We start from the raw sequence: 112906 nt of genomic DNA, 5'->3' as shown, positions 1-112906 counted from the left end.
CTGACACCATAATAATGCCTCCCGCGCGCTCCTTATCTGGCCGCTGGCTCAGGTAGCGCAGGACGGTGATGCAGCCGAGACTGTGACCGACAAAAAAGGTCCGGTCATCCACTTGACCAACCTGCTGGCGCAGCGTCTCCTGCCAGCGCTGCGCGTCGGGTGCGGCAGAATCCGGCATCGCCGGGATAACCACCTCCATGCCGAGGGCTTCGGCCCGCGCTTTTAGCCATGTAAACCAGTGGTTGGCAGGCGAGGCCATAAATCCGTGAACGATAATCAGGCGTGCTTTTGTCATCAGAGTCTGGTTCGGTATGGGCTGGGTTTTAGTACTATACGTCAGCGCAAATAAGCCCGGCAAGCGCGCCGCCGCCGGGCCATTTTTCATCGGCAGGCGATCAGAACATCGTGTTTTCGTTCGCCGACGCCGCCGGCACCTGCTGGTTCACGTCCCAGTGCTCGGTAATTTTCCCCTGATCGTTTACCCGGTAAATATCCACGCTGGCGGTACCGCGATCCTCGGGATTATTCTGGTACTTAACGTGGACATACACCAGATCGCCATTTACCGCGCTGCGGTAAATTCTGGCGCTGTACTGCGGATTATCGATAAACAGCTGCGAAAAATACGCCAGGAAAGGGGCGCGGCCATTGCCGACAAACGGATTATGCTGCTTATACTCTTCGGTAATTATTGCTTTAGCCACATTGGCATCGTGACCATTAAAAAATCCGTCATACAGTGCCTTCACCACATTTAATTTCTGCTGATTCTGGTGCTCAATGTTTGCCGCTGACGGCCGGCGCCCGTTTTCATTTTCCGCCAGCAGCGGGGCGCTAACCAACAGGCTGCTAATAATAAGCGAGGGAATAAAAAGTTTTTTCATCACTGTTCTCCCGAGTTGCCGATAATTTTTATCTGCCCTGTAAGATGGGTAAAGCTGCCGTCGCCGCTGGCAATGTTGGTATAAACGATACCGCGCGGGTAATCCTGCACGTGGGTGACGTTATCGCCGGTACCCGGCTCGTGCCAGTAGACCATATAGACCTGCGGGCGGATCTCCACGGCGGTGTAGCGCACCGTGTCGGTTATTCCCTGCGAGGCCGGCCCGTTGCCGGTGAAGGTCATGGTCTGGCTATCGGTAAAGTCGAGACGAAAAGCGAAATCACCAAAGGTGACCTGGACAATTTTCCCCTCGGCAATATAGCGATGGGGCTTTGCCGTTTGCGTATTATTGGGGGGCGCATCGGGTGCCGCGATCCCGCTGGAAATGAAAAGTGATGAAGCCATGAGTACTGCTAATGCCATTCCGTTTTGCTTTAGTCTTTTCATGGGTATTATCCGCTGGTATTGACAGGAGTCTTAATATTTATGAGGGACAGCGGAAATACAAGACTGAAGTTTATTTTTTAGGAATAGTTAGAGATATAATGTGATGATTGTTTTAATTACCTTTCTGTAATTACCAAAAGGTAATCATTAAAAAGTATTAAAATAAGGAACCACGCGGCTCCTTATTCAAGATTAAAAGGTAAAGTGACTAAAAGATATCAATATCCCTACAGCAGCTGCTTATAAATAAAGTCGGCAATGCTGTTTTCAGTATTATCGCCAATCACTACCTTTGCCCGCGCCTTGACCGCATCGTCGGCATTCCCCATCGCCACGCCGGTACCGGCTGCCTCCAGCATACTGATATCGTTATAGTTATCGCCGAAGGCCACCACGTCCTGCATCGACAGGCCCTGCGACTCAACCCAGCGCGCCAGCCGGTAGCCTTTGCTGTTACCCTTGCGGGCGATATCCACCTGGTCATGCCATGACCATTCGCAGGCCAGATCCAGCCTGTCGGCGACCACATCGGTAACGCGCTGCAGCCGTTCGGTATCTGCGTCGGCGAGGGCAAATTTCCACACCGCCTTCACCTCGCGCGCGGCGTTGGCCAGAGAAGGGACCTGAGTAAAGGAGGGCCGCTGGGCTTCAGGCAGCGACTGCGCCCAGTTGAGCGTACGGGTAATGTGGCCCATCGGCTGTTCGTACATCATCGTGTCATCAACGTACATCAGGCCGTGAATGCGGTTCTCTGCCAGCAGGGCGATCAGCGCCTGCGCTTTTTCGACGGGCAGCGGATCGCTCTCCAGCACCGTTTTTGCCGCATAATCGTACAGATAGGTGCCGTTACAGCAAATGGCAGGTGTATCGAGCGCCAGCGCCTGATAAAAAGGATGAATTGCCACGTGGTGACGCCCGGTGACGATCAGCACCTGATACCCGGCCGCTTTCGCCCGGGCAAGCGCCTCCAGCGAGGCGGGAAGAATGGTTTTGTTCGGGGCCAGCAGTGTGCCGTCTAAATCAAGAGCTATTACGCGCGGTGCCATTGTGCGGTCCTGGTTGTCAATGAAAAACAGGTTCATGATGGTACACCGCTTCACCGCAGGGGCAAATTTTTCAGCGTCTGGCGGCAAAAAATACTATCGTGGTATTTTGCCTCCACGCGCAGTTAAGGAAAGGAGTTTTCATGAAACAGACCGTATATACCGCCAGCCCGGAAAGTCAGCAGATCCACGTCTGGCGCCTTGAGCACGACGGTGCCCTGACGCTGGTGCAGGTGGTTGACGCCCCGGGGCAGGTGCAGCCGATGGTAATCTCTCCCGACAAGCGCTTTCTTTACGTCGGCGTGCGTCCGGAGTTCAGGGTGGTCGCCTACCGCATCGCGCCCGACGACGGCGCCCTGACGCCGGTCGGCGAATCCGCGCTGCCGGGCAGCCCGTCGTTTATTTCTACCGACCATAAAGGCGAGTTCGTCTTCAGCAGCTCCTACAATCAAGCCTGCGTCAGCGTGACCCGCCTTGAAGACGGTCTGCCGGTCGGCCTTGTGGACGTGGTGGAAGGGCTCGACGGCTGCCACTCAGCCAATATTTCGCCGGACAACCGCACCCTGTGGGTGCCCGCCCTGCTGCAGGACCGCATCTGCCTCTTTACCCTCAGCGACGACGGCAAGCTGGTGGCGCAGTCCCCGGCGGAGGTCACTACGCCGGAAGGCGCCGGGCCGCGCCATATGGTGTTCCACCCGAACGGCCAGTATGCCTACAGCGTCAATGAGCTCAGCAGCACGGTCAACGTCTGGGAACTGCGCGACCCGCGCGGCAACATCGAATGCGTGCAGACCCTCGACATGATGCCGCCGGACTTCACCGGCACCCGCTGGGCCGCCGATATTCACATTACGCCGGACGGCCGCCACCTCTACGCCTGTGACCGCACCTCCAGCACCATCACCATCTTCACCGTCTCCGAGGACGGCAGCGTGCTGGAGATCCAGGGCTTCCAGCCGACCGAGACCCAGCCGCGCGGCTTTAACATCGACCACACCGGCAAGTTCCTGCTGGCGGTCGGCCAGAAGTCCCATCACCTGGCGGTCTACGAGATTGCGGGCGAGCAGGGGCTGCTGCGCGAGAAGGGCCGCTATGCGGTCGGCCAGGGGCCGATGTGGGTAGTAGTTAACGCGCAGTAAAAACTGTTATATCCTTGTCTTACGTTATGCTGGTCATACCTGCTGACCAGCATTTTTACTGTGCGTTTTTTAGAGATAACCTCTGATTCAGGGATGCTTTCGTGAAGAGCTTTTGTACGCTGCCCCGTGCGGCCTTGCTGTGTCTGTCTCCGGCCTTTGCCGGCTGCGCGCTGTCGCCATCGGTGCCGGTGCTCGGCGCGGCGTTTCCCGGCTGGTTCTTCTGCCTGCTCGGCGGCGCGCTGCTGCTCATTCCCTGCCACCTGCTGATTGCCCGCCGCGGCTGGCAGCCCCGCTTCTCACCGCTGGTGATTAGCTACCTGGCGCTGATGTTTATCTTCGCAGCGCTGCTGTGGTTTCTGTTTTTTACCTACCGATAAACGATGACGGACTCCCCCTCTGCTATGAAAAAGAAAAAATGGCCGCTGCTGGCGCTGGTCATCGCAGCAATCGTGGTGCTGATCCTCGTCATCTGGCAGATGCAGACCTCGCCGCAGACCAATGACGCCTACGTCTACGCCGATACGATTGACGTGGTGCCGGAGGTAAGCGGCCGGATTGTGGAGATGCCGGTGCGCGAGAACCAGCGGGTGAAAAAGGGCGATCTGCTGTTTCGCCTCGACGCCCGCGCCTATGAGGCGATGCTGGTCGATGCCGAATCCCGGCTGGCGGCGCTGGACGCGCAGATTATGCTGACCGGGCGCACCATCAAGGCCCAGCAGTACAACGCCGAATCCGTCGCTGCGGCGGTGGCCCGCGCCCAGGCGCTGGTGAAGCAGACCACCTCCACGCGTACCCGTCTGGAGCCGCTGGTGCCGAAGGGCTTCGCCTCGCAGGAGGAGCTGGATCAGGCCCGCACCGCCGAGAAAGCGGCCCGCGCCGAGCTGGCGGCGACTCAGCTGCAGGCCAGTCAGGCCGCCGCCGCCGTCACCGGTACCGATGCGATGGTCGCCCAGCGCAGCGGCCTGGTAGCGCAGGTGGCGCTGGCGAAGCTGCACCTCGAATACACCGAAGTACGCGCGCCGTTTAACGGTATCGTCGTCGGGCTGAAAACTACCCTCGGGCAGTACGTCTCGGCGCTCAAGCCGGTCTTTACCCTGATCGACGACGACCGCTGGTACGTGGTGGCCAACTTCCGCGAAACGGATCTTGATAACGTCCGCCCCGGCGCTCCCGCCAGGCTGACGGTGATGACCGACCACTCGCGGGCCTTCGACGGCGAGGTGGACTCCGTCGGCGCGGGCGTGATTTCAGGGCAGGGCGCGAGCCTGCCGGGCGGCCTGCCGTTCATTGAGCGCAGCATTAACTGGGTGCACGTCTCCCAGCGCTTCCCGGTCAAAATTCGCGTCAAAAACCCGGATCCCGGCCTGTTCCGGATGGGGGCTTCCGCCAGCGCCGTGCTGCTGCCGCAGCGGGACAACTAGCGTGCGGCGCCTGGGACGATTTCTCGCCGCCGAGCTGGCGCCGGCGCAGGGCAGGGGCGGCTATACCCTGCGCCTGACGCTGAGCTGCGCGCTGGTGATAACCTGCTTTATGACGCTGCAGATCCCGTTTCTGGCGGTGGCCCTGATCGTCGTCTTTTACGTCAGCCAGCCCAACGTGGTGATGATGGCCCTGGTGGGCGTCGTTTTCTTCATCACCATCAGCGTCACCATCGGGCTGGTGCTGCTGATTTTCAAATACGCCTACGACTATCCGCTGCTGCGACTTATCGCCGCCACGCTGCTGTTCTCGGGAGCGCTCTACCTGATGCGGGTGCTCGGCAAGCTGGGGCTGGCCTTCTTCGTGGTGGCGCTGGCGCTGATTTACGCCCAGACCTTTCCGTCGATGACCGACCAGAGCGAGATCCTGGTGCGCCTGCTGCTGTGGCTGTGGGCGGCGATCAATCTTGCCGTGCTGCTGACCGTGCTGGTCAACGCCTGTTTTCCCGACGCTTATCCGGCCCGGCAGTTCCGGTCCCGGCTGCGGGCGCTGTTTCGCCAGGCCGCCGGACAGCTGCGCGGCGAGCCGCCGATGACCGCCGCGGCGCTGGCGGCAAGGCTGCCCGAGCTGCAGACGCTGCTTAAGCTCGGCACGCTCTCCAGCCCGCAGATGCGCCGCGACGCCGGGCGCTGGGAAGCCCTGATGGTAGCGGCCGTGCGCTGCACCTGGCTTACGCTGCCGCGCACGGCGCAGCCGCCGTCCGCGCAGGCGCTGGCCCTGGCGGCGACGCTTACGGATCTGGCTGAGCATCTCGATCCCGTCAGCATCCGCCAGGTCAGCGCAGAAGCGGCGGGTGAAAACAGCGCCCTCGACCGCGAGATAGCGGCCGTCCTCGCCGCGCTGGCCGCCGGGGAAACGCTGGCGCTGCCGCCGGAATGCAGGGCGCGCGAACCGCTGCTGCTTCCGGATGCCTGGACCAACCCGGCCTACGCCCACTTTACGCTGAAAACGCTGCTGGCCACCCTGGTCTGCTACCTGTTCTATACCGCCACCGACTGGCAGGGGATCCACACCATCATGCTCAGCTGCGTGATTGTCGCCCAGCCGGGGCTGGGGGCCACCATGCAGAAGACCCTCCTGCGGGTGGCCGGCGCGCTGCTGGCCACCGCCCTGGCGCTGGCGTGTATCGTCTTTATTCAGCCGCATACCGAATCCATCGTCGGCCTGCTGGCGATGGCGCTGCCGGTGATGGCCCTCAGCGCCTGGCTGGCCGCCGGATCGGAGCGCATCGCCTATGCCGGGATCCAGATAGCCTTTACCTTTTCGCTCGCCTTCCTGAACTGGTTCGGCCCGCTCGTTAACCTGACCGAGCTGCGCGACCGGGTCATCGGCATCCTGCTCGGGGTGCTGGTCTCCTCGCTGTTTCACCTCTACCTGTGGCCGGACAGCGAGGCCCTGCGGCTGCGCGGGCGTATGGCGGGCCTCTACCGGCAGATAGCCGACTACCTGACCGGCGCGCCCCGCCAGAGCGAGATCCCGCTGCTATTGGCCATTAACCAGACCGAAGGCCTGATGCACCGCGTGCGCGCCGAGCCGCTCTTTGCCTGGGCCCATCCGCATCCCGAGGCCCGCCGCTGGCCCCTGAGGCGAACCTGGCGGCTGGCGCAGGCGATTGTTCGCGACGGCGAACGGCTGCGGGCGCTGAATTCAGAGACCGCGCTGGCGCGGGCCGGGGGAGCGCTCAAAGCCTATGCCGCACACATCGACGATCCGCAGCAGGCGCTGCCGACCCTACCGCAGAGCGGAGGCGCGCTCGAGCGGGATATTGCCGCGCTGCCCGACTGGCGCGCAGCGGATGCTAACAGAACGGATAACTCATGACCTTTATCGCTTCTCCCTGCCGGCGTCTCCTCGCCCTGGCCGTCAGCCTGACCGTCGCGGGATGCGCCCTGATTCAGGACGATCCGGGCAAGATGCAGACTATCAATCCGCAGCGCGTCGAGCTGGCGCAGGCTATCCACCTCGCCGGCAGCGGCTGGCCCGGCGCCCGCTGGTGGGAGGGCTATCGCGATCCGCAGCTGACGATGCTTATCAACCGCGCCCTGCAGAACTCCCCCGGCATTCAGGGCGTGCGCCTGCGGGTACAGCAGTCGCAGTCCGGCGTCGAGCTGGCGCAGTCGGCGCTGGGGCTGCAGGCCACGGCGGTGGCGGCGCAGAATCGGATGCGGGTGACCAACCGCAACTTCACCTGGCCTTACTCCTATTCGCTGCCCGAGGATCATAAAGGGCCGTGGTACACACTCAACACCGTCGGCGTCGGCGGCGAGCTGAACATCGATCTGTGGGGCGCCAACCGCGACCAGGTCTCGGCGGCAATGGGCGAGAAGAACGCCCACCTGGCCGAGACGGCGGCGGCGGAGCTCGATCTCGCCAGCAGCGTTGCCCAGCTCTACTTCGCTATGCAGGTGACCTGGCGGCAGATTGCCCTGCTTAATCAGCTTGAGGAGATTGGCGCGCTTTCCGAGCGGGCGCACCAGCGCCGGGCGGAGCGCGGTCTGGAGGACAGCGTCGACATCGCTAACGCGCGCAGCGAGCGCCTGGCGGCCCAGCAGCAGGTTTCGGCCGCGCAGCAGACCCTGACCGACTACCGGGAGACGCTGCGGGCGCTGCTGGGGGCCGACGCGCACAATATGCCCGAGATCCATCCCACGGATCTGCCGATCCTCCAGCAGAGCCTGCCGCCGACGCTGGCGTTCGATCTGCTGGCCCGGCGGCCGGATCTGCAGGCGATGAGCGGCTACATTACCGCCTCCCTCAGCCGGGTGGAGGCCGCCAAAGCCGCGTTCTATCCGCATTTCGACATCAAGGCGTTCTGGGGCTATAACGCGCTCCACGTCGGCGACCTGTTTAAATATTCCTTCCAGCAGGTCAATATCCTGCCCGGACTCTACCTGCCGCTGTTTGACGGCGGGCGGCTCAACGCCACCCTTAAATCGACCCGCACCGCCAGCAATATGCTGATCAAGCAGTACAATCAGGCGGTGCTGGACGCGGTCAGGGACGTGGCCATCACCTCCAGCCAGCTCAACGAACTGAACCAGCAGGCGCAGATGCAGCAGCAGAAGGTGAGCGCCGCGCAGGTGGCGACCGACAGCGCCCGCGCCCACTACGCGCGCGGGCTGGTCAGCTATTACGCCGCCGAAGAGGCCAGGCGCGCCGCCATCAACCAGCAGATCCTGCTGCTCGACGTGCAGGCCCGCCAGCTCAGCACCGACGTGGCGCTGATTAAGGCGCTGGGCGGCGGGTACAGGCCGGTGGCGCAATAAAAAAGGCCGCAGCGCTATCCGCTGCGGCCTTTCGCTTTTTTAAGGCTGAGCGTTACTTCTTCGGCTCAGCCAGCACCGGGCTACCCACGCCGCGGTTGTTGTACTCCCACAGGCGGTTGAACTGGCCGTCGTTGAGGTTGCGCTCAATCTCGCCTTTGTCGTTCTGCGCGCCGACGTTACCGGCAAACGGACGCTTGCTCACCGCGGCGTCGGCCCACGGTTTCGCCTGGTTAAACCCGGCGTTGATCACGCTGTCGCGAATCACCGCCTGACCGTTGGTGCTGCCGTCCACGTCCAGCGAGCGACCGAGCTGCGCCACGCCGTCACCGGCGGCGCTGAAGCGGCTGTTCACCGCCAGGAAGCCGTAGTTGAGGTTCGCCGGCGTGGCCGGGGCGAAGACGTAGGCCTCCTGCTGGGTGCGGGAGTTCACCACCTGGAAATCGCTGTTGTCGAACACCACCGCGCCGCGCCCGGAGACGATATCCACGTCGCCTTCAAGATAGCTGTTGGTCACCAGCGTGCGGGTAATGCGGTCGCTCTGCAGGCGGTTCTGTACGCCGCTGTTGGTGACGAAGAAGGTGTTCTGGCGGCCGAGAATGTTGACCTTATTGATCTGCACCTTATCGCCGTCGCTGCGCAGCGCCACCGCCTGGTGGTTGCCCGCATCGACGCTGTCGCCGAGGTTGTTTTCGATGGTCATGTTCTGCAGCTGCAGGCCGCTGTTCTGCGACCAGAAGACCGCCGAGCACATCATGCCGACGGTGGCGGTGCGCCTGCTCTGGCAGTTATCGAACATGTACCACGCCGGTTTACCCGGCATATATTTGCCGCCCGGATTAACCAGCTTGCGCCAGCTGACCGGATCGATCTCCGAGTCGATCGCCGCGCCCACCTTGACATCAGCGGGCTTATCGCCGGTGCCGTAAATGGTCAGGCTGGTCGGCGATGCCGGCACGTAAACGGTGCCTTCATATTCGCCCGGCAGTACCGCAATGTAGGTGCGCTCGCTGCTGTGGCGGGTAATGGCGGCATCGACGGCGGCCTGAATAGTCGTGTGCGTCACGCCCTCCGTTCCGGCGGGGCCGACCACGTAGTCGGGCTTAGCCGGCGTGCGGATAGCGTAAGGTGACCAAGCCGCGCCGTCGAGGGTGGTGAAGTAGTTGGCCTGTACGAAGTTTTTCGCTTCCGCCGCCGATAGGATCGGACGCGAGGCAGTACCGGGCGCAGTCTGCGTGGAGGGCTGCCGATCGGCAGGGGTCGAGCTGCAGGCAGACAGCGTCATGCCGAAGGCCAGCGCCATCGCCAGACGCGAAACGGAAAAAGTATTCATGTTGCTCCAGGTGATTAAAAGTAAAAGCGTTCCCCAAAAGCAGACTTTTTATACTAAGTTGACGCAAACGGGAAGCGGCTGCGGTAAAAAGTCTGTTGCGCGGTCGTGGACTTACGACTAACAGATCACAAATAAGCAACACTTTGCATCCCTGCTGTTGACATCTGCGCGGCGGCTGCTGATAAATGTCTATACAACTAATGACAAGTGGTTCTTTATGAGTGAGATAATCTGGCGTAACGCCCGGCTGGCGACTTTCAGTCCCGGCAATCCGCAGCCCTACGGTATGCTTGACCGCCACGCTATCGCGGTGCGCGATGGCGTGATTAACGCCGTTATTCCGGAAGCCGACCTCGGCGATACGGCGGCACAGCAGGTTGACCTCGGCGGTCGCCTGGTGACGCCGGGACTTATCGATTGCCACACCCACCTGGTGTTTGCCGGCAGCCGGGCGCAGGAGTGGGAGCAGCGGCTCAACGGCGTCTCCTATCAGCAGATCAGCGCCGCCGGCGGCGGCATCAACGCCACGGTGCAGGCGACGCGGCGCGCCAGCGAAGAGACGCTGCTTGGCCTGGCGCAGGCGCGTCTCGACCGCCTGATGCGCGAAGGCGTCACCACCGTTGAGATAAAGTCCGGCTACGGGCTGGATCTCGCCAGCGAGGGCAAAATGCTGAGGGTGGCCAGGCGGCTCGGGGAGCGCAACCGCATCGACGTCAGCCCGACCCTGCTGGCGGCCCACGCCGTGCCGGGTGAATATCGCGACCGCGCCGATGACTATATCGAGCTGGTGTGCAGCGAGATCCTGCCCGCGCTGTGGGAGGAGGGGCTGTTTGAGGCGGTGGACGCTTTCTGCGAGAACGTCGGTTTTACCCCGGCGCAGACCGGGCGGGTGTTCAGCGCCGCAGCGGCGCTGGGGATCCCGGTGAAGGGTCACGTTGAGCAGCTCTCGTCGCTGGGCGGCGCCGAGCTGGTGAGCCGCTACCGCGGGCGCTCGGCGGATCATATCGAGTACCTCACCCGGCAGGGCGCGCAGGCGATGGCCGACAGCGGTACGGTGGCGGTCCTGCTGCCGGGCGCGTTCTACTTCCTTAACGAAAGCCAAAAGCCGCCGGTGGACGAACTCAGGCGCCTCGGGGTGCCGATGGCGGTCTCGACCGACTTCAATCCCGGCACCAGTCCGTTCGCCAGCCTGCATCTGGCGATGAACATGGCCTGCGTCAAGTTTGGCCTCACGCCGGAAGAGGCGTGGACCGGCGTTACCCGCCACGCGGCGAGGGCGCTGGGGCGCCACGACAGCTACGGCCAGATAGCGCCCGGCTTTGTCGCCAACCTGGCGGTCTGGGACGCGGAGCATCCGGTGGAGATGATTTATGAACCGGGGCGCAATCCGCTCTATCGCCGTATCTGGCGCGGGGAGGCGGCATGAGCACGCTCTGGCAGCCGGTCGCGGACGACGTCTGGCAGGGGCGCGACGACAGCGCCGAATCGCCGCAGGCGCTGCGCCTGTTTCAGACCGTGGCCCGGGCGGAGGTTTTCGCCCCGGAACGCCTGGCGGGCGACATCGCGCTACTGGGCTTTGCCTGCGATGCCGGGGTGCTGCGCAATAAGGGCCGCCCCGGCGCGGCCGCCGGGCCGGAGGCGCTGCGGCGGGCGCTGGCGAATATGGCAAGCCATGACGGGCACGACCGGCTGGCCGACGCCGGTAACATTGTCGCCGCGGGGGATAACCTCGAAGCGGCGCAGCAGGCCCTGCGCGACGCCGTCTCCGCCTGCCAGCGGGCGGGCAGGCGAACCCTGGTGCTGGGCGGCGGCCACGAAACCGCCTTCGGCCACGGTGCGGGGGTGCTGGACGCCTTTCCCGGCGAACGGGTCGCCATCGTCAACCTGGACGCCCACCTTGACCTGCGGCGGGCCGAGCGGGCCAGCTCCGGCACGCCGTTTCGCCAGCTGGCGCAGCTGTGCGGCCAGCAGGGGCGCAGCTTCAGCTACCACTGCTACGGCGTCAGCCGGGCGGCCAATACCGCCGCCCTGTGGCAGGAGGCGGCGCGGCTGAAGGTCACGGTGATCGAAGACCTGGCGCTGCTCGGCAGCGATGACGGCGCGCTCTCTTCGGCGCTGGCGAAGGTGATTGCCGATCATGACCGCCTCTATCTGACCCTCGATCTCGATGTGCTGCCCGCCTGGGAGATGCCCGCTGTTTCGGCTCCGGCTGCGCTCGGAGTGCCGCTCGGCAAAATATTGCAAATTGTGACTACCCTGTGTCAGAGTGGCAAACTGCAGGCGGCGGATCTGGTAGAATTTAATCCGCAATACGACCGCGACGGGCAGGGAGCCAGAACTGCCGCCAGGCTGGCGTGGCATATTGCCCACTGCTGGAAATAAAGTAGCCGTATTGGCCCGGCTTTAAAGGACACAATAATGCAGCCATCGCGCAGCGGCGCCCCGGCGCCGTTTTATGAAAAAATAAAGCGGGTAATCAGCGACAACATCGCCGCCGGTATCTGGCGCCCGCACGACCGCATCCCCTCCGAGGCGGAGCTGGTGGCCCAGTTCGGCTTCAGCCGGATGACCATCAACCGCGCCCTGCGCGAGCTGACCGATGAGGGGCTGCTGGTGCGCCTGCAGGGCGTCGGCACCTTCGTCGCCGAGCCGAAAGGGCAGTCGGCCCTGTTCGAAGTACACAGCATCGCCGACGAAATCGCCGCCCGCCAGCACCGGCACCGCTGTCAGGTGCTGGCGCTGGAGGCCGTCCCCGCCGACACTCGCCAGGCGCTGGCCCTCGGCGTCCCCGAGGGCACCACTATCTTCTGGTCGCGAATGGTGCACTTTGAAAACGACGTTCCGGTGCAGATTGAAGACCGCTGCGTCAACGCCCAGGCGGTGCCCGACTACCTGGCGCAGGACTACACCGCCACTACGCCCCACGACTACCTGTCGCTGATTGCCCCCCTGACCGAAGGGGAGCATATCGTTGAGGCGGTCAGGCCCACCGCCCAGGAGTGCCAGCTGCTGCAGATCGCCGAGCACGATCCCTGCCTGCTGATCCGCCGCCGCACCTGGTCCCGCTCGACCGTCGTCAGCCACGCGCGGCTGATTTTTCCGGGCAGCCGCTACCGGCTGCAGGGGCGGTTTTCCTCGTAATAATTCGCGTCAGTCAATCTGATTGCTGACGCGATAGGGGTTATCTCGTTACGCTTATTGAATGAGCTATATATTTAACGATAAACATATTTTTCATATGTATATATGACGAGTTATTCACTGAGTGTTATTTATATAGCTATCACCTATGATCTATCCATTTTAGGAACTCTCTCGGCAATTTCCCGTTTATAATGAATAATTATGAGTAAAAAATAAGTCATCGCATGAACACTTGGGACCAACATGGCAGTTATACCCTTACTTCCCCGGCAGGGAATGACGCTAGTTTTAGAACATATGAGAATTGCACGTGCTCACGGTATGTCAAGAAACATGGCTACAGCACTGACTTACGCGTGGTTTTATTACAAGGTTAAAAATCATGGTCTGTGGGATTATAAACAGCACCATCCGGAGTTACAAAATTTCGGAAATTTTCATTACGGTGCCATCGGTTTTGCAGCAGGAATACCAGAGAAAATATTATTAATGGGAGCAGGTTTTGCTCAAGAACATGCTGGAACCAGTCAAATAATGTAGGGGCATTGGTATCAGCAACCACCTTTTGGCGACGACCCACACGATCAATTCTGGATTAAACAGGGGATAGATTATGCAAAAAAAGTCGGTTATTAAAGTCCTCCACCGTATGCTTACCGTCATCCTGCTTTTGCTGGTAGGAGGCTATTGTTCATATCAATATGTTTTAAGCATACCTTCCAGCGACGTTTTAGTGAGTAAACAAAAGCTTTCTGATAGCGTTTGGTTATATGTCACTCAGTATGATGGAGGTAATGCTACAGTTGCAGACGCCTACCGCTTCTATCTTGATAAAGATGATGGCATTGAAGATGTTATGGCAGCCCTTAAGAAGCGCACGCCTTTTATGGTGGCTAATACTAAAAATGTTAGCGCTACAGCTTACGGAAACACGGTAAACATAAAAATAACAGGGAAGATTTACAGTTTTACTAACTCAGACCTCTTCTACTCAGACGGAGTAGCAATCATGCCCGCGATCAATTTGCTTGCTAACGGGATCCGGGATTAACAGTATGGAGCTTAACAAATGGCTGTGCCAGTACACTTATTTCTGAAAGATGATGGTGGGGCGCTGATCCGTGGCGGTAGCGACGTTCAAGACCGTGAGGGAAGTATCGAGCTTAGAGATTTAATTCACAACCTGAGTATTCCTACCGATGCTGCGACGGGAAAATTAACGGCAACGCGGAAACATTCAGCTTTTAGCTTAACAAAAGCTATCGATTCATCATCGCCCTATCTCTATAAGGCTGTAGCAACCGGACAGACACTACAAAGTGCTGAAATGAAGTTCTATAATATTAATGATGCCGGGCAAGAGAGCGAATATTTCAATATTCTCCTTGAGCGGGTCAAGATCATTTCAGTTACTCCTGTTATTCATGATACAAGAGAGTGTCCGGGGACAGGTCATATGGAAAATGTACAGCTGCGTTATGAGAGAATTACCTGGCTGTATAAAGATGGGAACATTCAGTATACCGATGCATGGAATGAGCGCCCCACAGCACAATCGTAGATATACAGAATTATTTACAGGCTCTGTCCGCATCAGCTCCCCTCTCGCGCAGAGCGTGAGTTAAATTCATGCACTGCCGGTCAGCACCTCAATTTTCTGCGGCACTTTCAAAGTCATTGGACAGGCCTGTTCTCGTACATATGCTGTAGACTCCTGCAGCGAATCCCCTTCCAGATACCTCACCTATCCCCGCGTCAGCAAAACCGTGATTGCTGACGCAATATAACAAAAATGTATCTCAGTTGTTAAAACCTCTCTTGCCTGCAGTTGTATAGACAAGTATATGTATTCATATATTCCTCGTACCCTATCAGGAGAACACCGATGTCAGGCACCCGATTCCGCCAGCAGGCGATCCGCGCCCCGCGCGGCACCACCCTCACCGCCAAAAGCTGGCTCACCGAAGCGCCGCTGCGCATGCTGATGAATAACCTCGATCCCGACGTGGCGGAGAACCCCAATGAGCTGGTGGTCTACGGCGGCATTGGCCGCGCGGCGCGCAACTGGGAGTGCTTTGATGCTATCGTTGCCGCGCTGACGGCGCTGGAAGAGGATGAAACCCTGCTGGTGCAGTCCGGCAAGCCGGTAGGCGTGTTCAGGACCCACGAAAACGCCCCGCGGGTGCTGATCGCCAACTCCAACCTGGTGCCCCACTGGGCGACCTGGGAGCACTTCAACGAACTGGATGCGAAGGGGCTGGCGATGTACGGCCAGATGACCGCCGGCAGCTGGATCTACATCGGCAGCCAGGGCATCGTGCAGGGCACCTATGAGACCTTCGTCGAGGCGGGCCGCCAGCACTATAGCGGCAATCTGCAGGGGCGCTGGGTGCTCACCGCCGGGCTGGGCGGTATGGGCGGCGCGCAGCCGCTGGCCGCCACCCTGGCCGGCGCCTGTTCGCTGAATATTGAGTGCCAGCAGAGCCGCATCGATTTTCGCCTGCGCACCCGCTACGTCGACGAGCAGGCCGATTCGCTGGACGACGCTCTGGCGCGAATCAAAAAATATACCGCCGAAGGGCGGGCGGTCTCCATCGCGCTGTGTGCCAACGCCGCCGACGTGCTGCCGGAGCTGGTAAAACGCGGCGTGCGTCCGGATATGGTCACCGACCAGACCAGCGCCCACGATCCGCTCCACGGCTATCTGCCGCAGGGCTGGAGCTGGGAGGAGTACCAGCAGCGCGCCGAAAGCGATCCGCAGGGGACGGTGAACGCCGCGAAGGCGTCGATGGCGGCCCACGTGCAGGCGATGCTGGACTTCCACGCGCAGGGCATTCCCACCTTCGACTACGGCAACAACATTCGCCAGATGGCGAAGGATGTGGGTATCGGCAACGCCTTTGACTTCCCCGGCTTCGTTCCGGCCTATATCCGCCCGCTGTTCTGCCGCGGCATCGGCCCGTTCCGCTGGGCGGCGCTTTCCGGCGATCCGCAGGACATCTACAAAACCGATGCCAAAGTGAAAGCGATCATCAAAGACGATAAGCACCTGCACCACTGGCTGGACATGGCCCGGGAGCGCATCAGTTTCCAGGGGCTGCCGGCGCGCATCTGCTGGGTAGGCCTCGAGTGGCGGCAGAAGCTCGGCCTGGCCTTTAACGAAATGGTGCGCTCGGGCGAAGTCTCGGCGCCTATTGTTATCGGCCGCGATCATCTTGATTCCGGCTCCGTTGCCAGCCCGAACCGCGAAACCGAAGCGATGAAGGACGGCTCGGACGCGGTCTCCGACTGGCCGCTGCTCAACGCGCTGCTGAATACCGCCAGCGGCGCTACCTGGGTGTCGCTGCACCACGGCGGCGGCGTCGGGATGGGCTTCTCCCAGCATTCGGGCATGGTTATCGTCTGCGACGGTACCGATGAGGCGGCGGCGCGGATCGCCAGAGTGCTGCACAACGATCCGGCCACCGGGGTGATGCGCCACGCCGATGCCGGGTATGATATTGCCATTGAGTGTGCGGCAGAACAGGGTCTTAATCTGCCGATGGTGGCAGCAACGCAGGGGCAGAAATAATGAAATCCTTAACGCTAACTCCCGGTAAATTAACCCTCAGCCAGCTGCGCGACGTTTACAGCCAGCCCCTGACGGTGGCTCTTGATGAAAGCGCGTTTCCCGCAATTAATGATAGCGTCGCCTGCGTCAACGCTATTCTGGCCGAGGGGCGCACCGCCTACGGGATCAACACCGGCTTCGGCCTGCTGGCCCAGACCCGCATCTCCACCGACGATCTGGAGAATCTTCAGCGTTCGCTGGTGCTCTCCCACGCGGCGGGCGTCGGCGAGCCGCTGGATGACGATATGGCTAGGCTGATTATGGTGCTGAAGATCAACAGCCTGTCGCGCGGCTTCTCCGGTATCCGGCTGAGCGTGATCCAGGCGCTGATCGCTCTGGTCAACGCGGGCGTGACGCCGTGGATCCCGGCGAAAGGCTCGGTGGGCGCGTCGGGCGATCTGGCGCCGCTGGCGCATATGTCCCTGACTCTGCTGGGCGAGGGCAAGGCCCGCTATCAGGGCGAGTGGCTGCCCGCCCGCGAGGCGCTGGCGAAAGCCGGTCTGGAGCCGCTGACCCTGGCGGCGAAAGAGGGCCTGGCGCTGCTCAACGGCACCCAGGCCTCCACCGCCTTTGCCCTGCGCGGCCTGTTTGAGGCCGAAGATCTGTTCGCCTCGGCGGTGGTGTGCGGGGCGCTGACCACCGAAGCGGCGCTCGGCTCCCGCCGGCCGTTCGACCCGCGCATCCACGAGGCGCGCGGCCAGCGCGGGCAGATCGATGCCGCAGCGATGTACCGCCACCTGCTGACCGACGCCAGCGGCATTTCGCAGTCCCACGCGAAGTGCAGCAAGGTGCAGGACCCGTACTCCCTGCGCTGCCAGCCGCAGGTGATGGGCGCCTGCCTGACCCAGCTGCGCCAGGCGGCGGAGGTGCTGCTGGTGGAAGCCAACGCGGTTTCCGATAACCCGCTGGTGTTTGCCAGCGAGAATGACGTTATCTCCGGCGGCAACTTCCACGCCGAGCCGGTGGCGATGGCCGCCGACAATATCGCTCTGGCGATTGCGGAAATCGGCGCCCTCGCCGAGCGGCGCATCGCCCTGATGATGGACAGCCATATGTCGCAGCTGCCGCCGTTCCTGGTGAAAAACGGCGGCGTCAACTCCGGGTTTATGATTGCCCAGGTGACGGCGGCGGCGCTGGCGAGCGAAAACAAAGCGCTCTCGCACCCGCACAGCGTTGACAGCCTGCCGACTTCCGCTAACCAGGAGGATCACGTCTCGATGGCCCCCGCCGCCGGGCGCCGCCTGTGGGCGATGGCCGACAACACCCGCGGCGTGCTGGCCGTGGAGTGGCTGGCGGCGGTGCAGGGGCTGGACATGCGCGAGGGCCTGACCACCAGCCCGCTGCTGGAAGAGGCGCGCCATCTGCTGCGCGAGAAGGTCTCCCACTACAGCGAGGACCGCTTCTTCGCCCCGGACATTGAGCACGCCACCGCGCTGCTCGCCGGGCGACATCTGACGCGCCTGCTGCCTGCCGTTCTGTAACCACTGCTGTTGTTGTCACGCGTCGGGGGAGTTCGCTCCCCCGGCCTTTCCGTACGCCTGTATGTCGTCTTGTGTACCCGCTATAGATAATAATTATCAGGACACCTGCATATGCCTCACTCCACATCATCGCAACAAAACACGCACCTGAAGACCGGGCTCAGCGCCCGTCACATCCGCTTTATCGCCCTCGGTTCGGCCATCGGGACGGGGCTGTTCTACGGTTCCGCTGAGGCGATTAAAACGGCCGGCCCCGCCGTACTGCTGGCCTATCTGATCGGCGGCGCGGCGGTGTTTATCGTCATGCGCGCGCTCGGGGAGATGGCGGTGCATAATCCGGTTCCCGGCTCCTTTGGCAGCTACGCCCGGGAGTACCTCGGGCCGCTGGCCGGATTCATCACCGGCTGGACCTATACCTTCGAGATGGTGATCGTGGCGCTCGCCGACGTGACCGCCTTCGGCATCTACATGGGGCTCTGGTATCCCGACGTGCCACAGTGGATCTGGGTGCTCGGCATCATCTTTTTTATCGGCGCCATGAACCTGTGCCACGTCCGCGTCTTCGGCGAGATGGAGTTCTGGCTGTCGTTGATAAAGGTGGTGGCCATCGTCGCCATGATGCTGGCGGGAGCCGGGGTGATTTTCTTCGGCTTCGGGCACCACTTACCGGCGACGGGGCTGGCGAATCTGTGGAGCCACGGCGGCTTTGCCCCGCACGGCTGGCAGGGGGTACTGGCTTCGCTTGGCATCGTGATGTTTGCCTTCGGCGGCGTGGAGATCATCGGCGTTACCGCCGCCGAGGCAAAAGATCCGCAGAAAACCATTCCGCAGGCGATCAATACCATCCCGCTGCGCATCATCTTTTTTTACGTCTGCACCCTGGCGGTGCTGATGGCCCTCTTTCCGTGGAACCACTTCGGCGAGCAGGGCAGCCCGTTCGTCATTATCTTCGACGGCCTCGGTATCCCGGCGGCGGCGACGGTGCTCAATATTGTGGTGATCAGCGCCAGCATTTCGGCGATCAACAGCGATATCTTCGGCGCCGGGCGGATGATGTACGGCATGTCCCGTGAGGGGCTGGCGCCAAGAAGCTTTCAGCGCCTGGCCCGCAACGGCGTGCCGTGGATGACGGTGGTGGTGATGGGCGTTGCGCTGCTGGGGGCGGTGGTCCTCAACTATCTGATGCCCGAGCGGGTGTTTGTGCTGATCGCCTCCCTCGCGGCCTTTGCCACCGTCTGGGTGTGGGTGATGATCCTGCTTTCACACTTTGCCATGCGCCGCGGCCTGACCGCGCAGCAGCGTAAACAGATCGCGTTTCCCGTTCCGTTCTGGCCGGCGGTGCCGCTGCTGACCCTGCTGTTTATGGGCGTGGTGATTGCCGTGCTGGGGATGATGGCGGAGACCCGAATGGCGCTGATTGCCGGGCTGTTGTGGATTGGCCTGCTGGCGGGGGTATGGTTTGGCTGGATAAGGCGAGGGGAGGGCGGTGCATTCGATGCTAACGGATCGCAGTCCTGACGCAGGTAATGCGTGAATCGGTAATGCCGCAGTGTCCGCGATACGAGGGCACTGCGGCAACACATCGCCTGGCTCCACGTCAACCTATGCCCCATCGCCGTTGGGCGATGATTTCTGCGCAACCGGTTTTTCTGCAGCCGACTCCGCCAGCGTCGCCCTGACGTGCGGCAGGCTCTGCGGATAGTTTTGCTGGATATACGCAATCATTTTCTCCCGCACGTAGCAGCGTAAATCCCAGGCTGTCGGCGAATTCTGCGCCGTCATCAGGAGGCGGATGGTCATGGTTTTTTCAGAGGTATCGGTCACCTGCAGGACCTTCGCCTCACCGTCCCAGAGTTTTGTTTCACTGAGGACCTTTTCGAAATGCGCGCGCAGGGGCTCCAGCGGCATGGAGTAATCGAGGTAAAGAAATACCGAACCCAGTATCTGCGCATTATTTCGCGTCCAGTTCTGGAAGGCGTTTTCGGTAAAGTAGGTAATCGGCAGCACCAGCCGCCGCAGATCCCAGATGCGCACCACGACGTAAGTCAGGTTTATCTCTTCGATCCAGCCCCATTCGTTTTCAACCACGACCGCATCGTCAATTTTAATCGGCTGGGTAAAGGCGATCTGTATGCCGGCAAACAGGTTAACCAGCGACTTCTGCAGCGCAAAACCAATGATAATGCCCGCGACGCCGGCGCCGGCAAGGATCGTTGTGCCAAATTTTCGTACAGCCGGAAAGTTAAGTAAAATCAGGACCAGGCAGATAAATACCAGCAGGACAATCGCCACCTTTTTGACATACATTATCTGAGTGCGAATTTTACGCGCGCGAAGGTTATTTGACAGATTGATATCATAGCGGATAAAGAGCATATCCTGGGCGACGTTGGTCATTCTGATTAGAATGGAGCACAGCGACATAATGATAAATATATTTAGCGTTGTCGTAATAAACGGCAGCGAGCGTGGAGCAATATTAATATAATTTACTCCGACATTGATTAACAGCAAAGGTATGAACAAAAACATGGAGCCACGGAGGTGCAGTTCAAGAGATTTGAACAGCTTGCGATCGCGGCTCTGCCAGTAGCGGATGACTCTCAGCAGTAAGAATCTGATCAGGAAACCTGCCGCTAGCGAGAGGGTGACGAGCAATACCGCAGGCACCCATGCTGGTGCCCCGTTCAATTCACCAAATATCTCTGACATTACTTTTCCTTATATTAAGCCAATAACATGTAATCTTCAGATAATTCCCAAATGTTCCGCTATCGTTATCTTTATTCATTGCCGGGAATGACATCATTCGCGCATATAAGTTTATGAAAGATTGTGCGTGTCGGCTGGTTTTATGCAGAAGAAGTGAAAGTTATTAGCGGCGGGGATAATTAATGTATTGATATTTTTATATTTTCGCAACGACTGCGCCAACCAAGCGTCAGACTTCTCTTCCTTTGCTTCAGCCCGCCTCCCTGCGGGCTGTTCGTCCTTTATCAGATATACATCGCCGTCACCGACGCGCTGCCCAGGGTGTGAAAGTGGACGTTAAAGCCCACCATCGCGCCGCTGGCGCCTTCGTCCACTTCGATACTGTCAACGTCGAGAGCGTGTACGGTGAAGATATAGCGGTGGCTTTCACCCTTCGGCGGCGCCGCGCCGCCGTAGCCCGCCTTGCCGAAGTCGGTGCGGGTTTGAATGGCGCCGTCCGGCAGCCAGGCGATGCCGGAGCCCGCGCCCTGGGCCAGCTCGCGGGTTGCGGCGGGCAGATTGGCAACGATCCAGTGCCACCAGCCGGAGCCGGTCGGGGCATCGGGATCGTAGCAGGTGACGACAAAACTCTTCGTGCCCGGCGGCACATCATCCCAGGCCAGATGCGGGGAGATATTCTCGCCGTCGTAGCCCATACCGCTAAACACGTGGCGATTGGGAAGCTTGTCGCCATCGTTAAAGTCGTGACTGATTAACTTCATTAACCTACCTCCATGCGAAAGAAATAACGATACAGTGTAGCGTCAGGCGCTGAAAAGCGCCTCATCATTAAGCGCCGCGTTCACCGCCCGCGTCAGGCGGCTCAGCTGTTCAGGGCTGATAATGTAGGGCGGCATCAGGTAGATAAGCCTGCCGAAGGGGCGGATCCACACGCCCTGGTCGACAAAGAATTTCTGCAGCCGGGCCATGTTGACCGGCGCTTTCGTCTCCACCACGCCAATGGCGCCGAGAATGCGCACGTCGGCCACCTGCGGGGAGCGTATCGCCTCCGCCAGCTCCGCTTTTAGCTGCGACTCTATCGCCGCCACCTGCGCCTGCCAGGCGCCGCTCTCCAGCAGGGCGAGGCTCTCTGCCGCTACCGCGCAGGCCAGCGGGTTGCCCATAAAGGTCGGGCCGTGCATAAAGCAGCCCGCCTCGCCGTTGCTGATCGTCTCTGCCACCTGCCGGGTAGTGAGGGTTGCCGACAGCGTCATGGTGCCGCCGGTCAGCGCTTTACCCAGACAAAGTATGTCCGGGGCGATCCCGGCATGCTCGCAGGCAAACAGCTTACCGGTGCGGCCAAAGCCGGTGGCGATTTCATCGGCGATCAGCAGAATGCCCTCCCGGTCGCACATCCGGCGGATGCGCTGCAGCCATTCGGGGTGATACATCCGCATGCCCCCCGCGCCCTGCACGATGGGCTCAAGGATCACCGCCGCAATTTCGCTCCGGTGGGCGGCCATCAGGCGGGCAAAGGGCACGATATCGCGCTCGTCCCACTCGCCGCCGAAGCGGCTCTGCGGGGCGGGAGCGAAGAGATGCTCCGGCAGATAGCCCTGCCACAGGCTGTGCATCGAGTTGTCCGGATCGCAGACCGACATCGCCCCGAAGGTATCGCCGTGATAGCCGTTGCGGAAGGTAAGAAAGCGCTGGCGCGGCTCGCCCCTGGCGTGCCAGTACTGCAGCGCCATCTTCATCGCCACTTCTACCGCCACCGAGCCGGAGTCGGCGAAAAAGACGCACTCCAGCGCCTGCGGCGTCATCGCCACCAGCCTGCGGCACAGGGCCACGGCGGCGGGATGGGTAATGCCGCCGAACATCACGTGCGACATCTGCGCTATCTGCCCCTGCATCGCCGCATTGAGGCGCGGGTGGTTGTAGCCGTGAATGGCGGCCCACCACGACGACATGCCGTCAACCAGCCGCTCGCCGGAGGCCAGTTCCAGCTCGCAGCCGCGGGCGGCCACCACCGGGTAAACCGGCAGGGGAGAGGTCATCGATGTGTAGGGATGCCAGATATGCTGGCGGTCAAAAGCGAGATCGTCCGGGGTCATAATCGACTTGTAAACCAATTTGAAAAGATTTAGGTTTACGATCCTACACGAACCCGAGAAACAACTGAACCCCTTTGGAGATGCCGATGGCTCACCGCGCCCGCTGGACAATGTCGCAGGTTACTGAACTCTTTAATAAGCCGCTGCTGGAACTGCTGTTTGAGGCGCAGCAGGTTCACCGCCAGCATTTCGACCCGCGCCAGGTGCAGGTCAGCACCCTGCTGTCGATAAAAACCGGCGCCTGTCCGGAAGACTGTAAATACTGCCCCCAGAGCGCCCGCTATAAAACCGGGCTGGAAGCGGAGCGGCTGATGGAGGTGGAGCAGGTGCTCGACTCCGCCCGCAAGGCGAAGAACGCCGGGTCAACCCGCTTCTGCATGGGCGCGGCCTGGAAAAATCCCCACGAGCGCGATATGCCCTACCTGGAGCAGATGGTGCAGGGCGTCAAGGCGATGGGCCTCGAGGCCTGCATGACCCTCGGCACGCTGTCTGAATCCCAGGCGAAGCGCCTCGGCGCGGCGGGGCTGGACTACTACAACCACAACCTCGATACCTCCCCGGAGTTCTACGGCAACATCATTACTACCCGCACCTATCAGGAGCGTCTCGACACCCTCGATAAAGTGCGCGACGCCGGGATCAAAGTCTGCTCGGGCGGCATTGTCGGTCTGGGGGAGACCGTCAAGGACCGCGCCGGACTGCTGCTGCAGCTGGCGAACCTGCCGACGCCGCCGGAGAGCGTGCCCATCAACATGCTGGTGAAGGTCAAGGGCACGCCGATGGAGAACAATGAGGACGTCGATCCGTTCGACTTTATCCGCACCATCGCCGTGGCGCGCATCATGATGCCGTCCTCCCACGTGCGCCTCTCCGCCGGCCGCGAGAAGATGAACGAGCAGACCCAGGCGATGTGCTTTATGGCCGGGGCCAACTCGATTTTCTACGGCTGCAAGCTGCTGACCACGCCGAACCCGGAGGAGGATAAAGACCTGCTGCTGTTCCGCAAGCTGGGTCTGAACCCGCAGCAAACCGAGGTGCTGAGCGGCGATATCGAGCAGCAGCAGCGGCTGGAGCAGGCGCTGCAGACTCCCGATACTGACGCCTACTACAACGCGGCGGTGATATGAGCTGGCAGGCGCGTATCGAGGCGGCCCTGGCGCAGCGCCTGGCCAGCGATACCTTTCGCCGCCGGCGGCCGCTGAGCCAGGGCGTGGGGCGCTGGCTGGCGCAGGGCGAACGGCGCTGGCTCAACTTCTCCAGCAATGACTACCTCGGCCTCAGCCAGCACCCGCAGCTGATTGCCGCCTGGCAGGAGGGGGCGGCGCGCTACGGCGTCGGCAGCGGCGGCTCCGGGCACGTCACCGGCTACAGCGAGGCTCACGAGCAGTTCGAGCAGCAGCTCGCCGACTGGCTGGGCTACCCGCGGGCGCTGCTGTTCATCTCCGGCTTTGCCGCCAATCAGGCGGTGATTGCCGCCCTGATGACCGACTCCGACCGCATCGTCGCCGACCGCCTCAGCCACGCCTCGCTGCTGGAGGCCGCCAGCCACAGCCCGGCGCAGCTCCGGCGCTTCGTCCACAACGATACCGCGCACCTGACGCAGCTGCTGGCCCGGCCCGTCTCCGGCCAGCAGCTGGCGGTCACCGAAGGCGTCTTCAGCATGGACGGCGACGGCGCGCCGCTGGCGGCGATTGCCGACGCGGCCCGCGGCGCGGGCGCGTATCTGCTGGTTGATGATGCCCACGGCATTGGCGTCAGCGGTGAGGAGGGGCGGGGAAGCTGCTGGCAGCAGGGGATTAAGCCCGATCTGCTGGTGGTGACCTTTGGCAAGGCGTTCGGCGTCAGCGGCGCGGCGGTGCTGTGCAGCGACGCGCTCGCCGACTACCTGCTGCAGTACGCCCGCCATCTGATCTACAGCACCAGCATGCCGCCCGCCCAGGCGGTGGCCCTCAGCCGCGCCCTGACGCTTATCTGCGGCGACGAGGGCGAGGCGCGCCGCCGCGCGCTGCGCCAGCATATTGCGCGCTTTCGCGACGGGGCGAGCCAGCTTGGCCTGAAACTGACCGGATCTGAGAGCGCCATCCAGCCGCTGATCGTCGGCGACAACGGCCGGGCGCTGGCGCTCGCGGAGCAGCTGCGGGCCCGGGGCTGCTGGCTGACGGCGATCCGCCCGCCGACGGTGCCTGCCGGCACCGCGCGGCTGCGCATCACCTTGACCGCCGCCCACGAGGCGCAGGATATCGACAGGCTGCTGGAGGTGCTGCATGCCGCCGGTGAATAAAGCGGCGGTGGCGGCGGCTTTTGGCCGGGCCGCCGCGGCGTACCATCAGCACGATGCCCTGCAGCGCAGGAGCGCCTCGGCGCTGCTGGCCGCCCTGCCGGCGCGGCGTTTTGGCGAGGTGCTGGACGCGGGCTGCGGTCCGGGCAGCATGAGCCGCTTCTGGCGCGGGGCGGGAAGCCGGGTAACGGCGCTCGATCTCTCCGCGCAGATGCTGGACCGCGCCCGCGAACTCGGCGCGGCCGACCGCTACGTCGAAGGCGATATTGAGGCGCTGCCTCTGGCGGAGGCGCAGTTCGATCTCGCCTGGAGCAACCTGGCGGTGCAGTGGTGCGCCTCGCTGCCGGACGCCCTCGGCGAGCTGTGCCGGGTGGTGCGCCCGGGCGGGATTGTCGCCTTCAGCACCCTGGAGGCGGATTCGCTGCCGGAGCTGCATCAGGCGTGGCGGGCGGTAGACGGCGATCGCCACGGCAACCGCTTTCTCCCCCAGCGGGAGATTAACCGGGCGCTGGCGGGCCTGCGGGCCCGCGGACAGCTGCACCGGTTCACCGTGACCTTTGATGACGCCCTGAGCGCCATGCGCTCGCTGAAGGGCATTGGCGCCACCCATCTGATCGACGGACGTCCCGCCCGCACCCTGACCCGGGGCAGGCTGCGCGAGCTGCAGCTGGCGTGGCCGAAGCAGGCGGGGCGCTGTGCGCTGACGTACCACATTTTTACAGGAGTCATTTATCGTGACTGAACGCTATTTTGTCACCGGCACCGACACCGAAGTCGGTAAAACCGTCGCCAGCTGCGCGCTGCTGCAGGCGGCAAATCGCCTCGGCCTGCGCACGGCAGGCTACAAGCCGGTGGCCTCCGGCAGTGAAATGACCGCTGACGGCCTGCGCAACGGCGATGCCCTCGCCCTGCAGCGCACCGCCAGCGTGGCGCTGCCCTACGAGGCCGTTAATCCCTACACCTTCGCCGAACCGACGTCGCCGCACATCGTCAGCGCGGAAGAGGGCAGGCCGATTGAGGGACGGGTGATGTCCGAGGGCCTGCGCGCCCTGACGCAGCAGGCGGACTGGGTGCTGACCGAGGGGGCCGGAGGCTGGTTTACGCCGCTGTCAGAGGGCCTGACGTTCGCCGACTGGGTGCAGGCGGAGCGGCTGCCGGTGATTCTGGTGGTGGGCGTCAAGCTGGGCTGCATCAATCACGCGGTACTCACCGCGCAGGCGGTGCGCCAGGCCGGGCTGCCGCTGGCGGGGTGGATCGCCAACGACGTGGTGCCTCCGGGCAGGCGGCACGCGGAGTATCTGGCGACGCTCGGCCAGATGCTGCCCGCCCCTTGCCTCGGGGAGATCCCCTGGCTGACGCAGGCGCCGGAGGCGGCAGAAACCGGCCGCTGGCTCGACCTCAGCGCGCTGGCGCCTGCGGCATAAAATCCTCCAGCATGCTGTGATTGAGCTGGCTGATGCAGCCCTGCGCGACGCTGCGGCCCCGGTGCAGCAGGCAGAAGCGGTCCGCCACGCTGCGGATAAACGACAGGTGCTGCTCGGCCAGCAGCACCGTCAGCCCCAGGTCGCTCTTCAGGCGCAGAATAAACTCCCCCAGCCTGTGCATCACGCTCTGCTCCATGCCGCGCGTCGGTTCGTCGAGGATCAGCAGCTTCGGACCGGTCACCAGCGCCCTGGCCAGCGCCAGCTGATACTGCTCCTCTTCAGATAGCGCGGCCCCCTTCACCTGGCGCACGGCGTACAGCGCCGGCAGCAGGTCATAGATATCGCTGCTGACGGCGTACTGCACGGGGCTTCCCGCCAGCATGGCTATCTGCAGATTCTCCTCCACCGTCATCTGGGAAAAAATCCGCTTGTCCTGCGGCACGTAGCCGATGCCCATCGCCGCCCGCAGCGGGGGCGTGAGGTCCAGCAGACTTTGCGCCGCGCCGCCCGGCAGCTGCCAGCAGATGCTGCCGCTCTCAATGGCCTGGTAGCCGGTAATGCAGTTGACCAGCGTGGTTTTCCCCATGCCGGGGAGCCCCATCACGCTGGTGCAGGCCCCGGGCTGTAGCTCAAGGTTTACGTTCCACAGAATATGCTGACTTCCATAGTAGTGGTTTACTGCGTGCAAACTTAACATCGTCATCTCCTCCGGACAGGCCGTCAGCGGCGATAAGATTCTGCAAATCTCTTGCCATGTGGGAGATATATCGCCAAAAAGCGGTTTTTCGCGGATTCCCTGTCATTTACGGTGCAGGATCGCCGGCCGCAGGCCGCGACTGGGGCAGGATTGCACTTCGGCAGTGCCGGGGACGTCTGCTGGTGGTGCAAATTTGTAACTAAAACGTGAATGAAATCACGCCAAATTGCCGCACGTCGTTAGCTGATAAAAATCAAAAAACAGCGATAAAAATTTTTTACGTCGCCAATTTCAATACCCCCACGATTTTCACTAACGGGCAGGGGATATGGGCTACAGACAGTTATCCACTATTCCTGTGGATAACCTTGTGTATTAGAGTTAGAAAACCTGTCACAGGCGAGAGAAGACGCGGCCTGCGCCTGAATTGGTGCGAAACGCGGCTTTTTATTTTTATTAAAATTTATCAATGCGTTGGATAAAATCAATGGCTGTAAGATAAGTGTCATCCACGGTCACGAAACTTTCATTACGTCTCTTGACAATGTTAAAAAAGGAAAAGTTTTGGGGATAACCACAACCGGCAGCGTTTTTCGCCTGCCAGCGGCACCCTTGCGCCGATAAGCTGCGGTCAGCGAAGCGGTAGCACAAACGCGCTAACATGGTACTGTTCTTTTATCCAGTATTTATGGCTGGAAAATTCCGCTGTGGCGAGTAGAATTGATCCTCTGCCATTTCCCACCGACCGGATCACCATCAATGAGTAAAACGTTCAAACTGCATTCCGCTTTCCGCCCCTCCGGCGATCAGCCCGATGCCATCCGGCGTCTTGAAGAGGGGCTGGAGGATGGTCTGGCCCATCAGACGCTGCTCGGGGTGACCGGTTCCGGGAAAACCTTCACTATCGCCAACGTCATTGCCGACCTGCAGCGGCCGACGATGGTGCTGGCGCCGAACAAAACCCTGGCGGCGCAGCTCTACGGCGAGATGAAAGAGTTCTTCCCCGAAAACGCGGTGGAGTACTTCGTCTCTTACTACGACTACTATCAGCCGGAGGCCTACGTCCCCAGTTCGGATACCTTTATCGAGAAAGACGCCTCGGTTAACGAGCACATCGAGCAGATGCGCCTGTCGGCCACAAAGGCGCTGCTTGAGCGGCGCGACGTTATCGTGGTCGCCTCGGTGTCCGCCATCTACGGTCTCGGCGATCCGGATCTCTATCTCAAGATGATGCTGCACCTGACGGTCGGCATGCTGATTGACCAGCGCTCGATCCTGCGGCGGCTGGCGGAGCTGCAGTACGCCCGCAACGATCAGGCCTTCCAGCGCGGCACCTTCCGGGTACGCGGCGAAGTGATCGACATCTTCCCGGCGGAGTCCGACGACATCGCCCTGCGCGTTGAGCTGTTTGACGAGGAGGTGGAGCGGCTGTCGCTGTTTGATCCGCTGACCGGCCACGTTGAGTCCACAATCCAGCGCTTTACCGTTTATCCTAAGACCCACTACGTCACCCCGCGCGAGCGTATCCTGCAGGCGATGGAGGAGATCAAACAGGAGCTGGTGGGGCGGCGCAAAACGCTGATGGACAACAACAAGCTGCTGGAAGAGCAGCGCCTGACCCAGCGCACCCAGTTTGACCTGGAGATGATGAATGAGCTGGGCTACTGCTCCGGCATCGAAAACTACTCCCGCTATCTCTCCGGGCGCGGGCCCGGCGAGCCGCCGCCGACCCTGTTTGACTATCTCCCCGCCGACGGCCTGCTGGTGGTGGACGAGTCCCACGTCACCATTCCGCAGATTGGCGGCATGTATCGCGGCGACCGGGCGCGCAAAGAGACGCTGGTGGAGTACGGCTTCCGCCTGCCGTCGGCGCTCGACAACCGGCCGCTGAAGTTTGAAGAGTTTGAGTCGCTGGCGCCGCAGACCATCTACGTCTCGGCGACGCCCGGCAACTACGAGCTGGAGAAGTCCGGCGATGAAGTCGTCGATCAGGTGGTGCGCCCGACGGGTCTGCTTGACCCGATTATCGAAGTGCGCCCGGTGGCGACCCAGGTGGACGATCTGCTCTCCGAGATCCGCGCCAGGGCGCAGATTAACGAGCGCGTGCTGGTGACCACGCTCACTAAACGGATGGCGGAAGATCTCACCGAATACCTGGAAGAGCACGGCGAACGGGTGCGCTACCTGCACTCGGATATCGATACCGTCGAGCGCATGGAGATCATCCGCGATCTGCGCCTCGGCGAGTTCGACGTGCTGGTGGGCATCAACCTGCTTCGGGAGGGCCTCGACATGCCGGAAGTCTCGCTGGTGGCGATTCTGGATGCCGACAAAGAGGGCTTCCTGCGCTCCGAGCGATCGCTTATCCAGACCATCGGCCGCGCGGCGCGCAACGTCAACGGCAAGGCTATCCTTTACGGCGATAAAATCACCCCGTCGATGGCGAAGGCCATCGGCGAAACCGAGCGCCGCCGCGAGAAGCAGCAGGCCTACAACGAAGAGCACGGCATCGTGCCGCAGGGGCTGAATAAGAAGGTGGTCGATATCCTCGCGCTGGGCGAGGGGCTGGCGAAGACCAGGGCCAAAGGACGCGGCAGGTCGAAGTCTACCGGGCAGTCAGAGGCCGCCGAGCTGGGGCTGACGCCAAAGGCGCTGGAGCAGAAGATCCACGCGCTCGAAGCGCAGATGATGCAGCACGCCCGCGATCTCGAATTCGAGGAGGCGGCGCAGGTGCGCGACCAGCTGCAGCAGCTGCGGCAGCTGTTTATTGCCGCATCGTAATCGCCAATGTGGCCGCTTATCCGGCCGGGCCCTGGCGCCGCCCTCCGTCGGGCTGCGCTGCGCTTGCCCGACCTACAGCTGGATTGATCTCTTCCGTAGGCCCGCGCAGCGCAGCGCCGTCGGGCATTCACCGCGCTCTCCCGGCCTTAAGATTCTGTTAATTTTTACCTGTGAAACTCTGCTGATTGAATCACGAGAGTTCCATGAATAAGCAAAACGCTCATCAGTATTTGGCCGTTGCCGGCGCTTTTTTGATCATTGTCGCCTTCCGCCACGCCAGGGGGCTGAGCTACTGATACTCCGCACTACGGCTCCGGCGCGCGGGAGCTGACCACGCCTTTAGACCTGGCCCCCGGCCTGCGGTTGTGCAGGAACAACTGCGCGTCGTGTAGCAGGCCGCTCCGCGTGGCGATATTCCGCCCCTGGCTGACGCCGTTCATCCGCAAAAATGCCTTACTGAGCTTGCCGCTTTTCGACTTATCACTCCCCGGGCCCGCAGTAGAACCGTCCACTTTTCTTACTGCAAATATATTAATAGTAGGTTACAAACATATTTACTTTTCCTGTTACCGGGCCTGCGTAATTAGTTCCATCGCGGGTGATTGTGCTGCGTTGAACAAAACGCGCACCAAATCTGGCTACGGATTGACTGTTAAAACTCTCATCAGAAGGGTTAGTTGTGCCATGCGATCCTGTATTCGTTTTATAAGTGTCAGGGCTTTCGCTTGGGCTATTTACATTTATACGGCTACCGTTGTAGCTCATTTCAATTTCAAGTCCATCTATTTTACTTCCTTCGAGGTTATCGTAAACACTGATGTTATTATTTGTCAACGGGGCGTTACCAGTATCCTGAAAACTGAAGTTAACATTGTTTACTTTACCTGAACACTCCAGTCTGAGATCAATAAGCTCCTCCTGACCATAGGTGGGAAAGCTATTTGGGTGTTCATTCTTATTGCCACTATTCCACAGCCCTAAATTGATAGCATAATCAGTTGCGCCCCTTAAGCGGCAGGCAGGGGCAACCAGCGTAATGCCTCCTGAACCAAATAGCGAGCCGATATCTAATACGCCGGAATTGAGCAAAGTATAAGGCGATTCTCCAGACTCTGCATAGTCAGAGTGCCGGAACTCATAATGAAGACTGCCTTTATTTTCCAGAGAAAGCGCCTCTGAAGGCAAGATATTACCTATTTTGATAAGCTCCCCACGTAAAGAATATACAATTCTATGGCAGCTGTCTTTATAGCTATAGTCGTAAGTAGAGCCTGTTGAAATATAGGGTGCGAAATTTGCAAGGGTGTTGAAATTATTGTGTAGGGTAGATGCTGGGTATTCAATATCGCTTTTGACATCCTCTTCAGTGATGGTTTGTAGACGAGTTAGTGGTCTGGTAGATAGGGCTGATTGGCAATTGCCAATGTTAGCTTTTATATATAATTTTAGATAAACCCCAGGGTTATTAGTTGAGAAATATTCGCCAGTAAATCCGCGAAGAGAAATCAGAATGCTTGGGCCTCCAGTTGTAAATAAACTGGATGTTGAATACGTGTTGGTTTGACAGGTTTGCGATACCTGTAACATAGTACCTAAATCATACAAGACTGAATTATCAGGCAGTTGATTATCGGCTATCAGCGTCTTTTTCAAAGACAGATTTCTGTAACCCGTAAAATCAATAGAACAGCCACCTTGAGCTGATGAACCATCAGGCCATTGAGGATATGAGTTTGTATTCACTGTGACAGCCGGAATGTACTGACTCCATGCGCTGATTATTACCGCAAGCGCAATCGTCGACAGTCTGCTTTTCATAGGTTAACCTCAGTTGTCAGAACTTCTGTTTCACCGCCGTAATCGTTGACTGCACTATAGGTAAGAGTGGCCGATTTACCTTGCAGACTCACAGGTACCAAGTACTTCTGAGTGCTCATTGGCGCAGCCATTTCCGTCTTATCATTAAGAGTGATACTTTTTTGACCACTATTTTTTAGCTCCAGTTTGCCGAAGCTAACATGGTATGGAGTGGGATTCCTGACTTTAAGCCAAACATTTTTCCCATTGCGCTCAACTGTCCATTTAAGCATTTTTATGGCCTTTGCCGCATCAGCGCCATTGAGCCCTTGCGGACGTACAAACACTTTCAACCTACTGCGTATAGCTATGACAAGTTTATTTGCTGCATTATTTTTTGCTTTTGGTGGGATTTCCTGTATTGATAGCCAGTAGACCGATTCCCGGTCTTGAGGGAGATCTATAGGTAACACCACCAGCCGCAGCTTACCCTCCTGCCTGGCACCAATTTTCATCATGGGTGGTGTCAGCACCAGAGGTAAAGAGTCCTCATTGCCTTTGGTATCTTCAAGCCATGACTGAATGAGGTAGTTTTCCGTACTTTCATTAATAATATCAACCGACGTTTCTTTATTTTCTGCATATGCTACCACGCGTGTTAATTTGGGGCGGACGGCACTCCAGGCGTTTGATGAAAACATTATCGCTGCCAGGATAAAGATAATGAGCTTCGTTGGCTTACATTCCTTTGTGATTATTGAAAACATGTTTTCATTTCCTTTGGATTATATGAAATATGGATTTTTTGATTTATTTATTTGTCTAGCGACACTCTACGGCAGTCCTTATATACCATGAACTCTCCAGTTGGCTTTCCGATAATTTGGGAAGCGTGAACTGACACCGGGACTTCTGACCCCAGGAGACAACCAGCGTTTCATCGCGGCTGGCATCCAGGCCAGTCAGATAGGTCAGGCCATTATTTCCTACGATACCGGCTTCTTCGTGCTCTCCGGCGATATGTACGCTGGCCCCGATGGGCACATCATATGGACTGTTAATCGTGACTATTGCGCGTCTTCCGACGCGGGTCGAATAGCGCAGCAATACCGCCGCACCTTCTGTGGGGACGACTTTATGACTGGACTCTTTAAGCTCAACTTTAGGTGTGTCGACCGTGTCCAGACTTACAGTGTTGTAGCGATAGGGGGTGAGGTAGTTCACGATGGCACGTCCCCAGCGATCGGTTTTGTTACCACTACCTTGTATGCTTATGCCTGCAGCACCGGGTGTTTCTACGATAGCAATAGTGTCTCCCATTCGGGGAGCTAAAATGGGGCCGCCTTTGTAAAGCACCAGCCCGCCCATAACTCCGGCAGAAAATTGATTTGAAAATTTACTGTGACTAATTGATGTGTTCAACATCGCAACATCTGAGTCATAGCTCAGAGAAGCTGCTTCCGTAAATCGCTCTTTATTATCTTTTTGTACGTTCAGGTTATACGACAGTGGGCTCCCCTGCTGGCTACCAGAGAATCCGGCGGACTGGCTGTAGCCGCCAGATGCACTGTGTATCAAATTATAATTTATTGCGTTACTGTTACGCTGCCGCTCGCCCCAGGTCAGAGGAATATTGACCCCCAAACTAAATGAGTTTTCATTACTTCCATATCCATTTTTGCTATATCTGTAGAGCATGTTTACGCTATTTTTACCTAGCATGAATCCATATCCAGCTGCAGTTGAAGTATTTTTATTTTTTGAGTCGTAATAGCGCTCCTGACTCAGTGAGATATAAAAATTACCATATTGATTCATTCCTTGATTAACATTTAGTTCAATCCGACTACGGCGGCGCTTATTCGTCAATATATACTCGTCAATGTAATCACTAGTGATTTCCCGATGATTGTTGCGTCTGTTAAATTCGGAAAATGAAAGAAAGTGTTGTGAGCGATACTGATAGCCAAGGATCCTTAATCCTGTATTAGTGTCATCAAATTGTCTGGCATACAACATTCGTAGTGCTGTTCCGTCCTGACTCTTTTTGTTGCTATTACTGGCTGTTGGTTTGTAAATGTAATGCGCTTGTGCGGCATCCAGCGAAAATGCGCCAATTTTTCCTGCGCTCCAGGCAGAACCAACTGCCAGTGACTGGTAGTGTTGTGAGCCGAGTCCGCTAGCATTAAATGTAAATCTCTCGAAACCCCGCTCAAAGCTTAAGGCACCGATGATTGTGCTATCGATATTGCTGCTATTGCGGTACTCCCCAGCTGAGAAACTATAGCGCATCGCGCCCGGACGAATCATATTGGGTAATGAAGTATATGGTACGGTGAATTTTTGCTCGCTACCGTCGGCTTCTTCAACGGTCACCTCCAGATCGGCTCCTGTTTGCCCTGAGTAGATATCATCAATGGCGAACGGACCGGGAGTAAGAGTTCGGCTGTAAATGATGTGGCCAAGCTGTCGTACGATGAGGCGGGCATTGGTGCGCGCAGTCCCTCTTATCACCGGGGCATAGGTAAACTGGGATTCCAGCGTCATACGTTCATTGGTACGCATCGTGATGCCGCGTAGCGGGAGCACTCCCATAATGTTGCTGGGCGTATAGGTATAGATATCCCCGGCAGATACTCTTGTTCTCAGTGCCGCAATATTGCTCTCGACATAAAGTCGGTCGTGATTCTTTTTCCAGCCACCCTGTGCATTTTTATTGAATGTATCAAAGCTGTAAAGCCGCCAAGGGCCCATACTTGCCGTGCTGTTAAGGCTTAAAAATGCACTGTTATTAGTATTGCGGCCGCTATTATTGTGGTGAGACGCCTTATGTTGCGTATGGTAAAAATAGCTGCTGTAAGAGGTTCTCAGAGAAGGCGTTCCATCATTCCACTCATTGGGGGCAATTACTTGAAAGCGCTGGTAGTTCACCGCTTCCTGTGGAACGGTGATTCGCAGCTGCTGATGAGCATCGTCATATGATATTTGTGCCGCAGGGATGCGTTGTTCAAGTACATCACAAACGGTAATTCCTGATACATCATCTTTCTTAACCGAAGTCAGCCAGTCTTTATAAAGCTCGGTTTTGATTCCAATATCGTTAAGTAAGCGACGATGAAGGCACGGGATTACCCGTTGCTGTTGCTCGCTAACAACAAAATTAACATTGTAAATGTCGGCAGTGCGGTTATTAACAATGATTTCAACGCGCTTTAGACCAGGGGTAAGAGCGTTTGTATAGCGAAATATATCTGGTGAGGCTCCCTTTTTATCTTTACGTAGGAAAATACTCTCAAACTCACTATCGTTTTCCTCAGCGCATAATTTCTCAGAGAATAGAAATAATGCTGAGGCTATAATAATGATTAGCCCGATCCTATCGGCTATAATAACACTGAACATTACCATTCCATTAGTATTTGGTGATTTGCGGCAGAGAGTCGACCGCCGCAATTAGCATTAACTATCAAAAATAGGATATAACGAAGTCGGCCACCCCAGTGATATTACCTGGTTGTACGTTAGTTGAAAGGGATTTATACGCAGCCTTGTAGTTCAGAGTAATTGGTCCCTCTGATTCTGGTAAAGCGGTTCCCGGATCAACATTGGTTCCGCCGTTAAGATCCACTTGTGTAGTGCCATCCTCGCGCATTATCGCAATCGCAACATCGGATGCTGGAGATGTCATTGCGATATTAGCCATTACATTTGCATCATTAGACGGCGAACTGGCAGTTGTAAATAATACCCGTACATTGTTTAGCCCCGCTACAGCTTCACATCCGGTTAACAGAATAGAAAACGGCGTCTGACCTACGTAGGTCCCTGCTTTAGCGCTTAGTGTTGCTGCTGTGACGGGAGGTAAGGTTAACGTAGCTGAAACAGATGGACCAGATTCAAGTTTATCAGCCATCACGGATGTGGTCGCAGAGCAGGCTGAGTCTGTTACCGTTCCATTAAATGTAATAGTGCCATCCGCAGCATTAGCGATAGTGTTGCCAAACATTATCATGATAGTCGAAGCCAGAAGCTGATTTTTAAAATGCATTGTAAGTCCCTTTTTTTAAACAGATGACAGATAGAGCGCTGTCGTCAACGTTATGGTCATACTAATTATGTTCAGGAGAGATCAGTATTCATTAGATTTTCTTGTTACTGACTGAATATAGTCGGTAACTCAAAATTGAAAATAAGTGATGAGATACCTATCAACAGGTCAATGATAACATTCAGTGGGAATGGTTGACAACATACGAGGAGATCGTATGTCTGGCTTAAATTTAAAATTAACAGTGTGATGGCTAGGAAAAAATAATTATATAAGTTTACATAAATATAAACAAGTCATTTTTAGTGGCTAGTCAATTATGTTAAATGTTGACATAACAATTAGTTAGTTATCTCCTTTATGTTGATAAATATACAAAGTAAATAATTTGATGCTTTTTTGTTAAGTTATATGATGTGTTTTTTTTAATTTAAATCAATCAATCTGTATAGATTTAATTGATTTAAACGATCAGTTTTTAAGTCATGTCGCATATTGTGGGGCGTGCGGATAGTACATTATTATTAGTTATAGGATGGTGTTTTAGACCATTTATCTTAGTTATCTTATAAATATATTGATAATAGAAGATAGACTATTAATAACAGAGTTTATAATATGTATTAGCGCAATTTTTGGCGGGGAGGGCGGATTTAACCATTAAATGCAAAGCAAAGTGGGGTAACCGCCACAGCACACCCTTTCTGAGTTGACAGGTTTTGCGCTGAATCTGAATAAATCACTCAAGCGTCTCGCGCAGCGCCGCCGGGCATTCACCGCGCTCTCCCGGCCTTAAGATTCTGTTAATGTTTGCCTGCGATACTCTGCTGATGACATCAGGAGAGTTTCATGAACAAACAAAGCGTTATGCAGTATCTGGCCATCGTCTGCTCTTTTCTGACCATCGTGGCCTTCTTCCACGCCTGGGTACTGACCTACTGATCCCCCGCGCTACGCCTCGGGCGCGCGAAAGCGGATCCACGCCTTCAGGCCGGGGCCCGGCCTGCGGTTATGCAGGAATAGCTGCGCATCGTGCAGCTGGGCGATGCGCGTGACGATACTCAGCCCCAGCCCGACGCCGCCGTAGCCGCTGTCCATCCGTACAAACGCCTTGCTGAGCTCGCCGCTTTTTGCTTCGTCAATCCCCGGCCCTTCGTCCTCTACGGCCAGAATTCCCGCGCCCGTACTGACGGTGATGACCGAATCCGGCGGGGCGTAGCGGTGCGCGTTTTCCACCAGGTTGCGCAGCACCACCCGCAGCAGCGTAGCGTCTCCGGCGACGGGCGTCTCCGGCTCCGATACCTTCAGAAGCAGGGTCTGCCCGCGCTGGCGCAGCATTGCCTCCAGCTCCTCGCGCAGCGGCTGGACCACGCTCTCCGCCAGCGCTACCTGCTGGTAGCTGCCGGCGGAAAATGACTGGGCGACGCGAGCGAGCTGCAGCAGTTGGGTAAGGCTGAGGGTCATCTGATCGAGGCGCTGGAGCAGCGGCTCGACGGCGACGCTGTGGGTCTTTGCCAGCAGCTCAAGGTGTAGGCGCAGCCCGGCGAGCGGCGTGCGCAGCTCGTGGGCGACGTCGGCAGTAAACAGCCGCTCCCGCTCCAGAGTCTGGTTGAGCCGCTCTACCAGATGGTTGATAGCGCCGGTGACCGCATCAACTTCGCTTACCGAGCCGGCGAGCGCAATGGGCTGCAGGTTATCGGGCGTGCGGGCGTCAAGTTCGCGCTGCAGCGTCAGCAGCGGTCGGGTAATACGGTTGACCGCCTGCAGGCAGAGCCACAGCGCCAGGCCAACGATCAGCAGGCTGGGGATAAGCAGGCTGGCGACGGCTTCGTGCACCTCCCGGCGGATGTGGTTGTGGTTGTTGCGCCCCTCCACCACGCTCTCTACCAGCAGCTGGATCTGCTCTTTGCTCTCGTGCCACAGCCAGAACACGCTGACCACCTGGCAGATGATAAGGATCAGGGCGATGGTCAGCAGCAGCTGGCGGCGCAGGGTCCAGTTGAGGCGGCGGAAGACCAGGTTCATTCGGCCTGTCCGCCGGGCTTCAGCAGCTGATAGCCGAAGCCGCGCACCGTGCGGATGCGCGCCTTGCCGACTTTCTCGCGCAGATTATGGATGTGGACTTCCAGCGAATTAGTCGCCGGCTCGTTGTCCCAGCTGTAGATATCGTTAAACAGGATCTCGCGGTGTACCGGACTGCCCGCCTTGGCCATCAGCCGCGAGAGGAGGGCATACTCCTTCGGCGTCAGATCGAGCGGCTCGGCGTCGAGCCACACCTGGCGCCGGGTGAGGTTGAGGCGCAGATTATCGACGGTTATCTCGCTATCGCCCCGATTGTGATGGCGGCGCATCAGGGCGCGCACCCGGGCATTGAGCTCCTCCAGCGCGAAGGGCTTGATCAGATAGTCGTCCGCGCCGGTATCCAGCCCGGCGATGCGGTCGCTGACCGTGTCCCGGGCGGTGAGGATCAGTACCGGCAGGCTCTGCTTTTCCCGGCGCAGGCGCTGCAGGAAGTGCAGGCCGTCCTCGTCAGGCAGGCCGAGATCCAGCACCATCAGGCTGTAGAGGCCGCCGGCCAGCGAAAGCGCCGCTTCCCGGGCGGTTGCCACGCCGTCGCAGACGTAGCCTTCCGCCTGCATCGCCAGCGTCAGACCCTGGCGCAGCAGGGCATCATCTTCCACCACCAGTATTTTCATTTACTCATCCCTCCGGCATGACGTCAAAATGTCATCCTGCTGATGATACTCCCGGGTGCTCACTCCGGTCAGCCCCAGCAGCGTTGAGAACAGATTATCCTGAGAGACGGCGTTATTCTGCGCCTGAGCCTTGAGGCAGCGATAATCGATTCCGTAGCGGTTGCGATAATCCTCCGACAGCCAGATAAGCAGCGGGACGTGCGTCTGCTGCTCCGGCGCGATTGACCACGGCAGCCCGTGGAGATAAACGCCGTTCTCTCCCAGCGACTCGCCGTGGTCGGAAAGATAGACCAGGCTGGTGGTAAATCTGTCCTGCTTCGCCTCCAGCAGCTTAATCGCCCTGTCGACAATATAATCGACATTAACGATGGTGTTGTCGTAGGTATTGACCAGCGCCTGCCGGGAACAGGTCTGGATCTCATTGCTGTCGCAGGTGGGGGTGAAGGTGCGCAGGTTTGCCGGGTAGCGGCGATAGTAGGTCGGGCCGTGGCTGCCGATGGTGTGCAGGACGATGATACCGTCGCCCTTCAGCCCGTCAATATACGCCTCCAGGCCGTGGAACAGCACGGCGTCATCGCATTCGCCGTCGATGCACTGGCCGGGCAGATCCAGTTGGGTCATATCCTGGTGGGGCACCCGGTCGCAGGCGCCCTTGCAGCCGCCGTCGTTTTCATTCCACAGCACCTGTATCCCGGCGCGCTGAATAACATCCAGCACCCCTTCCTGGTGGTGGGCAAGCCCCGCGTTGTAGTGCTCCCGCGGCATATTTGAGAACATGCAGGGCACCGACACCGCCGTCGAGGTACCGCAGGAGGTGGTTTTCGGGAAGTAGACCACGTCATCTTTTGCCAGGCGGGGATTGGTATCGCGCCCGTAGCCTCCCAGCGAGAAATTCTCCGCCCGCGAGGTTTCCCCCAGCACCACGATGGTCAGATTGTGGCGGGGACCGGCCTTCATCTGCGGCCGCTGCGCGGCGTCGAGACCGATGCGCACCAGCGGCAGGTTATTCAGCCGGTTGTGCACGTACCAGGAGTTAACGGCTACGATGCTGTTGGAGGGATTGAGCGACTTCACCAGCTCCTTGTTGTTGCGAAACAGCGAGGCATAGTCTTTATAGAACAGTAATGCGACCAGGACAATCAGCAGCCCGGACACGACGATGCTCCCCGCGCGCCACAGAACGCTGCGCAGGTTCAGGCGCGGCCCCCGGATGCGCAGCCACCACGCCAGCATCGCCGGCAGCAGGCCGCTCAGCAGCAGGGTCGCTATCAGCCGGGGCGAGAGCAGCGCCAGGGTTTCAGCCGGGGTTGTATCGACGATATTGTCAATCATCGATCGGTCTATCACCACGCCGTAGGCGATCATAAAGAACTGGGCGGCGGCGCTCGCCAGTATCATCAGCGTGATGACCGGACGCTCGAGCCATAAAAAGGAGGCCAGGGTGAGCACGATATTAATAACGCAGAATGCCACCAGCGGCAGGGTAGCGAACACCAGGGCAGTGTGCAGGGAGTTCACCGGCAGAAGGGCAAAAGCCTGGCGATAAAAGTGCAGATTGAGGGCCAGGGCGATATAAAGGGCAAAGAGCATTATAAAGGCGAGCTGCCCCAGAACAGGGCGACGCAGGTGCGTAAGAGACATCGTCGGGCGTCCGTGTAAAAAGGTTTTTGATAGTCGCGCTAAAACTTTAAGATAACCTTAAGAAATTAAGATTCGTTCAGCCGGGAATTTGTATCGCCCGCTCCAGCGCCTCGCGCAGCAGTCGGCGATCGTGGCGGTAGGGGATGTCGCTGGCCTCCAGCGGCGTCTGAATGACCAGCCTCTCCTCCAGGCCGCTGACGTCCTCTTTCGGGCCCACCAGCAGGGCGTCGATCACCGGTTTACCAATGTAGTGCTCCATGATGCCGATTTTATCGCGCAGGGTCAGGCCGGCGGCGGCGGGACTCAGCTCGCGGCCAAGATTGGCGATATAGACCATCGGCGCCGGCGTGCGGCGCAGGGCCTGCGCCAGCTCCGGCAGCAGCAGAATAGGCATCAGGCTGGTGTAGAAACTGCCGGGGCCGATAAGGATCAGATCCGCTTCGCCGATCGCCTGCACCCCTTCGCGGGTGGCGGGTACCGTCGGCGTCAGCATCAGCGTTTTCGGCGGCACCGCGAGTCGGTCAATATTAACCTCGCCGTGCACTTCGTGGCCCTCGTCATCAATGGCCATCAGATCCACCGGCACTTCCGACATCGGAATCAGGGCGGCATCGATTTTCAGCAGATTTCTGATTAAATTGATCGCCTCCAGGGGGCGCACGCTCAGGTGATCCAGCGCCTTCAGCATTAAGTTTCCGAGGTTATGCCCGGAAAGCTCGCCGTTACCGCTAAAACGGTACTCAAACATCGCCGATGCCACGCTCGGCTCGGCGATCAGCTGGTTAAGACAGTTGCGGGTATCGCCCCAGGCAATACCGCCTTCCGAGCGGCGAATGCGCCCGGTGGAGCCGCCGTTGTCGGTGGTGGTGACTATGCCGGTGAGCCGCGAACCGAGCGGGGCCAGCGAAGACATCACCCGGCCCAGGCCGTGGCCGCCGCCGAGGGCGACGACGCGATCGAGATCGGCAAAAGTGCGGTTGCGCATACCATTCCTTATCAGATGAACAGCCAAATCTTAGCCTAACTACCCCTAAATGACGATGCGCGGACTGCCGCAGAATGACACATATCAAAGTAAAAGCGCGAGTTTTGCGTATCCTGTAGTGAAATTGCACGATAATGTCGCTATGTATGGGTTTATATAGCGAAAGTGGAGAATGGCGAAAGCGGCCTGAACGCGCTACTATCGGCATAACCCGCTTCTCATAAAACGGAAGCTACACTCTAGCCCTGGCGCCTGTGTCTGCGGATATGGCGCCCCGGCCGTGACGAAAGTCACCAGGGTACAGGAAGAAATGACTGTGCCTCCCATACTTGGAAAGGTGTACATGGCCACACAACTTACCGACGCGTTTGCGCGCAAGTTCTACTACCTGCGCCTGTCTATCACAGACGTTTGCAACTTTCGTTGCACCTACTGCCTGCCGGACGGCTACAAGCCGGGCGGCGTCAGCAACAACGGCTTTCTCTCCGTGGATGAAGTTCGCCGCGTGACCCGCGCCTTTGCCGCGATGGGCACTGAGAAAGTGCGCCTGACCGGCGGCGAACCCTCCCTGCGCCGCGACTTCACCGACATCATCGCCGCGGTGCGCGAAAATCCGGCTATCCGCCAGATCGCGGTCACCACTAACGGCTACCGGCTGGCCCGCGACGCCCGCGCCTGGCGCAACGCCGGCCTGAGCCACGTTAACGTCAGCGTGGACAGCCTCGACGCCCGCCAGTTCCACGCCATTACCGGCCAGGACAAGTTTCGCCAGGTGATGGACGGTATCGACGCCGCCTTCGACGCCGGCTTTGAGAAGGTGAAAGTCAACACCGTGCTGATGCGCGACGTGAACCATCACCAGCTCGACACCTTCCTCGCCTGGATCCGCCCGCGGCCGATCCAACTGCGCTTTATCGAACTGATGGAGACCGGCGAGGGCAGCGAGCTGTTCCGCAGGCACCACATCTCCGGCAGCGTCCTGCGCGATGCGCTGCTGGCGCGCGGCTGGATCCACCAGCTGCGCAGCCGCAGCGACGGTCCGGCGCAGGTCTTCTGCCACCCTGACTACGCGGGTGAAATCGGCCTCATCATGCCCTACGAGAAGGATTTCTGCGCCAGCTGCAACCGGCTGCGGGTCTCTTCCGTCGGTAAACTGCACCTGTGCCTGTTCGGCGACGGCGGCGTGGAGCTGCGCGATCTGCTGGCGGACGATAGCCAGCAGTTTGCCCTCGAACAGCGTATTGCCGGCGCGCTGGCGCACAAGAAGCAGACCCACTTCCTGCACCAGGGCAATACCGGCATTACCCGGAACCTGTCATATATCGGCGGTTAACGCCACGTTAAAAGAAGGAGTTTTTGCATGAGCCAGGTCAGCGCTGAATTTATCCCGACCCGCGTTGCCGTACTTACCGTTTCCGCCCGCCGCAGCGAAGAGGACGACACTTCCGGCCACTTCCTGCGCGACGCGCTGCTGGAGGCCGGACACCAGCTGGCCGATAAGGCGATTGTGAAAGAGAACCGCTACGCTATCCGCGCGCAGGTTTCGGCGTGGATAGCCAGCGACGAGGTGCAGGTGGTGCTGATAAACGGTGGCACCGGCTTTACCGCCGGCGACCAGGTGCCGGAGGCGCTGCGGCCGCTGTTCGACCGCGAGGTCGAAGGCTTCGGCGAAGTATTCCGCATGCTCTCTTTTGAAGAGATCGGCACCTCGACGCTGCAGTCGCGCGCGATTGCCGGCGTCGCCAACGGTACGCTGATCCTCGCCATGCCGGGCTCGACCAAAGCCTGCCGCACCGCCTGGGAAAATATCATTGCGCCGCAGCTGGACGCCCGCACGCGCCCCTGCAATTTTCATCCTCATCTGAAGAAGTAAACCATGTCACAACTGACCCACATTAACGCCGCCGGCGAGGCCCACATGGTAGACGTCTCCGCCAAGGCCGAAACGGTGCGCGAAGCGCGGGCCGAGGCGTTCGTTACCATGCTGCCGGAAACGCTGGCGATGATTATCGACGGCAGCCACCACAAGGGCGACGTCTTCGCCACGGCCCGTATCGCCGGCATTCAGGCCGCTAAGCGCACCTGGGAGCTTATTCCGCTCTGCCATCCGCTGATGCTGAGCAAAGTGGAGGTCAATCTCCAGGCCCAGCCGGAGCATAGCCGGGTGCGCATTGAGTCGCTCTGCCGCCTGACCGGCAAAACCGGCGTTGAGATGGAGGCCCTTACCGCCGCGTCGGTGGCGGCGCTGACCATCTACGACATGTGTAAGGCGGTCCAGAAAGATATGGTGATTGGCCCGCTGCGCCTGCTGGCGAAAAGCGGCGGCAAATCGGGCGATTTCAGGGTGGATGAATGATTAAGGTTCTGTTTTTTGCGCAGGTGCGCGAGCTGGTGGGCACCGACAGTCTGATGCTGGCGTCGTCGCCCGATACCGTAGAGGGCCTGCGCCAGCAGCTGGCGGCGCGCGGCGACCGCTGGGCGCTGGCGCTGGAAGAGGGCAAGCTGCTGGCGGCGGTTAACCAGACGCTGGTGGAGGCAACGCATCCCATCGCCGACGGCGACGAAGTGGCGTTCTTCCCGCCGGTCACCGGAGGCTGAGATGAGCGAAACCCTGATCCGCGTCGCGCCAGACCGCTTTGACGTTGGCCGCGAGTACGGCTGGCTGGCGGCGCGCGACGAAGACGGCGCCGTCGTGACCTTTACCGGCAAAGTGCGTAACCACAATCTCGGTGACAGCGTGAAGGCGCTGACGCTCGAGCACTATCCCGGCATGACCGAGAAAGCGCTGGCTGAAATCGTTGACGAGGCCCGCGGACGCTGGCCGCTCGGGCGGGTGTCGGTCATCCACCGCATCGGCGAGATGTGGCCGGGCGAAGAGATTGTCTTCGTCGGCGTCACCAGCGCCCACCGCAGCAGCGCCTTTGAGGCCGGCGAGTTCATCATGGATTACCTGAAAACCCGCGCGCCGTTCTGGAAGCGCGAAGCCACGCCGGAGGGCGAGCGCTGGGTTGAGGCCCGCGACAGCGACCAGCAGGCCGCCGGGCGCTGGTAGCTATTCTTTTAGCCTGCTTGTGTTACGCTTAGCGATCATACACCGTTAAACAGAGGGATTGATTGTGGATCGATACACGCGTAACGACGCCATCGTGCAGGGGCGCAGCGGCCTGCAGACCTACATGGCGCAGGTCTACGGCTGGATGACCTGCGGGCTGCTTTTAACCGCCTTCGTGGCCTGGTTTGCCGTCAGGACGCCGGAGGTGATGATGTTCGTCTTCTCCAGCAAAATCACGTTCTTTGGCCTGATTATCGCCCAGCTGGCGGTGGTGTTCGTGCTCTCCGGCATGGTGCACCGCCTGAGCGCGGGGGTGGCGACGACGCTGTTTATGCTCTATTCGGCGCTCACCGGGCTGACTCTCTCCAGCATCTTCGTGGTCTATACCTACAGCTCGATTGCCAGTACCTTCGTGGTGACGGCGGGCATGTTCGGCGCCATGAGCCTGTTTGGCTATACCACTAAGCGCGACCTGAGCGGCATGGGCAAAATGCTGTTTATGGCGCTGATCGGCATTATCCTCGCATCGCTGGTGAATATCTGGCTGAAAAGCACGCCGCTGATGTGGGCGGTGACCTATATCGGCGTGGTGGTGTTTGCGGGGCTGACCGCCTACGACACGCAGAAGCTGAAGGCTATCGGCGAGCAGATTGACGTCCGCGACGCCAGCAGTCTGCGCAAATACTCGATTCTCGGGGCGCTGACGCTGTACCTCGACTTTATCAACCTGTTCCTGATGCTGCTGCGCATTATGGGCAACCGGCGCTAGAGGCGCCTGTCCCGCGCGGCGGAGCTATCGCCCGCCGCGCGGGGCGCACTCACTCCGCCATCGCCTTCTCATTCTTCGCCCGTAGCTTTTTCGCCCGCCCCTCAAGCCACAGATAGCCCACCGTCGCCAGCGCCAGCGGAATAAAGAAGTAGAGCACCCGGTAGGCGAGCAGGGCGGCAATAATCTTCCCCTGGGAGATATCCTGTCCGGCCAGCAGGGCGATAAATACCCCCTCCAGCACGCCGATCCCCGCCGGAATATGCACGATCACCCCGGCGATGCTGCTCACCAGCAGCACGCCCAGCACGAAGAAGTAGTCCACCTGCTGGCCGAGCAGCAGCCAGATAATCGCCCCCATCGCCATCCAGTTGGCGCTGGAGACCGCCAACTGCACCAGCGCAAAGCGCCAGGAGGGCAGGACCAGCTTCTGGCGCCTCACCGTCAGGTGGCGGCGCTTTGCAAAGGCGCAGGCCCACAGATAGGCCGCAATCAGCAGCAGCAGAACGGCGCCGATAATGCGCAGCGTCAGGTCGCTGATATACCAGTGGGCGGGGAGGTTGACTACGCCGATGGAGAAAATTACCCCGGCCAGCAGTACGTAGCCCAGCCAGTTGGTGGTGATACTCAGCGAGAAAATACGGGTGATAGTGGCGCCCGGCAGGCCGAGGCGGGAGTAGAGCCGGTAGCGCATGCCGATGCCGCCCACCCAGGTGCTGAGCGTCAGGTTGAAGGCGTAGCAGATAAACGATACCAGCATCACCTGGCGGGCCGCGAGCTTGTGTCCGCAGTAGCTGCGGGCCATCAGGTCGTAGCCGCCGTACAGCACATAGCTGACGATCACCAGCCCCGCCGCCGCCAGCAGCGCGGTGCGGTTATAGTGGCGGATCACGTCCCACACTTCGTGCCAGTCGACCTTGCGGGCGTAAACCACCAGCAGGACGGCGACGGCAATGAAAAACAGCCAGGTAAGGATTTTTTTAGCCAGCGTCCAGCGCGCGCGTTTCATCAGAATTTAGCTCCTGAACCTTCGGGCTCTACGCGGTCCTGGGTTTCCATCGTGGTCTGCACCGGCGGCGGCGGGGTCACCTCCGCAAGCTTCGGCGTATGCGCCGGCAGCCAGCCGACAATCGCCGGGAAGTGGCGCAGGAAGTGGAACGCCAGCACGCTCTTGGTCAGATTCCACCAGGTGCGCTTCGGCAGCAGCGCCCCGTCTACCAACTGGCTGTCGTTGTTGATAAGCGACATCAGGTTCTCGCGCAGGGTCTGGTTAAACTGCCGGTCGTGGATAATCAGGTTTGCCTCCAGGTTGAGCGACAGGCTCAGCGGATCGAGGTTGCTGGAGCCCACCGTTGCCCAGTAGTCGTCCATTAGCGCCACCTTGCCGTGCAGCGGACGGCGCTGATATTCGTACACTTTCACGCCGCCTTTGACCAGGTAGTTGTAGAGCAGGCGGGCGCCGACCTTAACAATCGGCATATCCGGCTCGCCCTGGACCACCAGCTTGACGCTGACCCCGCGCCGGGCCGCGTTGCGCATGGCGTGCAGCAGGCGATAGCCGGGGAAGAAGTAGGCGTTGGCGATGATCACCTCGCGCTTTGCATTAGCCAGCATCTTCAGGTAGTGGCGTTCGATGTCGTCCGAATGCTCGTTGTTATCGCGCCAGACGAACAGCGCCTGGGCCTCGCCGGGCGCGCAGTTCTCCTCAAGGCGCGAGCGGCGGTGCCAGAAGCGCCGGGCGCGCTCTTTGCCCGGCAGGTTCTCCAGCTCAAACTGCAGAATATCGGCCACCACCGGCCCTTCGACGCGCACCGCGTAGTCCTGCTTGGACTCCGGGCCGTAGTCGGACATATGCTCGGCGGAGTAGTTGATGCCGCCGACGAAGGCCACTTCGCAGTCGATGACCACGATTTTGCGGTGCATCCGGCGGAACAGATTGGTGCGCATACCGAACAGGCGCGGGCGCGGGTCGTAATAGCGGACCGTGACGCCCGCCGCCGCCAGCTCGCCGACGAAGTTTTCGCTGAGGTCCGGCGAACCGTAGGCGTCGAGGAGAACCTCGATTGCCACGCCGCGCCGGGCGGCCTTCAGCAGCGCGGCGTGCAGCTGCCAGCCGACGTTGTCCTCAAACCAGATAAAGGTTTCAAGGATGATTTTGCTTTTGGCGTTTTCGATAGCGCCAAACACCGCCGGATAGTACTCATCGCCGTTTTCCAGCAGCTCAATCTTGTTTTTTTCCCGCCATTGGCATCTCAAAGGTGGATCTCCGCGCTAAGGGGTGCGTGGTCGGACAGGTGCCGCCACTCTTTCAGCGCCAGCGCTTCCGGGAGGCTGGCGCGGGCATTTTTGACATAGATGCGATCGAGCCGCAGCAGAGGAAAGCGCGCCGGAAAGGTCCGCGCCGGGCGACCGCGGGCGCGGGTGAATATCTCCTCCAGACCGGCGCTGCGCTCAAGCGGCGCATTTGCCCGCTGACGCCAGTCGTTGAAGTCTCCGGCCAGCAGCACCGGCTCCTCCGGCGGCAGCGCATTGATGATATCTGCCAGCATTAGCAGCTGCGCCTGGCGGTGGGCTTCGCGCAGGCCGAGGTGCGCGCAGAAGGCGTGTACCGGCGCGGCGCGCTGCGGCGGGGCGATGCGGCAGTAGAGCAGGCCGCGCTTTTCGCTGCTGCCAACAGAGATATCATGATTCTCAAAGTGCACGATAGGGTAGCGCGACAGAATGGCGTTACCGTGGTGCCCCTCCGGATAGACGGCGTTGCGGCCATAGGCGTACTCGCTCCACATCGTATCCGCCAGAAACTCGTAGTGGCTGGCGGCAGGCCAGTTCTCCACCCGCAGCGAGTGGGCCTCGTGTTCGCCGAGCACTTCCTGCAGGAACACGATGTCTGCCCCCACGGTGCGCACCGCGTCGCGCAGTTCCGGCAGCATAAAGCGGCGGTTAAACGCGGCGAAGCCTTTATGGGTGTTGATCGTGAGTATTTTTAGCGCAAATGGGGACGTTTTCTGGGTCATATTCTCCTGCCAGCGTCACTCTCCTGAATAAAATAGTGTAGTTGGCGTCACAAAAAGATGCGTCGTTACGGAATTTTCCGTAAAGTTCAGTACTCTAAAGAACAGTTGAAAATGCTTCCGGAGAGACGACATGAAGTGGCAACAACGAATTCGCGTCGCAACCGGCCTGAGCTGCTGGCAGATTGTCTTGCATTTGCTGGTTGTCGCCGCACTGGTGGCGGGCTGGATGAACGGCATGCTGGTTCGCGTGGGGCTGGGGCTTTGCGCGCTGTATGCGGTTACCATTATTCTGATGCTGGTGCTCCAGCGTCACCACGAAGCGCGCTGGCGCGACATCGGCGACTTCCTTGAAGAGCTGACCACCACCTGGTACTTCGGCGCGGCGGTGATCGCCATCTGGCTGCTGTCGCGGGTGCTGCACAACAATCTGCTGCTGGCGCTGGCGGGCGTGGCTATCCTCGCCGGGCCCGCGCTGCTCTCGCTGCTGGTGAAAGAGAAAAACGCCGCTGCGAAATCCTCCCGCCAGCACCGGCGCTAGCCGGTGCGCCTCACGCTATCTTGCGTCGAAAGATAACATAGGCCACTGCCCCGGTAGTGGCCGCAATCAGCAGCAGCGGCCACAGGCTTCCCCACACAATGTCAAAACTCGCATCCTTAAGATAGATCTGCTTGGTGATATCGGTGAAGTGGCGGATCGGGTTTATCCACGTCGCCTGCTGCAGCCACACCGGCATATTCTCCACCGGCGACACGTAGCCTGAGAGCAGGATTGCCGGCATCATAAAGACGAACACGCCGATAAACGCCTGCTGCTGGGTCGCGCACAGGGAGGAGATCAGCAGCCCAAAGCCCACCAGCGACAGGCCGTACACCAGCATGGTGAAGTAGAACAGCAGCAGCGATCCTGAGAAGGGAATTTTATAGGCGAGAATGCCCGCCGCCAGCACGATGCTCGCCTGAAAGGTGGCGACGATCAGCGCCGGAACCGCCTTGCCGACGAACAGCTGCCAGGTCGCCAGCGGCGACACCAGCAGCTGATCCATGGTGCCCTGTTCCCGCTCCCTGGCCACCGACAGAGAGGTCACAATCATCACGCCGATGGTGGTGATCATGGCGATAAGTGACGGCACCACGAACCACTTGTAGTCGAGGTTCGGGTTATACCAGTTGCGCACCACCAGCTCGCTGTTGTTGGGCCGCGCTTTTCCGGCGATCAGCTCCTTCTGATACTGCTCGACCACCTGCTGCAGGTAGTTGGCGGCGATCTGGGCGCTGTTGGAGTTGCGGCCGTCGAGGATAATCTGCATCGGCGCCGGCTGCAGATTATCCAGCCGCCGGGAGAAGTCGGCGGGAAAACGCACCAGCAGCAGCGCCTTCTGAGTGTCGAGGGTCGGGCGGATCGCCTGCGGGCTGGTGAGCAGCAGAACGTGCGGGAAGGCTTTGGCTTTGGCGAAGCGCTGGGTCAGCTCCACCGCGTGGCGGCCGTTGTCCTCGTTATAGATAGCGATGGTGGCGTTGGTCACCTCAAGGGTGGCGGCAAAGGGGAACAGCAGCACCTGAATCAGCACCGGCGCAATGAGGATGGCGCGGGTCTGCGGCTCGCGCAGCAGCGACTGGAGTTCCTTACGCACGAGGGTCCACAGGCGATAGAACATACTCTCTCCTTAATCCAGCCGACGCTTAGTCTTCAGCCACGTCAGGCCGATAAACAGCACCGCCGAGGCGATCAAAAACAGCACGTTCACCAGCAGCACAATCGGGATGTTGCCCGCCAGAAACAGGCTCTGCAGGGTGCTAACGAAATAGCGCGCCGGAATGACGTAGGTCACGATGCGGATAGCCGCCGGCATACTGTCTATCTGAAAGATAAATCCCGACAGCATGATGGACGGCAGAAACGCGGCGTTAAGCGCCACCTGGGCGGCGTTAAACTGGTTGCGGGTGATGGTCGAAATAAGCAGTCCCATGCCCAGCGTGCTGAGTAAAAACAGGCTGGTGATCAGAAACAGCAGCAGCAGCGAGCCGCGAAAGGGCACGCCGATGATAAATACCGCTACCGCCATGCACAGCGCCATCGCCAGCATCCCGAGAAAATAGTAGGGAATGAGCTTACACAGCAGCAGCTCAAGGCGGGTCACCTCGGTGGAGAGCAGCGCCTCCATGGTGCCGCGCTCCCACTCGCGGGCAATGACCAGCGAGGTGAGGATAGCCCCAATCACCGTCATGATAATGGTGATCGCCCCCGGAATAATAAAGTGCTGGCTGATGGCGGCGGCGTTGAACCAGTAGCGGGTCTGAACGTCGATCAGCGGCTCAAACGCCTCGCCCCGGTCCTCCGCCCGCTGCATCTGCCAGAGCTGCCAGATGCCCTGCACGTAGCCCTGCACGAAGTTGGCGGTATTGGGCTCGCTGCCGTCGGTAATGACCTGTAGCGGCGCGCTGTCGCCGGGCCGGGCCAGCTGCTCGGCGAAGTTGACCGGAATAACCACCAGGCCGCGAATGCGCCCCGCTTGCATCTTCGCGATCAGCGCCCGGCGGTTATCGCTGACGGTGGCGTCAATGTACGGCGACCCGGTCAGGGCGTGGGTAAAGTCCAGCGCCTCTTTACTCTGCTGCTCCAGCAGCACGCCGACCCGCAGGCGGCTGGAGTCGAGGTTAATCCCGTAGCCGAAGATAAACAGCAGCAGCAGGGGAATGACCACCGCGATAAGCCAGCTGCTGGGATCGCGGACGATCTGGCGGGTCTCTTTTACGCACAGGGCGCGCACCCGGCGCCACGAGAGCAGGCTAGCGGCCATCGGCGTGCTCCTTGTCCCAGGTCTGAATCAGCGTAATAAACGCCTGCTCCATGGTCGGATCGCTCTCCTCATCACTCGCAGCCTGGGCCTTCAGCGCATCCGGCGTGCCGCTGGCGATAAGCTTGCCGCGATAAACCAGCCCGATGCGGTCGCAGTATTCGGCTTCGTCCATAAAGTGGGTGGTGACCATCACCGTCACGCCCTTATCCACCATGCTGTTGATGTGCAGCCAGAATTCGCGGCGGGTCAGGGGATCGACGCCGGAGGTCGGCTCGTCGAGGAACAGAATATCCGGCTCGTGCATCAGGGAGCAGGCGAGGGCGAGGCGCTGCTTAAAGCCCAGCGGGAGCGCGTCGGTGGTGTGGTGGCGGATGCCGTCCAGCTCGAAGGCCTCGCACATTTTGCCGATCTTTTCGCGCTGGGCGCGGCCGCGCAGGCCGTAGATACCGGAGAAAAAGCGCAGGTTCTGCTCGACCGTCAGGTTGCCGTAGAGCGAAAACTTCTGCGCCATATAGCCCAGATGCTGGCGCGCTTTGCCGGAGTCGGTCTTCAGATCGCTGCCGAGCACCAGCGCCTGCCCGGAGGTGGGCACCAGCAGGCCGCACATCATTTTAAAGGTGGTGGATTTGCCCGCGCCGTTGGGGCCGAGCAGGCCGAAGATCTCCCCGCGCCTGACGCTGAAATCAACGTGGTCGGTGGCGGCGAAGTCGCCGAACTTTTTCGTCAGCTGACGGGCTTCGATCACCGTCTCCTCTTTGCTGCCTTCGACCTTATGCAGAATGGCGGCCAGGGGCGACTCGGCGGTGCCGGCGCCGCCGAGCAGATCGATAAAGGCATCTTCGAAGCGCGGATCGGTCTGCGCAATGTCGAGCGGCGGCATCTGCGGCGCGCGCCTGAGATCGTCGGCCGCCGCTTCTTTGCCGAGAATAATGCGCACCGAGCGGCCCTGAATCGTGCCGTCGCTCACCTGCGGCAGCTTCAGCAGCCGCTGCAGCAGCCGGCGGTTGTTCTCCTGCGGACTGGCCACCAGCAGGCTGCGTCCGCGCATGGTGTCGGTTAGCGCCTTCGGCTCGCCCTGATAGAGCAGTTCGCCTTCGTTCATCAGCAGCACCTCCCGGCACTGCTCCGCCTCGTCGAGATAGGAGGTGCTCCAGAGGATCAGCATCCCGTCGCCGGCCAGTTCGTGGACCATCTTCCACAGCTCGCGCCGGGAGATCGGGTCGACGCCGACGCCGGGTTCGTCCAGCAGCAGTACCTTTGGATCGCCCACCAGGGTGCAGGCGAGGCCCAGCTTCTGCTTCATGCCGCCGGAGAGCTTGCCCGCCAGCCGCCCGGTAAACGGCTCCAGCGAGGTAAACTCCAGCAGCCGGGCGAAAGTGCGTTCCCGCGCCTCGCCGGTGACGCTGCGCAGATCGGCGTACAGGGTCAGATTTTCCATCACCGTCAGATCTTCATACAGCCCGAACTTCTGCGGCATATAGCCCAGTACCGCGTGCAGGGCGCTGCTGTCGACGAGCGGATCGTAACCGATGACATCGATGCTGCCCTCATCCGGCTTCATCAGCCCGGCGAGCATCCGCATCAGGGTGGTTTTGCCCGCGCCGTCGGGGCCAACCAGCCCGGTCACGTAGCCCGCGCGGATGCTGCAGTCCAGCCGCGCCACGGCGGGTTTCTCCATCCCGGCAAAGCGCTTAATCAGCCCATCGAGGCGGATCTGCGATTCACTCATGGCGTTCGTCGTCGGCAAACTGCACCGTCACCGGCATGCCCTGGCGCAGCGTATCGTCCGGATCGGTGACGATAATGCGCAGGCGGTAGACCAGATCGGTGCGCAGGTCGGTGGTTTCAACAGTTTTTGGCGTAAATTCCGCGGTGGGCGACACGAAGCCGATTTTACCGTGATAGGGCTTGTCGGGGCGGCCATCGGTATAGAGCCGCACTTCCCGGCCGGGCTGGGTCTGGTTGAGGCTGGCTTCGTTGACGTAGGCGCGGACCCATACCGGCCGGGTGAGCGACAGGGTCAGCACCGTATTGCCCGCACTCAGCATACTGCCCGGCTCCAGCGCGCGGGTGAGGATGGTGCCGTCCGACGGGGCGATCAGCCGGGTGTCCTGCAGATCGAGCCTGGATTGCGCCAGCGCCGCCTGCGCCTGTTCAAGACTGGCTTTGGCCTGGGCGATTTCCTGCGGCCGGTTGCCGGTATGGTACTGGCTGAGCTTGTCCTGGGCCGACTTGAGCGTGGCCTGGGCCTGATCCCGCGACGAGCGGGCGTTCTCCAGCTCGTTGGCGGAGATGGTGCGGCTCTTCCACAGCCCCTGCTGGCGCTGATAGAAGTTGCGGGCGTAATCATAGGCCGCCTGCGCCTGGCGCACCGCGGCCGCGGCCTGGGCTATCTCCTCCTCACGGTAGCCTGCCAGCAGCAGGTCGTACTTCGCCTGCGCGGCGTCGGCATTGGCGATTGCCTGCTGCAGAGCGTGCTGATAGGGCGCGGCGTCCAGTTCGCCGACCTGCTCTCCGGCGCGGACGGCGTCGCCCTCATCGACCTTCAGCGCCTGCAGACGCCCGCCGACGCGAAAGCTGATGTTGACGGTGCGGATATCGACGTTGCCGTACAGCGTCAGCGGCGCGTCCCGGTGCTGCTGATACCACCAGGCGCCGCCCGCAGCGGCGGCAAGCACGATAGCGGCCAGCGCAATAATCAGCGGTTTCTTCATGATGATGCTCCCTGCGTCAGTCCCTGCAGCAGCAGATCGATATGGCAGGCGATCACCGCGCAGATTTGCTCGACGTTAGTTTCATTAAACTGCTGCCAGCCGGTGCGCAGCAGGATGGTTTCCCGGGCAATGCGGAACATGATGATTTCGCCCAGCAGGGCGTGCGCGTGCAGAATCGTCTCCGTCGCCGCCGGGTCCCGCCCGGTATAGGCGGCGATAAGTTGCGTCAGGTGATCGTGCATGGGGGCAATCACCCGGTCATGGATCAGCTGGTAGGCCGCGGTCGGCGAGAGCTGCTCGCGGGAGATAAATTTGCTCAGATTGACCGTATCATCGTGGGTCAGCAGCAGCGTCATATTGCGGCAGGCGGTGAGCAGCAGGTCGCGAATCGCGGCCCGGTCCGGCGGCGAGTGCGCCAGCAGCTTTTCACCGGCCTCGACGTGGGCGCGAAGGTTGGTGTTAATAAAGTCGCCGATCCATCCGGCGCAGGCGAGATAGAGATCCTCCTTCGAGCCGAAGTAGTAGGTGATGGCGGCGATATTTTGCCCGGCCTGAGCGGCGATATCGCGGGTGGTGGCATGCAGGCCGTACTCGCCAAACTGGGCGAGGGCGGCGGCGATCAGCTGACTCTTCGCCTGTTCGCCCTTGCTGGTGGTGGTCTGATTCATGGCGCTCGCATTCTTAATCAATCGATTGATTAAAAATAGAACCCCTTCCCGCTTCTGTCCATTGCACGGTGATAAAACGTCCCGTAGATAAACGGCGGAGTGATAATTTATGCGGCCCGTCACAAAAACTGCTACAATCCGACGCTTGCTGACATTGTGGTTTTTGTCAAATACGTCGTTACTATCTCCCTGAAAACTACACCTGTCATGGTCGGGGCGGTTCGGAGTTGTTATGTCTTTTGAAACCCTTGGCCTGAATGCCGAGATCCTGCGCGCCGTTGCCGAGCAGGGCTATCACCAGCCGACCCCTATTCAGCAGCAGGCGATTCCTGCCGTGCTGCAGGGCCGCGATCTGATGGCCAGCGCCCAGACCGGGACCGGTAAAACGGCCGGCTTTACCCTGCCGCTGCTTCAGCAGCTGGTGCAGCGGGAGCCCCATGCGAAGGGCCGCCGCCCGGTGCGGGCGCTGATCCTCACTCCCACCCGCGAACTGGCCGCCCAGATTGGCGAAAACGTTCGCGACTACAGTAAATACCTTAACGTCCGCTCGATGGTGGTCTTCGGCGGCGTCAGCATTAACCCGCAGATGATGAAGCTGCGCAGCGGTGTCGACATTCTGGTGGCGACGCCGGGCCGCCTGCTCGATCTGGAGCACCAGAACGCCGTCAGCCTTAAGGACGTTGAGATTCTGGTGCTGGATGAAGCTGACCGCATGCTCGACATGGGCTTTATCCACGATATTCGCCGCGTGCTGGCGAAGCTCCCGGCGAAGCGTCAGAACCTGCTCTTCTCCGCCACTTTCTCTGATGAGATAAAAGGTCTGGCCGAAAAGCTGCTGCACAACCCGCTGGAGATCGAAGTTGCCCGCCGCAACACCGCCTCCGAGCAGGTGACCCAGCACGTGCACTTCGTTGATAAAAAGCGCAAGCGGGAGCTGCTGTCGCAGATGATCGGCGAAGGCAACTGGCAGCAGGTGCTGGTGTTTACCCGCACCAAGCACGGCGCCAACCACCTTGCCGAACAGCTTAACAAAGACGGTATTACCAGCGCCGCTATCCACGGCAACAAGAGCCAGGGCGCCCGCACCCGCGCGCTGGCGGACTTTAAGTCCGGCGACATCCGCGTGCTGGTCGCCACCGATATCGCCGCCCGCGGGCTCGACATTGAAGAGCTGCCGCACGTGGTGAACTACGAGTTGCCGAACGTTCCGGAAGACTACGTGCACCGCATCGGCCGCACCGGGCGCGCGGCGGCCACCGGCGAAGCGCTGTCGCTGGTCTGCGTTGATGAACACAAGCTGCTGCGCGACATCGAGCGGCTGCTGAAAAAAGAGATCCCGCGCATCGCCCTGCCGGGCTACGATCCGGACCCGAGCATCCAGGCCGAGCCTATCCAGAACGGCCGCCAGGGCCGCGGCGGTCGCGGTCAGAGCCAGGGTCAGGGTCGTCGCAACGACCGTCCGGCCGGCAGCGGCCAGCCTAAGCGCAGCGGTGAGGGCCAGTCCCGCCGCACGGACAAACCCGCCGGCGATCAGCCGCGCCGGGAAGGGGCGCCGCGCCGCCGCCGTCCGCGCAAGCCTGCTGCTGCGCAGTAAACAGAAGAGGGCCGCGAAAGCGGCCCTTTTTACATGGTGACTCTTTGATTCCATTCATCCGTATACTGGATGTTGCCTTCACAGTGCTTCCACATGATTTTTTCATATCTGATCAGTATGGTTTCAAGGTGTTTTCCGGTGCCTGAGCCAGGATATAAGTCCGGCGTTATCGAGACTATTTTTACATTGGCCAGCAGGATATTAAAATATTCTCTCTCAATACCTGCATCGTCGATAGTGTACATTTTGAAGGTTGCCGATTTTAAGGTTAACCCCAGGCTAATGGCTTTATATAAAAGCGGAGTAGTTTTATCAAAATCCTTCTGGAACATTATCGGGGCGTGGACCCGTGTTCCTGATAATTTACCGGTATGATTGTCGGTAGGGGTATTAATGTTATGGGTCAGGGACGAGAGTTCGATAGCCCCAATGCGGCCGGAAACCATACATGATCCTTCCATTGGCGCACCGCGATCGTCGGTTAACCATAAATAGGCTGGGTTTGACATTTATTTCTCCTTATTACTTTAATTCGTCATGTTTTTCCAAGATTTTTGCCAGGATATATAGGTAGATAACAATACATATGATAGTTGGTGGTACCCAATAATAATCAGGAATAAATGTCATGAAAATAATCCCTATAGCTATCATTCCTAAAGGTACAAGAATATCCGTAATGATTAATGATATTATTGACTTAAACATTAAATTCCCTTTTTATTATTTCCAATAGTTCCTCGACTGGGATGCCATAATGGCTTATAATTGATTTTACCATTTTTAAAATTATTGGCTCAACATAGTAATAGAGCATTTCAAGTTCAAGGGTGTAAAGCAGAGCATAGTATTTAGCATCAAGAGATTTTAATCTTCTTGCCGCCATTGCACAATGTTGCTCAAATCCGATTGCTTGTAATGCAGCTATAAAAGTAGGTAGTTTTTTACTCAACCGAAGAGAGATAGTTGATGATACAAATCCGGATTCTGCAATTGCCTTTGAAGCGGTCATCGCCAGAGCCAGGCGGGTTCCCTTTCCTGTTGTATATTGAGCTAAAGTACCGGTAGCAGTCATAACAGCGTGCTGAATTTTATTTTTCTCATTACCATTATTATAGTCGTCAATAATGCTTGTTAAATAAAGCTCAATCAATATAAGTATTACATCCCGATATCTATAAATTGATTTTATTGAAAGCAGCATTCTTTTGTCTTCAGAGAACAGTTCTGTACAGACCTCATGGTAGCGAGGAATCAGGCAGGCTGAATACCAGCTAACGCGCTCCAGCCCCGCATAGATATCAGATGCAACCTGCCGCGAAGCCTGGAGGGTCGAATCAAACCCATGCTGCGCATAGAGCGCAAGCTGTCTGTCAGAGTGAAATTTTGCTCTCAATAAATCAGATGCCGACACGATGACCTCCCTGGTAATGTCGAATGGCCTACGGCCAGCACGTATACCTTGCACCTGTCTAAAATATCGCCACAGGCAACATTTTACATCTCCTTATCGCCAACAGTCCGGGACTGGACTGTTTCAGCCTCCTTGCGCAATCCGGTAAATCGCCATATACTGTATAAATAAACAGTTAAATGAGGTGGCATCATGGCGGTTGAAATCAAATACGTGGTGGTTAGAGAGGGGCAGGAGAAAATGGCTTTCGCGAATAAAAAGGACGCTGACGCTTACGACAAAATGCTGGACCTGGCCTGCGTGCTCGGGGAGTGGCTGCAGCAGAGCCCGGCCGGGCTTGATGAAGCGCAGAGCGACGCGCTGGGCATGTGGCTGGCAGAACACAAAGATGCGCTTGCCGGCGTGCTGAAAAGCGGCAAGCTGCCCGCAGCGGATGCCGAGACTCATGAGGACGCCCCTTCCAACGTCAGCGATCATCCGGTGCGCAAGCGCGATAAGGCGGCGTAACGTGCGCGCGGCGGCAGCGCCATTTGCCCCGCATGGCGGAAAGTGCCAGAATAGTGGCTGTTTGTACAGTATTCGGATGTTTCAATGGCACTCACCGCCGCGCTGAAGGCGCAGATCGGCGCCTGGTATAAGGCGCTCCAGCAACAGATCCCGGACTTTATTCCCCGATCGCCGCAGCGGCAGATGATCGCCGACGTGGCGAAAACCCTTGCCGGAGACGACGGGCGCCACCTTGCCATTGAGGCGCCGACCGGCGTCGGTAAAACCCTCTCCTATCTGATCCCCGGCATCGCCATTGCCCGAGAAGAGGACAAAACGCTGGTGATCAGCACCGCCAACGTGGCGCTGCAGGATCAGATTTTCAGCAAGGATCTGCCGCTGCTGAAAAAGATTATTCCCGATCTGCGCTTTACCGCCGCCTTTGGCCGGGGGCGCTACGTCTGCCCGCGTAACCTGGCGGCGCTCTCCGCCTCGGAGTCGACCCAGCAGGACCTGCTGGCATTTCTCGACGATGAACTGGCGCCGAAGAACCAGGACGAACAGAAGCTGTGCGCGAAGCTTAAAGGAACGCTTGATACCTACAAGTGGGACGGCCTGCGCGATCATACCGATCTGGCCATTGATGACGCCCTGTGGAGCCGTCTGAGTACCGACAAGGCCAGCTGCCTCAACCGCAACTGCCTCTACTACCGCGAATGCCCGTTCTTCGTGGCCCGCCGCGAGATCCAGGAGGCGGAGGTGGTGGTCGCCAACCACGCGCTGGTGATGGCGGCGATGGAGAGCGAGGCGGTGCTGCCGGAGCCGAAGAATCTGCTGCTGGTGCTCGACGAGGGCCATCACCTGCCGGACGTCGCCCGGGACGCGCTGGAGATGAGCGCCGAAATCACCCCCGGCTGGTACCGGCTGCAGCTGGATCTGTTCTGCAAGCTGGTGGCAACCTGCATGGAGCAATTTCGCCCGAAAACCACCCCGCCGCTGGCGGTGCCGGAGCGGCTGGCGGACCACTGCAGCGAGCTGCACGAGCACATTACCGCCATGAACAACATCCTCGGCCTGCTGATGCCTTCCGGGCAGGAGGCCGAGTATCGCTTCCCGATGGGCGAGCTGCCCGCAGAGGTAATGGAACACTGTCAGCGCCTGGCCAAGCTCAGCGACATGCTGCGCGGCCTGGCGGAGCTGTTTCTCAACGATCTCAGCGAAAAGACCGGCGCGCACGATATCGTGCGCCTGCACCGCATCCTGCTGCAGATGAACCGCGCGCTGGGCATGTTTGAGTCCCAGAGCAAGCTGTGGCGGCTGGCGTCGCTGGCCCAGGCCTCCGGCGCGCCGGTCAGTAAATGGGCGACCCGCGAGCTGCGCGACGGCCAGCCCCACGTCTGGTTCCACTGTGTCGGTATCCGCGTCAGCGATCAGCTGGAGAAGCTGCTCTGGCGCAGCGTGCCGCATATCGTCGTCACTTCCGCCACCCTGCGCTCGCTCAACAGCTTCTCCCGCCTGCAGGAGATGAGCGGCCTGAAAGAGAAGGCGGGCGACCGCTTCGTTGCCCTCGACTCGCCGTTTAACCACGTGGCGCAGGGCAAAATTCTGATCCCGAAGATGCGCTATGAGCCGCTGATGGAGAACGAAGAGCAGCATATCGCCGAGATGGCGGCCTTCTTTCGCCAGCAGGTCGAGCGCGAGGCCCACCGCGGTATGCTGGTGCTGTTTGCCAGCAACCGGGCGATGCAGCGCTTCCTTGAGCACGTGATGGATCTGCGGCTGATGCTGCTGGTGCAGGGCGATCAGCCCCGCTACCGGCTGGTGGAGCTGCACCGCAAGCGGGTCGAGAGCGGCGAGCGCAGCGTGTTGGTGGGGCTGCAGTCGTTTGCCGAAGGACTCGATCTTAAGGGCGAGCTGCTAAGCCAGGTACATATCCACAAAATCGCCTTTCCGCCTATCGACAGCCCGGTGGTGATCACCGAGGGCGAGTGGCTTAAGAGCCTCAAGCGCTATCCCTTCGAAGTGCAGAGCCTGCCGAGCGCCTCGTTTAATCTTATTCAGCAGGTCGGCAGGCTTATCCGCAGCCACGACTGCTGGGGAGAGGTCATCATTTACGACCGGCGGCTGCTGAGTAAAAGCTACGGCCAGCGCCTGCTGAACGCGCTGCCGGTATTTCCTATTGAGCAGCCCGACGCGCCTGAAGGTATAGTAAAGGTAAAAACCAACACCGTTCGCCGCAGAAGGCGATAACAGGAGCAGGCACGTGGACTATCGCAATATTATTAAAGAGGTTGGCCGGGGCAAAAACCACGCCAGGGATCTGGACGCCGACACCGCCCGCGAACTCTATACCCTGATGCTCAGCGGCGAGGTGCCCGAGTTGGAGCTGGGCGGTATTCTGATCGCCCTGCGCATCAAGGGCGAAGGCGAGGCCGAGATGCGCGGCTTTTACGAGGCGATGCAGCAGCGCACGGTGAAGCTGACGCCGCCGGTCGGCAGGCCGCGGCCGGTGGTGATCCCAAGCTACAACGGCGCCCGCCGCCAGGCGAACCTCACGCCGCTGCTGGCGATACTGCTGCACCGGCTCGGCTTCCCGGTGCTGGTGCACGGCGTCAGTCACGATCCAACCCGGGTGGTCAGCGAAACGATTTTTTCGCTGCTCGGCATTGAACCGGCGCTGCACGCCGGGCAGGCGCAGGCCCGCCTTGACGGCCATCAGCCGGTATGGATGCCGGTAAGCGCACTCTGCCCGCCGCTGGAGGCGCAGCTGGCCCTGCGCTGGCGTATGGGCGTGCGCAACAGCGCCCATACGCTCGCTAAGCTGGCGACGCCTTTTGCCGAAGATGCCGCCCTGCGCCTCTCCAGCGTGTCGCATCCCGAGTACATCCCGCGCGTCGGGCAGTTTTTTGCCAGTATCGGCGGCCTGGCGCTGCTGATGCCCGGCACGGAAGGCGAGGTGTACGCCAACCCGCAGCGCTGCCCGCAGATAAGCCTTATCGATCGCCGGGGCATCAGCGTGCTGGTTGAGCGTCAGGAGGAGGGCCCTGCGGTATCGCTGCCGGCGTCTAAAGATCCCGAGGTGACCGCCCGCTGGGTTGAGCGCTGCGCGGCGGGCGTCGAGCCAATACCGGCGCCGATTAAAACGCAGCTGGCCTGCTGCCTGCTGGCAGCCGGGGAGGTGGAGACGCTGGAGGCGGGAATGCAGCGGGTCAACGACTGCTGGTAACGCGGGTAAACGGCGGACAAAAAAAAGCCCGCTCACACTGAGCGGGCAAAAGGGTTAATAACAGCAGTATCAATAACAATGAGGGTTCATACACTTCACTTCACACAATTACTTGTAGATCACCGCAGTGCCGCTGATTTTATTGTTGTTGGTGGCAGAGGTGATGCTATAGCCCGTGGCGCCAGCGGCAGCCGCTTTTTCGGCTAACTGCGCTTCCATTCCGTCCAGCGTCGTCGCACCGTAGGCTGAAACAGTACCTACTTTCTGCATGCCCTGCGCTTGCGCGGGGGTCACAGGCTGAGCTGCGAAAACACCAAAAGAGAGCGCGGAGAGTGCAACAGCGATAGCAGCAGATTTGATAGTTTTCATAGTCAGTTCCTCACGGCGTTGTTTTTTGCAGGTGATGTTGTTCTGTTCTGTCGATGTGAGAAGTATCACGCTTTCCGATGGCAGATAAAATCGAATAGAATCGACAGACAAAATCAAAAAAATTGAATAATTAATAATTTATTGATTATTAATAAATAATTTTGCAAACAAGGCAGGTAAAAAAGCGAAGGGTGTAGTTGGCGATAATTAAGGCACATTTTGCGACGTCGATCGCTAAAAACTGTGCTCGTAAGGAAAGTTTGATATTTTGTTTTTTCAGACTATGACTTTGTAAATCAGCGTCTTTTTACCTTTATAACTGAATTTATTTATCGACAATGTCGTTTTGTGTAGTTTTTTATACTGACGTTTTTTACGCGTGGCGTCAATGGAAGATATGCAGCGCCCGCGGAGAAAAACGGGCGCCGGATGGGGAACAAATTATTTGTAGATAGTGGCGGTGCCGTACATCTTGTTGGTGCCGCCTGCCGCGTTGATCGAGTAGCCGGTGGCGCCCTGCTGCCCGGCTTTTTCCGCCAGCCGCTGCTGCAGTTCATCAAGGTTAGTGGCGCCGGTGACTGAAACCGTACCCGCCGGGCGCAGCTGGCCGGTATCGTTTTCAGTAAGAGGCTGGGGAGCGGCGAGGGCCGCGAAGGCGAGCACAGACAGCGCGCCGGCCGCCAGCGGGATTAGCACTTTCTTCATCACGTCATCCTCTCTGTTACTGCGGGACTTTTTAAGTGTAGGCCGCCGCGCGCGGAGAAATCGCGCAAAATCCTGGTGGATGCGCCGCAGTTTTTCGAATGACATTTTCTGACCAGGCGTTGACAAATCAGCCACAATTAAGCGGCTGATTTGTCAAAGCTATCTTGCATCCGGACGCGTCAGATCGAAGCGCAGGCTTTCATCAATGGTGTAGTAGGCGCTGGGGCCTCCGGCGCGCAGTGCGGGGCGGGCTCTGGCGGTCTGATAGATACCGTCTTCCAGCAGCGACTCGTCGATATGTACCGCTACCACTTCGCCAAGGACCAGCCAGCTCTCGATGGCCGCGCCGTCGGCGGCGGTAAGCTGGATGCACTGGGTGAGCCGGCACTCGAAGTTGACCGGACTCTCGGCTACCCGCGGCGCCTTCACCAGGCGGCTGGCCGCCGGCGTCAGCCCGGCGCGGACAAATTCATCCTCCCCGCGCGGCAGCGTGGCCGATGTCTCATTCATCGCCCCCGCAAGCTCCACCGTCGCCAGGTTCCAGACGAATTCGCCGGTATCGACGATGTTCTGCACGCTGTCCTTCCAGCCGCTGCTGGCAAAGCCGATAATCGGCGGGCGGTAGTTGAAGCAGTTGAAGAAGCTGTAGGGCGCGAGATTACGCTGGCCTTCGCCGTTGAGTGAGGCGATCCAGCCGATGGGTCGGGGGCCGATAATCGCGTTAAGCGGGTCGTGGGGCAGGCCGTGGCCGCTTTTGGGCTGATAAAAATACATAGAGCACCTTGATCTGAGAGTGTCCGACCAGCGTCACTTATTTACCTCGTCGCCGTCAACGGGTATCTTACGCAGCCGTTAACAGGAGAATGCTATGAAACCCCAGAAGCCGGGACTGCACCCGCGCAACCGCCATCGCGACCGCTACGATCTTCCCGCCCTGTGCGAGTCCACGCCGTCGCTGGCGGCGTTTATTGTCAACAATCCCGCCGGCGAGCCAACGATAAATTTTGCCGATCCGCAGGCGGTGAAAGCGCTCAACAAGGCGCTGCTGGCACACTTCTACGCGGTGAGCGGCTGGGATATTCCGGACGGCTTTCTCTGCCCGCCGGTGCCGGGCCGGGCGGACTACGTCCACCACCTGGCGGACCTGCTGGCGGAAGACGGCGCGGAGGGCGCCTGCGACGTGCTGGATATCGGCACCGGCGCCAATCTGATTTATCCGCTGATTGGCCGCCACGAATACGGCTGGCGCTTTACCGGCACGGAGATAAGTCCGCAGGCGATGCAGTCGGCGCAGGCCATCATTGATGCCAATCCGGGCATCAGCCGCCAGATCCGCCTGCGCAGGCAGAAAGATCCCGCGGCGATCCTCACCGGCGCTATCCATAAGAACGAGAGCTATCACGCCACCATGTGCAATCCGCCGTTCCACGATTCGGCCGCCAGCGCCCGCCAGGGGAGCGAGCGCAAGCGCCGCAACCTCGGTCAGCGGCAGGATGAGGCCCTTAACTTCGGCGGCCAGCAGCAGGAGCTGTGGTGCGAAGGGGGCGAGGTGGCCTTTATCCGCAAAATGATTGCCGAGAGCCGCCAGTTTGCCCGCCAGGTGAAGTGGTTTACCACGCTGGTCTCGCGCGGCGACAATCTGCCGCTGATCTATCCCGCGCTAAACGACGCCGGGGCGGTCAGGGTGGTAAAAAAAGAGATGGCCCAGGGGCAGAAGCAGAGCCGCTTCATTGCCTGGACCTTTATGGATGACGCCAGGCGCCGCCGCGACGCCTGAGCCGCTAGAGCGTCGGCGCCTCGCCGGGCGGCAGCGGCGCCGACTCCGGGCCCGGCAGCAGCTGGTACGTCTGCACCGGGGCGCGGATCCCCGCCTCGTCAAAGTGCTTCTTCACCTGGGCGTCCAGCGCGTAGCGCACCGTCCACTGCTTGAGCGGCAGGGTAGTGAACGACACCCGCAGCGTGAAGCCGGTGCTGGTCAGGCCCACCAGCCCGGAGAAGGAGGGCTCGCCGATGATAAGCCCGCGGATATCCTCCTGCGCCAGCAGCGCGCTGACCGCCGCCTTCAGCGCGTCGTTAGCGCGGTCGGTATCTTCGCTGCGGTCTACGTCGTAGTTGGCCACCACCGAGCCGATGCCGCGCACGAAGTTGGCGAAGGTGCTTATCGATGACCAGGGAATAATGTAGTAGGCCCCGGTATCCATGCGAATGCCCACCGAGCGAATCGACATCCGCTCCACGGTGCCGGTCAGCGAGCCGATCGTCACTAAATCGCCGGTATCCATCCCGTTCTCCACCTGAATAAAGATGCCGGTGATGATGTCCTTGACCAGCGTCTGGGCGCCGAAAGAGACCGCCAATCCCAGCGCCCCGGCCCCCGCCAGCAGCGGCGCAATATTCACCCCTATCTCCGAGAGCAAAATCATCACCGTGATGGTCGTAATGACTACCGCGATGGCGTTGCGGAACAGCGACAGCAGGGTGCGCGCGCGGGCGCTGGGCAGCGGACGGCCGTGATGATCGGAGGCCAGCTGGTTCTCAATCAGGCTGGCGAGCAGCGTCCAGCCCACCGCCGAGAAGAAGAGGATCAGCGCGATGCGGATCAGCACATCAACGACCTTTTCTCCCGACTCGCTGTGCAGCCAGCGGGTGAGGTCAAACAGCCCCCAGGCGTTGAGCAGCAGCATGATAGCCACGCACACGGTCAGGATCCGCGCCGCCTTGAGCGAAACAGAGATCCAGCCGTTGAGCCGCTTCTGCAGCTCGGGGTAGCTGCGCCGCATCTCCGGCGAGAGGGTGATGGTTTTGGCTATCCAGCGCGACAGAATGCCCGATACGAAGGCCGCGATAGCGACGGTGGCGAGGCTCTTTAGCGAGCCGCTCATCATATACTTCAGGCTGTTGCCCGGATCGAACAGCGAGAAAAAGAACAGCACCAGGAAATAGGCAACCGCCAGCCAGTGCCAGATGTGCGAGAAAATCCTGATGCAGAGGCTAAAGAAGGGCAGGGAGCGATCTGCCAGATCGACCAGACCGCGGGTGATCGCCTTTTTATTGTGGGCGATCAGCCACAGCCCCCACAGCGTAATGGAGAGCATGATTACCAGGTTGGCCAGCGCCCCGGCCTGCACGTTGACCTGATTCGAGATAATGGGCACGGCAACGATCAGCCCGTAGCCGGTCATGCTGCTCAGCGCGCTCAGGTGTCTGCACCAGTAGCGCGCCGTCTCTTCCCGCAGGGTGAAGGGGCGCAGATCCGGCACCTGCGGGCTGAAAATCAGCCGCAGCACCGCTTTGAAAAACTCAATCAGCGCAAAGGCGTTGAGGAGCAGGCTCTGCTGAAAGGCGATAGTGGCGTTACCGGCATTAAGCTTGTCGCTGACCAGCTCGCCGACGAACAGCGTCAGCGCGAGCAGCAGCATATCCAGCGCGAAGGCGCCGAGGATGGTTGCCGGCAGGTGCAGCCAGCTGCTGCGATCGTGATTTTTCTTGCGCCCCCAGTGGCCCATTCTGCGCATCAGCGGCAGTACGGCCAGGCGCAGCAGGCCATAGAGGGCAAAGACCAGCGCCGCCAGCATCAGAAAGTGGGTCAGGGCATTGGTGAAGGTCTGCGGATTAAAGCGCTTATGCGGTTCGCCGGAGATATTGCGCCACAGCTGGGCAAAGCGGGAGGAGAAGGCATCGCTGAACTGCCGCCCGACGAGGGAGAGGTTCTCAAGGACGGTTTTATCCTCCTGCGCCGGGGGCGGCGTAAGCGCCGCCGTTGCCTGGGCCGGCGGCGCGGCGGCGGCGCTGCGCAGTTGGGCAATCAGCTCCTTACGCGCGGCGTCATTTTCCAGCACATCGGCGAGCGCGGCGTAGGCGGCTTTTTTCTGCGCGGCGTCGGATTCGGTGCTTTGCGACGCGGAGGGCGGCGCAATGGGAACCGCCGCCTGCAGCGGCGCGCAGAGTAGCGAGAGGATAAGTAGCAGGAACCGCAGCACGGAAGACTCCCTTTAAAATTCAACAAAATGACAAGTATAGCGGCTATCGGGAGAGTGCGGGCTCCCTCGCCCGGAAGCGAGGGAGGCGGAGTGTTAAGAGACGTGCTGTAAGAACTCCCTCAGGCGCTGGCTGGGCGGGTTTTCAATCAGCGCCTGTGGATTGCCATCTTCGGCTATCCGGCCCTTATCGATGAAAATCAGCCGCGAGGCCACCTTTTCGGCAAAACCGATTTCGTGGGTGACGATAACCATCGTCATTCCCTCTTCGGCCAGGTCCTGCATCACCTTCAGCACTTCGTGACGCAGCTCCGGATCGAGGGCGGAGGTCGGTTCATCAAACAGCATCATTTTCGGCCTTACCGCCAGCGCGCGGGCGATAGCGACGCGCTGCTGCTGGCCGCCGGACAGCTCTGACGGATAGTGATGTCCGCGCTCCGCGAGGCCCACCTTTGCCAGCAGCGCTTTGGCCTGCTTTTCCGCTTCCGCTTTGGCGGTGCCGCGCACCCGCAGCGGGCCAAACATCACGTTTTCCAGCGCCGTGAGGTGCGGGAAGAGATAGAACTGCTGAAACACCATCCCCGCCTCCTGGCGGATCAGGCGCTCGTCCACCTTCGGATCGTTGACCTTCAGGCCGTCGACGATCAGATCGCCGCTGGTGACCTCCTCCAGCTTGTTGATGCAGCGCAGCAGCGTTGACTTGCCGGAGCCGGAAGGGCCAATAATGACCACCACCTCGCCCTGGGTGATGTTGAGGTCGATATCGTGCAGCACCTGGGTCTTGCCGAAGTGCTTGGAGACATTTTTAAATTCAATCACAGGATTTTCATCCTCTTTTCAAGGCTGCGGAGCACCAGGTTCAGCACCTGGGTAATGATCAGGTAGATGATGCCGACGGCGGTCCAGATCTCCAGCGCGCGGAAGTTGCCGGCGATGATCTCCTGGCCGCTGCGGGTCAGCTCCGCCGCGCCGATGACGATAAACAGCGAGGTATCTTTAATGCTGATGATCAGCTGGTTGCCCAGCGATGGCAGCATGCGGCGCAGGGCCAGCGGCATGATCACGTGGCGGATGGTTTCCCGCCGCGACAGCCCCAGGGCCAGGCCCGCTTCGCTAAAGCCTTTATGAATCGACAGCACCGCGCCGCGGGTGATCTCGGCGATATAGGCGCCGGAGTTGATCATGATGGTGATCACCGCCGCCGTGAACGTATCGATGCGCAGATCCGGCATGGCCATCGGCAGGGCGAAGTAGATATACATTACCTGCACGACGATCGGCGTACCGCGGATAATTTCAATAAACACCAGCGCGATGTGATTGGTTATCCAGCCGCCGTAGGTACGCGCCAGACCGGCGACCAGGCCGATGATAATGCCGCCGGCGAGGCCGAGGACTGAGATCCACAGGGTCATCTTTGCGCCGGTCAGCAGCGCCGGCAGCGCTGGCCAGATGACGCTCCAGTCAAACTCCATAATACATTCCTGTTACCGTGTTGTTACCAAGGGCGAAGCGTCGCCCATAAAAGCAGGCCCGGGGCGCGAAGCGCGCCGCCGGGCACCGGGCTATATTCAGGGGCGGTTATTTCGGCTCGCTGCCGAACCACTTTTTATAGATTTCGTTGTACTCACCGTTTTCATGCAGCTTTTTCAGCGCGCCGTTCACTTTTTCACGCAGTTCGTCGCTGCCTTTCGGGAAGGCGATGCCGTACTGCTGGGCTTCAAGAGACTCGCCGACGGCCTTAAACTGGCCGTTGCCTGCCGTTTTGATGAAGTAGAGGATATTTGGCGTATCGTGCAGAACGGCGTCCGCGCGGTTGGTGCCAAGCTCCATATAGGCGTTGTCGATGTTCGGGAACTGGCGCAGATCTTTGGTTTTGATGTTGGCTTTTGCGTAGTCAACGGAGCCGGTGCCGCTCTTCACTGCCACCACCTTGCCGTCCAGATCCTTCACGCTCTTGATGCTGTCATTGTTGGCCTTGACCATTACCAGCAGGCCGCTCTTGTAGTAGCCGTCGGAGAACTCAATGGCTTTTTTGCGCTCGTCGGTGATGGTGATCCCCGCCAGCGCCAGATCGACGTTCTTGGTCTGCAGGGCAGGAATGATGCCGCTGAAGTCCATCGGCTTGAGGGTATAATCAAGTTTCAACTCTTTGGCGATAGCCGCCCACAGGTCGATATCGAAACCGACGTACTTATCACCCTGCTTAAACTCGAAGGGAACGAAGGCGGTGTCGGTAGCGACGACCAGTTTTTTATCCGCCGCATGCGCTGAGACCGCCAGGGCCAGCGTCAGCGCAGCCAGGGAAACTTTTAATACAGACTTCATAGCATTTCCTTTTATATCCACGGGGAAATCCCCAGCGAGAACGATTCGCCTATGAAAGAATCGTGCCAGTTTTACAACCTGTTGTTTTTGCAGCGCAGCGCAGGCGCAATTGCACACAAACAGGTGCTTATGCACCTTTTTGGTGCGCTATTTTGGTGCGTATTACGCAGCGCGCGCCGCCAGCGTTTATTTAGCGTAAATTACGGTGATAAAACAATCTTCCGTTAACGATTGTGTGAGGTGATGATTACAAATAGGTAACTTTTGCGGGGCGTAAACGGTGGGGGTGCACTGTAAAAGTGCAAAACCCCTCCGGAGAGGGGCTGTTTGGCGAAAGCTGGCGGGTTACTCGATGTTGGACTCGATGAACCACAGGAACTGATCCAGGTCGCGCGACGCGGCGGTAAAGATGTCGGCGGTGTCTTCATCTTTCGCTTCGTCGATGGCTTTACGTACGTCGTTAGCGACGACAGCGTAGCGATCGGCCAGCTCTTTCAGGTGATCCTGAACGGTATGAATGTCCAGCGGATAGCTTTTCAGCGCAGTTTTGCTGTTAATAACCTGGGTAGTGCCAAGGGCAACGCCGCCCAGCTGTACGGCACGCTCGGCCATGGTATCCAGGTGCCCTACGAGGGAAGTGCGGAAGCCGTCGAGCATTTCGTGAACGGCAATGAAGTTTGCACCGCGCATATTCCAGTGGGCCTGCTTGGTAATCAGAGACAGGTCAATGAACTGGATCACCTGGCGATTAAGCAACTCGATGGTCGCTTTTTTTACGCTGTCCGATACATCGTTACGGGTATAAAGCAGATTAGATGCTTTGGTTTTTACCAGTTTAGCGGTACTCATAATCCATATCCTCTTGATGTGATTGTCCCAGTAAATTTCGGGATTAAGTATAGCACCGGTTTAAAACTTTGCAGGAAAGTTAATGCCTATCGGTTTAATAGCGCTGAACATAAGGTTTTATGTTAAGTGTTTATTAAACAGAGGGTTAGCGACTTTTTTGTAAATGATTCTTAATTTTAGACTGAGAATCTGTTTTGCCCGCGCGCTATTTTCTGCGGCTGAATATTGTAAGCAGAAATAATCGTCAAAATAGCCGCATGCCGCGCGGTTAATTAACGTCAACATTTTCCAGCCGGGTTTCCCGGCGCAGGGTTAACGTCGATCCGACGGAGGCCGTAATGATGGCGCCCAGCGCCAGCGTCTGACTCAGGGTGAGCGTTTCGCCGAGGAAAATCATACCGGACAGTGCGGCGAGCGCGGGCTCCATGCTCATCAGGGTGCCAAAAGTGCGGGTTGGCAGGCGGGTCAGGGCGACCATCTCCAGCGAATAGGGCAGCGCCGTAGAGAGGACCGCGATGCCCAGGCCCAGCGGCAGCAGCGATCCGTGCCACAGCGCATCGCCCGCCTGCAGCACGCCGACGGGAACAAATACCGCCGCGGCGATAAGCGATCCCATGGCGACGGTGGCCGGCCCGTGTTCCTCGCCGGCGCGCTGGCCGCTGATGATGTATACCGCCCAGCAGGCGCCGGCGCCCATTGCCAGCGCGGCCCCCGTCAGATCCAGGTGGGCCGCGTTCTGACCGAGCGGCAGCAAAAACCACAGCCCCGCCACCGCCAGTGCAACCCATACAAAGTCTATCGGACGGCGGGAACCGAAGAGGGCCACCGCCAGCGGTCCGGTAAACTCCAGCGCTACCGCAATCCCCAGCGGTATCCGCTGAATGGAGAGATAGAAAAGGTAGTTCATCGCCCCCAGCGACAGGCCGTAAAGCAGCAGCGGGAGCCGCTGCTCGCGGGTGAAGCGCAGTCGCCAGGGCTTAAAGATAACCACCAGGATAAGCGTGCCCAGCGCCAGCCGCAGGGCGGTTACGCCGGGCGCGCCTACCAGGGGAAACAGCGACTTGGCAAGCGACGCGCCGCTCTGGATGGAGCTCATGGCGATAAGCAGGACGACGATGGGTAACCAGACGGCGGTTTTTCGCGAGGGGGCAGGCATCCTTTCTCCGTAGACATCATCAGGAAGTGTAAAAGGGGCAGTGTAATTGAATAAATCTGTTGCGGTTTAGCGATTGTTGAAAAAAATCGCAGTCGGGCAACGTAGAATAAGTTCAGTTCGTTAAGAGAAATCGCGTGAATTTCGGATTAATCCGGATATTCGCGAGATTTGTTAAGCGCATAATAGCGAAATAAACAGGAAACTCTCTGATTTCTAACAGAGTATGTGTAAAAAGGAAACATTTCCTTACACCAAAAACCCGGTTAGACAACGAGATTGACCAAGAGTTTCCTGAAATTTGTTGATATATTTAAATCTTACGGATTACTTGAAGCACATTTGAGGTGGTTATGAAAAAAATTGCATGTCTTTCAGCACTGGCCATGGTTATGGCTTTCTCCGCAGGCTCTGCTGTTGCAGGCCAGGTTACCGTTTCCGGCGGTTACGCTCAGAGTGATTTCCAGGGCTTTGCTAACAAAGCGAATGGTTTCAACCTGAAGTACCGCTACGAGTGGGACGATAGCCCGCTGGGCGTGATTGGCTCCTTTACTTACACCGAAAAAAGCCGCACCGACAGCGACGGCCTGTACAACAAAGGCCAGTACTACGGCGTGACCGGTGGTCCTGCATACCGCATCAACGACTGGGCGAGCGTTTACGGCGTGGTCGGCGTTGGCTACGGTAAATTCCAGAAAACTGACGATCAGCGTCACAAGAACGACTTCCGCGATGCCGGTTTCTCCTACGGCGCGGGCGTTCAGCTGAACCCGATCAAAGACGTTGCGTTTGACTTCTCTTACGAGCAGTCCCGTATCCGCAGCATAGACGTCGGCACCTGGATCGCAGGCGTTGGTTACAGCTTCTAATTGCTTCGGTAATCACTAAAATCCGCCCCCGGGCGGATTTTTTTATGCCTGTAAAAAACTAGCGACGACCGGTGGTAAAGAGGTCGCTACCGAGATGAGTGTAGTCAACCTTTTGCAGTTTGAAGTTGGTGATATACGTCGGGCCGGTTTTTTGCTCGGAGATAAAGCGCCACGAGCTGGTTATCTCCCGGGTTTTGATGCCGGTCCACTGGCTAAAAAAGCGCAAAAAATCGTTGGCCGAGCGGCGGGCTTTAATGATGCGGTGCGCCTTATCGTCGCTGGAGAGCACCATAAACGGCACCTGGAAGTTCTGCTGATACTTATCATCGTGGGCGAGATACTGCACCGGCTTGCCCCGCTCCTTAAACGCCAGTCCGTGGTCGGAGAAATAGACCAGCGAGAAGCTGTCGCCCGAATTGCGCAGCTGATCGTACAGCTTTGCCAGCAGCGTATCGGTCTGGGTGATGCTGTAGAGGTAGCAGGAGGTCTCTTTTGACTGCACAAACTCGGCGTACTTGCCGCGGGTGCGGTCGCAGGCCTGGGGGTGTGAGCCCATCAGGTGCAGGACGATAAGCTGGTTTGGCGTCCGCTCTGTCGAAAGGACCTGCTCCGTCATTTTCAACAGTTCGTCGTCCGAGGTATTTTTATCGGCCTCAAAATCGCCGTTTTTCAGGAACTGGACTTCATCCGCGCGCTTCGCAATGCTGGCGATGGCGGTATCGTACTCGCCTATCTGCCCCTGATTGGAGAACCACCAGGTCTGAAAGCCCGCCCGGTTAGCGAGGGTGACAAAGTTGTCCTGATACTGCGGCTTGCCGTCGACCACCCGATTCAGCGTCAGCCCCAGCGACTTCTGGGTGGAGCCGCTGGCGGCGATATAGTCGGTAAACAGCGTGCCGTTGACCTCGCTGGCAAACGGCGTGTTGTCCCAGTGGCCGCCGAAGGCGCCCACGGCGTCGCGCCGCACGCTCTCGCCAATAACTACGACATAGGTATGGTAGCGGGGCTTTACCGCCAGCACGTGCCAGGTGTCCTTCTTACCGGCCAGCGCCAGCATCCGCGCCTGCTCGTCAAGCACGTCGCGGTTGCTGTCCAGCACATCGTTGACGAAGCGCGCTACCGGATAGCCCACCTTGCTGAGGTGGAACTTGCCGTCCCAGGCCATCTCCTGCACCGGTCGCACGAAAAGGGCGCTGACGCTGAAAATCAGGCACAGCAGCTCAATGCGGCTCCAGGGGCGGGCAGGCGAGGCTTTACGGCGGACCGCCGCTACGCCGAGGGCGAAGATGAACAGGCCCACGCAGTAGCTGTACCACGGGAAAATCGTCAGTATCTCCGTAGACTCTTCAACGTTGGTCGAGTGCAGCGCCAGCAGGGTGTTAAAATTCGGTGAACCGTAGGCCTGGGCAAACGGATAGTACAGGGCGGCAGTCAGGGAACAGACGCCGACAACCGCCCTGTTTAGCCAGGGCGAGGTGCGCCAGAGCAGGTGCAGAACGGCGGCAAACGCGGCGGTATACAGCAGGCTGAAAGGGTAGCCGAGCGCCAGATTAATCAGCAGCGACAGTAAAATATAGCATCCGATCCACGGATTAAGGGCCATGGCGCGCGCGGCCAGCGTTTCTTTCAGCGTGATATTCATAAACAAGTTAATTCATCGCCATGTGTGCTCCCTGGCGTTAAGGAGAAGACCTGCCGGACGGTGCGCGAAGAAGGGGTCTACGAAGCGCAGGGGCTGCAGGGCAGCATGAAGATAAGGTTGATGTATTGCGGCGTCAACTGTTCATAACAAATTGTTTTGCGAGGGAGATTACAGTTTCTGTAAAAAGAGGGAAAATGGGGACGAGGGGGAAGTGCGGCATCCCGCGATGCCGCATTAGCGGTGGTTTTTTTCCTGCTGCGGTTTTTCGCTGAACAGGTCGCACAGCATATCAATCAGCATCAGGCGTACTTTGAAAGGGGAGTGTTTAAACACGGCTAAGCACCTCTGCAGTTCATTCATTGGACCTCCTGAACATTTTGCGCCTTCGTCCGTGAAGGATGTTCGTATTACATACAGATATAGCACAGGCTATATTACTTAGCTATGGCTAAAACGTTAATTTTTTGTTCTTGCCGCACGATCCGATACAATAGCGGCCGTTATCTGATACCAACGAACGTCACGCAAGAGGAAGCACCATGAGCAATCGCCCGGCAAGGCCAGGACAGAAAAAAGTGACGCAGTTAGTAAACGTTGAAGAGCACGTCGAAGGTTTTCGCCAGGTCAGGGAGGCGCACCGCCGGGAGCTGATTGATGATTACGTTGAGCTTATCTCCGATCTTATTCTCGAAGTCGGCGAGGCCCGCCAGGTCGACATGGCGGCGCGCCTGGGCGTCTCTCAGCCAACGGTCGCCAAGATGCTCAAGCGGCTGGCGGGCGTTGGGCTGATTGAGCAGATCCCCTGGCGCGGCGTTTTTCTCACCCCCGAAGGCGAGAAGCTGGCGCAGGAGAGCCGCGAGCGTCACCAGATTGTCGAGAATTTCCTGCTGACCATCGGCGTGAGTCCGGAGACCGCCCGCCGCGATGCGGAAGGCATGGAGCATCACGTCAGCGCAGAGACCCTGGAGCGCTTTCGCCAGTTTACCCTCAAGGCGACGCTGCCTGAATGAACCTCCCTTTCCTGCGGTCGCTGCGGCGCGACCGCTTTCTGCACCTGCTTATCGCCACCGGCATTATCCTCTCTTTTTTCGTTCCTTTCCGGCCCCGCGGCTGGCCCGCCAGCATTGACTGGCACACCATCGTCACCTTAAGCGGCCTGATGCTGCTGACCAAAGGCGTCGAGATGAGCGGCTACTTCGACGTACTGGGCCGCAAAATGGCCCGCCGCTTTGCCACCGAGCGGCGGCTGGCGCTGTTTATGGTGCTGGCGGCGGCGCTGCTCTCGACCTTTCTTACCAACGACGTGGCGCTGTTTATCGTCGTGCCGCTCACCCTGACGCTGAAAAAGTGGTGTGCGCTGCCGGTCAGCCGGCTGATTATCTTTGAGGCGCTGGCGGTCAACGCCGGTTCGCTGCTGACGCCCATCGGCAATCCGCAAAACATCCTGCTGTGGGGGCGCTCCGGGCTCTCTTTCTTCAACTTCAGCCTGCAGATGGTGCCCCTGGCGCTGGCAATGATGCTGACCCTGCTGGCGCTGTGCCGGTGCTGCTTCTCCGGCGCGGCTCTGCGCTTTCAGAGCGGGGATGCGCTGCCGGTCTGGAGGCCTAAGCTGGTCTGGAGCTGCCTCGGTCTGTACCTGATTTTTCTCGCCGCGCTGGAGATGTGCCTTGAGCTCTGGGGGCTTGCGGCGGTGGCGGCGGGCTTTCTGCTCCTCGAGCGGCAAATCCTGGTCCGCGTCGACTGGACGCTGCTGCTGGTGTTTATGGCGATGTTTATCGACGTGCACCTGCTGACCCAGCTCCCCGCGCTGCACCACGCCCTCGCCCAGGTGGGGCTGCTTTCCGACGGCGGCCTGTGGCTGACGGCTATCGGCCTATCGCAGGTTATCAGCAACGTTCCCGCGACCATTCTGCTGCTCAACGCTGTACCGCCCTCGGATCTGCTGGCCTGGGCGGTGAACGTCGGCGGCTTTGGCCTGCTGCCGGGCTCGCTGGCGAACCTTATCGCCCTGCGCATGGCCGGCGACCGCCGCATCTGGTGGCGCTTTCACCTCTTTTCCGTGCCGATGCTGCTGTGGGCCATCCTGGCGGGCTTCGGGCTTTATCTGCTGATTCATTAATTTGCCGGATCCGCGAGCGGACCCGCATTTCTGCCGCCGACTTTTTTACCTCGTTCACAAAATCCGCCGCCGCGGATTGTTCTGCAGCGCGATTTCTTTGTATATGACTAGTCATAAAATTTAAATGACTAGTCATAGACGAGGCGATACGATGAAGACGCTGCCGGCGGATTTTTTATGGGGCAACTCGGTTTCCAGTATGCAGACCGAAGGGGCGTGGAACGAGGGCGGGAAAGGGAAGTCGGTATACGACATCCGAGAACCCTCCGAGTTTGCCTCCGACTGGAAGGTGGCCACCGACTCCTACCACCGCTACGAAGAGGACTTCGACCTGATGCAGGACCTGGGGATGAACTGCTACCGCTTTCAGATCGCCTGGAGCCGGGTCTGCCCCGACGGCGACGGCGCGTTTAATGAAGAGGGGATCGCCTTTTATCACCGCTTTATCGACGCCCTGATCGCCCGCGGCATTGCGCCGATGATCTGCCTCTACCACTTCGATATGCCGCTGGCGCTGGCGGAAGCGTATAACGGCTTCAGCGACCGCCGGGTGATGGAGGCCTTTGTCCGCTACGGCAAAAAAATGATCGACTGCTTCGGCGACAAGGTGAAGTACTGGCTGACCTTCAACGAACAGAACCTCTACCACATGCCGGACGCCTTTCTGATTTCGGGCTACCTGCGCGGTGAGAAAACGCTGCGCGAGCTTTATGCAATCCAGCACCACGTAATGGTGGCCCACGGGCGGCTGACGCGCTATCTCCAGGAAACCTGTCCGCAGCAGCTGATGGGCGGCATGCTGGCCCACGCGCTGGTCTATCCGGCGACCTGCAAACCGCAGGATATTCTGTGCGCCCGGCAGCTGGACGAGTTCCTCAATCAGAACCTGCTGCGGGTGTTCGCCGGCCAGGGCTACAGCCCCGAGGTAATGGCGGTGGTTGCGCGGGAGGGCTTCGAGGACATCTACCTGCCTGAAGACCTGGATCTACTGGCCAGCGTGAAAAATGACTTCCTCGCCTTCAGCTATTACGCCAGCCGCACCCTCGACAGCTCGGCGATCCCGCCCGGTACGGCGGTGAACAACTATATGCAGTCCGGCGACCGGCCCAACCCTTACCTGGAGGCGACGGCGTGGAACTGGCAGATAGACCCGCTCGGCTTTCGCACCATTATCACCGGGTACGCCAATAACTGGCGGCTGCCGGTCTTCCCGATAGAAAACGGCATCGGGGCGATCGAGTCCTGGGACGGCGTCAACCCGATCGCCGACGACTACCGCATTCGCTATCACCGGGATCATATCGCCGCCATGAAGCAGGCGATTTTTGAGGACGGCGCCGAGGTGATGGGCTACCTCGGATGGGGACTTATCGATATCCTCAGCTCCCAGGGAGACATGCGCAAACGCTACGGCGTGGTGTACGTCAACCGTGAAAATCATGACTTAAAAGATCTGAAGCGGGTACCGAAGAAAAGCTACGGCTGGCTGAAGGCGCTGATTCACAGCAACGGTGAAGCAATGTAATCTGCAGCATTCTTCTTTAAGGAGCAGTTCATGGCGGCGAAGTATCAGACCATCGCGCGGGAGATCAAAACGCGGATCGTCAGCCGGCGCTACCCGGACGGGCAGCCGCTGCCCGATCAGTTTGCCCTGGCCGCGGAGTTCGGCACCAGCCGGATGACTATTCAGCAGGCGATGCGCCAGCTGATCGTTGAGGGGCTTATCTATACCCGCAAGGGGCAGGGCACCTTCGTGCGTAAGAATTTCCGCCAGCTGTCGCAGTGGGATCTGCCGGGCAGCGACTACTTCGGCGCCACCAAAACCTGGGAGGGAAGGGGAGAGATAACGAGCCGCGTGCTGCGTTTTGACGTGCGCTTCCCGACCGACGAGGAGCAGGCGGCGCTGTTAATCGACCCCGACGCGCCGGTGTATGACTTTATGCGCCTGCGTCTGCTCAACGGCGAGCCGCTGTCGCTGGACGCGACGGTGATGCCGGTCGCGCTGGTGCCCGGGATGAACAAGGGCCATCTTGAGGGGTCGGTATTTGAGTATGTCGCCGGGCTTGGGCTGAAGATGATGGGTTCGCATCGGATCGTGCGCGCCGTCAAACCCGGCGCGCCTGAGCAGCAGCACCTGCAGTGCGAGGCGTCCGATCCGCTGCTGGAGGTGGAGCAGGTTATCTATCTGGAGGACGGCACGCCGCTGGAGTATGCCCGCTGCCGCTACCGCTACGACCACGGCGGCATCACGATCGTCAACAACGGTTAAGCGTAATAAAAACAAAAAGGGCGAGTTCACACTCGCCCTTTGCTATTGCGGAACAGTCGGTCAGTTCAGGCGCACCGGCATCCCGGAGCGGTTCTGTACCGCCTGGTCCAGTACGCCGGTATCGACGTCGGCCTGATCGGTGACCTTGCGCACGGCGCTGCTCAGGGTGATCGGTACCACTTCATCGCCGTTAAACTGGGCGTCGGTGGTGGAAAGCGGATTATGCACTTCCACGTAGCGGCTGCCGTCCGGCTCGGTGGTGGCTTTGACCGGTTCGTCGATGAACTGCACCCGGGTGCCAACCGGCACGTTCTGGAACAGGAACTTGATGTCGTCATTGCGCAGGCGCACGCAGCCGTGGCTCACGCGCAGGCCGATACCGAAGTTGGCGTTGGTGCCGTGGATGGCGTACAGGCGGCCGATGTAGAGCGCGTAGAGGCCCATCGGGTTATCCGGGCCGGCCGGCACCACGGCGGGCAGCGGGTTGCCCGCGGCGGCGTACTCCGCGTGCATCTTGGCAGTCGGCGTCCAGGTCGGGCCGGCTTTCTTGCGCTCAACTTTGGTGGTCCAGTTGATCGGCGTGTCTTTACCCAACTGGCCGATACCGATCGGCAGCACGATCACCGTGTTGGTGCCTTTCGGATAGTAGTAAAGGCGCATCTCGGCGCTGTTGATGATGATCCCTTCATGCACGGTATCCGGCAGGATCAGCTGCTGCGGAATATTGAGCACGGTGCCGCCTTTCGGCAGGTAAACGTCCACACCGGGGTTAGCCTCGGTCATGTTGGACAGTCCCATCTGATACTGTGCGGCGAAGTACTCCAGCGGCTGTTTGTTATCGTCAGGGATAGTGACCACCTGGTTCTGGCCAATCAGACGACTTCCGTCAGTAGGCAGCGGATAGGTCACTGCAGAGGCGCTTTTGCAAAAGCCTATGACGGCAAAGGCCGCCGCGAAAAGCGTAGATAATTTCATTTTCATATTGTTCGAAGTATCACTGCCCGACAGGCTGTTGGTTGCGTTAATAAAAACGATTGATGGGAGCGCATTATATGTGCATTTCCGGTTACAGGGAATTCGGATGTGGACGAAATCACATTTTTTCCCCCTTCTTTAGGGTAGCACCCGCACGCTTGGGGCGATTTTTAATCTGAGATATGGCAAAATACGACGTTTGTCACATCTCGCAGGATATCCCCGTGTTAGTTACCAGCAACGTCACCATGCAGTTCGGCAGTAAGCCGCTGTTCGAAAACATCTCCGTCAAGTTTGGCGGCGGCAACCGCTACGGCCTGATTGGCGCCAACGGCAGCGGCAAGTCCACCTTTATGAAAATCCTCGGCGGCGACCTTGAGCCGACGCTGGGCAACGTCTCTCTCGATCCCAACGAGCGCATCGGTAAGCTGCGCCAGGATCAGTTCGCCTTTGAAGCCTTCTCGGTGCTTGATACCGTGATCATGGGCCACGGCGAGCTGTGGGAAGTGAAGCAGGAGCGCGACCGCATCTACGCCCTGCCGGAGATGAGCGAAGAGGACGGCTATAAGGTCGCGGATCTCGAAGTCAAATATGGCGAAATGGACGGCTACTCCGCCGAGGCCCGCGCCGGCGAACTGCTGCTGGGCGTTGGCATCCCGCTGGAGCAGCACTACGGCCCGATGAGCGAAGTGGCCCCAGGCTGGAAGCTGCGCGTGCTGCTGGCCCAGGCGCTGTTCTCCAACCCGGACATCCTGCTGCTCGATGAACCGACCAACAACCTCGATATTGACACCATCCGCTGGCTTGAGCAGACCCTCAACGACCGCGACAGCACCATGATCATCATTTCGCACGACCGCCACTTCCTCAACATGGTCTGCACCCACATGGCGGATCTCGACTACGGCGAGCTGCGCGTCTACCCGGGCAACTACGACGAGTACATGACCGCCGCGACCCAGGCCCGCGAGCGCCTGCTGGCGGACAACGCCAAGAAGAAGGCGCAGATTGCCGATCTGCAGTCTTTCGTTAGCCGCTTCAGCGCCAACGCCTCCAAGTCGCGCCAGGCGACCTCCCGCGCCCGCCAGATCGATAAGATCAAGCTGGAAGAGGTCAAGGCCTCCAGCCGCCAGAACCCGTTCATCCGCTTTGAGCAGGACAAGAAGCTGTTCCGCAACGCGCTGGAAGTCGAGAATCTGTCCAAAGGCTTCGACAACGGCCCGCTGTTTAAGGGCGTCAAGCTGCTGATGGAAGTGGGCGAAAAGCTGGCGGTACTCGGCACCAACGGCGTGGGTAAATCCACGCTGCTGAAAACGCTGGTCGGCGCCCTTGAGCCGGACAGCGGCAGCGTTAAGTGGTCGGAAAACGCCAAAATTGGCTACTATGCCCAGGATCACGAGTACGAGTTTGAAAACGACCTCACCGTTTTCGACTGGATGAGCCAGTGGAAGCAGGAAGGCGACGACGAGCAGGTCGTGCGCGGCTTCCTCGGCCGCCTGCTGTTTAGCCAGGACGACATCAAAAAGCCGGTGAAGGTGCTCTCCGGGGGCGAGAAGGGCCGTATGCTGTTCGGTAAGCTGATGATGGAAAAACCGAACATCCTGATCATGGACGAACCGACAAACCACCTGGACATGGAATCTATCGAATCGCTGAACATGGCGCTGGAGATGTACCAGGGGACGCTTATCTTCGTCTCCCACGACCGCGAGTTCGTCTCCTCGCTGGCGACGCGGGTGATTGAGATCACGCCGGAGCGGGTTATCGACTTCAGCGGCAACTACGAAGACTATCTGCGCAGCAAGGGCGTCGAATAATCTTCCGCTTATTGCCGAACGGTTACCCGTTCGGCAATATAAAACCTCTCACAAATTATTCGCTTTATTGTTAGCAAACGCGGTGCTTATTGTATAACTGTTAATATATTGTTGTTAATGCGGCTATTGTGCAACATCGCGATGCTGTTCTTTGATATTAATCATCTATTATTTATAAAGCCATTAAACAGAATGGCTGCATCAATTTCTCTCCTTTGCGGCACGCAGTATAATCGCCCCCATTCCGCTCACTTATTTATTATGCACAATTTTCGGGCATGGGGTTTTATATGGATAAAGGTTATGTCTGGCTGGTGGGGGCGGGTCCTGGTGATGCTGCGCTAATTACAGTAAAAGGGTTAGACTGCATACGTCAGGCGCAGGTGCTGATCCACGACAGGTTGGTGAGCACAGAACTTCTGGCCGAGGCTCCTGCCGATTGCCTGATTATCAATGTCGGGAAAAACCCCGATCATCACCCCGTGCCCCAGTCGCAGATCAACACCCTGCTGGTTAAATATGCCAGGGAGGGAAAGCGGGTCGTTCGTCTGAAGGGGGGCGATCCCTACGTGTTTGGCCGCGGCGGTGAAGAAGCTGAGGAGCTGGCAAAAGCAGGGCTATCCTTTGACGTGGTTCCCGGCATCAGCTCGGCAATCGGCGGACTGGCGTACGCCGGGATACCGGTAACGCACCGCGACTACGCGTCCGCTTTTCATATTGTTACCGGCCACCAGTGCGACGGAAACGAACCCCAGGATTGGCGCGCGCTGGCAAATGTGCCGGGTACTCTGGTGGTGCTGATGGGAATGACCCGGCTACACGAGATCTGCCGGCAACTTATTGAAGGCGGCAAGGCCGCCTCAACGGCTGCCGCAGTCGTGATGTATGCCAGCCAGCCGCGTCAGCGGGTAGTCACCGGCACGCTTGCCACTCTTCATGCTGAGGCTGAGCGCGCGGGGCTGCACGCTCCTGCGCTGATTGTGATTGGCGAAGTGGTAAACCTGCGGGCTTTGCTGGCCAGGAGCTCATATGAGTGAGCACGGGGGGAATATTGTCGAAACGGGATTGAGGCTGGGGGTTGATCCGGCGCTGTTGCTGGATTTCAGCGCCAATATTAACCCGCTCGGATTGCCGGAGCGGATAGCCGCGCTGATTGCTGACAATCTGTCGGTCATTGAGCGCTACCCTGACGTCGAGTACCGGCATCTTCACCAGGCGCTTGCCAGCGCGAACCGCTGCGGCTATGACCAGGTTATTGCCGGAAACGGAGAGACAGAGCTGATTTATGGTCTGGTACGCGCCCTGAAGCCCCGGCGGGCGATGCTGCTGGTGCCGGGGTTTGCCGAGTACCGCCGCGCCCTGCGCCAGCAGGGTTGTGAAATTATCGAGCACCGTCTTGATGAGGATAGCGACTTTCAGGTTACTCCCCGGCTGCTGGACGCCGTACGCGAGCAAAAGCCGGACTGCCTGTTTATCGCCACGCCCAATAATCCAACCGGCCAGATGCCCGACGCGGCCCTGCTTAACGCGCTGACTGACCTCTGCGAGTCCATGCAGATAGCGCTGATTGTGGATGAGGCTTTTATAGATTTTCTCCCCCAGGGCTCAGCCCTTGCAGCGCGGCTGCCGGATGCCCGCTTCCTCTATTTACTTCGCTCGCTGACCAAATTTTTTGCCCTGCCCGGACTGCGCCTTGGCTATCTGTTGAGCAGTAACGTCACCACAATCCGTACCCTGAAGGCAACGCGTGAGCCGTGGTCGGTCAACGCCCTGGCGGCTCTGGCGGGTGAGCATCTGCTGACGGATGAGGCGTATATCGCCCGCAGCCACGCTTTTTTTGCCCGGGAGCGTGCGGGCCTGTTTCAGGCCATGTCGCAGTTTGCGCAGCTGAAAGTCTGGAGGCCCGCGGCAAATTTTATCTTTTTCCGCTGCCTGCGTCCCGGGCTTCACCTTCAGGATGCCCTCGTAACGCGCCACATACTTATCCGTCACTGCGAAAATTATCCCGGACTGGATAATACCTACTACCGGGTTGCGGTCCGCTCCGGGCGAGAGAACGAGCGCCTGATTGCGGCCCTGGCAGAGGTGCTCGGCGGTGAGTGATCCGCGCCTATTGCAGCGTCACGCCGCCGCTCACCATCCTGACTAAGTGCTGATCTGGCCAGTGCCGCAGCAGATTTTTTCTGGCCAGCAGCCACTGAATGTACCCGACATCGTGCTTGTTCCTGTCGAGCAGCAGGCCCGCCACGCTACCGCTGTGCGCGACGTTCACCCCGTATAGGCCGCATGCCTCAGACAAGGCCAGCAGCGCTGCAAAGTCAGGTTTGGGCAGCAGTGCCTGGCTGGCAATAGCGCTGAGGGTAGCGGCCTCACCAATGGTTGCCGGGTTGTTCGTCAGACACCCGCTCTGCACTTTTTCCCACGCCCGCGCCAGAGTCGGAGCACCCAGCAGCAGAGCGGGTAAGCGGACACGTCGATGATATTCGCGGGTGAGGAGCGTTTCCCGGCTTTCCAGCACCAGCACGTCGAGTTCGGGTGAGGGGGGACACGAAATGCTCACGGAGGCATCATTGTGGGCGAAAAGAGTGGGGTTGTGAAAAATGGTGCTGTCGGTGGGCTCTATGGATACACACAGCCGGGCCAGCTCATCTTCATCAAGCGCATATCCAAGGTAATGTGCAGTGGCAACCGCAGTCGCGGCAATGTCTGCGGTGCTGCTGGCCATGCCTTTGGCTACCGGAATGGTTGAGTGAATCTCTATTCGAATATCGCGGCTTATGTCAGGCGGGCAGTTAAAATGTTGCAATACCCTGATAACCATTGCGCGCGCCAGCTGGCGCTCCTGTGCGAGCGGCTTACCCTGACAGACCTCTACGGTGCTGTACCACGCTATCGGACAGGAAACCAGCTTTTCGCTGCCAAGGATCCAGCCCTGAATCAACTCGCCGCATGATGCGGGGCACTGGGCAACGGCCACATCTTTTTCTCCGGAATAAAATTTCGCCGCATAGTGTCACGCCGATCTTGCTCGCACCCTGATATTTGTCAATTATTTCAGCTGAAAGCGCCTGGTATTTAAGTATTATCTCTTTAAACTCGGAATATATTGGGGCACCGCTTGCCGATTTTTGATATTGAGGATGTGCGAATCGCAAAATAATAAAAAGCAGTTATTGCCAACAATAAATTGCGATAGCGCAAAAAAGTAATCATTTTTGAGGGATAAACTGACGACGTTTAAGTTTGTTGACGGATTTAATTATCATTTCGTACAGGTTGATTATTTTTATCTGGATTTTTACGCGTTTGTTAATTATCCGTCACAACATTAAGAGCACGGCGACGCCGGTGCTCAGAGCCAACAGGTCAACACATTTGTGCCAGGGAAGGGGGTGACACTCCCCCGCAGCCCCCGCTGCTGTGATGCTGACGAACCCGTAAATGCCACTGATCTCCGGATCGGGAAGGACGGGGGAGGATGACGCTAAGCCAGAAGACCTGCCTGTCGGTAATCATCAACACCTTCGGTGGGAAGTGGGTTGCACAGAGATGAATAGTCTGCGGGCTATTGTTTACTCGACTTTATTTTGTTTCGCATGCTTCATAGCACGAGCGGCCTTATGGTTAGCTGATGCGAAATTGATAGGGTAAGTACATCTCAACAATTCCCTACCACCCTGATCAGGATCGGGGTCATAGTGGCTAAGCAATGCGCGTTTGTGCTGGCGGGAACCGGCAGCGGCTGTGGAAAAACGACGGTTACGCTGGGTTTGCTACAGGTTCTGAAACAGCGCGGTCTTCGGGTTCAGCCCTATAAGGTGGGCCCCGACTATCTTGATACCGGCTGGCATACGCGCTTCTCCGACGTTCCCTCACGCAATCTCGACGCCTTTATGCTGCCCGCCCCGGTGCTGAATGCATTGTTTTGCGCACAGATGCAGCGGGCGGACGTCGCTGTCATTGAGGGCGTTATGGGCCTCTATGACGGTTACGGTACCGATCCGAATTACTGCAGTACCGCCGCTATGGCAAAGCAGCTCGGCTGTCCCGTCATCCTGCTGGTGGACGGCAAAGCGGTTTCCACCTCTATCGCCGCCACGGTAATGGGATTTCAGCATTTCGATCCCACGCTGAATATTGCGGGCATTATTGTTAATCGCGTTAACAGCGAATCCCACTTCCAGCTTCTGAAAACAGCAATCGAGCGCTACTGCGCGCTACCCGTTTTTGGCTATGTTCCGCGCGTGGAGGGCGTTGCGTTGCCGGAACGGCATCTTGGCCTGGTGACCTCGCGTGAGTCCGGGATTGATGATGCCGCCTGGCAGCATTTAACGCGCCTTCTGGCGCAGACGCTGGACATCGACGCTCTGCTGGCCGCGGCTGAAATAACGGCCCTACCGCAGGGTGAATGGCCTGAACTTCCGGCGCGGGATGCCGGTGCCGGGCTGACGCTGGCGATGGCGGACGACGCCGCGTTCAATTTTTACTACCCGGACAATGTCGCGCTGCTTGAGCGCACCGGCGTGAAGATCGTCCGCTTTAGCCCTCTGCACGATCCCTGCCTCCCCGACTGCAAAATGGTCTGGCTGGGCGGCGGCTACCCGGAACTTCATGCCGCCACCCTGGCCGGGAATAAAAGCATGCTGGCAAGCCTGCGTGCGGCGCATCAGCGCGGGGTGGCTATTTATGCCGAGTGCGGTGGGCTAATGTATCTGGGCACCACCCTGGAAGATCTCAGCGGCGCCGTCCACACCATGGCCGGCCTGATCCCCGGCCACAGCCGGATGGGCAAGCGCCTGACCCGCTTCGGCTACTGTGAAGCCGTGGCGCTGCAGTCGACGCTGCTGGCCGACGCCGGCGAAACCCTGCGCGGGCATGAATTTCACTACTCCGATTTTTTTCCTGACGAACCTGCCGTGCTCGCCTGCCATAAAACCCGCGATGGCGCTATCGACAGGACGTGGCGCGGCGGCTGGCAGGTAGGGAATACCTTTGCCAGCTACCTGCACGTGCACTTCGCCCAGCGCCCGATGATGCTCAACCGCTGGCTGCGCGCCGGCAGGGAGGCCCTGTGACGCTGCTTGCATGGAGCCTGGCGTGGTTGCTTGATGTGATTATCGGCGATCCTCCCCGCTGGCCCCATCCCGTCCGCTGGATAGGAAACCTGATTAACCTCATTCAGCGGGGCGTGCGGCGAGTCTGCCATAGCGATCGCGCGCTGCGCATTGGCGGTGGCCTGATGTGGCTCTGCGTAGTAGGCACGACCTGGAGCGTTTCCTGGGGTGTTTTGCTGCTGGCGCGGGCAGCGCATCCCTGGCTGGGCTGGGGGCTGGAGGTGTGGATGATTTTTACCGCGCTTGCCGGACGCTGCCTCGCCACCGCGGCGCGGGAAGTCGAGCGCCCGCTGCGCGCGGGCGATCTCGCCGAAAGCCGCCTCAAACTTTCGTGGATTGTCGGGCGGGACACCTCGCAGCTGCAGCCCGAGCAGATCAATCGCGCGGTGGTGGAGACCGTGGCGGAAAATACCGTTGACGGCATTATCGCCCCGCTGTTTTTTTTACTGCTGGGCGGCGCCCCGCTGGCGATGGCCTATAAGGCTATCAATACCCTTGACTCTATGGTCGGCTACAAGCATCAGAAATACCGGGCCATCGGTATGGTCAGCGCCCGCATGGATGATCTGGCGAACTACATCCCGGCCCGCCTGAGCTTGCTGTTGCTCAGTGTCGCGGCCGCCGTCTGCGGCAATGATGCCCGCCGCGCCCTGAGGGTGGGTTGGCGCGACCGCTACAGCCACAGCAGCCCCAACTGCGCCTGGGCAGAGGCGCCGGTCGCGGGTGCGCTGGGCATTCGCCTGGGCGGCCCCAATAACTATTTTGGTCAGCGTATCGAGAAGCCGTGGATCGGCGATCCGGTACGTGCCATTTCCGTAGACGATATTCCCCAAACTATTCGACTGATGTGGGTGGCATCAACCCTGGCCCTGGCGCTGTTTATGGCGGTGCGCTGGCTGGCGGTGGGTGCGGCCTGAGGATCACAGAACATGCACTACATTCAGCAGCCGGGCGCGATAGAGGCCAAAAGCTTTGACATCATCAGCGAGACGATCCGCGATATGCGCCCCGACTATCAGTTCGCCAGCCCGCTCCATGAGGCGATTATTAAGCGCGTGATTCACACCACCGCCGATTTCGACTGGCTGGATATTCTCTGGTTTTCCGATGATGCCCTGGCGCGCCTCTGCGCAGCCCTCAGCCGTCCCGGCGTTATTTACACCGATACCACCATGGCGCTTTCGGGCATCAACAAAACGCTGCTGGCGAGCTTCGGGGGCGAGTGCCGGTGCTATATCAGCGATCCGCGGGTGGTGGCGCAGGCAAAAGCGCAGGGGATAACCCGCTCCATGGCCGCCGTGGATATTGCGGTTGCGGAAAGCGGTGAAAAAGTCTTTGTCTTTGGCAACGCGCCAACGGCGCTGTTCCGCCTGCTTGAGCACGATGCCGCCGTCAGCGGCGCGATCGGCGTGCCGGTGGGCTTCGTCGGGGCGGCAGAGTCCAAGCAGGCCCTGACCCAAAGCGCGCTGCCCGCCATTGCCGCCCTCGGGCGCAAGGGCGGCAGCAACGTCGCGGCCGCCATCGTCAACGCTATCCTCTACCACCTCAGGGATGTGCGATGAGCGACCAGAACTTCATGGCGCCGGTGTGGCACAACGGTAAAGCGCTGCGCAAAGGCTATACCACCGGATCCTGCGCGACGGCGGCTGCAAAGGTCGCCGCGCTGATGGTCATGCGTCAGCATCTGATCCATCAGGTTTCCATCGTGACCCCCTCGGGCATCACGCTGAACCTGAACGTAGAGTCTCCGCACATCGAAGGCCAGCAGGCCATCGCCGCCATTCGCAAAGACGGCGGCGATGACGTCGATGCTACCCACGGCATGCTGATTTTTGCCAGAGTGACCCTTCATGAGGGCGGCGAGATTGTGCTGAAGGGAGGAGAGGGCGTCGGTACCGTTACGCGCAAAGGCGTCGGGCTGGCGGTAGGCAGCCCTGCAATCAACCACACGCCGCGCCAGACTATTGAATCCGAGGTGCGCGAGGTTATTGGCCCCGCGCGCGGGGCCGAAGTGGAAATCTTTGCCCCCGAGGGGGAAGCGCGGGCGCAAAAAACCTATAACGCCCGGCTCGGCATCCTCGGCGGTATTTCGATAATCGGCACCACCGGCATCGTCACCCCGATGTCGGAGGAGAGCTGGAAACGCTCGCTCTCGCTGGAACTTGAGATGAAGCGCGCCGCCGGGCTGGAAAAGGTGGTGCTGGTGCCGGGGAATCACGGGGAGCGCTTCGTGCGCGAGCAGATGGGACTCACTGCCGATGCGGTAGTCACCATGAGCAATTTCGTGGGCTACATGATTGAAGAGGCGGTGCGCCTCGGCTTTCGGCAGATTGTGCTGGTCGGGCATCCGGGCAAGCTTATTAAGGTGGCGGCGGGGATCTTCCACACCCACAGCCACGTTGCCGACGCGCGCATGGAGACGCTGGTGGCGCACCTGGCGCTGCTCGGGGCTCCGCTGACGCTGCTGGAGCTGGTGAGCGAGTGCGGCACAACCGAGGCGGCGATGGAACATATCAGCGCTTTCGGATTTGAACATATCTATACCCACCTCGCCGGGCGGATCTGCGAGCGCGTTCGCCAGATGCTGCGCTTCACCGCCGCACCGCCTACCTGCGACGCGGTGCTTTTCTCTTTTGATAACCAGATTTTGGGCAGTAATCGTCCGCTACGCGAAATTGTGGAGGAGATGCAATGCTGACCGTCGTGGGTATGGGGCCTTCGGGGCTATCGCTGATGACGCCCGCGGCGCTGGACGCCGCGGAGCAGGCGGAAGTGCTGGTCGGAGGGCGGCGCCATCTGGCGCAGTTTCCGGCCTTTCGCGGGGAGCAGTTTGTCCTGGGGGCCGATATTCCGGGGCTTCTGGCGTGGATCAGCCCGCGTCTTAATAAGCGCATCACTCTGCTCGCCTCGGGCGACCCGCTTTTTTACGGTATTGGGACGCGCATCCTGGCCCACTTCGGCCGCGAAAATGTGCGGATTATTCCGGGCATCAGCGCGGTGCAGTATCTCTGCGCGCGCGCGGGGATCGACATGAACGAGATGTGGCTTACCAGCAGCCACGGCCGCCGCGTCTGTTTCGATACCCTTGCCAGCCACACCAAGGTTGGCATGGTGACCGATGCCCGCTGCGGGCCGAAAGAGATTGCCGCCGGGCTGGTGGCGCGGGGTAAGGGAGATTGCTGGATGGTGATTGGTGAAAATCTGGCGATGGACAATGAGCGGATCCACTGGCTACCCGCCAGCGGGGTTTGCGCCGACTATGAGATGAATGCCGTGGTGATCCTTGATGAACGATGAACTTTTCCTGCGCGGCGCCAGCGTGCCGATGACCAAAGAGGCGGTGCGCGCCCTGGCCCTGTCAAAGCTTAACCTGCGCGACGCCCGCCACATGCTTGACATCGGGGCGGGTACCGGGAGCGTATCTATCGAGGCGGCGCTGCACTATCCCGGACTTCGGGTGACGGCCATCGAGCGCAATCCCGGCGCGCTGGCGCTGTTGGCTGAAAACCGAACCCGCTTTGGCTGCGAAAATATCGCGATTGTCGCTGGGGAGGCGCCGCTGCCGGTGGAGGGCGAAGCCGATGCCGTATTTATGGGCGGTAGCGGAGGCCACCTTACGGCGCTGATTGACTGGGCGGCGGACCGGCTCCGGCCCGGTGGGCGGCTGGTCATGACCTTTATATTGCAGGAGAACCTGGCCGCCGCGCTGGCCTGCCTGCCTCACGCCTCTCTGCAACTACTGGACTGCCAGCAGGTGCAGGTCTCTGCGCTGACTGCCCTGGGCAGCGGCCACTACTTTAAACCGCAGAATCCGGTGTTCGTTATCGCCTGCCAAAAGGAAGAAGTTCATGTCTGAAGCGTTTGATCCGCACTGCGTCTGGTTTGTCGGGGCGGGCCCCGGCGATCGGGAACTGATCACCCTGAAGGGCTACCGCCTGCTGCAGCAGGCGCAGGTCGTTATCTATGCCGGTTCGCTGATTAATACCGAACTGCTGGATTACTGCCCGCCGCAGGCCGAGTGCCACGACAGCGCGGCCCTGCATCTTGAGCAGATTATCGATCTGATGGAGGCCGGCGTCCGGGCGGGAAAGACCGTGGTGCGCCTGCAGACCGGCGACGTTTCCCTCTACGGCTCGGTGCGCGAACAGGGGGAGGTGCTGACCCGGCGCGGTATTCGCTGGCAGGTGGTGCCCGGCGTCAGCGCGTTTCTCGGCGCAGCGGCGGAGCTGGGCGTGGAGTACACCGTCCCGGAGGTCTCCCAGAGTCTTATCATCACCCGGCTGGAGGGGCGTACCCCGGTGCCCGAGCGGGAGCAGCTTGAGTCGTTTGCCCGCCACCGTACCTCGATGGCTATCTATCTGTCGGTGCAGCGCATCCACCGGGTGGCCGAACGCCTGATTGAGGGCGGATATCCCCCAGCCACGCCGGTGGCGGTGATCTACAAAGCCACCTGGCCTGAAAGCCAGACCGTGCGCGCTACCCTGGCCGATATTGCCGACCGGGTGCGCGAGGTGGGAATTCGTAAAACCGCCCTGATCCTGGTGGGCGACTTCCTCGGCGAGGAGTACCACTACTCAAAACTGTACGCGGCGGACTTCAGCCATGAATACCGCAAGGCCTGAAGCCATCGCCCTGTTTTGCCTGACGCCCGGCGGCGTGCGGCTGGCAAAGCGTCTTCAGGCATCGCAGGAGCTGACCTGCTTTACCACCGACAGCCTGCTGGAGCCGGGGTTTCAGCCCTTTAGCGGCGGCTTTGCCGCGGCGGTACGCGAGGCGTTTAGCCGCTATTCCGCGCTGGTATTTATTTCCGCCACCGGCATCGCGGTGCGCGTTCTGGCCCCGCTTATCAATGAAAAGCTAAGCGATCCGGCGGTGGTGGTTATTGACGAGCGCGGTCAGCACGTCATTAGCCTGCTCTCCGGGCACGTGGGTGGCGCGAACGCGCTGACCCGCAGACTGGCCGGAGCGCTGGGGGCCGATCCGGTGATCACCACCGCCACCGACGTTAACGAGCTGGCGGCGCTGGACGTGCTGGCCGTGCAGCTGAATGCCCGCATGGCCGACTTCCGCGCAGCGGTGAAAACGGTCAACCAGCTGCTGGTGAGCCAGCGGCGCGTGGGCCTCTGGTGCGATCCGGCGCTGGCGGACGAGCTCGGGCGCTGCGACTGCCGGGGATTTATCCCGGTAGATGACCTGACGTCGCTGCCCGCGCTGGACGGCCTGGTCTGCGTTACCTTGCGCAGCGCGCTGCCCGCCCTTGGGGTTGCCCACTGGAAGCTGGTGCCCCGGCGGGTTGTGGCGGGGATCGGCTGCCGTCGCGGTACGCCGCTCGCCCTGCTTGATGCGCTGCTGACGCGCCGGATGGCACAGCAGGGCATCGATCCTCTGGCGCTCAAAGCCATCGGCAGCATCTCCCTCAAGAAGGATGAGGCGGGGCTGATAGCGCTGGCCCTCGGTCGCCAGGTACCGTTTGAGATTTTTAGCGTGGATGCCCTGCGCGCCCACGAACACCGCTTTCCCGCCTCGCCGTTTGTCCGGCAGACCGTTGGGGTTGGCAGCGTCTCTGGCCCGGCGGCCTGGCTAATGAGCCAGGGCCAGCCGCTGGGCGAAACCCTGCGCGAGCAGGGCGTCACTATTACGTTAGGAGTTACACGCGGATGTTAACCGTAATCGGAATCGGGCCCGGCTCGCAGGCCATGATGACCATGGAAGCCGTTGAGGCGCTGCAGGCGGCAGAGGTGGTGGTGGGCTACAAAACCTATACCCATCTGGTAAAGGCTTTCACCGGCGATAAGCAGGTGATTAAAACCGGCATGTGCAAAGAGATTGAGCGCTGCCAGACCGCCATCGATCTGGCCCGCGAAGGGCAGAACGTGGCGCTGATCAGCAGCGGCGATGCGGGGATTTACGGCATGGCGGGGCTGGTGCTGGAGCTGGTGAGTAAGCAGAAGCTGGATGTTGAGGTACGCCTGATCCCCGGCATGACCGCCAGCATTGCGGCGGCGTCGCTGCTGGGCGCGCCGCTGATGCACGACTTCTGCCACATCAGCCTGAGCGATCTCCTCACCCCCTGGCCGGTCATTGAGAAGCGCATTGTTGCTGCCGGGGACGCGGACTTTGTTATCTGCTTTTACAACCCGCGCAGCCGGGGTCGGGAAGGGCATCTGGCCCGCGCCTTTGAGCTGCTTTCCGCCAGCAAGCGGGGAGAAACTCCGGTGGGAGTGGTGAAATCCGCCGGCCGGAAAAAGCAGGAAAAGTGGATCACTACGCTGGCAGAGATGGATTTCACCCCTGTTGACATGACCAGTCTGGTGATCGTCGGCAACAAAGCCACCTACGTTCAGGACGGCCTGATGATTACTCCCCGGGGCTACGTGCTGTGAACAGCGGCGAAGTGCTGATATTTGGCGGTACCAGCGATGCCCGCCAGCTCTGCCAGCAGATGGAGGCGGCGGGCGTCTCCTATACCCTGTCGGTAGCAACGCCTGCCGGGCTGGAGATGGCCGGAGCGCTTACCGGCAAGGTGCGCTGCGGGCGGATGGAGCAAGGCGAGATAGAAGCCTGGCTGCGGGCCTGCGGCACGCGCTGGGTCATTGACGCCTCGCATCCCTACGCCGAGGCGGTGAGCCGCAACGTTTTTCACGCCTGTCAACGAACCGGTGTGCTGCTCAGCCGCTATCAGCGTGCGGATCAGGCGGCCAGCCTGACGCATCCGCTGCTCTTTTCCGTACCGGATATTGAGCAGGCCTGCGGCGTGGCCCGGCGCTTCGGGCCGCGCGTGCTGCTGACGACCGGCAGCAAATCGCTGGCGCAATGGCGCGCCGGGCTGCCGGACAAAACGCTGCTGGCCCGCGTGTTGCCAGTGGCCGACGTGATAGCGCAGTGCCGCGCGCTGGGGTTCGGGGTGGACGAGATATTTGCCCTGTGTGGGCCGTTCAGCGCGGCATTTAACGCCGCACTCTATCGCCAGTGCGCTGCCGACGTGGTTATCACCAAATCCTCCGGCGCAGAGGGAGGATTCATGGAGAAGGTCGAGCCCTGTCTGGACGCAGGCATCCCCTGCATTGTGATTACGCGCCCGTCGCCGCTGGTGACGGGAGATGAGTTGCTGGAAAGTCAGGCGGCGTTCGCCCGGCGTCTGGCCAAATGGCAGCAGTTTAAGGAGTAAACAATGAAAAAGGCGCTGCTGGTAGTCAGCTTCGGCACCAGCTACCACGATACCCGCGAGAAGAATATTGTTGCCTGCGAGCGCGATCTGGCGGCGAGCTGCCCGGATCGCGATCTGTTCCGGGCGTTCACCTCCGGGATGATTATTCGCAAGCTTAAACAGCGCGACGGGATCCATATCGATACGCCTCTGGAGGCGTTGCAAAAACTCGCCGACCTCGGATATCAGGACGTGGCTATTCAGTCGCTGCACATTATCAACGGCGACGAGTACGAAAAAATCGTCCGCGAGGTGCAGAGCATGCGCAGCCGGTTTACCCGCCTGACCCTGGGGAGTCCCCTGCTGAGCGGCCACGAGGACTACGTGGCGCTGCTGGCGGCCCTGCGTCAGCAGATGCCCGCCCTCGGCGGGAGGGAGAAAGTGGTGTTTATGGGCCACGGCGCGAGCCACCATGCTTTCTCGGCCTATGCCTGCCTCGACCATATGATGACGGTACAGGGTTTTCCCGCCCGCGTCGGTGCGGTCGAGAGCTATCCGGAAGTGGATATTCTTATCGACGCCATGAAGGCAGAGAGGATCGCCGCCGTACACCTGATGCCGCTAATGCTGGTGGCAGGCGATCACGCCATCAACGACATGGCCTCTGACGATGAAGACTCCTGGAAAACGCAGTTCAGCAAGGCGGGGATCCCGGCCACACCGTGGCTGAGCGGGCTGGGAGAAAACCCTGCAATCCGGGCGATGTTTGTTGAGCACCTGCAGCGGGCGCTGGATGCCGGGCAGGAGCGTGCGGCATGAGCGGTAAACTGTACGCCCTGAGCACCGGCCCCGGTGCCGCCGACCTGATTACCGTCCGCGCCGCCCGCATCCTGGGCTCACTTGACGTCGTTTACGCCCCGGCCGGGCGCAAAGGCGGCGACAGCCTGGCGCTGTCGATCGTCCGGGAATACCTTGGCGAGCAAACCGAAGTACGCTGCCGCCACTTTCCGATGAGCGCCGATGGCGCAGAAAAAGAGGCGGCCTGGGACGGCGTGGCCGCGGAGCTGGCGGCGGAGGTTGGCGCCGGAAAGCGCGTCGGCTTTATCACTCTCGGCGATGCCATGCTGTTCAGCACCTGGGTCTTTCTGCTGCGCCGTATCGGCACACCGCCCTGGCTGGAGATTGTGCCCGGCGTCACCTCTTTTGCCGCCATTGCCGCCCGCGCGCAGACCCCGCTGGCGATGGAGCAGCAGTCGCTGGCGGTGGTCTCCTGTACCGCACCTGAGGCGGAAATCGCGCAGGCGCTGCGCCAGCACGACAGCCTGGTGCTAATGAAGGTATATGGCCGCCTGGCCCGTATTAAAACTCTGCTCCGGGAGGCAGGTCTCCTCGACCGTGCGCTGCTGATGGCCGACGCGACGCTGCCGACGGAGCAGTGCTGGCCGCGCCTGAGTGAGATTGAAGACGACAGGCCACTGCCTTACTTTTCGACCATTCTGGTCAATAAGCAATGGGGATATGAAAAATGAAACAGGAACAACGATTAAAGCAGCTGTCGTTAAGCGGCCTTGCCGCCGCGCTGCTGCTGATGGTGGTGCCCGAGCAGGCCTTTGCCATGCACATTATGGAGGGCTTTTTACCGCCGATGTGGGCCCTGGCCTGGTGGGTGCTGTTTCTGCCCTGCCTGTGGTATGGCCTTGTGCGCCTGCGCCGCATCGTGCAGGAGGACAGCAACCAGAAGGTGCTTCTGGCTCTGTGTGGGGCCTTCATTTTTGTTCTGTCGGCGCTGAAAATCCCGTCGGTGACCGGGAGCTGCTCGCACCCGACCGGCGTCGGGCTGGCGGTGATTCTGTTCGGACCCGGCGTGGTGGCGATCCTGGGGGCCATCGTCCTGCTATTTCAGGCCCTGCTGCTGGCGCACGGCGGATTAACCACGCTGGGGGCCAATGGTATGTCAATGGCCGTGGTTGGACCGATCGTCGGTTACCTGGTGTGGAAGCTGGCCTGCCGGGCGGGCTTTCGCCGCGACGTGGCGGTATTTCTCTGCGCCATGCTGGCGGATCTTACCACCTACTTTGTCACCTCGATTCAGCTGGGCGTCGCCTTTCCCGATCCGCAAAACGGCTTCACCGGCTCGGCGCTCAAATTTATGGGCATTTTCTGCCTGACCCAGATCCCGATTGCGATCGCGGAGGGGCTGCTCACGGTGATGATTTACGACCAGCTGACCAAACGCCAGCTGATTAACGTACAAGGGGTCTGAAATGAAAAAAACGCTGATACTGCTATGCATGGTGATTGCGCTGGTGATCCTGCCGTTTTTCATCAATCACGGGGGAGAATACGGCGGCTCCGACGATCAGGCGGAAGGGCAGATTACCGCCGTCGATCCGCACTACAAGCCCTGGTTTACGCCGCTGTATGAGCCGGCAAGCGGCGAAATTGAGAGCCTGCTGTTCACCCTCCAGGGATCGCTCGGCGCGGCGGTCATCTTTTACATTCTGGGCTACGCCCGCGGCAAACAGCGTAATGATGACCGGGCTTGACAGGCTGAGCTATCGCAGCCGCTGGCTTCACGTTGCGCCAGAGCGCAAGTTTCTGCTCTGGCTACTGCTGATGGGCCTCGCCTTTACCCTGCCCCCATTGGGGCAGGGCGCTGAGCTGGCGCTTATTGCAGCGCTGACCTGCTGGCTGCTGCGTATGGGGCTCTGGCAGTGGTGCCGCTGGATGTCCCTGCCGTTCGGCTTTTTGCTGGTGGGGGTGCTGACTATCCTGTTCAGCGTCAGCCGGCAGCCGCACGAGCTGCTGGTGAGCGTTCAGATAGGGCAATACTGGCTGGGGATAGACCACGCCTCGCTTACCACCGCCAATAACACCTTCTGGCGCAGCCTGGCGGCGCTGGCATCGACCTTCTGGCTGGTGCTTAATTTGCCGTTCCCGCAGCTGATTATTCTGCTCAAGCGTGGGCGAGTGCCGCGCCTGCTGACGGAGCAGATCCTGCTCACCTGGCGCTTTATTTTTATCCTGCTGGATGAGGCGTTCGCTATTCATCGGGCGCAGACGCTGCGGTTTGGCTACGGCAGCCTGTCTCAGGGCTACCGCTCTCTCTCCATGCTGGTGGGGCTTCTTTTTTCACGCGTGCTGCTGCGCTATCAGCAAATGAACAGCGCGCTGGACATCAAACTGTATCAGGGTGACTTTCACCTGTAAGGATTCGCTCTATGCTCGCCACCCGGGAACTCTGGTTTCGCTATCAGGAAACGCAGATCCTCAAAGAGCTGACGCTGGATTTTTCGTCGCAGGCGGTCACCGGCCTTGTCGGGGCCAACGGCTGCGGGAAATCGACCCTGTTTATGAACCTCAGCGGTCTGCTTCGCCCCCAGCGCGGAGAGGTGCTGTGGCAGGGCAGCGCGCTGGACTACAGCAAGCGCGGCCTGATCGCGCTGCGCCAGCAGGTGGCCACGGTGTTTCAGGACCCGGACCAGCAGATTTTCTACACCGATATCGACAGCGATATCGCTTTTGCCCTGCGCAACCTCGGCGTTGACGAGGCGGAGATCGCCCGGCGGGTGGACGACGCCCTCACCCTCGTAGATGCGCAGCATTTTCGCTCGTTGCCGATCCAGTGCCTGAGCCACGGGCAGAAGAAGCGCATCGCCATTGCCGGGGCGCTGGTGCTGAAGGCGAAATATCTGTTGCTGGACGAGCCGACGGCAGGGCTCGATCCTTCCGGACGCAGCCAGATGATCGCCATCATTAAGCGTATCGTGGCGCAGGGTAATCACGTGGTGATCTCCAGCCACGATATCGACCTTATCTATGAGGTTAGCGACGCCGTATACGTTCTGCGTCAGGGGGAGGTGCTGGCCTCGGGCTCGCCGGGAGAGGTCTTTGCCCGCCGGACGCTGATGGAAGAGGCGGGACTGTGCCAACCCTGGCTGGTGAAGCTCCACACCGAATGCGGCTTCCCGCTGTGCAAAACCGAAGAGGAATTTTTTAACCAGGCGGGCGCGACGGCGCCTCAGGAGGCGCTATGACGCTGGCCGTTATGCTTCAGGGGACCGCGTCGGACGTGGGAAAAAGTGTGCTGGTGGCGGGCCTGTGCCGCATTTTCCGGCAGGACGGGCTGCGCACCGCCCCGTTTAAATCACAGAATATGGCGCTCAACTCCGGCATTACTCCGGACGGGAAAGAGATGGGGCGAGCGCAGATTTTTCAGGCGGAGGCCGCAGGTATTGCGCCTGACGTGCGCATGAATCCGGTGCTGCTGAAGCCTACCAGCGACCGCAAGGCGCAGGTGGTGCTGATGGGAAAAGTTGCCACCAGCATGGATGCGGTGAGCTATCACGCCTATAAGCCCCGCCTGCGGGCGCAGATTCTGGAGGTCTATGCCAGCCTCAGGCAGGAGTACGAGGTGATGGTGCTGGAGGGGGCGGGCAGTCCGGCGGAAATCAACCTGCGCGATCGCGATATCGTCAATATGGGGATGGCGGAGATGGCGCAGTGTCCGGTACTGCTGGTGGCGGACATCGATCGGGGCGGCGTGTTTGCATCCATCTACGGCACGCTGGCGCTGCTTCAGGAGGAGGAGCGAGCCCGGGTGAAGGGCGTCATCATCAATAAATTTCGCGGCGATGTGGCTCTGCTGGAGTCCGGGATCGGTCAGATAGAGGCGCTGACCGGCGTTCCGGTGCTGGGGGTCATGCCCTGGCTGGAGGTGGACCTTGAGGATGAGGACGGGGTGGCGCTGCAACAGGGGAAATACCTGCGCACCGGCGATCGCGATATCGACATTGCGGTGGTGCAGATCCCGCACATCTCCAACTTCACCGACTTCAACGCCCTCGCGGCCCAGCCGGACGTGCGGGTGCGCTACGTTCGCCGTCCTGAAGAACTGGCGGGCGCGGACCTGATTATCCTCCCGGGAAGCAAAAATACCCTTGGCGATCTGGTCTGGCTGCGGGAGAGCGGTATGGCCCACGCCGCTGTCCGGGCAAACCGCGACGGCGTGCCGGTAATGGGCATTTGCGGCGGGTATCAGATGCTGGGCGAAACCATTGTGGATGAGGTTGAATCCGGGCTGGGCACGCAGCCGGGACTCGGCCTGCTCGACATTGTCACCCGCTTTTCGCACTGCAAGACCACCACCAGCGTAGAGGGCAGGATGGCGGCGCTGCCGGGATGGCTGGCGCCCGCCTCGGATCTTCCGGTTAAAGGGTACGAGATCCACATGGGCGACACGACCCTGGCGCCCGGCGGCGCGCCTGCGCTAATGCTGGAGAAAGCCGGAGAGTTCGTCCCCGACGGCACCCTGAGTGAGGATGGCCTGGTGGTGGGGACCTATCTGCACGGGCTGTTTGACAGCGATGCGTTCACCCGCGCGGTGGTCGACAGCCTGCGCCAGCGCAAGGGGCTGGGCCCGCTGAATGTCGCTGTGGACTACGCGGCGTATAAAGAGGCGCAGTTCGATATTCTGGCCGACGCGATGCGCAGGCATATTGATATCGCCAGGATCTACCAGATTATGCGCGATCACCGGGAGGCTGCGGCATGATTTTAATTACCGGCGGCGCGCGCAGCGGCAAAAGCCGCCACGCCGAGCAGCTGGCCGCCGCGGCCTGCGAGCGTGTGCTCTATATTGCGACCTCGACGGTGACTGACGAGGAGATGGCGCAGCGCGTCAGCCAACACCGGGCGCAGCGTCCGGCCCACTGGCGCACCTGGGAGGGATACCGGGATCTCGGAGAGGTGATTCGCCACCGGCTTCAGCCCGGCGAGGGGGTGATGCTGGAGTGCGTCACCACCCTGCTGGCAAACCTGCTGTATGACATCAGCGGCGGAGCCAGTCCGGACCTCCTCGACTTCGCTGTCGCCGAACGGCAGCTGCAGGCGCAGGTGGATGACCTGATCGACGCCTGCCGATGTACACCGCAGCCGGTGTACATCGTCACCAACGAGCTGGGCATGAGCATCACGCCGGAGAATCGCCTCGCGCGCCACTTTGTGGACATTGCCGGGCGCGCCAACCAGGCGCTGGCCCGGGCGGCGGATGAAGTGTGGATGGTGGTATCGGGAATTGGAGTCAAAATCAAATGACGCTGAAAATGCTGTGGGCGACGATGCAGTTTATTACCCGCATTCCGGTGCCGGAGGCGTGGAGCCGCGGGGTTGAGTTCAAAGACTACAGCCGGGGCGTGGTCTGGTTTCCTGTGGTGGGGGCTGTCATCGGGGCGGGGGCAGGGCTGTGCTGGCTGGCGGTCAGCCAGACCGGGGGCGGAGCCCCGCTTGCCGCTGCCGTCTACGTTTTCGCCCTTGCGCTGCTGACCGGCGGTTTTCACCTCGACGGCCTGGCGGACACCTGCGACGGGGTTTTCTCCGCCCGCACCCGGGAGCGGATGCTGGAGATCATGCGCGACAGCCGGCTCGGCACCTACGGCGGGCTGGCGCTGGTGTTCTGCATCACCTTTAAAATTCTTGCCGTGGTATCGCTTGCAGCTCCTGCGGCTCCCGCACTGTTTGCCCTGCTCGTCTGCGGGCCCATCGTCGGCCGCGCGGGCATAGTGATGGCAATGTACCGGGAGCGCTACGCCCGGGACGGGACCGGGATGGGCAATGTCTATATCGGCCACGTCGCAGGCCGAGACGTGCTGGTGACGCTGCTTATTACCGCCGGGCTGGTGATCGGGTTGACGGGCGCTCGCGGCCTGCTGGCGGCGGGCGTCAGCCTCTGCGCCATGTACGCCATCAAGCGCTTTTTAAGCCGTCGCCTGAAGGGGCTGACCGGCGATACCCTCGGCGCCACGGAAGAGATGGGCGAACTGGTCTTTCTTCTGGCGCTGGTCTGGTTCTGATGCGCCTGTTTCTGGTTCGGCACGGTGAAACGCAGGCCAATGCCAGCGGCGTGTTCTACGGCAGCACCGATCTGCCTCTCACCCCGCAGGGCGAGGTTCAGAGCAGACGGGTGGCCGGGTGGCTATCGGCTCATCCCTTCGCGGAGGTGATTGCCAGCGGCCTGCGGCGGGCGCAGGACACGGCCCGAATTATCGTCGGGGAAACGCAGGTGATTGGCGTCGATCCCCGGCTCAATGAGCTGGATTTTGGCGAGTGGGAGATGCGCCACTATCGGGATATCGCCGCCGCGTATCCGCAGGCCTGGCAGGCGTGGACGGAGAACTGGCAGACGGCGACCCCGCCCGGCGGTGAGTCCTTTGCGGCGTTCCTGGCGCGAGTGCGCCGGGTTGCCGATGAAATAGGGGACCGGCCTGCGGGCGTGGACAGGCTGGTGGTCGCCCATCAGGGCGTTCTGAGCCTGCTCCTGGCCAGCTGGCTGGAGATGCCCCCCGAATCGATGTGGCGCTTTCCGTTCAGTCAGGAAGGCTATTCGGTCGTTGAAAACCGCGCCGGGTACTGGGTGCTGCGCCGCTTTAACAGCAGCGCCCCCTGGCAACAAGATAAATGAGAGAAAGCAGATGTGGACACTACAACAGCTGACGGCGGCCATCGCGCCGCTTGACGCGCAAAAAATGCAGCAGGCCGCGCGCCATATTGATGGACTGGTGAAGCCGACCCGCAGTCTGGGACGGCTTGAGGAGCTGGCGATACAGATAGCCGGAATGCCGGGGATCGCTGAGCTCGACGGCCTGCGTAAAGAGATTATCGTCATGTGCGCCGATCACGGGGTTTATGCTGAAGGCGTGGCAATTTCTCCCCGTGAGGTTACCCGGCTGCAGGCGCTGAATATGCAGCAAGGGGTAACAGGGGTTTGCGTTCTTGCCCGCAGCAGCGGAACGTCGGTGCTGCCCGTGGATATAGGTATCGACTGCGATCCTATCCCCGGTATGCTGAGCCTGAAGATTGCCCGCGGCTGCGGCAACATTGCCCGCGGGCCAGCGATGTCACGCGGGGAGGCTGAGCAACTGCTGCTCAAAAGTGCCTCTCTGGTCCGGGAGCGCGCTGCGCAGGGGATCGCCGTGTTTGGGGTGGGCGAGCTGGGGATTGCCAACACTACCCCGGCCTCGGCCATCATTAGCGTGCTGACCGGCAGCGACCCCCGCGACGTTGTCGGCCCCGGTGCGAACCTGCCGTTGCAGCAGCTGCGCCACAAAGAATCCGTCGTACGCCAAGTCATCGAGGTTAACCAGCCCGATGCCGGGGACGGTGTGGACGTGCTGGCGAAAGTGGGAGGATTCGATCTTACCGGCATGACCGGGGTGATACTGGGGGCTGCCGCCTGCGGCCTGCCCGTAGTGCTGGACGGCTTTCTCTCCTATGCCGCCGCGCTTGCCGCGTGCCAGATAGCGCCGGGCGTCAAATCCTACTGTATCCCTTCTCACTTCTCGGCGGAGCGGGGCGCTAAGCTTGCGCTGGATGCGCTCGGCATGGCGCCGTTTCTGTATCTTGAAATGCGTCTCGGCGAGGGGAGCGGTGCGGCGCTGGCCATGTCGGTCATCGATGCGGCGTGCGCAATGTACAGCCAGATGGGGATGCTTTCGCACAGCGGGATCGATCTTCCGGCCTGATCTGAAAAGAGCGCCTGCCGTCTGGCAGGCGCTCCGGGCGGGATTAACCTATTTTCCAGGTATCGGCCTCCACGCCGTTAATCAGCAGCCTGCGCCGCTCGCCGGCGGGCAGGGTTACCTTCAGCGCCTTCCACGCCGGACGCCAGTCGCCGCGCGTACTGACCTGCAGATTGACGGTGCTGGCGTCGCAGACCATCTCCCACGTCAGCCACAGCGCGTCGCCGTTTTTGTAGCCCCAGCTTTCGCCGTCGTCTTCAAACAGCATTCCGCTGTCGCAGCCCGCGCCCCTGCGCGGGAACAGCTTCAGCTCGCGGAAGGTATCCTCCGACGGCTTCACGTGCCTGATGCGGTCGCTCAGCGGCAGGGCGGCCCCGGCGCGCACCAGCAGCGGCAGTTTCTCCAGCGGGGCGTCAACGGTTATCCACTGGCCGCCAGAGAACCACTCTCCGGTGTAGAAGTCGTACCAGCCGCTTTCGTTGGCGGGCAGCCACACCGGGCGGCGGCGCTGGCCCGGCTCAACCACGCTTGCCACCAGCAGATCGTGGCCCAGCAGGAAATCATCGGTCTCCTCGAAGGTCTGCGCATCGTGCTCGTGGTCGAGGAAGGTCGGGCGCAGCATCGGCTCGTCGTCGGCGTGGGCCTGCCACAGCAGGGTATAAAGATAGGGCAGCAGGCGGTAGCGCAGCTCAATCGCGGCGCGAACGCACGGCGTAATGGCCGGGTACATCCACGGCTCGTTGACGGTATGGTCATCGTTCCACGAATGAATGGTAAAGCGCGGGTGCATTACGCCGTTCTGCACCCAGCGCACGAACAGCTCCGCGTCCGGCTTGTCGCCGGAGAAGCCGCCGACATCGTGGCCGACGTTGAATAGGCCGGAGAGGCTCATGCCTACGCCCATGCGGGTGTTGTAGCGCAGGGTCTCCCAGCTGGTGCGGTTATCGCCGCTCCAGGTCTGGACGTAGCGCTGCATCCCCGCACAGCCGGAGCGGGAGATCAGGTACGGGCGCTTCTCCGGGGCAAATTTCTGCTGCGCCTCCATCGAGGCGCGCATCATCAGCAGCGGCATCACCGGGCGGATATGCTTGATCGCTATCTCCTGACCGAAGCCGTGGCAGCGCGCCTCGCCGTCCCAGACTTCATATTCGTTGTTATCGTTCCACGTTGAATCAATGCCCATCTCCAGCAGCTGGGTGGTAACGCCCTCCTGCCACCAGGCAACGGTTTCAGGATGGGTGAAGTCCAGGTGCGAACCTTCATCGTCCCAGAACACCGAGCGCTCCGGCGCGTTGGCCTCTGAATCCTGAATGAACAGACCGCGTTCCGCCACCTCGCCGTAGCGCGGATGATCCTGCAGCAGGCACGGCTTGATGTTGGCCGCAAGCCGCAGGCCCGCGTCGTGGAACGCCTGGCTCATCGCCTTCGGCTGCGGCACCTTGTCGTAGTTCCAGTTAAAGACGTAGCGCTTGCCGTTAATCGAGGTATAGCCCGATGACAGCTGAAAAGAGTCGCACGGGATAGCGTGCTCGTCGCACAGGCGGATAAAGTTCATCAGCTGATTCTGGGCGTCCGGCGCGTCGGTGTAGTGCATGGTCGAGCCGCTGTAGCCGAGGCTCCATTTCGGCCCGAACAGGGTTTTACCGGTCAGGCGCACGAAGGCTTTGGTGACGTCCAGCACCCGGCGTCCGGTAAACAGGTAGTAGTCGATATCGCCCGCTTCCGCCTGCCAGCGGCGGTAGGCGGTGTGGTAGTTATCCAGCTCGTTGCCCAGATCCAGCCAGCAGCTGCTGAGGTTGTCGTAAAACAGCCCCAGGCTGACGTCGTCCCGGCGGGTAATGGTGAACGGAATGTGCTTATACAGCGGATCGGTGCTCGCCGCGTTGTAGCCCATCGCATCGAGATTGCGCATCTCGTAGCGCCTGCCGGTGCGCTGCAGATCGCCCGCCTTCTCGCCGAGGCCGTAGACGCGCTCGTCCTTCTGGCGCTTAAGGTAGTGGGCCACGCCGTCGCCGTGGGCGTTGACCAGATAGGCGCTGGTGGGGCGGTCCGCGGTGAGATACTGCCACTCGCCCGCGTCGTTTTTGTAGTGCCACTCCAGCCACAGCGGCTGGTGGACGGTGAGCTTAAGCTGTTCGGTGGCGATCGTCAGGCTGTCGTCCTGCTGCGTCAGGGTCCAGGCGGGCAGGCTGAAGCCGCTGAGATCCTCGCGCGGGCGGCCCTCCCACGGCACGTCCTGCCCGGGCGCAATGCTCCAGGTGCGGTCCAGCGCCAGTTCGCCGTTACGCTTGAGCAGTACGCGGAACAGGTTCTCTTCCAGCACGTACAGGCACAGAGTGTGCCGACCGTCGACCTTCAGCTCGGCGTGATGGGCGGCGTGTTTCTCAAGGGTCCAGTGTTTTAAGGTCTTCATTATTTATACATCCACTCTCAGGCGCGCGTAGCGGCGCGGCGTTCAGCAATAAATGCCACCAGGAAAAGAGCGCCAATCAGGTCAAAGAAACCCATGGCAATAAACAGCGGGTTGAAGCCGATGGTGTCGGCGGTGACGCCGATAATCAGCGAGAACAGAAAGCTGGCGATCCACGCCGCCGAGCCGCGCATGCCGTTGACGGTGGCCATCTGGCCCTTATCAAAGGACTCCACCACCAGCGCGCTCAGCATGCAGGAGATAATCTGGTGCCCGAAGCCGCCGACGGAGATCAGCGCAATCGCCACGTAGGGATTACTGGTAAAGGCCATCACCGCGAGGGAGATCATCAGAAACGCGCCGGTGATGGACGAGGCGACAATCGAGTTCACCCGGGTACAGCCGAAAACGCGCACGTAGAGTCTGGTCAGATAGCCGCTGGCGACGCTGCCGAGGTCGGCGGCGAGAAACGGCAGCCAGGCGAAGAGGGCGATCTGCTTGAGATCCATGCCGTAGGCTTTCGCCAGATACAGCGGCACCCAGAAGCTCATCACCGCCCAGGCGGGCTCGGCCATAAAGGCCGGAATGGCGATGCCGTAGAAACGCTTGTTCTTGCCGATGGCGCGCAGGGCGGTAAAGAAGGGCAGCTTAACCGGCGCAGCCTCGTTATCCTGCTGGATAAACGCCAGCTCCTCTTTGCTCAGGTTCGGGTGTTTGTTGGGGCTGTGGTAGAAGGCCCACCACAGCGCCACCCACACCAGCGCCAGGAGGCCGGTAAACATAAACGCGCCCTGCCAGCCGAAGGAGGCGTGGGCGAAGTAGATAATCGGCGGCGCCAGCATCGCACCGATGGAGAAGCCGACGCCCGCCCAGCCGGCGGCAATCGGGCGCTCGGACTTGGGAAACCACTCGCCGATGGTTTTGGCGTTGGCGGGCGTGGCCGCCGCTTCCGATGCGCCCATGCCGAAGCGCAGCAGGGCCATGTGCAGCCAGTTACCGGCGCCCGCGTGGGCGATACAGGCAGCGGCCCACAGGACCGCGCAGATGGCGAAGCCGAGCTTGAGGCCAATCACGTCGATCAGCCAGCCGCAGATCGGCTGAAAAAGGGTATAGGCGAGCTGAAAGGCGCCGACAATCCACGAGTACTGCTCGGTGGTAATGCCCAGCTCGGTTTTCAGCTCGGGGGCAAGAATGCCCAGCGAGTTGCGGGTGATGTAGTTGACGGTAACACCCAGCAGGAACAGCACCAGCATCCACCAGCGGAGGTTTTTCACCACCCGCCGGGTTTTGCTGACGGCTATCTCATTATTGATATTCTGGCTCATCGCGTTCTCCGTGAGTCGGCTACAGGGACAGGGGATGTTCGAAAGTTGTTACACCAAACCTGTTTTTATTGCCCGACATTGATGACTTGTATGGAAGTTGTCGGACAGCCTGACGTTAGAACATCAGGCCGGTGGGCTGTAGCGGTAAATTTGCAAAAATTTTCATAACTGCCGACGCCGACACAAAAGAGAGCGCTTGAGGCAGCTAAAATAGCGCTTTCTTTGGCGATGAAAATTTTTTCATTTTCAAATTCGAGTCAGATCACAAATTGGATAAAAAGCTCAAAATCGTCGATATCGCCGCCCGCACCGGGCTGTCGGCCAGCACCGTTTCCCGCGTGCTGGCCGGAAAAGCCAATACCAGCGAAAGGGCGCGCGCGAAGGTGCTGGCCTGCGCCCGCGAGCTGGGCGTGATGGAGGGTATGGCTGCGGGACGAATGCTGCTCAACAGCCTGCTGGTGTTTGCCCCGCAGCGCGCTTTTGACGAGCGCTCGGACATCTTTTACTACCGCGTGGTGCAGAGCATCAGCAAGGCGCTGGCGCCGCACGAGGTGCGCCTGCGCTACTGCGCGCTGGAGGAGAACGACGCCGACGCCAACCTGTTTCTGGCCCGCATCAACGAGCCGGAAACCCAGGCGGCGATCCTGCTGGGCATCGACGATCCGCATATTCACGACCTGGCCGCCGACGTCGGCAAACCCTGCGTGCTGATTAACTGCCGGGACGCGCGGATGCGCCTGCCCTCCGTCGCCCCGGATCACCGGCTTATCGGCCAGTTTGCCGCCCGCTATCTGTTCGACATGGGCCACCGCAGCGTGGTCAACGTCCTCTGCCTGCGGCGCTACACCATGGAACTGCGTCTGGCCGGCATCCGGGAAGCGTGGCAGGCCAGCAACCTGCGCTTTCAGGCCCAGCGCGACGTCATCACCACCCCGAGTTTCAGCGCCAGAGAGACCTGCGACGCCGTCACCGCCTGGCTGGACGCGCGCGGCGACAGGCCGCTGCCCACCGCCTTTCTGGTCGGCGGCGACTTTATGGCGGCGGGCACCATCGACGCCCTGCAGCAGCGCGGCCTGCGCGTGCCGCAGGATATCTCGGTAATGAGCATCGACGGCTTTAACCTCGCCGCCATTCAGGACGTGCCCCTGACCGCCGTTCACGTCCCGCGCGATGAGCTGGGTAGCGAGGCGGTGCAGATGCTGCAGCAGCGCCTGCTGCGCCCGGAGGCCCCGGCGGGAACGCTGCTGCTGCACGGCGCGCTGGCCGTGCGGGAATCGGTCAGGAGGATCAGGCCGGGCGGGGGGCGCACGGCGGTGGCGCGGGAAGGACTGTATGATGAGTAAGGCGAAGACGGCACCTGTGCAGTGCCGTTGGCTGCGCTATTTTTGCGGCAGGTTATCGTAAACGTCGAGGGCGCGGGCGGTGTACACCATGGCGGCACCGGCGTTCAGGTTAATCGCCACGGCCAGCGCCTCGGCAATCTCTTCGCGGGTGGCGCCGTGCTTCGCGGCGGCGTCAACGTGAACCGAGAGGCAGCCGTCGCAGCGGGTGGTCACCGCGACGGCCAGGGCGATTAGCTCGTGGGTCTTTGGATCGAGGTGCTGATGTTCCGAAACGCCTTTATCCATCTGCTGTACGCCTTTCATAAACTCAGGCTGCATTTTGGCGAATTTGCCGAGGGTGGCGAACAGGGTGCTACGGTATTCACTCCAGTTTAAAAACATGGCGAACTCCTTCTGGTTTTTTGTCTGAGAAATAACGCGATGGCGCGGCGTTATCGCCGTGCCGCTTATGAGACAGTACGCCGTCAGGCCGGAACAGAAAAGCCGTATTGTGTCTTAACTGTCGCTTCGGGGAGTGCTACTCCGCCATCCCCAGCGCGCGCCGCCCGTGCGCATTAAGTGCGCCGGGGGTAAAGCGGTCCTCCCAGTCTGCCTCGTAGTCTTCACGAGGAAAGTCGCCGGGGGAGGCGCCCGCCGCCAGCGCGTCCCTGACCTGTTCAGCATAGGCCAGATTCTTCGCGCACAGCGGAGCAGCGGGAATATACATCACGTTGCTCCAGCCCTGCTGATCCGTGACCGGGGCCACGGAGTGTATGACGTCGCAGTGCCACCACACGGAATCCCCGGCCTCCAGCGCCGGAATTGACGTCAGGGCGCGCATCAGCATCGGATGCCAGCGCTCAGAGACGGGCAGTACCCGGCCCGGCGCGACCCCGCACAGTTCGTCCTCCGGCACGTCGTCCAGCAGCGGGCGCAGCAGAATGTACGCCATCGCTTCCGGGATCGGAACGACGTGCAGCAGCCCCTGGTCGGGGATCATGTCTGAGAGCGCCGTCCAGCCCTGAAAGGTGCGAAACGCCGAGCATTTGGTGGTGTTATCCACCGCGTACTCTTCCACCTCGGTGCGATGAGCGGCGTCCCAGGGATCGTAGGCATCAATATTGCCGTTAAACACGCTGGCAAATACCTGCTGATAGGCGGGCAGCAGCCAGCGCTCCAGCGCCCCGGAGTCCGTGTGCGCCCCAAGCCCTTTCGAGGTGGTGCCCGGCGGACGGCGGCGGATGCGGTCCGGATAGATGACGCTGATGTCGGGATCGAACCACTGACGGCCCTGCGAATCGAAGCGCCACAGGCGGTTAAGAAACGACTGCGCCGCCGCCATTTCATCGCTCTGGCGGGCCTGCATCTGCGGCTGGGACCAGTAGATGGGATAGATTTCCGGACGCGATGCGCTGAGGGTGCCAAAAAAGTTATCTCCCGGCCCCTTATAAATCTCGCCGAAATGGTTGCGCTCGAGGTAGGCCATCATCTCGCGATCCCATCCCCGCGCCCGTTCGCGCGGAAAATGCTGGCGGATAACCGCGCAGCCCCGGCGGCGAATGGCCTGCCGCTGCGCCTCGCTGACGCTACCGCGGGCGATATCGGCAAAGGCAATTTCCGGCCAGACCGGCTGACCGGCGGCCTTCAGCGCGTCGATCTCCGCCAGCCGGGATGCTATCCGGGTAGAGAGCCGGGCAAATACGGCCTGTACATCGCCAATCTGCGCGCGCAGCGCCTGCTTCATTGCGCGGATGGCCGCGGGGGGATCCGCCGGGAGTTGAGCGTGGGTAAATGTGGGAGTCATACGCGCCTCTTTATTTCATTCGAAACTAATTTAATTTGCGTATGATAATTTAGGTTAAAATAAAGTTAATGCAAGTTAAAAAACTTGCATTGAGGCATCGGCAGCAGAAAAGGGGCCGGAGCCGGTGCTCCGGTCAGGGATCAGGCGTCAAACGGAGAGGCGCGATCAAGCACCGCCTGAATCACATTCAGCGCGCCGTCGCGGTTGTTGTCGTCGGTTTCGAAGCGGGCTATCGCCTTAATGTTTTCGCCGGCGTTGCCCATGGCAAAAGAGTACGTCGTCATCTTCAGCATCTCCGCATCGTTGTCGCTGTCGCCGATGGTCACGCACTGCCCGGGTGACAGATGCCAGTTCTTCAGCAGGCGGCTGATGCCGCTGGCTTTATGCAGGCCGGGGATAATCAGGTCGACAAAGCCGAAGCCGCTGGTCACCGGCTTCATAATGCCGTCCAGCGAGCGGTGCAGGCTCTCCACCAGCTCCGGGATGCGGCTGTCCGGCAGATTGAGGGAGAACTTAAACAGCACGTCGTCAATCTGCCGGTAGTCGGCCACCGGCTGCAGGCGGTGGTAGTGCTTCGACATCAGCTCGACGAACGCCGGCGGCGCTTTATCGCTGATATAAGCGCTGTTTAGCCCGCAGGCAACAAAATTCAGCTGCGGATCCTTGATCAGCTCCGCGAGCACCTGCTGCGACTCGCGCGCGGTCAGCTCGCCGTGGAACAGCTGCTGGCCGTGCTGATACACCAGCGCGCCGTTCTCGGCGACGAAGGAGATCCGATCCTGAATCTCCGGAAAGAAAGAGACGAGCTGCCAGTACTGGTTGCCGCTGGCAACCACAAATTCGATGTTGCGCTGCCTGAGCTGCGCAAACTGCGCCATAAAGCGCTGGCGATCGTACTGTTTGGCATCGTTGAGGAAAGTTCCGTCCATATCGGTGACGATAACTTTTACGGTCATACGGGGGCTCCTGGTGTAACTGCGACCGGGAGTATTGTAGAGAGATTGTGACGAAGAGCACAAATTTATTTCGAATGAAAGCGGCTCCTCTCCGTTTCAGAGAGGAGCCGGCCGGTTACAGCGTATGCTCCGTCCGCGCAATAATATCATCCTGCGCGTCCGGCGAGAGTGCGGTAAAGAACGCCGAATAGCCCGCGACCCGCACTACCAGATCCCGGTACTGGTCCGGGTGCTGCTTCGCCGCCAGCAGCGTCTCGCGCGAGACGATGTTGTACTGAATGTGCCAGCCCTTGTGCACCTCGAAGAAGGTGCGCAGCAGCGCCATCAGCTTCTGGCGGTCGGCGTCGTTGTCCAGCGTCGCCGGGTTGAGCTTCTGGTTGAGCAGTACGCCGCCCAGAATCGCCGCCGTGGGCAGTTTCCCGACGGAGCCAATCACCGCCGTCGGCCCGAGGTGGTCGGTGCCCGAGGCGGGGCTGGCGCCCTCCGCCAGCGGCGTGCGGGCCCTGCGGCCGTCCGGCGTCGCCATGGTGGCCGCCCCGAACGGCACGTTGGCGGAGATTGAGGAGGTGCCCGCGTAGTAGCCGCCGCCGATCGGGCCGCGGCCGTGGCGCGGGTTGCGGTACTGCTTCAGCTCGTCAATATAGGTCTGATAGGCGCGCACCAGCAGGGCGTCGACGCTGTCTTCGTCGTTGCCGTACTTCGGCGCGCCGTTGATCAGGCGCTGGCGCAGCTGTTCGTGGGTCAGCCCTGCGAAATCTTCCGCCAGCGCAGCGGCGAGCTGCTGCTGGCCGATAGCGCCCTGATCGAAGACCAGTTTCTTCACCGCCGCCAGGCTGTTGCCGAGGTTAGCGATCCCCACCTGCAGGCCGGAAACCCAGTCGTACTTCGCGCCGCCCTGTTTGATGCTTTTCGCCCGCTCGATGCAGTCGTCCACCAGCGCCGAGCAGAGAATATCCGGTACGTTCTCCTCCAGCATGGTATCCACCACGTACTCGATCTCAATCGACCGGCGGGTGTAGTAGCGGATCTGCGTGTCCCAGGCCGCCATTACCTGCTCAAAGTCGGTGAAGTTGCCCTGCGACAGCGCCTGCGCCTGGGGCAGGAACACCTTGCCGCTGGTGGCATCGCGTCCGCCCTCCAGCGCTGCCAGCATCACGCGGGCGAAGTTGATAAAGCTCATGCCGGTGCAGCGGTAGCCCCACTTGCCGCCGACGGCGGTTTCGATGCAGCCGATGGCGGCGTAGTCGTAGGCGTCGGCTTTCCCGATGCCGAGCCTGATAAATTCCGGGATAACAATTTCATCGTTATTAAACGCGGGCATCCCGAAGCCGCAGCGGATCACCTGCACGCAGGCGTCGAGGAAGTCGCCGCTCATTCCGGCGTGGTAGCGCACGCTGAGGTTCGGCTGGGTGGAGCGCAGGCGGCCGCAGGACTCCAGAATGGCGTAGGAGAGCGGGTTAACTGCGTCCATCGGCTCGCCGTTAATCAGCGTCTGGCCGCCGATCGTCACGTTCTGATACAGCGGGCTGCCCGCCGAGGCCTTCGAGTGGGAGCCGGAGCGGATTTTATTGACCTCCAGCAGCTTCAGCCAGCAGCCGTGCAGCAGCTCGATGGCCTGTTCCCTGTCCAGCGAACCGCTCAGCTCCACGTCGCGGCGGTAGAACGGATAGAGGTACTGGTCCATGCGGCCAAAGGAGACCGAGTGGCCGTTGGATTCGATCTGCAGGATCAGCTGGATGAAGTAGCACAGCTGCAGCGCCTGCCAGAAGGTCTGCGGCGGCCGGTGGGCAATCAGCTCGCAGTTGTCGGCGATGGCCAGCAGCTCATCGCGCCGGGCGGCGCGCGGCTCGGCTGCCGCCATCTCGCGGGCCAGCGCGGCGTAGCGCGCAATGTGCGCGCTGACGGCCTTGAGCACGATATCAATGCCCTTGAGGAACTGCTCGCCGTGCAGATCCTCAAGCACCGTCAGGTTAATGCGCGACCGGCGTTCGGCCACTTTTTCAATCAGACCGTCGAGCCCCTTCTCCAGCAGCAGCGGGAAGTTCACCGCCAGGTGGGCGTCGCCGGAGGTCATGTTGCCCTCGGCCTTGATGATGCCGGTCGCCAGCAGCGCCTTCTGCTCGTCGGTAAACATCCCGTAGCAGCGGTCCTGCACGGTCTGACCGCGCCACCACGGGCAAATTTCATGCAGCACGCGCTTGTTCTCTTCGCTGACCGCAAAGCCCGCGCCGGGCCTGTCGGCGAGATCGTCTATCTCTTTTTCGATCCAGCTTACCGTGTACTCCGGGAAGATAGGCGCGGCGCGCACTTCGCTTGCCTGGTTACCGACGATCAGCTCGTCGTGTTTGATCCACACGGTGCGCGCCGCCAGGTGGTGGGCCAGCGCCAGCGCGCGGCGCACCGGCAGCGGCTTGTCCATATTCTGCTGATACACCTCGGTATAGTGGCGGGCGCGCTCGGTGCACACCGGCGGCTTAACGATGTGGACCAGCGCGCGCTTGTGCGCGGTGATGCGGTCGGTGAGCGTGTCGAGCTTCAGTTGGGTCATGGTCTTATCCTCGTAGCGTCGCAGTCAGGCCTTTTTCGCCGGCGATGCGCTGGGCGTAGTCCAGCAGCGCCGGAGCATCGAGCGGCTTATCAGGGGCAGAGTAGGGCATATCCAGCAGGGTATATTTGCCGATGCCCAGAGTGTGATAGGGAAGAAAGTGGATCTCGCGCACCTTCAGTTCGCGGGCGGCAAAGTCGGTAATGGCGTCGATAGCGGCTTCGTCGGCGTTGAAGCCCGGGATCAGCGGCACGCGGACAGTCATCGGCTTTTGCGCCGCGGCGATGCGCTTGAGGTTATCCAGCACGCGCTTCGCCGAGCCGTCGGTCCACTGGCGGAACGTCGCGGCGTCAACGTGCTTAAGATCGGCGAGAAACAGGTCGATATAGGGCAGCGCGGGTTCGATATATTTCCACGGCACGTGCAGGCAGGTTTCTACGGCGGTATGGATGCCCCGTTCATGGGCGCCCTTCAGCAGCGCCAGCGTCAGATCCGGGTTCATAAACGGCTCGCCGCCGGAAAGCGTCAGCCCGCCGCCGCTGCGGTCGTAAAACGGTTTATCACGCAGGACGGTAGCCATAATCTCGTCGGCGCTCTTCTCCTCACCGCAGACCGTCAGCGCCTGCGTCGGGCAGCAGTCGGTGAGGGCGGCAAGCGCCTCCGGGGTCAGCTTCTGGCGGTGGATCAGCAGGCCGTTCAGCGTTCGCTCGATGACCTCAGGAGCCTGCTGCTGGCAGAGATCGCAGCCGTCGAGGCACAGGCGGGCGTCGTAGAGCAGATCCGGCGCCGCCGAGCGGCTCTCCGGGTTCTGGCACCAGCGGCAGCCCAGGGAGCAGCCCTTGATAAAAACCACGGTGCGGATGCCGGGGCCGTCGTGGGTGGAATAGCGCTGAATGTTAAAAATCATAGCTCGCCCTCTTGTTTCATATAAAGATTAAATAACTTTCGAATGAAGGTTATTTTGATGTTTATCAACTAAACGAGCGGTAGCGGCGTGCTATTTTTAAGCCATGCAAAATAACTCACATAAAGGAATCTGCTGTGGAACTCTATCTTGATACTTCGGACGTCGCGGCCGTGCGCTGGCTGGCGCGCATTTTCCCGCTGGCGGGCGTCACCACCAATCCGAGCATTGTTGCCGCGGGCAGCAGGCCGCTCGACGCGCTGCTGCCCGCGCTGCGCGACGCGCTGGGCGGGCAGGGCAGGCTGTTCGCCCAGGTGCTGGCGAACGATGCCGATGAGATGGTGGCCGAGGCCAAAAGGCTGCGCGGCATGGTGACGGATATCGTGGTCAAGGTGCCGGTGACGGCGCAGGGGCTGGCGGCGATTAAGATGCTTAAGCAGGAGGGCATCCCGACGCTCGGCACCGCCGTGTACGGCGCGGCCCAGGGACTGATGGCGGCGCTGGCCGGCGCGGACTATGTCGCGCCCTACGTTAATCGCATCGACGCCCAGGGCGGCAGCGGTATCCGCAGCGTGGAGGAGCTTCAGCAGCTGCTGGCGCTGCACGCCCCGCAGGCGAAGGTGCTGGCGGCGAGTTTTAAGACTCCGCGCCAGGCGCTGGACTGCCTGCTGGCGGGCTGCCAGGCGATTACCCTGCCGCTTGATGTCGCGCAGCAGATGATTGCCTCGCCGGCGGTGGACGCGGCGGTAGAGAAGTTTGCGGTGGAGTGGGAAGGAGCGTTCGGCAGGCGGGGGCTGTAGCCGGGTGCGCTCTCTCCCTCATGGGCTGTCTCTTATACACAACTCTTCAGTTCATTGGAGAAATCAGGCAGACGCTTATCCCGGCTGAGGGTTTTAAATTCCGGCTAAAAATCGCCTCAGATTCTGACGTCTGGCCGGGGCAGCCCGCAGGGATGCGGGCTGAGGGCGCGACTTACAGGGATGTTGCATCGCGCCCGTACCCGAAAGCCAGATGTCAGAATCTGAGGTTCCGCGCAGCGGCGATTTTTGTTGCCGGGAGCCGGGATTGTCAAGGGAGCGGCGGCT

The 112906-nt window shown here is 60.1% G+C and carries 112 protein-coding genes and 2 riboswitches (1 of these 114 cut by a window edge); of the genes, 63 read left to right on the top strand and 49 right to left on the bottom strand.

The window, feature by feature from the left end; genetic code table 11:
• The 4 genes from ENGE1_RS15905 to ENGE1_RS15890 all read right to left on the bottom strand — a co-directional run.
• Positions 1–295: the 5' portion of an RBBP9/YdeN family alpha/beta hydrolase gene (locus ENGE1_RS15905; RefSeq protein WP_048253140.1), read on the bottom strand. 272 nt of this gene lie to the left of the window's left edge; only the first 295 of its 567 coding nucleotides appear in the window; it begins with the start codon at positions 293–295; the stop codon falls past the left edge of the window.
• Positions 296–395: 100 nt separating this feature from the next.
• A complete protein-coding gene (locus ENGE1_RS15900) occupies positions 396–884 on the bottom strand; it encodes a nuclear transport factor 2 family protein (protein ID WP_048253070.1) in 489 nt (162 codons plus the stop codon).
• Positions 884–1288 carry a MoaF-related domain-containing protein gene (locus ENGE1_RS15895; RefSeq protein WP_225823528.1) on the bottom strand — a complete coding sequence of 135 codons (405 nt, stop codon included), beginning with the start codon at positions 1286–1288 and terminating at the stop codon, positions 884–886. The genes ENGE1_RS15900 and ENGE1_RS15895 overlap by 1 nt, the downstream gene beginning before the upstream one ends.
• A gap of 269 nt (positions 1289–1557) precedes the next feature.
• Positions 1558–2376, bottom strand: a complete 819-nt coding sequence (locus ENGE1_RS15890; protein WP_043086701.1) for a pyridoxal phosphatase — start codon at positions 2374–2376, stop codon at positions 1558–1560.
• Between the two features lie 140 nt (positions 2377–2516).
• Here ENGE1_RS15890 and pgl point away from each other — a divergent pair, with 140 nt between their 5' ends.
• The 5 genes from pgl to ENGE1_RS15865 all read left to right on the top strand — a co-directional run bounded on the left by pgl (position 2517) and on the right by ENGE1_RS15865 (position 8257).
• Positions 2517–3512: a 6-phosphogluconolactonase gene (pgl, locus tag ENGE1_RS15885; RefSeq protein WP_048253071.1), complete on the top strand. Its 996-nt coding sequence runs from the start codon at positions 2517–2519 to the stop codon at positions 3510–3512.
• Between the two features lie 101 nt (positions 3513–3613).
• A complete protein-coding gene (locus ENGE1_RS15880) occupies positions 3614–3889 on the top strand; it encodes a YtcA family lipoprotein (RefSeq protein WP_086499420.1) in 276 nt (91 codons plus the stop codon).
• 3 nt (positions 3890–3892) lie between these two features.
• Positions 3893–4933, top strand: coding sequence for a multidrug transporter subunit MdtN (mdtN, locus tag ENGE1_RS15875; RefSeq protein WP_064360655.1), 1041 nt, complete (start codon positions 3893–3895; stop codon positions 4931–4933).
• A gap of 1 nt (position 4934) precedes the next feature.
• Entirely contained in the window at positions 4935–6812 is a 1878-nt protein-coding gene (locus ENGE1_RS15870) for an FUSC family protein (protein ID WP_048253073.1), read from the top strand.
• Positions 6809–8257 carry an MdtP family multidrug efflux transporter outer membrane subunit gene (locus tag ENGE1_RS15865; protein WP_048253074.1) on the top strand — a complete coding sequence of 483 codons (1449 nt, stop codon included), beginning with the start codon at positions 6809–6811 and terminating at the stop codon, positions 8255–8257. The genes ENGE1_RS15870 and ENGE1_RS15865 overlap by 4 nt, the downstream gene beginning before the upstream one ends.
• Positions 8258–8309: 52 nt before the next feature.
• On the opposite strand, the gene ENGE1_RS15860 is transcribed toward ENGE1_RS15865, so the two are convergent.
• Positions 8310–9587, bottom strand: coding sequence for a putative acyl-CoA thioester hydrolase (locus ENGE1_RS15860; RefSeq protein ID WP_048253075.1), 1278 nt, complete (start codon positions 9585–9587; stop codon positions 8310–8312).
• Between the two features lie 217 nt (positions 9588–9804).
• On the opposite strand from ENGE1_RS15860, the gene hutI reads away from it, so the two are divergent.
• From hutI to ENGE1_RS15820, 9 genes are all read left to right on the top strand, one after another.
• Positions 9805–11013, top strand: coding sequence for an imidazolonepropionase (gene hutI, locus ENGE1_RS15855; RefSeq protein WP_048253076.1), 1209 nt, complete (start codon positions 9805–9807; stop codon positions 11011–11013).
• Positions 11010–11969, top strand: a complete 960-nt coding sequence (gene hutG / locus ENGE1_RS15850; protein ID WP_048253077.1) for a formimidoylglutamase — start codon at positions 11010–11012, stop codon at positions 11967–11969. The genes hutI and hutG overlap by 4 nt, the downstream gene beginning before the upstream one ends.
• Positions 11970–12005: 36 nt before the next feature.
• A complete protein-coding gene (locus ENGE1_RS15845) occupies positions 12006–12728 on the top strand; it encodes a histidine utilization repressor (protein WP_048253078.1) in 723 nt (240 codons plus the stop codon).
• 246 nt (positions 12729–12974) lie between these two features.
• Complete coding sequence (locus tag ENGE1_RS27070; RefSeq protein WP_225823531.1) at positions 12975–13271, top strand: polymorphic toxin type 44 domain-containing protein; 297 nt, start codon at positions 12975–12977, stop codon at positions 13269–13271.
• 73 nt (positions 13272–13344) lie between these two features.
• A complete protein-coding gene (locus ENGE1_RS15840) occupies positions 13345–13782 on the top strand; it encodes a hypothetical protein (RefSeq protein ID WP_048253079.1) in 438 nt (145 codons plus the stop codon).
• A gap of 18 nt (positions 13783–13800) precedes the next feature.
• On the top strand, positions 13801–14292 hold the full coding sequence (locus ENGE1_RS15835) for an Hcp family type VI secretion system effector (protein ID WP_043085076.1): 492 nt from the start codon (positions 13801–13803) through the stop codon (positions 14290–14292).
• 324 nt (positions 14293–14616) lie between these two features.
• Positions 14617–16302, top strand: a complete 1686-nt coding sequence (gene hutU, locus ENGE1_RS15830) for a urocanate hydratase (RefSeq protein WP_048253080.1) — start codon at positions 14617–14619, stop codon at positions 16300–16302.
• Positions 16302–17822 carry a histidine ammonia-lyase gene (gene hutH, locus ENGE1_RS15825; protein ID WP_048253081.1) on the top strand — a complete coding sequence of 507 codons (1521 nt, stop codon included), beginning with the start codon at positions 16302–16304 and terminating at the stop codon, positions 17820–17822. Before hutU ends, hutH begins: the two co-directional genes overlap by 1 nt.
• Before the next feature lie 111 nt (positions 17823–17933).
• On the top strand, positions 17934–19340 hold the full coding sequence (locus ENGE1_RS15820) for an amino acid permease (protein ID WP_048253082.1): 1407 nt from the start codon (positions 17934–17936) through the stop codon (positions 19338–19340).
• Between the two features lie 84 nt (positions 19341–19424).
• On the opposite strand, the gene ENGE1_RS15815 is transcribed toward ENGE1_RS15820, so the two are convergent.
• The 3 genes from ENGE1_RS15815 to bioA form a co-directional block, all read right to left on the bottom strand.
• Entirely contained in the window at positions 19425–20534 is a 1110-nt protein-coding gene (locus ENGE1_RS15815; RefSeq protein ID WP_048253083.1) for a mechanosensitive ion channel family protein, read from the bottom strand.
• 284 nt (positions 20535–20818) lie between these two features.
• Positions 20819–21295 carry a kinase inhibitor gene (locus ENGE1_RS15810; RefSeq protein ID WP_045287037.1) on the bottom strand — a complete coding sequence of 159 codons (477 nt, stop codon included), beginning with the start codon at positions 21293–21295 and terminating at the stop codon, positions 20819–20821.
• A gap of 42 nt (positions 21296–21337) precedes the next feature.
• Positions 21338–22627: an adenosylmethionine--8-amino-7-oxononanoate transaminase gene (gene bioA, locus ENGE1_RS15805; protein ID WP_048253084.1), complete on the bottom strand. Its 1290-nt coding sequence runs from the start codon at positions 22625–22627 to the stop codon at positions 21338–21340.
• Positions 22628–22713: 86 nt separating this feature from the next.
• On the opposite strand from bioA, the gene bioB reads away from it, so the two are divergent.
• The 4 genes from bioB to bioD are packed head-to-tail and all read left to right on the top strand — an operon-like array spanning position 22714 to position 26329.
• On the top strand, positions 22714–23754 hold the full coding sequence (gene bioB, locus ENGE1_RS15800; RefSeq protein ID WP_043086695.1) for a biotin synthase BioB: 1041 nt from the start codon (positions 22714–22716) through the stop codon (positions 23752–23754).
• A complete protein-coding gene (gene bioF, locus ENGE1_RS15795; RefSeq protein ID WP_048253085.1) occupies positions 23751–24908 on the top strand; it encodes an 8-amino-7-oxononanoate synthase in 1158 nt (385 codons plus the stop codon). Before bioB ends, bioF begins: the two co-directional genes overlap by 4 nt.
• A complete protein-coding gene (gene bioC, locus ENGE1_RS15790) occupies positions 24892–25647 on the top strand; it encodes a malonyl-ACP O-methyltransferase BioC (protein ID WP_043085065.1) in 756 nt (251 codons plus the stop codon). The genes bioF and bioC overlap by 17 nt, the downstream gene beginning before the upstream one ends.
• Positions 25640–26329 (top strand): dethiobiotin synthase, encoded by a 690-nt coding sequence (gene bioD, locus ENGE1_RS15785; RefSeq protein WP_043085064.1) that lies wholly within the window; start codon positions 25640–25642, stop codon positions 26327–26329. The genes bioC and bioD overlap by 8 nt, the downstream gene beginning before the upstream one ends.
• Here the strand turns inward: bioD and ENGE1_RS15780 are convergent.
• Positions 26304–27026 (bottom strand): ABC transporter ATP-binding protein, encoded by a 723-nt coding sequence (locus ENGE1_RS15780; RefSeq protein WP_043085063.1) that lies wholly within the window; start codon positions 27024–27026, stop codon positions 26304–26306. The two genes, bioD and ENGE1_RS15780, sit on opposite strands and share 26 nt — an antisense overlap.
• Positions 27027–27482: 456 nt before the next feature.
• Positions 27483–27689, bottom strand: a complete 207-nt coding sequence (locus tag ENGE1_RS28500; RefSeq protein ID WP_139212123.1) for a hypothetical protein — start codon at positions 27687–27689, stop codon at positions 27483–27485.
• A 96-nt stretch (positions 27690–27785) separates the two neighbouring features.
• Between ENGE1_RS28500 and uvrB the strand changes: the two genes are divergently transcribed.
• A complete protein-coding gene (uvrB, locus tag ENGE1_RS15775) occupies positions 27786–29807 on the top strand; it encodes an excinuclease ABC subunit UvrB (protein ID WP_048253086.1) in 2022 nt (673 codons plus the stop codon).
• A gap of 305 nt (positions 29808–30112) precedes the next feature.
• Here the strand turns inward: uvrB and ENGE1_RS28495 are convergent, their stop codons facing one another.
• The 9 genes from ENGE1_RS28495 to yvcK form a co-directional block, all read right to left on the bottom strand.
• Entirely contained in the window at positions 30113–30319 is a 207-nt protein-coding gene (locus ENGE1_RS28495; protein ID WP_139212124.1) for a hypothetical protein, read from the bottom strand.
• A 19-nt stretch (positions 30320–30338) separates the two neighbouring features.
• Positions 30339–31625, bottom strand: coding sequence for a hypothetical protein (locus ENGE1_RS28490; RefSeq protein ID WP_146144438.1), 1287 nt, complete (start codon positions 31623–31625; stop codon positions 30339–30341).
• Complete coding sequence (locus ENGE1_RS15770) at positions 31622–32371, bottom strand: fimbrial biogenesis chaperone (RefSeq protein ID WP_048253087.1); 750 nt, start codon at positions 32369–32371, stop codon at positions 31622–31624. Before ENGE1_RS15770 ends, ENGE1_RS28490 begins: the two co-directional genes overlap by 4 nt.
• Positions 32372–32426: 55 nt before the next feature.
• Entirely contained in the window at positions 32427–35006 is a 2580-nt protein-coding gene (locus ENGE1_RS15765) for a fimbria/pilus outer membrane usher protein (RefSeq protein ID WP_048253088.1), read from the bottom strand.
• A gap of 64 nt (positions 35007–35070) precedes the next feature.
• A complete protein-coding gene (locus tag ENGE1_RS27065; protein WP_071883416.1) occupies positions 35071–35652 on the bottom strand; it encodes a fimbrial protein in 582 nt (193 codons plus the stop codon).
• A gap of 951 nt (positions 35653–36603) precedes the next feature.
• Positions 36604–37677 (bottom strand): two-component system sensor histidine kinase PmrB, encoded by a 1074-nt coding sequence (gene pmrB / locus ENGE1_RS15760; RefSeq protein WP_048253089.1) that lies wholly within the window; start codon positions 37675–37677, stop codon positions 36604–36606.
• The gene (pmrA, locus tag ENGE1_RS15755) at positions 37674–38348 is read right to left on the bottom strand and encodes a two-component system response regulator PmrA (RefSeq protein ID WP_043085059.1); all 675 of its coding nucleotides are present in this window, start codon (positions 38346–38348) and stop codon (positions 37674–37676) included. The genes pmrB and pmrA overlap by 4 nt, the downstream gene beginning before the upstream one ends.
• Complete coding sequence (eptA, locus tag ENGE1_RS15750; RefSeq protein WP_043085058.1) at positions 38349–39989, bottom strand: phosphoethanolamine transferase EptA; 1641 nt, start codon at positions 39987–39989, stop codon at positions 38349–38351.
• Between the two features lie 76 nt (positions 39990–40065).
• Positions 40066–40974, bottom strand: a complete 909-nt coding sequence (gene yvcK, locus ENGE1_RS15745; RefSeq protein WP_043085057.1) for a uridine diphosphate-N-acetylglucosamine-binding protein YvcK — start codon at positions 40972–40974, stop codon at positions 40066–40068.
• Positions 40975–41197: 223 nt separating this feature from the next.
• A riboswitch (molybdenum cofactor riboswitch) is annotated at positions 41198–41330 on the top strand.
• Here yvcK and moaA point away from each other — a divergent pair.
• From moaA to ENGE1_RS15715, 6 genes are all read left to right on the top strand, one after another.
• Complete coding sequence (gene moaA, locus ENGE1_RS15740; RefSeq protein ID WP_043086692.1) at positions 41318–42307, top strand: GTP 3',8-cyclase MoaA; 990 nt, start codon at positions 41318–41320, stop codon at positions 42305–42307. It overlaps the preceding riboswitch by 13 nt.
• 27 nt (positions 42308–42334) lie before the next feature.
• Positions 42335–42847, top strand: coding sequence for a molybdenum cofactor biosynthesis protein B (gene moaB, locus ENGE1_RS15735; protein ID WP_043085055.1), 513 nt, complete (start codon positions 42335–42337; stop codon positions 42845–42847).
• Between the two features lie 3 nt (positions 42848–42850).
• The gene (moaC, locus tag ENGE1_RS15730) at positions 42851–43330 is read left to right on the top strand and encodes a cyclic pyranopterin monophosphate synthase MoaC (RefSeq protein ID WP_048253090.1); all 480 of its coding nucleotides are present in this window, start codon (positions 42851–42853) and stop codon (positions 43328–43330) included.
• The gene (gene moaD / locus ENGE1_RS15725; RefSeq protein ID WP_048253091.1) at positions 43327–43572 is read left to right on the top strand and encodes a molybdopterin synthase sulfur carrier subunit; all 246 of its coding nucleotides are present in this window, start codon (positions 43327–43329) and stop codon (positions 43570–43572) included. Before moaC ends, moaD begins: the two co-directional genes overlap by 4 nt.
• A 1-nt stretch (position 43573) precedes the next feature.
• Positions 43574–44026 (top strand): molybdopterin synthase catalytic subunit MoaE, encoded by a 453-nt coding sequence (gene moaE, locus ENGE1_RS15720; protein WP_043085051.1) that lies wholly within the window; start codon positions 43574–43576, stop codon positions 44024–44026.
• A gap of 64 nt (positions 44027–44090) precedes the next feature.
• Entirely contained in the window at positions 44091–44795 is a 705-nt protein-coding gene (locus ENGE1_RS15715; protein WP_045287046.1) for a Bax inhibitor-1/YccA family protein, read from the top strand.
• A gap of 49 nt (positions 44796–44844) precedes the next feature.
• Here ENGE1_RS15715 and ENGE1_RS15710 read toward each other — a convergent pair whose 3' ends face one another.
• The 3 genes from ENGE1_RS15710 to ENGE1_RS15700 are packed head-to-tail and all read right to left on the bottom strand — an operon-like array spanning position 44845 to position 47806.
• Entirely contained in the window at positions 44845–45801 is a 957-nt protein-coding gene (locus ENGE1_RS15710) for a lysylphosphatidylglycerol synthase domain-containing protein (protein WP_045287047.1), read from the bottom strand.
• A complete protein-coding gene (gene clsB / locus ENGE1_RS15705; RefSeq protein ID WP_045287048.1) occupies positions 45801–47048 on the bottom strand; it encodes a cardiolipin synthase ClsB in 1248 nt (415 codons plus the stop codon). Before clsB ends, ENGE1_RS15710 begins: the two co-directional genes overlap by 1 nt.
• The gene (locus ENGE1_RS15700; RefSeq protein ID WP_048253092.1) at positions 47045–47806 is read right to left on the bottom strand and encodes an endonuclease/exonuclease/phosphatase family protein; all 762 of its coding nucleotides are present in this window, start codon (positions 47804–47806) and stop codon (positions 47045–47047) included. Before ENGE1_RS15700 ends, clsB begins: the two co-directional genes overlap by 4 nt.
• A 130-nt stretch (positions 47807–47936) precedes the next feature.
• Between ENGE1_RS15700 and ENGE1_RS15695 the strand changes: the two genes are divergently transcribed.
• Complete coding sequence (locus ENGE1_RS15695) at positions 47937–48344, top strand: YbhQ family protein (RefSeq protein WP_043085043.1); 408 nt, start codon at positions 47937–47939, stop codon at positions 48342–48344.
• A 10-nt stretch (positions 48345–48354) separates the two neighbouring features.
• Here ENGE1_RS15695 and ENGE1_RS15690 read toward each other — a convergent pair whose 3' ends face one another.
• From ENGE1_RS15690 to cecR, 5 genes are read right to left on the bottom strand one after another with little or no spacing between them, the layout of a single operon-like run.
• The gene (locus tag ENGE1_RS15690) at positions 48355–49461 is read right to left on the bottom strand and encodes an ABC transporter permease (RefSeq protein WP_048253093.1); all 1107 of its coding nucleotides are present in this window, start codon (positions 49459–49461) and stop codon (positions 48355–48357) included.
• A gap of 9 nt (positions 49462–49470) precedes the next feature.
• The gene (locus tag ENGE1_RS15685) at positions 49471–50604 is read right to left on the bottom strand and encodes an ABC transporter permease (RefSeq protein ID WP_048253094.1); all 1134 of its coding nucleotides are present in this window, start codon (positions 50602–50604) and stop codon (positions 49471–49473) included.
• Complete coding sequence (locus ENGE1_RS15680) at positions 50594–52333, bottom strand: ATP-binding cassette domain-containing protein (protein WP_048253095.1); 1740 nt, start codon at positions 52331–52333, stop codon at positions 50594–50596. The genes ENGE1_RS15685 and ENGE1_RS15680 overlap by 11 nt, the downstream gene beginning before the upstream one ends.
• Complete coding sequence (gene hlyD / locus ENGE1_RS15675) at positions 52326–53318, bottom strand: secretion protein HlyD (RefSeq protein WP_043085037.1); 993 nt, start codon at positions 53316–53318, stop codon at positions 52326–52328. The genes ENGE1_RS15680 and hlyD overlap by 8 nt, the downstream gene beginning before the upstream one ends.
• Positions 53315–53986 (bottom strand): transcriptional regulator CecR, encoded by a 672-nt coding sequence (gene cecR, locus ENGE1_RS15670; RefSeq protein ID WP_053516972.1) that lies wholly within the window; start codon positions 53984–53986, stop codon positions 53315–53317. The genes hlyD and cecR overlap by 4 nt, the downstream gene beginning before the upstream one ends.
• 232 nt (positions 53987–54218) lie before the next feature.
• Between cecR and rhlE the strand changes: the two genes are divergently transcribed.
• Positions 54219–55580, top strand: a complete 1362-nt coding sequence (gene rhlE, locus ENGE1_RS15665; RefSeq protein ID WP_048253097.1) for an ATP-dependent RNA helicase RhlE — start codon at positions 54219–54221, stop codon at positions 55578–55580.
• Between the two features lie 29 nt (positions 55581–55609).
• Here rhlE and ENGE1_RS15660 read toward each other — a convergent pair whose 3' ends face one another.
• Entirely contained in the window at positions 55610–56089 is a 480-nt protein-coding gene (locus tag ENGE1_RS15660; protein ID WP_048253098.1) for an Hcp family type VI secretion system effector, read from the bottom strand.
• 191 nt (positions 56090–56280) lie between these two features.
• A complete protein-coding gene (locus tag ENGE1_RS15650) occupies positions 56281–56994 on the bottom strand; it encodes a hypothetical protein (RefSeq protein WP_048253099.1) in 714 nt (237 codons plus the stop codon).
• A 192-nt stretch (positions 56995–57186) separates the two neighbouring features.
• Between ENGE1_RS15650 and ENGE1_RS15645 the strand changes: the two genes are divergently transcribed.
• The 3 genes from ENGE1_RS15645 (at position 57187) to ybiB (ending at position 60706) form a co-directional block, all read left to right on the top strand.
• A complete protein-coding gene (locus ENGE1_RS15645) occupies positions 57187–57501 on the top strand; it encodes a YebG family protein (protein WP_048253100.1) in 315 nt (104 codons plus the stop codon).
• Between the two features lie 84 nt (positions 57502–57585).
• Positions 57586–59730 (top strand): ATP-dependent DNA helicase DinG, encoded by a 2145-nt coding sequence (gene dinG, locus ENGE1_RS15640; RefSeq protein ID WP_043085031.1) that lies wholly within the window; start codon positions 57586–57588, stop codon positions 59728–59730.
• A gap of 13 nt (positions 59731–59743) precedes the next feature.
• Positions 59744–60706, top strand: a complete 963-nt coding sequence (gene ybiB, locus ENGE1_RS15635; protein ID WP_048253101.1) for a DNA-binding protein YbiB — start codon at positions 59744–59746, stop codon at positions 60704–60706.
• Between the two features lie 108 nt (positions 60707–60814).
• Here the strand turns inward: ybiB and ybiJ are convergent, their stop codons facing one another.
• The 3 genes from ybiJ to ENGE1_RS15620 form a co-directional block, all read right to left on the bottom strand.
• Positions 60815–61075 (bottom strand): DUF1471 family protein YbiJ, encoded by a 261-nt coding sequence (gene ybiJ / locus ENGE1_RS15630; protein ID WP_043085029.1) that lies wholly within the window; start codon positions 61073–61075, stop codon positions 60815–60817.
• Between the two features lie 441 nt (positions 61076–61516).
• Positions 61517–61780 (bottom strand): DUF1471 family periplasmic protein McbA, encoded by a 264-nt coding sequence (gene mcbA, locus ENGE1_RS15625; protein WP_048253102.1) that lies wholly within the window; start codon positions 61778–61780, stop codon positions 61517–61519.
• Between the two features lie 159 nt (positions 61781–61939).
• On the bottom strand, positions 61940–62554 hold the full coding sequence (locus ENGE1_RS15620; protein WP_043085026.1) for a flavin reductase family protein: 615 nt from the start codon (positions 62552–62554) through the stop codon (positions 61940–61942).
• A 94-nt stretch (positions 62555–62648) separates the two neighbouring features.
• On the opposite strand from ENGE1_RS15620, the gene rlmF reads away from it, so the two are divergent.
• Positions 62649–63557, top strand: a complete 909-nt coding sequence (gene rlmF / locus ENGE1_RS15615; protein ID WP_048253103.1) for a 23S rRNA (adenine(1618)-N(6))-methyltransferase RlmF — start codon at positions 62649–62651, stop codon at positions 63555–63557.
• 4 nt (positions 63558–63561) lie between these two features.
• On the opposite strand, the gene ybiO is transcribed toward rlmF, so the two are convergent.
• The 4 genes from ybiO to glnH all read right to left on the bottom strand — a co-directional run bounded on the left by ybiO (position 63562) and on the right by glnH (position 68085).
• Positions 63562–65760 (bottom strand): mechanosensitive channel protein, encoded by a 2199-nt coding sequence (ybiO, locus tag ENGE1_RS15610; protein WP_048253104.1) that lies wholly within the window; start codon positions 65758–65760, stop codon positions 63562–63564.
• 93 nt (positions 65761–65853) lie between these two features.
• The gene (glnQ, locus tag ENGE1_RS15605; RefSeq protein WP_043085023.1) at positions 65854–66576 is read right to left on the bottom strand and encodes a glutamine ABC transporter ATP-binding protein GlnQ; all 723 of its coding nucleotides are present in this window, start codon (positions 66574–66576) and stop codon (positions 65854–65856) included.
• On the bottom strand, positions 66573–67232 hold the full coding sequence (glnP, locus tag ENGE1_RS15600; RefSeq protein ID WP_043085021.1) for a glutamine ABC transporter permease GlnP: 660 nt from the start codon (positions 67230–67232) through the stop codon (positions 66573–66575). Before glnP ends, glnQ begins: the two co-directional genes overlap by 4 nt.
• 106 nt (positions 67233–67338) lie before the next feature.
• A complete protein-coding gene (gene glnH / locus ENGE1_RS15595) occupies positions 67339–68085 on the bottom strand; it encodes a glutamine ABC transporter substrate-binding protein GlnH (RefSeq protein ID WP_043085020.1) in 747 nt (248 codons plus the stop codon).
• Between the two features lie 51 nt (positions 68086–68136).
• On the opposite strand from glnH, the gene ENGE1_RS28485 reads away from it, so the two are divergent.
• The gene (locus ENGE1_RS28485) at positions 68137–68313 is read left to right on the top strand and encodes a hypothetical protein (protein ID WP_155409062.1); all 177 of its coding nucleotides are present in this window, start codon (positions 68137–68139) and stop codon (positions 68311–68313) included.
• A 117-nt stretch (positions 68314–68430) separates the two neighbouring features.
• On the opposite strand, the gene dps is transcribed toward ENGE1_RS28485, so the two are convergent.
• Both dps and rhtA read right to left on the bottom strand, forming a co-directional pair.
• A complete protein-coding gene (gene dps, locus ENGE1_RS15590) occupies positions 68431–68934 on the bottom strand; it encodes a DNA starvation/stationary phase protection protein Dps (RefSeq protein WP_043085018.1) in 504 nt (167 codons plus the stop codon).
• Positions 68935–69202: 268 nt separating this feature from the next.
• On the bottom strand, positions 69203–70090 hold the full coding sequence (rhtA, locus tag ENGE1_RS15585; RefSeq protein ID WP_048253105.1) for a threonine/homoserine exporter RhtA: 888 nt from the start codon (positions 70088–70090) through the stop codon (positions 69203–69205).
• A 350-nt stretch (positions 70091–70440) separates the two neighbouring features.
• On the opposite strand from rhtA, the gene ompX reads away from it, so the two are divergent.
• Positions 70441–70956, top strand: a complete 516-nt coding sequence (gene ompX / locus ENGE1_RS15580; protein ID WP_048273008.1) for an outer membrane protein OmpX — start codon at positions 70441–70443, stop codon at positions 70954–70956.
• 58 nt (positions 70957–71014) lie between these two features.
• On the opposite strand, the gene ENGE1_RS15575 is transcribed toward ompX, so the two are convergent.
• Positions 71015–72598: a phosphoethanolamine transferase gene (locus tag ENGE1_RS15575; RefSeq protein ID WP_048253107.1), complete on the bottom strand. Its 1584-nt coding sequence runs from the start codon at positions 72596–72598 to the stop codon at positions 71015–71017.
• Positions 72599–72832: 234 nt separating this feature from the next.
• The gene (gene mntS, locus ENGE1_RS15570) at positions 72833–72958 is read right to left on the bottom strand and encodes a manganase accumulation protein MntS (RefSeq protein ID WP_043085013.1); all 126 of its coding nucleotides are present in this window, start codon (positions 72956–72958) and stop codon (positions 72833–72835) included.
• Between the two features lie 179 nt (positions 72959–73137).
• On the opposite strand from mntS, the gene mntR reads away from it, so the two are divergent.
• The 4 genes from mntR (at position 73138) to ENGE1_RS15550 (ending at position 76986) form a co-directional block, all read left to right on the top strand.
• Entirely contained in the window at positions 73138–73608 is a 471-nt protein-coding gene (gene mntR / locus ENGE1_RS15565) for a manganese-binding transcriptional regulator MntR (protein ID WP_048253108.1), read from the top strand.
• On the top strand, positions 73605–74717 hold the full coding sequence (locus ENGE1_RS15560) for an anion transporter (RefSeq protein WP_048253109.1): 1113 nt from the start codon (positions 73605–73607) through the stop codon (positions 74715–74717). Before mntR ends, ENGE1_RS15560 begins: the two co-directional genes overlap by 4 nt.
• A 151-nt stretch (positions 74718–74868) precedes the next feature.
• Positions 74869–76242 carry a glycoside hydrolase family 1 protein gene (locus ENGE1_RS15555; protein WP_048273009.1) on the top strand — a complete coding sequence of 458 codons (1374 nt, stop codon included), beginning with the start codon at positions 74869–74871 and terminating at the stop codon, positions 76240–76242.
• A 30-nt stretch (positions 76243–76272) separates the two neighbouring features.
• Positions 76273–76986, top strand: a complete 714-nt coding sequence (locus tag ENGE1_RS15550) for a GntR family transcriptional regulator (RefSeq protein WP_043085003.1) — start codon at positions 76273–76275, stop codon at positions 76984–76986.
• Positions 76987–77046: 60 nt separating this feature from the next.
• On the opposite strand, the gene ldtB is transcribed toward ENGE1_RS15550, so the two are convergent.
• On the bottom strand, positions 77047–77967 hold the full coding sequence (ldtB, locus tag ENGE1_RS15545) for a L,D-transpeptidase (RefSeq protein ID WP_043085001.1): 921 nt from the start codon (positions 77965–77967) through the stop codon (positions 77047–77049).
• Positions 77968–78185: 218 nt separating this feature from the next.
• Here ldtB and ENGE1_RS15540 point away from each other — a divergent pair, with 218 nt between their 5' ends.
• The 3 genes from ENGE1_RS15540 to cobD all read left to right on the top strand — a co-directional run bounded on the left by ENGE1_RS15540 (position 78186) and on the right by cobD (position 81881).
• Positions 78186–79778: an ABC-F family ATPase gene (locus tag ENGE1_RS15540; protein ID WP_043085000.1), complete on the top strand. Its 1593-nt coding sequence runs from the start codon at positions 78186–78188 to the stop codon at positions 79776–79778.
• A 290-nt stretch (positions 79779–80068) separates the two neighbouring features.
• Positions 80069–80815 (top strand): uroporphyrinogen-III C-methyltransferase, encoded by a 747-nt coding sequence (gene cobA / locus ENGE1_RS15535; RefSeq protein ID WP_048253111.1) that lies wholly within the window; start codon positions 80069–80071, stop codon positions 80813–80815.
• Entirely contained in the window at positions 80808–81881 is a 1074-nt protein-coding gene (gene cobD / locus ENGE1_RS15530; protein ID WP_048253112.1) for a threonine-phosphate decarboxylase CobD, read from the top strand. The genes cobA and cobD overlap by 8 nt, the downstream gene beginning before the upstream one ends.
• 7 nt (positions 81882–81888) lie before the next feature.
• On the opposite strand, the gene ENGE1_RS15525 is transcribed toward cobD, so the two are convergent.
• Entirely contained in the window at positions 81889–82755 is an 867-nt protein-coding gene (locus ENGE1_RS15525; RefSeq protein ID WP_048253113.1) for a GHMP family kinase ATP-binding protein, read from the bottom strand.
• Between the two features lie 369 nt (positions 82756–83124).
• Positions 83125–83298: riboswitch (cobalamin riboswitch) on the top strand.
• 175 nt (positions 83299–83473) lie between these two features.
• Here ENGE1_RS15525 and ENGE1_RS15520 point away from each other — a divergent pair.
• The 21 genes from ENGE1_RS15520 to cobT are packed head-to-tail and all read left to right on the top strand — an operon-like array spanning position 83474 to position 100558.
• Positions 83474–84853 carry a cobyrinate a,c-diamide synthase gene (locus ENGE1_RS15520; RefSeq protein ID WP_048253114.1) on the top strand — a complete coding sequence of 460 codons (1380 nt, stop codon included), beginning with the start codon at positions 83474–83476 and terminating at the stop codon, positions 84851–84853.
• A complete protein-coding gene (cbiB, locus tag ENGE1_RS15515) occupies positions 84850–85809 on the top strand; it encodes an adenosylcobinamide-phosphate synthase CbiB (RefSeq protein ID WP_048253115.1) in 960 nt (319 codons plus the stop codon). Before ENGE1_RS15520 ends, cbiB begins: the two co-directional genes overlap by 4 nt.
• Before the next feature lie 12 nt (positions 85810–85821).
• A complete protein-coding gene (locus ENGE1_RS15510; RefSeq protein WP_043084993.1) occupies positions 85822–86454 on the top strand; it encodes a cobalt-precorrin-8 methylmutase in 633 nt (210 codons plus the stop codon).
• Positions 86451–87590 carry a cobalt-precorrin-5B (C(1))-methyltransferase CbiD gene (cbiD, locus tag ENGE1_RS15505; protein ID WP_048253116.1) on the top strand — a complete coding sequence of 380 codons (1140 nt, stop codon included), beginning with the start codon at positions 86451–86453 and terminating at the stop codon, positions 87588–87590. Before ENGE1_RS15510 ends, cbiD begins: the two co-directional genes overlap by 4 nt.
• Positions 87584–88189: a cobalt-precorrin-7 (C(5))-methyltransferase gene (locus tag ENGE1_RS15500; RefSeq protein WP_048253117.1), complete on the top strand. Its 606-nt coding sequence runs from the start codon at positions 87584–87586 to the stop codon at positions 88187–88189. Before cbiD ends, ENGE1_RS15500 begins: the two co-directional genes overlap by 7 nt.
• On the top strand, positions 88179–88748 hold the full coding sequence (locus ENGE1_RS15495) for a decarboxylating cobalt-precorrin-6B (C(15))-methyltransferase (RefSeq protein ID WP_048253118.1): 570 nt from the start codon (positions 88179–88181) through the stop codon (positions 88746–88748). The genes ENGE1_RS15500 and ENGE1_RS15495 overlap by 11 nt, the downstream gene beginning before the upstream one ends.
• Positions 88741–89514, top strand: coding sequence for a cobalt-precorrin-4 methyltransferase (locus ENGE1_RS15490; RefSeq protein WP_048253119.1), 774 nt, complete (start codon positions 88741–88743; stop codon positions 89512–89514). The genes ENGE1_RS15495 and ENGE1_RS15490 overlap by 8 nt, the downstream gene beginning before the upstream one ends.
• Entirely contained in the window at positions 89495–90556 is a 1062-nt protein-coding gene (gene cbiG, locus ENGE1_RS15485; RefSeq protein WP_048253120.1) for a cobalt-precorrin 5A hydrolase, read from the top strand. The genes ENGE1_RS15490 and cbiG overlap by 20 nt, the downstream gene beginning before the upstream one ends.
• Positions 90550–91275: a precorrin-3B C(17)-methyltransferase gene (locus ENGE1_RS15480; protein WP_043084986.1), complete on the top strand. Its 726-nt coding sequence runs from the start codon at positions 90550–90552 to the stop codon at positions 91273–91275. The genes cbiG and ENGE1_RS15480 overlap by 7 nt, the downstream gene beginning before the upstream one ends.
• Entirely contained in the window at positions 91272–92060 is a 789-nt protein-coding gene (locus ENGE1_RS15475) for a cobalt-precorrin-6A reductase (protein WP_043084984.1), read from the top strand. Before ENGE1_RS15480 ends, ENGE1_RS15475 begins: the two co-directional genes overlap by 4 nt.
• Positions 92061–92063: 3 nt before the next feature.
• The gene (cbiK, locus tag ENGE1_RS15470; protein WP_043084983.1) at positions 92064–92858 is read left to right on the top strand and encodes a sirohydrochlorin cobaltochelatase; all 795 of its coding nucleotides are present in this window, start codon (positions 92064–92066) and stop codon (positions 92856–92858) included.
• Positions 92855–93568 (top strand): cobalt-factor II C(20)-methyltransferase, encoded by a 714-nt coding sequence (locus tag ENGE1_RS15465; protein ID WP_048253121.1) that lies wholly within the window; start codon positions 92855–92857, stop codon positions 93566–93568. The genes cbiK and ENGE1_RS15465 overlap by 4 nt, the downstream gene beginning before the upstream one ends.
• Positions 93565–94302: a cobalt ECF transporter S component CbiM gene (cbiM, locus tag ENGE1_RS15460; RefSeq protein WP_043084979.1), complete on the top strand. Its 738-nt coding sequence runs from the start codon at positions 93565–93567 to the stop codon at positions 94300–94302. Before ENGE1_RS15465 ends, cbiM begins: the two co-directional genes overlap by 4 nt.
• Position 94303: 1 nt before the next feature.
• The gene (locus tag ENGE1_RS15455; RefSeq protein ID WP_048253122.1) at positions 94304–94585 is read left to right on the top strand and encodes an energy-coupling factor ABC transporter substrate-binding protein; all 282 of its coding nucleotides are present in this window, start codon (positions 94304–94306) and stop codon (positions 94583–94585) included.
• Positions 94572–95249, top strand: a complete 678-nt coding sequence (locus tag ENGE1_RS15450; RefSeq protein WP_048253142.1) for an energy-coupling factor ABC transporter transmembrane protein — start codon at positions 94572–94574, stop codon at positions 95247–95249. The genes ENGE1_RS15455 and ENGE1_RS15450 overlap by 14 nt, the downstream gene beginning before the upstream one ends.
• 11 nt (positions 95250–95260) lie before the next feature.
• On the top strand, positions 95261–96076 hold the full coding sequence (locus ENGE1_RS15445) for an energy-coupling factor ABC transporter ATP-binding protein (protein WP_064360654.1): 816 nt from the start codon (positions 95261–95263) through the stop codon (positions 96074–96076).
• Positions 96073–97593: a cobyric acid synthase gene (locus tag ENGE1_RS15440; RefSeq protein ID WP_048273010.1), complete on the top strand. Its 1521-nt coding sequence runs from the start codon at positions 96073–96075 to the stop codon at positions 97591–97593. The genes ENGE1_RS15445 and ENGE1_RS15440 overlap by 4 nt, the downstream gene beginning before the upstream one ends.
• Positions 97590–98135 (top strand): bifunctional adenosylcobinamide kinase/adenosylcobinamide-phosphate guanylyltransferase, encoded by a 546-nt coding sequence (gene cobU / locus ENGE1_RS15435; RefSeq protein ID WP_048253125.1) that lies wholly within the window; start codon positions 97590–97592, stop codon positions 98133–98135. Before ENGE1_RS15440 ends, cobU begins: the two co-directional genes overlap by 4 nt.
• On the top strand, positions 98132–98890 hold the full coding sequence (gene cobS, locus ENGE1_RS15430) for an adenosylcobinamide-GDP ribazoletransferase (protein ID WP_048253126.1): 759 nt from the start codon (positions 98132–98134) through the stop codon (positions 98888–98890). Before cobU ends, cobS begins: the two co-directional genes overlap by 4 nt.
• Complete coding sequence (gene cobC, locus ENGE1_RS15425) at positions 98890–99498, top strand: alpha-ribazole phosphatase (RefSeq protein ID WP_052097954.1); 609 nt, start codon at positions 98890–98892, stop codon at positions 99496–99498. Before cobS ends, cobC begins: the two co-directional genes overlap by 1 nt.
• A 10-nt stretch (positions 99499–99508) precedes the next feature.
• Complete coding sequence (cobT, locus tag ENGE1_RS15420) at positions 99509–100558, top strand: nicotinate-nucleotide--dimethylbenzimidazole phosphoribosyltransferase (protein ID WP_043084966.1); 1050 nt, start codon at positions 99509–99511, stop codon at positions 100556–100558.
• Positions 100559–100601: 43 nt separating this feature from the next.
• Here the strand turns inward: cobT and ENGE1_RS15415 are convergent, their stop codons facing one another.
• The gene (locus tag ENGE1_RS15415) at positions 100602–102968 is read right to left on the bottom strand and encodes a glycoside hydrolase family 31 protein (protein WP_048253127.1); all 2367 of its coding nucleotides are present in this window, start codon (positions 102966–102968) and stop codon (positions 100602–100604) included.
• A gap of 17 nt (positions 102969–102985) precedes the next feature.
• On the bottom strand, positions 102986–104290 hold the full coding sequence (locus tag ENGE1_RS15410) for an MFS transporter (RefSeq protein ID WP_048253128.1): 1305 nt from the start codon (positions 104288–104290) through the stop codon (positions 102986–102988).
• 242 nt (positions 104291–104532) lie between these two features.
• Here ENGE1_RS15410 and ENGE1_RS15405 point away from each other — a divergent pair, with 242 nt between their 5' ends.
• Positions 104533–105633 (top strand): LacI family DNA-binding transcriptional regulator, encoded by a 1101-nt coding sequence (locus ENGE1_RS15405; RefSeq protein WP_071883415.1) that lies wholly within the window; start codon positions 104533–104535, stop codon positions 105631–105633.
• A gap of 36 nt (positions 105634–105669) precedes the next feature.
• Here the strand turns inward: ENGE1_RS15405 and ENGE1_RS15400 are convergent, their stop codons facing one another.
• The 5 genes from ENGE1_RS15400 to ENGE1_RS15380 form a co-directional block, all read right to left on the bottom strand.
• A complete protein-coding gene (locus tag ENGE1_RS15400; RefSeq protein WP_043084958.1) occupies positions 105670–106014 on the bottom strand; it encodes a carboxymuconolactone decarboxylase family protein in 345 nt (114 codons plus the stop codon).
• Positions 106015–106150: 136 nt separating this feature from the next.
• Positions 106151–107416: a DUF1479 domain-containing protein gene (locus ENGE1_RS15395; protein ID WP_048253129.1), complete on the bottom strand. Its 1266-nt coding sequence runs from the start codon at positions 107414–107416 to the stop codon at positions 106151–106153.
• A gap of 140 nt (positions 107417–107556) precedes the next feature.
• Positions 107557–108372 (bottom strand): Cof-type HAD-IIB family hydrolase, encoded by an 816-nt coding sequence (locus ENGE1_RS15390; protein WP_048253130.1) that lies wholly within the window; start codon positions 108370–108372, stop codon positions 107557–107559.
• Between the two features lie 115 nt (positions 108373–108487).
• The gene (locus tag ENGE1_RS15385) at positions 108488–110920 is read right to left on the bottom strand and encodes a formate C-acetyltransferase/glycerol dehydratase family glycyl radical enzyme (RefSeq protein ID WP_043084947.1); all 2433 of its coding nucleotides are present in this window, start codon (positions 110918–110920) and stop codon (positions 108488–108490) included.
• 4 nt (positions 110921–110924) lie between these two features.
• Entirely contained in the window at positions 110925–111824 is a 900-nt protein-coding gene (locus ENGE1_RS15380; RefSeq protein ID WP_048253131.1) for a glycyl-radical enzyme activating protein, read from the bottom strand.
• 134 nt (positions 111825–111958) lie between these two features.
• On the opposite strand from ENGE1_RS15380, the gene fsa reads away from it, so the two are divergent.
• On the top strand, positions 111959–112621 hold the full coding sequence (gene fsa, locus ENGE1_RS15375) for a fructose-6-phosphate aldolase (protein ID WP_048253132.1): 663 nt from the start codon (positions 111959–111961) through the stop codon (positions 112619–112621).
• Positions 112622–112906 lie beyond the last annotated feature (285 nt).

It is taken from the genome of Pluralibacter gergoviae ATCC 33028 = NBRC 105706, from assembly GCF_001598855.1.
Lineage (GTDB): Bacteria > Pseudomonadota > Gammaproteobacteria > Enterobacterales > Enterobacteriaceae > Pluralibacter > Pluralibacter gergoviae.
Note: the sequence above shows the minus strand (reverse complement) of the source record. Positions and strands in the feature narration are given on the sequence as shown.

Bases quoted from the DNA above. Each gene is read 5' to 3' on its own strand.
- ENGE1_RS15900 (WP_048253070.1), bottom strand. From the start codon at position 884: ATGAAAAAACTTTTTATTCCCTCGCTTATTATTAGCAGCCTGTTGGTT.
- ENGE1_RS15495 (WP_048253118.1), top strand. From the start codon at position 88,179: ATGAACGATGAACTTTTCCTGCGCGGCGCCAGCGTGCCGATGACCAAA.
- cbiG (WP_048253120.1), top strand. From the start codon at position 89,495: ATGAATACCGCAAGGCCTGAAGCCATCGCCCTGTTTTGCCTGACGCCC.
- bioC (WP_043085065.1), top strand. From the start codon at position 24,892: ATGCCGCCGGTGAATAAAGCGGCGGTGGCGGCGGCTTTTGGCCGGGCC.
- ENGE1_RS15440 (WP_048273010.1), top strand. From the start codon at position 96,073: ATGACGCTGGCCGTTATGCTTCAGGGGACCGCGTCGGACGTGGGAAAA.
- cobA (WP_048253111.1), top strand. From the start codon at position 80,069: ATGGATAAAGGTTATGTCTGGCTGGTGGGGGCGGGTCCTGGTGATGCT.
- cecR (WP_053516972.1), bottom strand. From the start codon at position 53,986: ATGAATCAGACCACCACCAGCAAGGGCGAACAGGCGAAGAGTCAGCTG.
- ENGE1_RS15465 (WP_048253121.1), top strand. From the start codon at position 92,855: ATGAGCGGTAAACTGTACGCCCTGAGCACCGGCCCCGGTGCCGCCGAC.
- ENGE1_RS15770 (WP_048253087.1), bottom strand. From the start codon at position 32,371: ATGTTTTCAATAATCACAAAGGAATGTAAGCCAACGAAGCTCATTATC.
- moaD (WP_048253091.1), top strand. From the start codon at position 43,327: ATGATTAAGGTTCTGTTTTTTGCGCAGGTGCGCGAGCTGGTGGGCACC.
- ENGE1_RS15445 (WP_064360654.1), top strand. From the start codon at position 95,261: ATGCTCGCCACCCGGGAACTCTGGTTTCGCTATCAGGAAACGCAGATC.
- mntS (WP_043085013.1), bottom strand. From the start codon at position 72,958: ATGAATGAACTGCAGAGGTGCTTAGCCGTGTTTAAACACTCCCCTTTC.
- ENGE1_RS28485 (WP_155409062.1), top strand. From the start codon at position 68,137: ATGAAAGAATCGTGCCAGTTTTACAACCTGTTGTTTTTGCAGCGCAGC.
- ybiJ (WP_043085029.1), bottom strand. From the start codon at position 61,075: ATGAAAACTATCAAATCTGCTGCTATCGCTGTTGCACTCTCCGCGCTC.
- ENGE1_RS15690 (WP_048253093.1), bottom strand. From the start codon at position 49,461: ATGTTCTATCGCCTGTGGACCCTCGTGCGTAAGGAACTCCAGTCGCTG.
- ENGE1_RS15500 (WP_048253117.1), top strand. From the start codon at position 87,584: ATGCTGACCGTCGTGGGTATGGGGCCTTCGGGGCTATCGCTGATGACG.
- cobU (WP_048253125.1), top strand. From the start codon at position 97,590: ATGATTTTAATTACCGGCGGCGCGCGCAGCGGCAAAAGCCGCCACGCC.
- cobS (WP_048253126.1), top strand. From the start codon at position 98,132: ATGACGCTGAAAATGCTGTGGGCGACGATGCAGTTTATTACCCGCATT.
- bioA (WP_048253084.1), bottom strand. From the start codon at position 22,627: ATGACCCCGGACGATCTCGCTTTTGACCGCCAGCATATCTGGCATCCC.
- ENGE1_RS15380 (WP_048253131.1), bottom strand. From the start codon at position 111,824: ATGATTTTTAACATTCAGCGCTATTCCACCCACGACGGCCCCGGCATC.
- ompX (WP_048273008.1), top strand. From the start codon at position 70,441: ATGAAAAAAATTGCATGTCTTTCAGCACTGGCCATGGTTATGGCTTTC.
- ENGE1_RS15620 (WP_043085026.1), bottom strand. From the start codon at position 62,554: ATGTATTTTTATCAGCCCAAAAGCGGCCACGGCCTGCCCCACGACCCG.
- moaA (WP_043086692.1), top strand. From the start codon at position 41,318: ATGGCCACACAACTTACCGACGCGTTTGCGCGCAAGTTCTACTACCTG.
- rhtA (WP_048253105.1), bottom strand. From the start codon at position 70,090: ATGCCTGCCCCCTCGCGAAAAACCGCCGTCTGGTTACCCATCGTCGTC.
- ENGE1_RS15385 (WP_043084947.1), bottom strand. From the start codon at position 110,920: ATGACCCAACTGAAGCTCGACACGCTCACCGACCGCATCACCGCGCAC.
- bioF (WP_048253085.1), top strand. From the start codon at position 23,751: ATGAGCTGGCAGGCGCGTATCGAGGCGGCCCTGGCGCAGCGCCTGGCC.
- ENGE1_RS15450 (WP_048253142.1), top strand. From the start codon at position 94,572: ATGACCGGGCTTGACAGGCTGAGCTATCGCAGCCGCTGGCTTCACGTT.
- ENGE1_RS15780 (WP_043085063.1), bottom strand. From the start codon at position 27,026: ATGTTAAGTTTGCACGCAGTAAACCACTACTATGGAAGTCAGCATATT.
- ENGE1_RS15555 (WP_048273009.1), top strand. From the start codon at position 74,869: ATGAAGACGCTGCCGGCGGATTTTTTATGGGGCAACTCGGTTTCCAGT.
- cobT (WP_043084966.1), top strand. From the start codon at position 99,509: ATGTGGACACTACAACAGCTGACGGCGGCCATCGCGCCGCTTGACGCG.
- rlmF (WP_048253103.1), top strand. From the start codon at position 62,649: ATGAAACCCCAGAAGCCGGGACTGCACCCGCGCAACCGCCATCGCGAC.
- glnP (WP_043085021.1), bottom strand. From the start codon at position 67,232: ATGGAGTTTGACTGGAGCGTCATCTGGCCAGCGCTGCCGGCGCTGCTG.
- hlyD (WP_043085037.1), bottom strand. From the start codon at position 53,318: ATGAAGAAACCGCTGATTATTGCGCTGGCCGCTATCGTGCTTGCCGCC.
- ENGE1_RS15865 (WP_048253074.1), top strand. From the start codon at position 6,809: ATGACCTTTATCGCTTCTCCCTGCCGGCGTCTCCTCGCCCTGGCCGTC.
- pmrB (WP_048253089.1), bottom strand. From the start codon at position 37,677: ATGAACCTGGTCTTCCGCCGCCTCAACTGGACCCTGCGCCGCCAGCTG.
- bioB (WP_043086695.1), top strand. From the start codon at position 22,714: ATGGCTCACCGCGCCCGCTGGACAATGTCGCAGGTTACTGAACTCTTT.
- ENGE1_RS15415 (WP_048253127.1), bottom strand. From the start codon at position 102,968: ATGAAGACCTTAAAACACTGGACCCTTGAGAAACACGCCGCCCATCAC.
- cobC (WP_052097954.1), top strand. From the start codon at position 98,890: ATGCGCCTGTTTCTGGTTCGGCACGGTGAAACGCAGGCCAATGCCAGC.
- mdtN (WP_064360655.1), top strand. From the start codon at position 3,893: ATGACGGACTCCCCCTCTGCTATGAAAAAGAAAAAATGGCCGCTGCTG.
- ENGE1_RS15645 (WP_048253100.1), top strand. From the start codon at position 57,187: ATGGCGGTTGAAATCAAATACGTGGTGGTTAGAGAGGGGCAGGAGAAA.
- ENGE1_RS15560 (WP_048253109.1), top strand. From the start codon at position 73,605: ATGAACCTCCCTTTCCTGCGGTCGCTGCGGCGCGACCGCTTTCTGCAC.
- mcbA (WP_048253102.1), bottom strand. From the start codon at position 61,780: ATGAAGAAAGTGCTAATCCCGCTGGCGGCCGGCGCGCTGTCTGTGCTC.
- ENGE1_RS15695 (WP_043085043.1), top strand. From the start codon at position 47,937: ATGAAGTGGCAACAACGAATTCGCGTCGCAACCGGCCTGAGCTGCTGG.
- ENGE1_RS15815 (WP_048253083.1), bottom strand. From the start codon at position 20,534: ATGTCAGAGATATTTGGTGAATTGAACGGGGCACCAGCATGGGTGCCT.
- ENGE1_RS15895 (WP_225823528.1), bottom strand. From the start codon at position 1,288: ATGGCTTCATCACTTTTCATTTCCAGCGGGATCGCGGCACCCGATGCG.
- ENGE1_RS28490 (WP_146144438.1), bottom strand. From the start codon at position 31,625: ATGAAAAGCAGACTGTCGACGATTGCGCTTGCGGTAATAATCAGCGCA.
- ENGE1_RS15765 (WP_048253088.1), bottom strand. From the start codon at position 35,006: ATGTTCAGTGTTATTATAGCCGATAGGATCGGGCTAATCATTATTATA.
- ENGE1_RS15455 (WP_048253122.1), top strand. From the start codon at position 94,304: ATGAAAAAAACGCTGATACTGCTATGCATGGTGATTGCGCTGGTGATC.
- ENGE1_RS15480 (WP_043084986.1), top strand. From the start codon at position 90,550: ATGTTAACCGTAATCGGAATCGGGCCCGGCTCGCAGGCCATGATGACC.
- ENGE1_RS15890 (WP_043086701.1), bottom strand. From the start codon at position 2,376: ATGGCACCGCGCGTAATAGCTCTTGATTTAGACGGCACACTGCTGGCC.
- cbiD (WP_048253116.1), top strand. From the start codon at position 86,451: ATGAGCGACCAGAACTTCATGGCGCCGGTGTGGCACAACGGTAAAGCG.
- ENGE1_RS15820 (WP_048253082.1), top strand. From the start codon at position 17,934: ATGCCTCACTCCACATCATCGCAACAAAACACGCACCTGAAGACCGGG.
- moaC (WP_048253090.1), top strand. From the start codon at position 42,851: ATGTCACAACTGACCCACATTAACGCCGCCGGCGAGGCCCACATGGTA.
- ENGE1_RS15680 (WP_048253095.1), bottom strand. From the start codon at position 52,333: ATGAGTGAATCGCAGATCCGCCTCGATGGGCTGATTAAGCGCTTTGCC.
- eptA (WP_043085058.1), bottom strand. From the start codon at position 39,989: ATGTCTCTTACGCACCTGCGTCGCCCTGTTCTGGGGCAGCTCGCCTTT.
- ENGE1_RS15700 (WP_048253092.1), bottom strand. From the start codon at position 47,806: ATGACCCAGAAAACGTCCCCATTTGCGCTAAAAATACTCACGATCAAC.
- dinG (WP_043085031.1), top strand. From the start codon at position 57,586: ATGGCACTCACCGCCGCGCTGAAGGCGCAGATCGGCGCCTGGTATAAG.
- ENGE1_RS15860 (WP_048253075.1), bottom strand. From the start codon at position 9,587: ATGAATACTTTTTCCGTTTCGCGTCTGGCGATGGCGCTGGCCTTCGGC.
- ENGE1_RS15400 (WP_043084958.1), bottom strand. From the start codon at position 106,014: ATGTTTTTAAACTGGAGTGAATACCGTAGCACCCTGTTCGCCACCCTC.
- glnH (WP_043085020.1), bottom strand. From the start codon at position 68,085: ATGAAGTCTGTATTAAAAGTTTCCCTGGCTGCGCTGACGCTGGCCCTG.
- hutG (WP_048253077.1), top strand. From the start codon at position 11,010: ATGAGCACGCTCTGGCAGCCGGTCGCGGACGACGTCTGGCAGGGGCGC.
- ldtB (WP_043085001.1), bottom strand. From the start codon at position 77,967: ATGAAAATGAAATTATCTACGCTTTTCGCGGCGGCCTTTGCCGTCATA.
- ENGE1_RS27070 (WP_225823531.1), top strand. From the start codon at position 12,975: ATGGCAGTTATACCCTTACTTCCCCGGCAGGGAATGACGCTAGTTTTA.
- cbiK (WP_043084983.1), top strand. From the start codon at position 92,064: ATGAAAAAGGCGCTGCTGGTAGTCAGCTTCGGCACCAGCTACCACGAT.
- cobD (WP_048253112.1), top strand. From the start codon at position 80,808: ATGAGTGAGCACGGGGGGAATATTGTCGAAACGGGATTGAGGCTGGGG.
- ENGE1_RS15845 (WP_048253078.1), top strand. From the start codon at position 12,006: ATGCAGCCATCGCGCAGCGGCGCCCCGGCGCCGTTTTATGAAAAAATA.
- ENGE1_RS27065 (WP_071883416.1), bottom strand. From the start codon at position 35,652: ATGCATTTTAAAAATCAGCTTCTGGCTTCGACTATCATGATAATGTTT.
- dps (WP_043085018.1), bottom strand. From the start codon at position 68,934: ATGAGTACCGCTAAACTGGTAAAAACCAAAGCATCTAATCTGCTTTAT.
- ENGE1_RS15390 (WP_048253130.1), bottom strand. From the start codon at position 108,372: ATGACCGTAAAAGTTATCGTCACCGATATGGACGGAACTTTCCTCAAC.
- ENGE1_RS15410 (WP_048253128.1), bottom strand. From the start codon at position 104,290: ATGAGCCAGAATATCAATAATGAGATAGCCGTCAGCAAAACCCGGCGG.
- ENGE1_RS15550 (WP_043085003.1), top strand. From the start codon at position 76,273: ATGGCGGCGAAGTATCAGACCATCGCGCGGGAGATCAAAACGCGGATC.
- ENGE1_RS15840 (WP_048253079.1), top strand. From the start codon at position 13,345: ATGCAAAAAAAGTCGGTTATTAAAGTCCTCCACCGTATGCTTACCGTC.
- ENGE1_RS15395 (WP_048253129.1), bottom strand. From the start codon at position 107,416: ATGACTCCCACATTTACCCACGCTCAACTCCCGGCGGATCCCCCCGCG.
- ENGE1_RS15835 (WP_043085076.1), top strand. From the start codon at position 13,801: ATGGCTGTGCCAGTACACTTATTTCTGAAAGATGATGGTGGGGCGCTG.
- ENGE1_RS15810 (WP_045287037.1), bottom strand. From the start codon at position 21,295: ATGAAGTTAATCAGTCACGACTTTAACGATGGCGACAAGCTTCCCAAT.
- ENGE1_RS28500 (WP_139212123.1), bottom strand. From the start codon at position 27,689: ATGTTAGCGCGTTTGTGCTACCGCTTCGCTGACCGCAGCTTATCGGCG.
- mntR (WP_048253108.1), top strand. From the start codon at position 73,138: ATGAGCAATCGCCCGGCAAGGCCAGGACAGAAAAAAGTGACGCAGTTA.
- ENGE1_RS15685 (WP_048253094.1), bottom strand. From the start codon at position 50,604: ATGGCCGCTAGCCTGCTCTCGTGGCGCCGGGTGCGCGCCCTGTGCGTA.
- moaE (WP_043085051.1), top strand. From the start codon at position 43,574: ATGAGCGAAACCCTGATCCGCGTCGCGCCAGACCGCTTTGACGTTGGC.
- ENGE1_RS15510 (WP_043084993.1), top strand. From the start codon at position 85,822: ATGCACTACATTCAGCAGCCGGGCGCGATAGAGGCCAAAAGCTTTGAC.
- hutU (WP_048253080.1), top strand. From the start codon at position 14,617: ATGTCAGGCACCCGATTCCGCCAGCAGGCGATCCGCGCCCCGCGCGGC.
- yvcK (WP_043085057.1), bottom strand. From the start codon at position 40,974: ATGCGCAACCGCACTTTTGCCGATCTCGATCGCGTCGTCGCCCTCGGC.
- moaB (WP_043085055.1), top strand. From the start codon at position 42,335: ATGAGCCAGGTCAGCGCTGAATTTATCCCGACCCGCGTTGCCGTACTT.
- hutI (WP_048253076.1), top strand. From the start codon at position 9,805: ATGAGTGAGATAATCTGGCGTAACGCCCGGCTGGCGACTTTCAGTCCC.
- rhlE (WP_048253097.1), top strand. From the start codon at position 54,219: ATGTCTTTTGAAACCCTTGGCCTGAATGCCGAGATCCTGCGCGCCGTT.
- cbiM (WP_043084979.1), top strand. From the start codon at position 93,565: ATGAAACAGGAACAACGATTAAAGCAGCTGTCGTTAAGCGGCCTTGCC.
- ENGE1_RS15710 (WP_045287047.1), bottom strand. From the start codon at position 45,801: ATGAAACGCGCGCGCTGGACGCTGGCTAAAAAAATCCTTACCTGGCTG.
- ENGE1_RS15575 (WP_048253107.1), bottom strand. From the start codon at position 72,598: ATGAATATCACGCTGAAAGAAACGCTGGCCGCGCGCGCCATGGCCCTT.
- uvrB (WP_048253086.1), top strand. From the start codon at position 27,786: ATGAGTAAAACGTTCAAACTGCATTCCGCTTTCCGCCCCTCCGGCGAT.
- ENGE1_RS15490 (WP_048253119.1), top strand. From the start codon at position 88,741: ATGTCTGAAGCGTTTGATCCGCACTGCGTCTGGTTTGTCGGGGCGGGC.
- pmrA (WP_043085059.1), bottom strand. From the start codon at position 38,348: ATGAAAATACTGGTGGTGGAAGATGATGCCCTGCTGCGCCAGGGTCTG.
- hutH (WP_048253081.1), top strand. From the start codon at position 16,302: ATGAAATCCTTAACGCTAACTCCCGGTAAATTAACCCTCAGCCAGCTG.
- pgl (WP_048253071.1), top strand. From the start codon at position 2,517: ATGAAACAGACCGTATATACCGCCAGCCCGGAAAGTCAGCAGATCCAC.
- ENGE1_RS15660 (WP_048253098.1), bottom strand. From the start codon at position 56,089: ATGTCAAACCCAGCCTATTTATGGTTAACCGACGATCGCGGTGCGCCA.